This is a genomic window from Actinoplanes sp. GCM10030250, from assembly GCF_042666575.1.
Classification (GTDB): Bacteria; Actinomycetota; Actinomycetes; order Mycobacteriales; family Micromonosporaceae; genus Actinoplanes.
In genome coordinates, this window is the sequence record NZ_JBHTDO010000047.1 from 1 (window position 1) to 81,508 (window position 81,508).

Consider the following 81,508-nt stretch of genomic DNA (forward strand, 5'->3'; position numbering starts at 1 on the left):
CGGGGCGGGGGTGGGGTGGGGCGGGGTGGGTGGGGGCGGCCGTAGGGTTGGGCGGCTATGAGTGAGATGGGAACTGCTGAGGAACGGCCCATTCGTACGTTTCATCCGAGGCGTGGGCGGATGAGTGCTCGCCACTTCGATGCGCATGAGGCTTTGTGGCCGCGGTACGGGTTGACCGTCACCGACGGGGACCGGAGCGCGCTTGATGTGAGGCGGCTGTTCGGGAGAGCGGCTCCGGTCGTACTCGAGATCGGTTTCGGTATGGGTGATGCGACCGCGGAAATGGCTGCGGCGGACCCCGAGCGGGATTTTCTTGCGGTTGAGGTGCACACGCCGGGTATCGGGAATCTGCTGGCTCTGGTCGGTGAGCTGGGGTTGACCAATGTGCGGGTGGCGCGGGGTGACGCCATGCAATTGGTGCATCGGATCGCGGCGGGGGCGCTGGACGCGGTGCATGTGTTCTTTCCGGATCCGTGGCCGAAGGCTCGGCATCACAAGCGCCGGTTGATTCAGCCGGGGAATGTGGCGGTGCTGCGGGATCGGTTGCGTGTGGGCGGGGTTCTGCACTGCGCGACGGATTGGCCGGATTACGCGGTGGCGATGGCGGAGACGCTGGATGGGGATCCGGGGTTGCGGCGGCTTCCGGACGGGGCGCACGGGCGGCCGGAGACCAAGTTCGAGCGGCGGGGCACGGCGGCGGGGCGGCCGATCAGCGATCTGCGATACGAACGAACCTGAGGGAGAGCAGAGCAGCGACGAGGGAAGCAAGTCGCGCTGGGCGGAACGGGACCGCGCCGGGCAGGGGCTGAGCTGTCTGGCAATTTGCCGCTTTTAGGGTATTCGCGCCTCTACGCTGGGGTGTGGAGGTCAAGGCCATGCGGCGAGATGACCCCGGCGTCGGCGCCGGGCCGTCCGAGAGGGCGCCTGCGGCGGAAGCCGCGGCATTCGCGCGCCCGGCCGAGCCCTCTTTCGGGGGGACGGCCGTCGACGAGCACTTCGTCTCGCCGGCGGCCGCCGCGAAACCGCATCTGAACGGGACTACGACCCCGCACCGGGCCGGCGTCTTCCGGGACGCCGGGTCGCCCCTGCACCGCGGCGTCCTCACCAGCGGCTCCGCCGATCAGCTGGCCGCCCTTGTCGCCCGCGCGGCTCAGGTACCCAGCGCCTGCATCCAGTTCGTCGAGGGGTCGCGGCTGCGGCTCTACGGCAGCTGGGGAGTCTCCACCGACTGGGACGTCGTGGCCGAGACCAGCCTGCAGGACTCGGTCGGCGGCCTGGTCGTGCGCACCGGCAGTGCCGTGATCATCGATGACGCCCGGCACGACGAGCGGGCGCCGGGTGAGGGCGCCTACCTGGGTCATCCGGTGCACGACCGGCTGGGGCAGGTACTGGGGGTGTGCTGCGCCTACGACCGCCGGCCGCGGAAGTGGACACCGGAGCAGATCACCGCGGTGGCCGAGGCGGCCGAGGTGGCGACGCTGCTGATCGGTGAGCAGCTGGCCCGGTACGAGCTGGAGCAGCAGCATCGCTTCCTCGACGCCGTGCTGGACAGCCTGCACGACGGGGTTGCCGCGTGTGACGCCACCGGCCGGGTGGTCTTCGTGAACGACCGGATGCGCCGGCTCTGGGGCGACACCCCGATCGCCGAGGTGACCGGGCTCGAGGACGGTTCCGGCGCACCGATGCGCCACGACGACCTGGGACTGTTCCGGGCGCTGCGCGGGGAACGCGTACGGGACGAGCCGATCGCCGCGCAGGGCCTGAGCCGCCGCACCCGCTATTTCCTGATGGACGCCCAGCCGATCCACGGCCCGGACGGCGGGGTGGTCGGTGCCGTTCAGGCGATCCAGGATGTCACCCGGCAGCGGCGGGCCGAGCGGTTCCGCAGTTGTGAGCTGGCGGTGACGACCGCGCTGGCCGAGGCGCCCTGCATCGAGGGTGCCGGGCCGCGGGTGCTGGAGGCCGTGGTCGCGACGCTGGACTGGGTGCACGCCGAGCTGTGGATGGTGGACGGGCAGACGATCCGGGCGGCGGCGCGGTGGAGCGCACCGGGCTGGCCGACGAGCATCCCGGTGCCGGAGGAACTGGCGTACGGGCAGGGGCTCGCCGGACGTGCCTGGCAGGTGGACAAGCCGCTGTGGATCCGCGACGTGGGCCGCCCGCAGAGCCTGATCTCGCCGGACACCGCCGCCGAGCGGCTGCACACCGCGCTGGCCATCCCGGTCCACGACGGTTCGGGGCCGATAGGGGTGCTCACCGTCTTCGCGGACTCGGTGGAGGATCCGGAGGACGAGCTGGTGGCCCTGATGTCGGGGATCGCCGCCCATCTGGGGCAGTTCGTCGAGGGGCGCCGGGTGGAGGACCTTCAGCGGCAGCTGACCCGGAGCAAGAACGAGTACCTGGCGCTGATCGGGCACGAGCTGCGCACGCCGCTCACGTCGATCAGCGCGTACACCGAGCTGCTGCGGGAGGCGGACGAGCCGACGCTGGTCCGGGACGGCCCGCGGCTGATCAAGGTGATCGAGCGGAACACCAACCAGCTGCGGGAGATCATCAACGAGCTGCTGGAGCTCTCCGCGCTCGACGCGGGGCACGCGGACGTCCGGCGTACCCCAATGGATCTTGCCGCTGTTGTCCGTGACGTGGTCGATCGCACGCGGGTGGCGATCGACGGCGCGCCCGTGGTGATCGACGCGGATCTGCCGGGTGAGCTGATCGTGCCCGGCGACCGGGACCGGCTGCGGCACATCGTGGAGAACCTGCTGGGCACCGCCGTTCGCTACAGCCCGGACGGCGGGCACGTCGAGGTTTCGCTGCGCAGTACCGGGAGGGCCGCTGAGCTGGCCGTCTCCGATGCCGCGGGCGACGTGCCGCACATCGAGCGGGAACAGATGTTCACCGGGCTCTACCGGACGTCGCGCGGTCACGATCGGGTGCTGCCGGGGAGCGGGCTGGGCCTGACACTGAGCCGCGCGGTGGTGGAGAGGCATCACGGCAGCATCGAGCTGACCGGCGGGGACGCCGGGACGACCGTGCTGATCCGGCTACCGCTCGACGCTCGTTGACAACTCGTTGACATTTGTGGCCCTGGTCACCTCAGGTCCGCGGGGTGAGGATGAGGTCATGACGCGATGGACACCGGATCCGAGCTTCTACCCCTCACCAAGTGACGCCGCGAACGCACCCGCCGAGCAGCTGGCGTATGTCGCGGCCTTCGACCGCTCCGCTGAGAAGCCGGACGCGATCGCTGTCATCGACACCGACCCCGCCTCCGCCGCGTACGGCACGGTGGTGGGCTGGACCGATCTTCCGCACACCGGCGACGAGCTGCACCACTTCGGCTGGAACGCGTGCAGCAGCGCGCTCTGCCCGACCGCGCCGCACCCGCACGTGGAACGCCGCTACCTGATCGTTCCCGGTCTGCGATCGTCGCGGATCTACGTACTGGACACCAAGGAGGACCCGCGCAACCCGCGGCTGGTCAAGGAGATCGCTCCGGAGGAGCTGGCCTCCAAGGCGAACTACTCGCGGCCGCACACCATCCACTGCGGGCCGGACGGGATCTACGTCTCCGCGCTGGGCGCGGGTCAGGGTGGCGACGGGCCCGGCGGCATCGCGGTGCTCGATCACACCACCTTTGAGGTACGCGGGCAGTGGGAAGCCGACCGCGGAGATCAACAGCTGGCGTACGACTTCTGGTGGCACCTGACCCAGGACGTGCTCGTCACCTCGGAGTGGGGCACGCCCAACATGATCGAGAACGGTCTCGATCCCGAGCTGCTGCTGGGTCGCAAGTACGGCCACCGCATCCACTTCTGGGACCTGCCCAAGCGCACCCTGGTGCAGACCGTCGACCTCGGCGACCAGTACCAGATGGCGCTCGAGCTGCGCCCCGCCCACGACCCGTCGAAACAGTACGGCTTCCTCGGCGTGGTGGTCAGCGTCGAGGACCTGTCCGCCTCGGTCTGGCTGTGGCACCGTGACGGCGGCGAGTTCAAGGTCGAAAAGGTGATCGACATCCCGGCCGAGCCCGCCGACCCGGCCGTCCTGCCGCCGGCGCTCCAGCCGTTCTCGGCGGTGCCGCCGCTGGTCACCGACATCGACCTGAGCGTCGACGACAGATATCTCTACGTGAGCTGCTGGGGCACCGGTGAGCTGAAGCGCTACGACGTCAGCGACCCGTTCCACCCGGTCGAGGCGGGCTCGGTGCACCTCGGTGGCATCGTCCGGCGTACGCCGCACCCGTCCTCCCCGGGCGAACGCCTGGCCGGCGGCCCGCAGATGGTCGAGGTGTCCCGGGACGGCAAGCGGGTCTACGTGACCAACTCGCTGTACGGCTCCTGGGACGACCAGTTCTACCCGGACGGTGTCGGCGCCTGGCTGGCCAAGATGGACGTCACCGACGAGTCGTTCACGCTGGACCCCCGCTTCTTCCCGCACGGTGACCAGTTCCGCGGCCGCCGGGTGCACCAGACAAGGCTCCAGGGCGGGGACGCGTCGTCCGACTCGTACTGCTTCCCCTCGCAGTGACCTGGACCCAGTACGGCGCGCTCCTCGCGCTCGGCGCCTTCCACGGCCTCAACCCCGCGATGGGGTGGCTGTTCGCGGTGGCCCGCGGCATGCAGGAGCGCAGCCGCGCTGTGTTCCTCGGATCGCTGCCGCCGATCGCGGCCGGCCACCTCGGGTCGGTCGCGATCGTCGCGGCGGTGGTCTCGGCAACCCGGTCGGTGGTGGCAGCCAACGTGATCGGGGTTGTCGGCGGGCTCGTCCTGGTCGGGTTCGGGCTGTGGCGGCTGCTCTCCGAACGGCACTTCCGGTGGGCCGGGATGCGGTTGAACGCCGCGCAGCTGGCCGGCTGGTCGTTCCTGATGTCGTCGGCGCACGGTGCCGGCCTGATGCTGCTGCCGGTGCTGGCCACCACATCTCTGTCGGGGCACACCGGGCACGCGATGCCGGCCGCGGAGGGTATGGGCGGCTCGCCGTCGGCGGCGCTCGAAGGGCTGGCCGCGGCCGGTGTCCACACGATCGGGATGTTCGTCGTGATGGCGGCCTGCGGACTGGCCGTCTACGAGTTCGTCGGGCTCAACATCCTGCGCCGCGCCTGGTTCAACGTCGACCGGTTGTGGGCCGGCGTGCTGGTCGGCGCCGGCCTGATCACCATCGCCCTCACCCGCTGACACGCCGCCGTCCGGGGAGCTCCGGCTGGACGTGGGTGCTGCCTCCGAGCTCGCGAGACAGCACCCACAACCAGCCACGGAACAGTCTGTCAGCGTGCCGGGCGCACCACCGCTGCCGCTCCCCCACCACGGCGGACCGGTTCGGCGGAGGCGATGAAGCCACCTCCACGGGTGAACTCGATGGCTGTCGCCGCGCCCAGTTCGGCCACGTCAGGGCCGAACGTATGACCGAGAGCGGTCAGCGCCGGCCCGTACTGCGCATGGAACGCGGGCTCCGCCTGGATCCCGGCCGTGTTGCGCTGTGAGCCACGGGGCGCCGCCATCGCCTGCGGCAGGGTCATGCCCAGGTCGATCCGGTTGACGAGCGTCTGCAGCACGGTCGTGATGATCGTCGCGCCGCCGGGCGAGCCGAGCGCCAGGAACGGCTTGCCGTCCTTGAGCACGATCGTCGGCGACATCGAGCTGCGCGGCCGCTTGCCGGGGCCGGGCAGGTTGGGGTCGGGCGCGGTGCCCTGGGTGGGCGCGAAGTTGAAGTCGGTCAGCTCGTTGTTGAGGACGAAGCCACGACCGGGAACGACCATGGTGTTGCCGCCGGTCGCCTCGATGGTGAACGTGTACTCGACGATGTTGCCCCACCTGTCGGCGACGGTGAGGTTGGTCGTGCTCTGGCCCTGCTCGACCGGCCCGCCGACGGCGGCCGGGGTGCAGCCGGTCGCGGTGATGTCGCCCGGCTGCACCGGCTTGGTGAGCGCCCGCGTGCGGTCGACGGTGCAGGCCCGCTGCGCGGCCCAGCGGTCGGAGAGCAGCCTCTTCACGACCGGCTGGGGGGTGTTCGCGCCGACGTAGCGGTTGCGGTCGGCGAAGGCGAGGGCCGACGCCTCCAGGTAGTAGTGCAGCTTTTCGGTCGCGCTGGCGGAGGTGGGCAGGCCCTTCTCGATGATGTTGAGGGCCTCACCGACCGCGACGCCACCGCTGGAAGGCGTGTTCATGCCGTAGACGGTCAGGCCGCGATAGTCGGACCGGGTGGGCGCGGGGTGACGCAGCCGGTAACCGGCCAGGTCGGACTTGGTCAGGGCGCCGGGACGGATCGGGTACGCCCACGCGCTCGCCGGATCGGAAGCGACCGGAGGGTGCTGGACCGTCCGGATCAGGTCGTCACCGATCGCGCCGCGGTAGAACACACCGGTCCCGCGCTTGGCGATCAGCCGGTAGGTGGCCGCGAGGTCCGGGTTCCGCTGGGTGCTGCCGACCGCGGGCGGCGCGCCACCGGGCAGGTAGAGCGCCCGGGTCGACGTGAACTGGCTGAAGGCGGCGGCGTTGTCGGTGACCTGCTGCCGGAACGTCGCGTCGACGGGGAAGCCCCGCTCGGCGACACCGGCGGCCGGCTGGAGCAGGCTCGACAGGGACCTGGTGCCCCACTTGCGGGCCGCCGACTCCCAGGTGGCGAGCGTGCCGGGGGCGCCGACCGAGAGGCCGCTGACGCGGGCCTCGTTGAAGTCGTACGGCAACCCGTCCACCGGGTCGATGAAGAGCTTGTCGGTCGCCGTGGCCGGGGCGGTCTCGCGCCCGTCGATCGTTGACACGGTCCGGCTGCGGGCGTCGTAGTGGACGAAGAAGCCGCCGCCCCCGATCCCGGCCGAGAACGGTTCGGTGACGCCGAGCGTGGCCGCCGCAGCGATCGCGGCGTCGACCGCGTTGCCGCCCCGGCGGAGCACGTCGAGTCCGACCGCGGTGGCGGTGGCGTCGACAGTCGCGACCGCACCGCCGTAACCGGTGGCGGTCGGCCCCAGGGCCGTGCTCCCGCCGGCGGTGGCCGGTGAGGACGCGACCGCGATCCCCAAAGTTGTCAGTGACAGCGCTGTCAGCGCGGACAGGAACCGCATCGGCCCTCCAGGACAGTGTCGGTTGTCAATTCCTGCCTACCGGTGTTCGGGCTCCGGCACAACCGGAAACGATCGGGGTCGCATCGGTTTTCCGCCGCGGGGCAGGCCCAGCGTCATCCGACTCCGTACGGTTCCGGCTCGACGGCGGGGCACGACGCACCGGTGGCGGGCAGGGTCAGGTCACTCAGATAACGATCCACAGCCCGGCTGACGCACGTGCTGTGGCTGTACGCGACATGTCCCCATCCGTCGTAGGTGAGCAGGCGCGCGTCCGGCCCGAGCTGCATGGCGACCTGCCGTGCCCAGGTGTAGGCGGTGGCCGGGTCGTGGCGGGAGTTGACCAGCAGCACCGGTCCGGTGGCCCGCTGGATCGCACGCTGCGGGTTGACCGGCAGCCGCGGCCAGCCCAGGCACCCGGCGACAGCGGTCAGCGCCAGCGGGGAGGTCAGCATCTGCGGTGCGCGTACGGCCAGCGCCCGCAACTGATCCTGATAGCCGGCGAACCCGGCGACCGGCAGCCACCAGTCCTGGCAGACCACGGCCGGGAAGCTGTACGGGGTCTGGTCGACGGGCATCACGGCCCGCCGGGCGGTTGCCGGCGCCGGGGCGTACGCCTCCTGGAGGTAGTGCGCGAACGAGTACCACTGCGGGTCGTAGAAGGCGCTGAACGCCGCCGAGATCAGGTCCCAGACGGTCAGCCGGCTCGGCGGGTCGTACGGGTTGACGAGCGTACCGGCGGCGGCCCGCGCCATCAGCTTCGCCCAGATCGCCTTGACGTCGTGGCCACGCAGGACACACCTGGTGTCCCGGGCGCACCAGGCGACGAACTCGTCGAACGAGTCCTGGGACGCCTCGGCCGCCTGGGTCAGGAACTCGCCGGCGTCGACGCTGTGGTCCATGACGCTGTCCAGGACCAGCCCGCGCAGCCGCTGCGGGTAGTACTCGCCGTAGAGCTGGCCGAGCAGCGTGCCGTACGAGGCGCCGTAGAAGTTGATCTGCGGTTCGCCGAGGGCGACGCGGACCGCCTCCATGTCGCGGACCACGCTCGCCGAGTCGGCGTGGTGGAACGCGGGTCCGCTGCGCGACGAGCAGTCCGCGGCGAGCCGCTGGTTGAACGTGGCGATCCGGGCGAACTCGGACTCGCTCGCGGGCAGCGGTGACGGCTTGCTGTCGACGAGCGCCTGGTCGCAGAGGATCGGGGCGCTGCGCCCCACGCCGCGCGGGTCGATGCCGACGATGTCGAAGCGCTCGCCGACCTCGGCGCTGAGCGGCTGCGCCTCGAGCGCCATGGTCACCGCCGAGGCGCCCGGCCCGCCGGGGTTGACCATCAGGACGCCGATGCGCCGTTTCGGGTCGCCGGCCGGCCTGCGCGCCAGGGACACGTCGATCTGCGGCCCGTACGGCGCCCCCCAGTCGGCCGGCACGCGCATCGTCCCGCACTGGACCTGCTCGTCCTCGGGGCAGGTCTCCCACGTGATGGCGGGGGCCGCGTCGTAACGGACACGCGGCGGAACGCCCACTCCCGGGTCGGATCGGGCCGGCTGTGGACCGTACGCGAAAAAGGTCGTGAGGGTGAGGATCGCGGCCGTGACCGGCCGTCCCAAAGCTCGCAAAACCATCTCCGCCCTGCTTGGCCGCCGCGCCACGCGGCACCAATCTTGGGCCGGAACACCATGGCGAATCAGGCAAACAGCCACTTTTAACGCAGACGAAGCGCTAGCGCATGGCACCTTAGAGAGATGACCATCGTGACCAGGACCGCCCGCCTGGCCCTCGCCGCGACCGGCGTCGCCGTGCTCGCCGCCTGCTCGGACAACGGCGCCGCGGCGCCGCCGACCGTCCAGCCGGTGCCCTCGGCCTCGGTGCGCCCGTCGACGGCTGAGGCCTCCCCCGCCGCAACCGGTACGCCCGATCTGTCAGCGCCGGAGACGATCGCCTCCGGCCTCGACGTGCCGTGGGGCCTCGCCTTCCTGCCCGATGGCAGTGCGCTGGTCGCCGAGCGCGACAGCGGCCGGATCCTGCAGGTGACGCCCGGTTCGCAGCCGCGTGAGGTCTATCAGGTGACCGGGGTCGACGCCGGCGGCGAGGGCGGCCTGCTCGGTCTCGCGGTCGCCGCCGACTACGACAAGACCGAGCTGGTGTACGCCTACTACACCGGCGCCGACGACAACCGGATCGTCCGGTTCCGGCTCCGGGGCGGCGGGCAGCCGGAAATGATCTTCGACGGCCTGGAGAAGGGCGGGCGGCACAACGGCGGCCGGATCGCGTTCGGCCCGGACAGGATGCTCTACGTCGGCACCGGTGACGCCGGTGAGGAACCGCGCTCGCAGGACCGGGACGATCCGAGCGGGAAGATCCTGCGACTCACACCCGACGGGAAACCGGCGCCGGGCAACCCGTGGAACGGCTCGCCGGTCTGGAGCCTGGGCCACCGCAACGTGCAGGGCCTGGCCTGGGACGACCAGGGGCGGATGTACGGCATCGAGTTCGGGCAGAACACCTGGGACGAGGTGAACGTCATCGAGGCCGGCAAGAACTACGGCTGGCCGGAGGTGGAGGGACGCGGGGGGAACACGAAGTACGTCGACCCGATCGTCCAGTGGCGCACCGACGACTCGTCCCCCAGCGGTGCCGCCGTCGCCGGGGACACCCTCTACGTCGCCGCTCTGCGTGGGGAGCGGCTGTGGACGGTGCCGCTCGGCGGCGGAACGACCGAGGCGAAGTTCACCGGCGAGTACGGCCGGCTCCGCACGGTCGCCGTGGCCCCGGACGGCTCTCTGTGGCTGACCACATCGAACCGGGACGGCCGCGGCGACCCGCGCGACGACGACGATCGGATCCTGCGCTTTCCCGCACGCTGACGATGATCTTCTAGTTGGGCGGTAACTGAGGCAGCTGCGAGATCGCGGTGGCGTACTGACTGACCTGACGGTTGTTCGGTACGACGCCGTAGACCCGGAGCTGGTCCTGGATGGCCTGTTTGACGGCGTCCTCGGTCTGACCCCGGTGGGTCTGCATGACCTTGTTGACGACGTAGTCGACACGCAGTTGCACCTGCCATCCAGGTGCTCTGCGGCCGCCTGCCGAGAGGCTGCTTATTGATGCGAGGGGTTCCATGCCCCGGTTATCGGTAACCGGGGCAGCCGTCTTGAAGGTTCGCGGGCCGGCAACGGGACGGCACCCCGACAGCACCGTCCCGGCCATCATTCCGCCCGCTCGTCGGGCGGCAGCTCGTCGTCCTCGCGCTTACCGACCGGCGGCGGGGGCGGCGGGTTGAGCTTGAGCCAGAGCAGCATGAGCAGCCCCAGCGCCAGCATCCCGAGGCCCATCCACAGGTTGATCCGGACGCCCTGCGCCTTGTCGATCTCGGCCTGGCTGTCCATCAGGCCGATCACCGTGACGATCAGGCCGTAGACGATGAACAGGCCGCCGATCACGCTGCGCACGTCGAAGAGCCGGGCTTTCGCCGCCACTTTCTCCTGGTCGTTCTCAGTCATCGAGGCCTCCTCACCAGACGGGGATGTACAGGGCGACGGCCAGCACGAGGGCGATGGCACCGAGCAGGACCGGGTTGCGCCACCAGACCTTGTCGCCGGCGACGATCACTTCGCCGGAGGTGGTCGGACCGCCCAGCCCGTAGACCAGACCGCGCAGTTCGTCGTCCCGCTTGCCCGGCGTGAACGGTGTGACCAGCATGGCGACCACGACCGCCGTGACGAAGGCGAGGCCCGCGCCCCAGAAGCTCTGCTCGAGGTCGGAGTTGAACTTCACCACCTCGGTCAGGTGCATGATGTAGAGCGTCAGCGAGGCGAGGAAGCCCAGCAGCAGCGACCAGAAACCGGCCCACGGCGACATCCGCTTCCAGAACATGCCGACGATGAAGGTGCCGAACAGCGGCGCGTTGAAGAGCGAGAACAGCGCCTGGATGTAGTTCATGATGTTGTCGAAGCCGGCCGCGATGAACGCCGTGCCGATGCCGACCACGATGCCGCCGAACGTGGCGATCCGGCCCACCCGCAGGTAATAGCCGTCGCTGCGGTCCTTGCGGATGTAGGTCTGCCAGATGTCGTAGGTGAAGACGGTGTTGAACCCGCTGACGTTCGCCGCCATGCCGGCCATGAAGGCCGCGATCAGGCCGGTCACCGCGACGCCGAGCACGCCGTTCGGCAGCAGATCGCGCATCAGCAGCGGGATCACGTTGTTGTAGATCAGATCGCCCTCCTCGGCACCGAGGCCCTGGATGGTCACCAGGGCGATCAGGCCGGGGAGCACGGTGATCGCCGGAACCAGCAGCTTCGGGAAGGCGCCGATGATCGAGGTACGCCGGGCCGCGTTCATGTCCTTGGCGCTCAGCGCCCGCTGCACCTCGGCGAAGTTCGTCGTCCAGTAGCCGAACGAGAGCACGAAGCCCAGGCCGAACACGATGCCGATCCAGCTGGCGCCGAGCGGGTTGTCGGTACCACCGGTGTTCGACCAGGCGTGCAGGCCCGCGTCACCGAGCGGGGACTGCCGGACCTTCTCGAAGAGCCCGTCGACACCGCCGACCTTGACCAGGCCGATGATGGTGAGCGGGATGAGGCCGGCCAGGATCACGAAGAACTGGAGCACCTCGTTGTAGATCGCCGAGGAGAGACCGCCGAGCCCGATGTAAACCAGCACGATCGCGGCACCGATCACGATCGACAGCCAGAGCGGCCAGCCGAGCAGCGCCTGCAGGATGAGAGCGAGGGCGTAGAGGTTGACGCCGGCGATCAGCACCTGGGCCACCGCGAAACTGACAGCGTTGAACAGGTGGGTCGGCCGGTTGAACCGCAGCCGCAGGAACTCCGGCACGCTGCGAACCTTGGAACCGTAGTAGAACGGCATCATCACGATGCCGAGGAACACCATGGCCGGTACGGCGCCGATCCAGAAATAGTGGACCGTCATCACGCCGTACTGGGCACCGTTGGCGGACATCCCGATGATCTCCAGGGCACCGAGGTTGGCCGAGATGAAGGCCAGACCCGTGACCCAGGCGGGCATCGAGCGCCCGGAGAGGAAGAAGTCCGCGCTGCTCTTGATCGCGCGGCGGGCGGCGAACCCGACGCCCAGCACGGTGACGAAATAGATCGCCAGAATCAGGTAATCGACAAGGCCGACATCGAGCCGGAGTCCCTCCACTGGCCCACCTCCCAGAAGTCGGCCAGCGCATACCCGTATTGAAGATTGTTCACACCAGGCTGGCGACCGCCTCCGCGGTGACCTCCCGGATGCTGTCCACCACGAGCCTGGCCTGGGCGAGCGCGCCGGGCGCCGCGGGGTAGACGCCGTGCGGCACGGCGATCACCGCGAGCCCGGCCGCGGCGGCCGAGCGCAGACCGTTGCTGGAGTCCTCGATCGCCGCGCACTCGGCCGGGGTGAGACCGAGTTTGCCGACCGCGGTGAGGTACACGTCCGGCGCCGGCTTGCCGCGCGGAACCTCCTCGGTGGAGAGGGCCACCTCGAACGCGCCGGTGAGGCCGGCGGTCTCCAGAACCTGGTCGATCAGCACCCGTGCGGACGAGCTGGCGAGGGCGAGCCGGTACTCGGCGCCGAGCGCGCGGACCGTCTCGACCGAACCCGGGATCAGCGGGAGCGATTCCCGGTACCGCGCGGCCATCCGGCCCAGCACGTCGGCGGCCACCTGCTCGGCGGTCCGCGGGACACCGACCTCCTCGGCGAGGTGCGCCGACCACTCGCCGGTGCTCATGCCCATCATCCGGTCCTGGCTGTCCGGCAGGAACTCGCGCCCGAACTCGGCGACGTAGCCGCGCCGGACCTCCTCCCAGACCTCCTCGGTGTCGATGATGACGCCGTCCAGGTCGAAGACGACAGCCTTGATGGTCCCCGCCGTGATCGTCACAGTGCCTCCAGCGCGGGAACGAGCTCGTCCCGGAAGATCTCGAAGCGCCGGGACTCCCACGGCTCGCGCACACCGCCGTGCAGGACCGAGATCCCCATGGCGGCGAACCTCCGGGCCTCCTCGACCATCTCGCTCACGTCGTCGGTGAATCGGTAGAGCACCGTCTTCTCGATCTCGGCGTAGTCCCGGCCGACCGTGTCGCAGTGCCGTTTCAGCACGTCCAGCTTGTGCTGCAGCTCCGGGGTGGGGAACAGGTTGCAGGCGTCCGCATACTTCGCGACCAGCAGCAGGGTCTTCTTCTCCCCTCCGCCGCCGATCAGGATCGGCGGGCCCGGGCGGCTCAGCGGCAGCGGCGAGTTGAGCAGCCGGTCGAGCCGGTAGTGCTTGCCGGCGAAGGCCGTCTCGTCCCCGTCGAACATCTGCCGGCAGATCCGCAGCGTCTCCTCGAGACGCTCGAAACGCTCGGCGGTCGGCGGGAACCGTAGCCCCAGACCGGCCGACTCCTCGGCGTTCCACGCGGCGCCGATACCCAGGATGGCCCGGCCACCGGAGAGCACGTCGAGCGTGGTGACGGCCTTGGCGAGCAGCCCGGGATCGCGGTAGGTGACGCCGGTGACGAGCGTGAGCAGTTTCGCCCGGTGGGTGTGCGCGGCCAGAAAACCGAGAGTCGTGTACGCCTCGAGCATCTCGAGCTCGGGCGGCCCGTGAACGCCGATCTGCCACACGTGATCCATCACGCTGATCCGCTCGAAGCCCGCGTCGTCCGCGGCGGCGGCTATCCCGGCGAGCGTGGACCCGATGCGCGGGGCGCCATCGGGCCAGGTGAAGTTCGAGATGTGCAGACCGATTTTCACACCGGTCACCCTACTCTCACCAGACTGCTCTTGTACGCACAGTCACCACGCACACGTCCCGTGGCCGGTTCGGTCCGCTGAGATGATCACCATCAGCCGTCCGGCCGGTTGCCGCACGGTTGCAGGCCGGTAGCTTCTGCTGTGCACCCAAGCCGAGCCCGGGAGCCGCTCCAGATGCCAGTCCCGCCGAACCGACGAACAGCACCTGGAAGCCGCCCCGCCTCACCCTCCGTGAGTGTCGTGATCCCCGCGGAGACGACCGGGGCGCTGCCGCTGCTGCTCGGCACCCTGCCGCCGGTGCACGAGGTGATCGTTGTCGTCGGGCCCGCCGAGGACACCGGTGCCGCCCTGCCCCGCGCCGCCCGGGTGATCCGGCAGACCCGTACCGGTAGCGGCAATGCCGTCGCCTGCGGTGCGGCGGCCGCCACCGGCGATGTGGTGGTGACCCTGGCGAGCGACGGATCATGTGACCCGGCCGACGTGACGCGGTTCGTGGCGGCGCTGCGCGAGGGCGCCGACGTGGTGCACGGCTCCCGGTACCTGACCGGCCGGGCGCGCTGGGCCGACGTGATCCTGCTCTGGCTGATCAGCGTGCTGTTCGGGTGCCGGCCGACCGACCCCGGGTTCGGGTACCGGGCGTTCTGGCGGGACACCACGGGACGGCTGGGCCTGCCGCGGGTTACGGGCACCGAGCCGATGCGCGGGGACGGTTCCGAGGGTGAGGTGCTGTTGACCGTACGCACCACGCTGGCCGGGCTGCACGTCGCCGAGCTGCCCGCCGCCTGCCCCCGGGCGGGCCGGGCCGGTGCACCGCTGGTCCCGGCTGTGCGCGCCCTCTTCGCCGAGCGTGCCGAGCGGCGGCGCACCGGCGACGAGGCGCGCGACGAGGAGAGCATCGTCATCCTCACCGGCGCCACGCCCGAGCCGTCCCACTCGATGATCAACGCACCGGCCGGCCCGGACCGGTACCCGGGGACGAGCACCCGGATCTGGCCGGCGCCGAACCCGCGGTCCGACCGGGCCGCCTACCCGCTCGACACCCAGGATCCGGGTGCGATCGACCGGCGGAACAGCGAGCGGCGGACCGGCGAACGGCGGCTGGGCACGTCCCGGTTCGCCGGCGCGGTCCAGCCCGCCGGCCACCGGATCGACGGCGACGCGCTCCTGCGGCGGCGGTGGCGGGACAACCTCGCTGAGACGGACGGCAACCGCCGCGAGATCGGCACCGGGCGGCGCCGGGTTCAGGGTCGCCCCGACCTGCGGGTGATCAACGGCGAGGGCAGCGGCACGAACGGCACCCGGGGGCATCTGAGATCCGTACCGCGGCCTCGCCAGCCGTGAGCTGAGCGGTCACCGCCGGCTCCGAAAGAATGAAAAGCGGTCAGCGCCCGCGCAGGCGCGGCAGGATCTCGGTCGAGTAGAGGCGCAGGAACCGCTCCTGGTCCGGGCCGGGCGCGTGGAACACCAGGTGCTTGAAGCCCATGTCCAGGTACTCGGTGACCTTGGCGGCGTGCTCCTCCGGGTCGGACGAGACGATCCACCGGGTGGCGGTCCGCTCGACAGTGAGGGCGTCGGCGAGGCGCTGCATCTCGATCGGGTCCTCGACGCCGGTCTTCTCCTCCGGCGAGAGCGCCAGCGCACCCCAGTAGTGGGTGTCGTTGCGCGCCCGGTCCAGGTCGTCGTCGAAGGAGACCTTCACCTCGATCATCAGGTCCAGGTCGTCGATCTTGCGATCGGCCTTCTCGGCGCCCTCCTTGACCGCCGGCAGCAGCGTGTCGGTGTAGAGCGAGTGACCCTTGCCGCTGGTGGTGATGAAGCCGTCGGCGATCCGTCCGGCCAGGCGGGTGGCGGCCGGGCCCGAGGCGCCGATGTAGATCGGAACCGGCGTCTCCGGCTTGTCGTAGATGGTGGCGTTCTCGGTCCGGTAGAACTGCCCCTCGTGGCTGACCCGGTCCTCGGCCCACAGCTTCTGGATCAGCAGCACGGCCTCCTTGAGCCGGGCGAACCGCTCCTTGCCGTCCGGCCACTGCTGGCCGAGCAGCACCTCGTTGAGGGACTCGCCGGAGCCGACACCGAGGACGGCGCGGCCCGGCGCGAGGCAGCCGAGCGTCGCGAACGCCTGCGCGACCACGGCGGGGTGGTAGCGGAACGTCGGCGTGAGCACGCTGGTGCCGATCAACACCTTTTGGGTACGCGCGGCGAGCGCACCCAGCCACGGCAGTGCCGCCGGAGCGTGGCCGCCGTCGTGCCGCCACGGTTGCAGGTGATCGCTGATGAAGACCGAGTCGAAGCCCAGTTCCTCAGCCAGAATGCCGTACTTGAGCAGCTCCGCCGGCGCGAACTGCTCCGCCGACGCCTTGTACCCGAACCGAATCATGAATCGACCTTAGCCCGCGGTCTCAGCCGGCAGCGCGATACGCCTTGCCCGCCTCGGTTGGCGTCTTCGCATCGCGATAGAGGCCGAAGTCCACGCTGTCGCCGACGGCCGGGAGACCGAACCAGGCGTACCGCTGGACGAACGAGCGCTTCTCCAGGCCGGTGGTGGCGCCCTTGATGAAGCGGACCTTCGCGGCGTCGTCCGGGTACTTCGGGGAGCCGCCGAAGTTGATCAGGCCGAACTCGGTCACCCAGATCGGTTTGCCGTACCGATCGTGGACGGCGTCGACGTAGCCGAGGAACTGGTTCACGGCGGCGGCGCTGAAGTCCGAGCCGTACCAGTGGATCGCGATCGCGTCGACCTTGAGACCCCGATCCTTCGCGCCGGCCATGAAACGGTCCAGCCAGCCGCCGGGGGTGTCACCGCCGAAGGCGACCGCGGGGCTGACAAGCCTCATCCCGGTCGATTCGAGCTTCGGCCACGCGTCCAGCGCCGCCTCGACGGTCATGTTCGACTGCTCGGCCAGGTCCGGCTCGTTGAAGCCGAGCAGCACGTCACCCTCGGCCTTGACCTGCTTCAGGGTGGCGTCGGTGACGTTGGCGGCGCCCCAGATCATCGGCACGAACTCGACACCGGCCGGGCCGGGGACCTCGTTGTCGTTCGGCGCCCAGCTGTAGTACCAGGAGGCGCCGACGTCCTTGAGGGCTCCCTTCGCGCCGCTGAACTTCCAGACCGCGCCGCCCTTCTTCGCCGAGATCTCGGCGGCCGGGGCGGCGGTCTTCGGCTTGGCGGAGGTCTTCGACGGTACGGCCGCGGCGGACGGGGACACCGACGGCGGGGCGGGCGTGGGCGTGGCCGAGACGGCGGGGGCCGCCGGGGAGGGTGCGAGCGTCGCGACGGCCACCGGGGAGAGGGGCTCCGGCTCGCTCTGGTTCGCCAGGACGGCCGCGGTCCCGCCACCGATCGCGCCGACGGCGAGCACACCGGCGAGGACCTTGTTGGCCACGCCGGCGCCGGCTTTGACCGCGAGCTTTCCGGCGGCCGCTTTACCCGCGGCGGTGGCTTTTCCGGCGGCGGTCGCTGAGGAGGCCGACGCGTGGGTGGACGCTTCGGCCGTACCGGAAAGGATGTTGATGTTGATGTGCCCGAAGGCGGAGCCGAGGCCGGAAGGGAGCGGCACCAGGGCCATGCCCGCCAGAAGGCGTTCCGCGGCGACGAGGTTGTCCCAGGCCGGTGCGCAGAGCCGGCACTCGCGGGTGTGCCGGGCGATGCGCTTGCGCCAGAGCCCGCCCGGACGGCCGTCCCAGGCCTCGGTGAGCACCATCAGGCCGGGGCAGCGCGGCGCCCGGTTCAGCGCCCGGACCACCACCCGGGCCGTCTCCAGCTGCGCCTTCATCCGCTGGACCCGCACCGCCGCGTGCTGACGGCTGACATCGGTGGCCTCGGCGATCTCGTCGCGGGTCAGCTCGCCGGAGGCCTCCAGCCACCAGAGCGAGAGCAGCTCGCGATATTCCTCGTCGAGCCAGCGGGTCGCCTCGGCGGTCTCCCGGCGCTGGCCGGAGAGCTCCAGCCGGGTGATCGCCAGATCGGTGAAATCGGCGCCCGGATCGCGCAGGTCCTCGTCGAGAAGGGCCTCCGGCGCGCTGTGCCGGCTGCGGAACCGCTCCCGCACCTGCCGCACGGTGATCGCCACCAGCCAGGAGCGGAACGCCTGGGGGTCGCGCAGCTCACCGAGGCTGCGCAGGACCCGGATCATGACCTCCTGGACCACGTCGTCGACGTCCGCGTGGCCCTCCAGGGCCCGGCCGACGATCGTGTAGACGAGCGGCAGATACCCGGCGATCAGGCGATCCACCGCTGCCGGATCTCCGGCGCGGGCCGCCAGCACCGTCGCGGTGTCCGGTTGCTTCGTCATGATCCACCTCTCGTACCTGCACGTCTGCCGCTAAGGGAGACGGGCGGGGGGATCATGGATAACACGAATCGTGGAGGTCGTCAGCAGGGCACGGTTAGGCAGAGCGCGGATCGGGCACAGAAATGGTCATGCGCATGTCGGTCCGGTTGAACCTTCCCCGCGAGGTGGACAGTGTCCCCGCGGTGCGCCGACTGCTGCGTTGCGCCCTGGCGACCCTGCGAGTGGATCGTCAGGCCGGCGCCGATCTGGAAATCGCACTCACCGAGGCCTGCGCCAACGTGGTCAAACACGCCGGAGGCACGGAAAGCTTCGAGGTCCACCTCGACGTGGGTCAGGATCGCTGCTCGATCGACGTGGTCGACGAGGGCGAGGGCTTCGACCTGAGTGTGGAGGAGGGCACGTCACCGGTCGCCGATAGCGAGCGGGGCCGTGGGCTCTTCCTGATCAAGGCGCTCGGAGAAAACGTACGCATGCAGTCGGCACCCCGCATGGGAAGCCTGATCCACTTCGAGAAGTCCTTCGCCTGAAGGGAGTCCCGCGCCGGGCAGACCCATGGGGCTGCCCGGCGCGAATTTGCTTGCCGTATAACAAATAGCTTCCTCGGTCCTGCCCCGGTCCTCGGAGAGGAGTGGTGACGTGTCCGATCTCCCGGTGCCCCTCGGCGTCCTGCTGCGAGCCGCTCCACCCGACCGGCTCCCGGAGGTGGCAGCCGGCCACCTGCGCCGCCACTACGGCGCCGACCGGGTAGAGGTCTTCGTTCCCGACCTGACGCTGTCCGCGGTCAGTCCGCTGCTCGGCGACGCCGGGGTGGCCACCGAACCGGCCGTCCTGCGCTGCCTCGGCAGCCAGCGGCCGGACACCCAGGCCACCGCCGGTGGAGCGACCCGGCTGCACCTGCCGCTGAACGCCTGGGGTGAGCGGGTCGGTGTGCTCCGGCTGGAGCTGCCCCACCGCCCCGAGCCCGAGCTGACCGAACAGCTCCTGGTGCACGCCGACGAGCTGGCCACCGCCCTGCGCGCGGCCGGCAGCAACACCGACCGGTACCGCAGGGCACAGCGCCTGGGCCGCCTCACCATGGCCGCCGAGCTGCAGTGGGACCTGCTGCCCGGCCGGTCCCTCGGCGACGAGCGCTTCCTGGTGGCCGGGCAGCTCGAGCCGGCGTACGACGTGCACGGTGACCACTTCGACTGGTCCCTCGACGGCGACCGGCTGACCCTCACCGTGCTCAACGGCTCCGGCGAGGGTGTGGAAGCCGCCCTGCTCACGTCGCTGGCCGTCAACGCCATGCGCAACGCCCGCCGCTGCGGTGCGGACATCATCGAACAGGCCGAACTCGCCTCCGACGCGATACACACCAGGTACGGCAGCGCCCAGCACGTCGCCACCCTGCTCCTGGAGGTCGACCTGGTCAGTGGCGGTGTGGCGGCGGTCGACGCCGGCTCACCGCGCTGCCTGATCGCCCGCGGCGGGGAGATCACCCCGGTCGACTTCGAGCAGCAGTTGCCGCTCGGCATGTTCGGCGAGGCCCGCTACGAGATCCAGCGGTTCAAGCTCGATCCGGGCGACCGGATGCTCGTGGTCAGCGACGGAGTGCACGCCGCGGTCCCCGGAAAACGTTCACCCTTCGGGGAAACTGCCCTGGTCACGGCGCTCCGGCGGACACGGTTGCAGCCGGCCACCGAGGCGGTCGGTACCGTGATGCGTAGTCTGCGCGAGTATCACGCCGGCGCCGACCCGGAGGATGACGCCGTCACCGTCTGCCTGGACTGGCGACGCTGAGTCCGGCTGGGTATGAGTGAACCGGCGTCGCGGGGGGTATGCGTACAGGCTCACGGGTCCGCGACTCTCACATCGGGGTAACGGCATGGAGCGCGCCAGCGAGGTCGCCGCGACAATCGAGTCGTCGGTGGAGGCGCTGGTCGCCGTCCTCGACCGGGCGCGACTGGCGGCCAGTCCCGCGATCCCCCCTGCCCAGCTGCGGGTGCTCACCATCGTGGCGGGCAGCCGGCACACCAACATGAGCCGCCTCGCCGAGGCCCTCGACGTGGTGCCCTCCTCGGCCAGCCGGCTCTGTGACCGCCTGGAGGCGACCGGCCTGCTGCGCCGGGTCGCCGATCCGCGGGACCGCCGCGAGGTCCGCCTGCTGCTCACCTCGGCGTCCCGGCGCCTCCTGGCCGACCTGCGGGAGCGCCGCTCCGCCGCACTCGGCGAGGTGCTCGAGCGGATGCCGGCGGACGCGCAGCAGGATCTGGTCCGGGCGCTGCAGGCGTTCGAGGCGGCGGCGAGCCCGGAATCCGGCCTCGGGGACCTCCGGACCGCCTGATCCGCCGCTCTTCAAGCCTGGCTCACGCCGGCCGGCCATTCTGCGACAGGCGTTAGGCTTCGGCGATGCGTACTGGCATCGTGATCCTGCCCGATCAGCGCTGGTCCTCCGCGAGCCGCCGGTGGCGGCTCGCCGAGGAGTACGGCTTCGACCACGCCTGGACATATGACCATCTCGGCTGGCGTGACCTCGTCGACGGGCCCTGGTTCGACGCCGTGCCCACGCTGACCGCCGCCGCGGCGGTGACCGAGCGGATCCGCCTCGGGACCTACGTGGCCTCGCCCAACTTCCGGCACCCGGTGCGCTTCGCCCGGGAGACGACAGCGCTCGACGACATCTCCGGCGGCCGGTTGCTGCTCGGGCTGGGCGCCGGCGGTACCGGGTTCGACTCGGCCGTGCTCGGTGAGCCCGAGCTGACGCCGCGGCAGCGGGTGGACCGCTTCGCCGAGTTCCTGGAGCTGTTCGACACGATCCTGCGCTCGCCGGCCACCACGTGGTCCGGTACCTGGTACCGAGCGGTCGACGCCCGCAGCATCCCCGGACCGGTCCAGCAGCCACGGCCGCCGTTCGTGGTCGCCGCGAACGGTCCCCGGGCGATGCGGCTCGCCGCGAAGTACGGCGACGGATGGGTCACCACCGGCGACCAGGGCATGGAAACCGCGGATCAGTGGTGGAATTCGGTGGCCGCCGCACGGGAACGATTCGACGCCGCACTGACCGCCGCCGGGCGCCCGCTCGACTCGGCGGACCGCTACCTCAATCTGGACAGTTCACCGGTGTACTCGATGAGCAGCGTGGAGGCTTTCACCGACGCGGTCGGCCGGGCGGCGGAACTCGGCTTCACCGACGTCATCACGCACTGGCCCCGGGAGTCCAGTTGGTACGCCGGTGATGAGAAGGTGCTGGAAGACGTCGCCGCCCGGCTTCCCATTATCGGTTCCCATTAGTCCAATTCGGACTTCGTGATCTATGGGATTTCACCCACAGTTATCACTTGGTTGCGCTACCGTCCGCGCTGTGCCGGCGACACCGCACCGGCACAGCCGCAACGGATGCGGAATCAGCGACCGTGCGCCGACCGGTAGGCGTTGCTGACCTCCTGCGGAATGCGGCCCCGCTCGGAGATTTTGTGCCCGTTCTGGATCGCCCACTCCCGGATCAACCGGTTCTCGTCGCGAGAACCCGCGGTCCGGGCCGGTGCGCCGCCGCGCGACGGGATACGCCCCAGAGCGGAACGGCCCAGACGCGTACCCGCGTTGATGTACGGGTCCAGCGCCTTACGCAGCTTTCCGGCATTCGACTCGGAAAGGTCGATCGTGTAGCTGACGCCGTCGAGGCTGAACTCAACGGTCCGATCCGCCTTCTTGCCGTCCAGATCGTCGATCAGGGTGGTGATTACCTGCCGCGCCATAACGACTCCCGAGAGAAATTAATCAACCGCGCCCAGTCTCGCTCCCCAACGGCGTATCGCGCAACTCCCCGACGCGATCCGGCAATTTCTTTCTGCGGGGAACCCGCTCCGTTATCGCAAATAGGACCGCCGGGTATTAGCACCGGAATCCGGGAAAGCCCGGTTGGCCGCCGAGCCGATCCCCACGCCGGGCCGATCCGCATGCCGGGCGGCCCCTCGCCGGTTGGTCACCAAGCCGGCTGGCCGCCGAGTCGGTCTTCTCGCCGGACCGGTCCCCCACCGGGGCGGTCCTTACGCCGGTTGGCCGCCGGGGTGGTCCTCACGTTAGGGTCGGCGCCATGCAGGACGAGCGGGTCGCCTGGCGGGAGCAGCAGAAGCGGGCGGCGGCCGGCCGCGGCGCGGCGCTGGAAGCCGATCGGGCCGCGGAGGCGCGCCGGGCCGGCGCGCTTCTCGACGACTTCGTCCGCCGCGCTGCCGAGCGCGGGCTCGAGCCGCACACCCTGACCGCCAAGACGCTCGACGGCCGATCCACCTACAAGACGACCGTCCGCGGCTGGTACCTGAAATCGGACCGTTCCGTCGCCGTCGGCGAGGACGGCGAGTACTACATCCTGACCGTCCCGTCATCACTGCGCGCCCGGTTCGCCGGGGCGGACCTCTCCCCCAGCATGCCCCGGATGATCGTGGGCGCGGGCGGTGGTGACGGTGAACCGATGCCGCTCGGGCAGCTGCTCGATCGCCGACTGGAGGCGGGGGCCCGCTGGCCGTGACGTCCTACCGCCGACCCCTCGCGGCACAGCTCCTCGCCCCGCTGCTCCTGGCTCCGCTGATCCTTCTCCCCGCGCCCGCCACCCCGGCACACGCCGCGGAGATCCCCTGCCCCCGGCCGAAGGTCGCCGCACCCAGCCGACCACCCCGGCCGGTGCCACCCGCCGACAACCCGGAGCAGATGGCGGTCGGCGGCGAGGCCCTCGCCACCCACGGCCTGGTCGTCCCCGACGGCAGCCCCCGGCCACCGGCGCTCACCGCGACCACCTGGCTGGTCGCCGACCTGGACACCGGCGAGGTGCTCGGCGCCTGCGGCCCGCACGTGTACCAGACACCGGCGAGCGTGCAGAAGATGCTGCTGGCGGCGACCGCCATCGAACAGCTCGACCCGAGGCAGCAGGTGACCGTCACCCGCGGCGACCTGGACATCGAACCCGGCAGCTCCGCGGTCGGCCTGGTCCTCGGCGGCAAGTACCCGGTCTCCACCCTCTGGCTCGGCCTGCTTCTCAACTCCGGCAACGACGCGGCGAACGCGCTGGCCCGGATGGCCGGTGGCGGCGGCACCGACGGCCTGCCCAAGACCGTCGCCGCGATGAACGCCAAGGCCGCCTCGCTGGGCGCCAACCAGACACACGCCGTCACCCCCTCCGGGCTCGACGGGAGGGGACAATTCACCAGCGCGTACGACCTGGCCCTGATCGCACAGGTCTGCTTCGCCAGCGCCGACTTCCGCAAGTACGCGCTGACCCGCAGCGCGCAGATGCCGGCCCAGAAGCTGAAGGCGAAGAAGGTCGGCGGCTTCCAGTTCCAGAACGAGAACAAGCTGATCTACAACTACCCGGGTGCGCTGGGCGGCAAGACCGGGTTCACCACCATCGCCCGGCACAGCTATGTCGGCGGGGCCGAACGCGGCGGCCGCCGGCTGGTGGCCACGCTTCTCGGCGCCGAGGCCCGCCCGCTGCGCGGCTGGGAGCAGGGGGCGAAGCTGCTCGACTGGGGCTTCTCCCTGCCCAAGGGCACGTCGGTCGGCAACCTGGTGACACCCGAGGAGGTGGCGCGGGCGAAGGCAGCACCGGACGCCGCTGCCACCGACGCGGCTCCGCAGGCGGCGGGGAACAACAACACCCGGCCGGGCGCGCCGCGCGGCCTGTCGGTGGCTGCCGCGCTCTCGGTGGCGGTCGTGCTGGCCGCGGCACCCCTCCTGCTGCTGCTCACCCAGCGCCGCCGGCGCCGCCTGTCCCGCACGGCGAGCCGCTCCTGAACGCCTCGCGCTCGCGCCCCGGGCCGGGCCTCGCCGGGCCTCGCTGCGCCGCGCGCTTACGCCACGATCAGGCCGAACACCCACACCACAGCGATCGCCAGGGCGGCCGCGAACTCCACCAGCAGTGACAGGCCGACAGCGGCGAACGCCGCCCTGGTCGACGGCCACGCGCGCTGCTGGCCCACCCGGTTCAGCTCGACCAGCCAGACGCCGAGCAGGAACCCCAGGACCAGCCCGATCACCGGCACCACGAAGAAGCCGATCAGACCGAGCACACCACCGGCCATCAGCGCCGACGTCGGAACCCCGGTGTTCTTGAGCCGCTTGCCCGGCCAGAGGAACTTGATCACCAGACCGGCACCGGCGATCACCGTCGCGGCCGCCAGGACACCCCACCGCACGCCTGCCGAACCGTCGCCGAGAAGCGTCCAGAGCAGCACGCCCGACCAGGCGAGCAGCAGGCCGGGAAGCACCGGCAGCATCACGCCGATCACCCCGGTCGCGATGAGCAGCCCGGCAAGCAGGGCGACGAGTCCACCGGTGTCACTGAGATCCATGCGGGTCACCCTGCACCACCGGAGGAGAACCCTCAACCGGGCCCGCCGCCCGCCGATGGATCACCAACGCCGAGACCGGGGTTCGCATGCAACCCGGACGCAACTGTCAGTGACCGGAACGTGCACCCAGCGCACCGGAAAGTTCTCCCTGTCAAGCCGACGCCCACCAGCCACCGGGCGCCGACACAAACGGGGGAAACCAAATGACAAGCACCGTGACGACCGCTGCCGACCTCACCGCCGACACCGCTACCGCCACTCCGGTGCTCTCCGCCGCTGAGCAGGAAGAGATGGTCCGCACCCACATGCCGCTCGTCGGCCACCTGGTGCGGGACATGCTCAGCCGCATCCCCAACCACATCCACCGCGACGACCTGACCAGCGCCGGCCTGCACGCCCTGGTCACCGCGGTCCGCGGCTGGGACCCGGCCCGCGGCGTCCCGTTCCACCGCTTCGCCGGCACCCGCATCCGCGGCGCGCTGCTCGACGAGCTGCGCGCGCTGGACTGGGCCACCCGCTCGGTGCGGTCGAAGGCACGCAACACCGACGTCACCCGCCAGCAGCTCACCACCACGCTCGGCCGCACCCCCACGCCGGAGGAGCTGGCCCAGGCGCTCGGCACCACCACGACCGACCTGCACCAGACCGACACCGACGTGCAGCGCGCCACCGTACTGTCGCTGCAGGGCTTCACCACCAGCAGCGCCGACGACCTGGTCACCGAGCGCGACCCCGGTCCCGAGGAGATGCTGCTCCGCCGTGAGCAGATCGGCTACCTGCACCACGCGATCGGCTCGCTGCCGGAGCGCCTGCAGACCGTCGTCAACGAGTACTTCCTCCAGGAGCGCCCGATGGCGGACATCGCCGCCGATCTCGGCGTCACCGAGAGCCGCGTCAGCCAGCTGCGTGCCGAGGCGCTGTCGCTGCTCAAGGACGGCCTGAACACCCACCTCAACCCGGACATGGCCCCGGTGCCGGAGAACCCGGAGAGCATCACCGCGCGCCGTCGCGCCACCTACTACGCCAACATCGCGAACAACACCAGCATGCGCAGCCGCCTGGCCATGACGAACGCGCACGGCCACACCCCGCTCGGCCGCGGTCCGCGTCAGCCGGCCCCGGCCGCGTAACAAGACCTGCGAGAGAGGGCTCGGCGTCCGTTGACGCCGAGCCCTTTTTCAAGCTTTGGGTACGACCGACGCGGTATCAGCCGAGCTCGAGGCTGGTGATCCCGTAGATGCCGGACACATCGACCTCCGGTGTCCCACCGGTGTACATCCGGGCCGTCTCGAACGACGGCTCCAGACCGAGCCGCTCGACGAGCTTCGCCGCCTCCGGGTTGCTCCCCGGCACGTCGATCAGCACCGGCATCTCGTAGTCGGTGCTGAGCGCCGCGAGCAGCGACTCCGCCACGCCGACGTCATCGGCGAAGAGCGGGCCGACCCGGTCGGTGTCACCGGCCGGCCGCCGCACCGCGAAGCCGGCCACCCGATCGTCACGGATCGCCGCCACACCGTGCCGTCCCGGACCGGCGCTCCAGAGTGCGAGGAAGGCGTCGCGCTCGGCCGGGAAGAACCGCCTGTCGTACGCCGCGAGCTCGCCGAACGGGACCTCCCCCGCCTCCACGATCTCCAGGCCCGCAGCGGTCTTCGCGCCGGCCAGCACCCCGCTGTAGCGGGTTGTCGTCCAGGCGTCCCGGAAGCCCGACCGGCGATAGTTGTCCTGCTGCGCGACCACGCCGTCAAGGCCGATGTTGCGGCCGGCCAGCCGTTGCATGCCAGCCTGCCAGGTCTGGAATCCGTAACCCTGTCCCCGGTACTCCGGCGCCGTCAGGTAGAGGCCGATGAAGCCGTGCCCGGTTCCGTACCGGATCGCCGCGATCGAGCTGATCGGATGCTCGTCGAGCCTCCCGATCAGGAAGCCGGCCGGGTCGGTGGCGAAGAAGACGTTCTCGTCACCGTCACCGGGGTGCCAGCCCTCGTCCGCCGCCCAGTCCGCGATCAGCCGCATGTCGTCAGCGCTCGCCGACGAGACCGTAAATTTCCCCACGGCCCAACCTTATAGACCGCTACACCCGATTAGCCTCAAACGCCCCACCCTGCCCCGGTTCCCCTCCCCGGGCCGGCTCCCAGTGCTGCCTCAACCACCGGGAGGGAGCACTGGGAGTCAGCCACGGCGATCCAGCTGGGCGTGAGTGCCGTCTCGGGCGCCGTGAGGGAGCACTGGGAGCCGGCTGGTTGCCGGGCGGGGGCGAGGGGGCGGGGGTCAGGCCAGGGAGGAGAGGACCTTGGGGAGGTCGGCGGTGTGGAGGATCCCGAGGCGGCGGGTGGCCCGGGTGATGGCGACGTAGAGGTCGGAGAGGCCGCGGGGGCTCTCGGTGAGGATCTCGTCGGGGGCCACCACCAGGACGGAGTCGAACTCGAGGCCCTTGGCCTGGCGCACGGTCATCAGGACCACGTGGTTGAGCAGGTCGGGCTGTTCACCCACGGCAGCGCCGGGCACGGCCGCGACCAGGTCGGCGCCGAGCGACTCCTCCAGGCACTCCGGGACGATCACACCGAGCCGGCCCTCGTTGATCAGGGCTGCTTCCCTGCGTACGTCTGCGATCAGCTCTTCGGAAAGAGCGCCCGGCCGCACCCGGCGCGCCCACGGCGTCACGCCGGACGAGCGGACCGACCGCGGCGGGCGCAGCGCGGGGTCGACGGCGGCCAGGACGTCGGCCGCGACCGCCATCACCTCGGCGGGTGTGCGGTAGTTGACGCTCAGCTCGACCAGCCGCCAGCGCTGGGCCACATAGGGCTCGAAGACCTGGTCCCAGGTGGTGGTACCGGCCAGTTCGGACGTCTGGGCCACGTCGCCGACGGCTGTCATCGACCGGCTCGGGCAGCGGCGCATGAGGAGCCGCCAGGCCATCGGGGACAGTTCCTGCGCCTCGTCGACGATCACGTGACCGAAGACCCAGCTGCGGTCGGCGGCGGCGCGCTCGGCTGCGGTACGCGTGTCGATCACCTCGTGACGTTCCACAAAGGCACCCGCGTCGACGACGTCGGTCGCCGACAGGATCTCGCCCTCACCCTCGTCCTCGAAGTCCAGCGACCGGGAGCCCTCGACGATCTCCAGGACGCCTTCCGCGTACTCGATGGCGGCCTTGCGCTGCCGCGCCTGCTCACGCACCTTGAGGGTGTCGTCGACACCCAGCAGTTCGGCGAGTTCGTCGAGCAGTGGCACGTCGGCGGGCGCCCAGCCGGCCGAGCGGTCGCGCAGCAGCAGGGCCCGCTCGGGGGCGGTCAGGCCCGCCGACTCCAGACGGTCCTCGTCGCTGAGCAGGTCGCGCAAAACCTGGCGCGGGGTGAGCACCGGCCAGAACTCGAAGAGCACCTGCTGCACGTCGATGTCCTCGCGCAGCTCCCGCCGGGTCTCGGCGAGGTCCGCGGCGGAGAGCAGGTTGTCGCCGCCGAGCGGGTCGGCGCCGATCCGCTCGGCGATCTGCAGCGACAGCGCGTGGATCGCCTCGGTCACGAAGATCTGCCGGGCCACGTTGTGCGGACGGCCGGAGCGGCGGGCGGCCGACCGGGCCTCCTCCAGCACGGAGCGTTCGATGCGCAGCGGGTAGCCGTCGTGGTCGACCTCGACGAAGTCGGCGGGCACGGTCTGCCGGTCGGCGACGGCGTTCTCCAGCACGTCGAGCATGTGCAGGCGGCCCTTGAGAGCGGCCGCCGCCTGCGACTCCACGGCCCGGGCGCGGACGCCGGGGAACATGTCGCCCAGGGTGGCGAGCAGCACGCCGGTCTCGGCGAGCGACGGCAGGACCTGGGAGATGTAGCGCAGGAAGGTGGTGTTCGGCCCGAGGATCAGCACGCCCGACCGGGTCAGCTGCTCCCGGTAGGTGTAGAGCAGGTACGCGGCGCGGTGCAGTGCCACGGCGGTCTTGCCGGTGCCGGGACCGCCCTGCACGACGAGCACGCCGGGGAGCCCGGAACGGATCACCTCGTCCTGCTCGGTCTGGATGGTCTCGACGATGTCGCGCATCCGGCCGGTCCGGTTGGCGGTCAGCGCGGAGAGCAGCGCCGCCTCGCCGGTGACGTCCTCACGCCCGGTGCCGTCGCCGGCCTCCAGGTCGAGGACCTCGTCGTCGACGCCGGTGAGCACCCGGCCCCGGGTGCGCAGGTGCCGCCGCCGGGTCACCCCGTGCGGGTTGACCGCGGTGGCCAGGTAGAACGGACGGGCGGCCGGGGCGCGCCAGTCCACCAGGAGCGGGTCGAGGTCACGGTCCTCGGCGAAGAGGCCGAGCCGGCCGACGTAACGGGGAACCTCATCGGCCGCGCTGAAGTCCAGGCGGCCGAAGCAGAGTCCGTTCTCGACCGAGTTGAACTGCGCCAGTTGTTCCGCGTAGTGGCCGCGGGTGGCCTCCCGCTGGGCCCGCCCCTGCGGTGTTCCGCCGGCCTCCAGGAGGATCGCGCGCAGGCGGCTGTCAGCCTGCTCACGCAATTGATCCAGTCGCTGGTAGAGCGCGGTCAAGTACGCCTGCTCGGAATCGACATCGGCGTTCGAGCTTGACAAAGTCGCCCCTTTTCGTGCTATCATTCCGGCGCTGGCAACCATTTCATGGTTGCCTTTTTGTGTTTGCGGTGAAGGATTCGCAAACGACCAGAATAGCCGAGGCGCGGCGAGTTACGGCCGCCGGAGCGACTGTCTGGAATCCGTCTCGACACGCCGGGCCCGTTACGCGGGACCGCCACACCCGATTAACCGAGACATGGACACCAACCACCTCTACCGACGTCTGTTCTCTCTGGCCCTCGCCGGAGCCGCCACGATCACCTTCGCCGCTGCCTGCTCGGACGACGCCGAGGAGCCGGCCGGCAACGCCGCCGCCGCTGCCGCGGGCGGACCGGAGCAGAAGACCCTCGAGGGTGCCAAGGCCGCCGCGCAGACGGTGTTCGACCGGTTCAGCGGTGGGGACTTCGCCGGGGCGTGGGAGATGTACACCACAGCCGGCAAGCAGGCGATCAGCAAGGACGACTACGTCAAGCTCAACCAGGCCTGCTCCCGGAAGGGCCTGGCGATCCAGCTCACCAGTGCCCGGATGGAGGGCACCGACAAGGCCATCGTGATCGCGAAGCAGCTCGTCGCGGCACAGTCGTACACGATGATCTATGAGGCCGACGCCTGGAAGCTGGAGCCCGCCAAGGAGGGCCTGGCCCTCTACAAGCTGGGCGCGGACAAGGCGATCGCTGCCCAGAAGAAGGCCGGGACCTGCGCGAACGCCTGACGGAGCCGGGTTTTGGGGCCCGCCGCGAACCGCGGCGGGCCCCATCTCACCCCGGTGGTCTCCTCAGGCGGCGACCGGCAGGCCGTCCGGGCCGGTCATGGCGAGCCGGGTACGCAAGGTCCCGCGGCTGGCGATCTTGTCGTAGTACGCGGTCCGGCGCCGTGCCACGCAGCCCTCCTTCGGCGGGGTCTGTGCCGCCATGGCCGGATCGAGGTGCGTGTTCAGACCGTCCCGGAGCAGGACCAGCGCCTCGGCACGCAGCTGCGACACCCGGGACTCGCTGACACCCAGCTCGGCGGCGATCTGGGCCATCGGCCGCTCGTCGAAGAAGTAGTTCTCCACCACCACCCGCAGGCGCTCCGGCAGCGAGTCGACGGCGTGCCGCAGGTAGCCCAGCCGCTCCCGGCGCAGCAGCATCTCCTCCGGGCCGGCACCCGGCTCGGTGACGATGTCATCGGCGGTCGCCGTCGCGAACCCCTGGAGGCTGAAGACTGTCGCGCGGTGCACGTCGTCCTCGGCGTGCTCCAAGTCCTCGACCGTGCAGCCGAGACGTGCCGCCACCTCCTGGATCGTGGGTGTCCGGCCCAGCTCGGCGGTCAGCTCCTCGCGGGCCGAGTCGGTACGGCGCGCCCGCTGGCGTACCGAGCGGCTGGCCCAGTCGAGGCCGCGCAGCTCGTCCAGCAGCGCGCCGCGCACCCGGGCGGCGGCGAAACGGGGGAACGGGACACCACGGTCGGGGTCGAAGCCGCGGGCCGCCGCCACCAGCGCGGCGTACCCGGCGGAGAGCAGGTCGTCGCGGTTCACGTGGGCGGGGACCCGGGCCAGCATCTCCCGTACCAGGTGGCCCACGAGCGGCATGTTCGCTCGTACGATGTCCTCGCGACGACGGTCCGTTCCAGGTACTTCACCGGTCATCGGGTCTCCTCAGCGCCCGGCCGGGTTGGGGGGTCCCCGGCACTGAGGAAAAAGATGAGGCCCGCTGAGTGCTGAACGGTTCGCCTTCGGGTGCGAAGCGGTTGCAGAGTGTGCCCGGTACAATGATCGAAGAGCGGCTTCCCGAGTCGCCCTCGGATCGACCACCACGCGCCGCGGCCGGAACCCTGGTCAGCGCCGGGCTGGACGACCTAGACCTTTGGGAGTTCCCACCTTTATGACGACCTTCACCGAGCTCGGCGTGCCCGCCGTCCTCACCACGGCACTCACCCGGCTCGGCATCACCGACCCGTTCCCGATCCAGGAGGCCACGCTGCCGGACACCCTGTCCGGCCGTGACGTCCTGGGCCGGGGCCGTACCGGGTCCGGCAAGACCTACGCATTCGTGATCCCGCTGGTGGCCCGCCTGGCCGCGTCCCGGACACCGGCCCGGTCCGGCAAGCCGCGCGCGCTGATCCTGGCGCCCACCCGCGAGCTCGCCACCCAGATCGAGGCGACGCTGCGCCCGCTCGCCGAGGCGGCCCGGCTGAGCACCCTCGTCGTCTTCGGCGGCGTCGGGGCCAACCCGCAGATCAAGGCGCTGAAGGCGGGCGTCGACGTGCTGGTGGCCTGCCCCGGCCGGCTCGACGACCACATCCGCAACGGGCACGCCGCCCTGGACGCGGTGGAGATCACCGTGCTGGACGAGGCCGACCACATGGCCGACCTCGGCTTCCTGCCGGTGGTGCGGCGGCTGATGGGCCAGACCCCGGCCAACGGGCAGCGCATGCTCTTCTCGGCCACCCTGGACAACGGGGTGGACGTGCTGGTCCAGCGGTTCATGCGCAAACCGATCACCCACCACGTCGACTCGGCCGCCCAGGCACCGGTCGAGATGGACCACCACGTCCTGCACGTGCAGCACGACGACCGCTTCGGCGTCCTCGTCGACCTGCTCGCGGCGCCGGGCCGGTCGGTGGTCTTCACGCGTACCAAGCGCCGCGCCAAGGTGCTGACCCGCCAGCTGATCGCGGCCGGTGTTCCGGCGGTCGAGCTGCACGGCAACCTCGCGCAGAACGCCCGTAACCGCAACCTGTCGGCGTTCTCCGACGGGTCGGCCCCGACACTCGTGGCGACGGACATCGCGGCCCGTGGCATTCACGTCGACGACGTGGCGCTCGTGGTGCACGCGGACCCGCCGGTCGAGCACAAGGCCTACCTGCACCGGTCCGGCCGCACCGCTCGGGCCGGCGCGCGCGGCACTGTGATCACCCTCATGACCGACGACCAGCAGGCAGATGTACGGGACCTCGCGCGCAAGGCGGGCATCCGGCCGGCCACCAAGCGGGTCCGTCCGGGCGACGCGCTGCTCGCACAGCTGGCGCCGGGCGAGCGGACGTTCGTGGCTCCGGCCCCGGTGAGCGCCTCCGCCGGCACCCGGCCGGCTGGTGGCCGGTCCGGCTCGCCCGGTTCGCGGACGGCCTCCGCGGGCTCGCGTGCCGGGTCTTCGGGCTCCCGTGCCGGCTCGGCGGGATCGCGTGGCGGGTCGTCCGGGATGGGCTCGGAGGGTGACGGTGGCGCCGGGCGTTCGCGTTCGGCGCGGCGCGGGCGTGGACGGGCTGCTTCCGGTGCGGGTGCGCCGGCGGCTGCCGGGCAGGCTTCGGGCTCGGGGCGGACCTCGGGTCAGGCGCGCGGCACCGGTGGCCGCGACTCGGCTGCGGCGGCGACGCGGGGTTCCGGTCCAGGACACCGCACGGGCACGCCGCAGCAGCGGCCCGCCGCCGCTGGTGCCGGTGGGGCGGCTGCCTTCTCCGCCCGCGGAGCCGGACGCCGCTCCGGCCGCTGACCTCGCTCAGCCGGGCGGAAGCGCCGGCTGGCACTGACGCATGTGACCAAGCACTCATAACGTGGGTGAGCGCCGGCCGGGCAAGTTCGGCCGGCGCTCACGCATGTGATCAAGCGTTCGTGAGGTGCGTGCCTGCCTGCCGGGTCACTGGGCGGCGGCCGGCCAGGCTTCGGTGGTGTGGTGGACAGGTGACGGTAGCGGCACGGCGTGGAGGTCCAGGTTGATGTGGACCAGGCGGCCGATGATGGCCCGGCCCGCGGTGACTCCGGCGGCGACCCGGCACGCAGACGCGCGGCGAGCTGGGTGCGGTTGGCCACACCGAGTTTCGCCAGGGCGTTGCGGACATGGGTCTCCACGGTCCGCTCGGAGATGTGCAGGCGGTCGGCAATCGCCCGGTTGGGCAGCCCGTCCGCGGCGAGCGTGACGATCTCCCGTTCGCGGGCGGTGAGCTCGTCGCGGGTGAGTTCGGCGGCTGCCGCGGCGATCGCGGTGAGACCGAGCCGGCGGGCGGTGGCGAGAGCCCGGCCGGCCAGATCACGGGACCGGCGCGGGTCGGATTCGCGCAGCGTCCGGGCGTACGCCAGAAGAGCGCAGGCGGCGTAGGGCGCGGCACCGATCCGCTCCTCCATCTCGATCGCGGTGGTGTGATGCCGCTCGGCGGCGTCCCGGTGGCGCCACGCTCGAGCGCTCCGGTGTGCTGGCCCCGGCTGCCGGCGGCGGCCAGATCGCAGCTGCGCCGCGCCAGATCGAGGACCTCCTCGGCCGAGAGCACCGGATCCAGCACCTCGTGCCGCGCGTGCACCGCGGCGGCGATCGCGTCCGGCTCGCCGCTGCCTTCGGCGAGCGCCATCGCCTGCCGGCTGATCGGTTCGGCGCGGGCGTGTTCCCCGATCTCCACGAGGAGGTACGCGAGATGTGCGAGCAGCTGTGCCCTTACCCCGTCAGGCAGTTTCCCGGTCCGGTCCACACCTGCCGAAAAAGGGCCCACACCTGCCGAAAGAGGGCCCACGCCTGTGGAAAGAGGGCCCACGCCTGTCGAGCCGGTCGGGTAGGTGTCCGAAAGTGACCGGTGTGCGGCGGCGTCGAGGGCCAGGGCGCGTTCGCAGAGGCGGACCAGGGTGTGCGCGACCTGACCGCCGAACCCGCGTACCACCAGGGCCGCCGCCGCGGCCAGATCGGGCCGCCTCCCGGCCTCGGCCACGTCCATGATCGCGGTGCAGTCGGCGACCGCGACGCCGAGCCGGCCGTCGCGGCAGACGGCCTCGGCGCGCGCCAGGCGCAGCCACGGGTCGGCCGGGAAGAGATCGAGGGCCTGGCCCAGCCAGCTCGCAGCCGCGCTGTGGTCCAGGCTGCGGGTGGCTGCCCGCGCCGCCGCCTCGCAGGCGTTCCGGGCGGTGTGCCGCGACTCGTCGTCCACAGCGGCACGGACGCGGTGCCGGGCGATCTCGTCGGCCCGGGCACCGATCCCGGTGAGTGCCGTGGCGATCCGGGAGTGCGCGGCGATCCGGTCCGCGCGTGCCAGTTCCGCATAGCGGGACTCGCGGACCAGCTCGTGGGCGAAGCGGAGCCGCGCCGGTGCCCACGGATCCTCGATCAGCACCCCCGCGCCGATCGCCTCGGCCAGCAATGGTTCCACCGGCTCGGCGGTGATGCGTCCGAGAACGGTCACGTCGACGTCCGCGCCCAGCGCGCTCGCCGTCCCGAGCAGGTCATGGGCGGACGGGCTCAGCGTGGCGAAACGGCGGCCGACCGGTCAGTAGTGTCACCGAGCCCGTACCGGCGGTGGCGTCGGCGCGCAGCCGGTCCAGGGCGACCACTTCGGCCACCCTGCCGACCAGCCGCGCGGCCATGTCGCGTCAGGCTTCCGGTACCGACACCGAGATCTCCTTGCCCAGCGCGAACCCGGCGCACAGCTCCAGCTCGTCGCCGCTCCAGAACCGGCCCGGGTCGTACCAGTTGGCCTTGCGGTTGCGGGGCAGCAGTCCCATGTCCTCATAGGTGATCGCGACCACCTCGGCGCAGTACGCCTTCTCCAGCGTGGCGTCGCTGACCTCGCCCTCCTTCCACGGCAGGCGGATCTGCGGCACGCGGCCGCGGACCCAGCGCCAGGCCAGGTGGGAGGTGGACGGGAACGGCGTACCGTCGAGGCGGGCCACCGTCTTGAGCGCCTTGTCCTCCATCGCCCGGGTCACGCCGGGGTCGAGCTGGCGCAGCCAGCCGCGCTGGCCGTAACGGCGGGCCCAGACGGTCACCGCGTCGCGCAGGTCGTGCAGCTGGACACCGCGCTGGAAGGTCCCGGACCACATGTCCGGCAACGACTTGCCCAGTTCGGCGTGCCACATCAGTGGTGGCATGTCCTCGATCACCAGGGACATCCCGACGTGGTTCACCGGGCTGTTGGTGAGCGTCTGGATGGCGCGATCCGGGCCGGACCGGCCCCGGAAGATCCAGATGTCCCCGGTTCTCGTCAGGTCAATCGCCTCGTCGAGGCTGAGTTCGGCAACCACGTGACTATCCTCAGCTGATGCGGTGGTGGAAGGTAGCGGGACTGGCGGGGCTGGCGGGAGTCGCGGCGACGGGCGCGGTGATCGCCCGATCGGAGCGGCGGCGCCGGGCGTACACACCGGACGAGATCCGGAGCAGGTTGCACGAGCGTGTCGCTGAGGTTACCGAGAAGAAGGAGTGACCGCTCACACCAGGTCGGTGTCGCGCAGCACGGTCCAGAGTCCGGCGCCGTCCGGTGCGGAGAACCACGTCTTGCCGCCGGACGGCACCACCTCGGCCGTCTCCGACGGGCCGGGGATGGCACCCGCGAGCACCGCCTGGGTGGGCGAGAGGCGGCGGATCGCCACGGCGGCCACGCTCTCCGGATGGGTCCGCGCGAACTCCGAGTAGATCTCCTGGTCGTGCTGGCCGTCGTCGCCGATCAGCAGCCACCGGACGTCGGGGAACTCCTCGGCGAGCCGGCGCAGTGACTTGCGCTTGTGCTCCTGGCCACTGCGGAACCAGCGGTCGGTGGTGGGTCCCCAGTCGGTGAGCAGGATCGGGCCGGCCGGGTACAGGTGGCGGCTGAGGAACCGGCTCAGCGCCGGTGCCACGTTCCACGCGCCGGTGGACAGGTAGATGACCGGGGCACCGGGGTTGGCGTTCACCAGGCGCTCGTAGAGGACCGCCATCCCGGGCACCGCTGTCCGGGCGTGCTCGTCGAGGACGAACGTGTTCCACGCGGCGAGCAGCGGGCGCGGCAGCGCGGTGACCATGACCGTGTCGTCGATGTCGGAGACGACGCCGAACTTGACGGCCGGGTCGAGCACCCGGATCGGCGCCTCCACAGCGGCGCCGCCGCCCTCGGTGGTCAGTTTCGCGCAGCCCCACCCGGGGTCCAGGTCACCCTTGACCCGGCAGTCGAGGTAGCCGCTGCGGTCGGTGCGCGCCTCGGTCACGCTGCCACCCACCTCGACGCGGATCACCGCGTTGCTGGCCGGGGTGGTGGTGAAACTGCGCCAGCCGCGGACCTTCTCGCGGCGTTTGCGGACCATGCCGGGGCGGGCCAGCAGCACCCGGCCCATCACCCGGGCCCAGCCGGGCGCGCCGTAGCCGGTGTAGGCCGTGATGTACGGCTTCCAGCCCCGCCCGCGCAACCGGCGCTCGATGAACTGGTGCACCGCGTCCTCGACAAGGGCGGCCCGGTGCATCTGAACCTCGACCGGGCTCGCACCTGCGGGAGTAACCGTCACCATCGCCTCCTTACCCGTCTGCATACCCGCCCTACCGTCCCGCCACGTTACCGGGCCGATATCACAGTCGAACGAGAACGGTCCTCGGGTCCAGGGAGGACATCAGGCAGCCGCCGTGAGTTCGGCGGGCGTCCACTGCTCGGCCCACCAGTGCTGGTCGACCGGCTCGGTGGCCGGGTCACGAAGCCGCGCCGCGGCCGCCTCGGCGCGAAGGTCCCGCACCGTCTCCGCGGCCGCCTCGGCACCGCGCCAGGCCGCCTGCTCGCGCTCGACCGCCTTGCGGTACGCCTCCAGCCGGAACTCGCGGACCGCGTTGCGCAGCACCGGTTCCTGCTGGACGGGGTGCAGCCGGGGGTTCCAGCCGCGGTGCGCGAACACGTCGTTGAGCTGGGCGATCGACAGGTCGTGGGTGCGGCACAGCTCGGAGGCGGCCCGGTGCAGGTAGCGCTGCCGGTCCACGTTGTCGCCCGGCTTGCGGCGGCGGCTCATCAGCGGGAAGGCGGTCGCCGCGGAGATCCGCCGGGCCAGTTCGTCGGCCTCCTCGTACGCCGTCCAGGCCGCCTCGACGTCCTCCTGCGCGGCCATCCACTCGGCGCGGCGGCGGCCGGCGGTGGCGGCGGCCGCACGGGCGGCGGTCTCCAGTTCGGTGGCGTAGCGGTTTTCGCCGTCGTCCGGCTCGGGCGGCGTGAGCGCCCGGGGCACCTTGGCTGTGGCGACTGCCACAGCGAGAACGAGCAGGATGATCAACCAGATCGCGGCAGCCTGCGGCACCGCGCTAACGAAGCTCTGCACAGCGGAATTCATGGAGCACCCCCAGAAAACGGAACAACGGCCGGCATCGACGGATCCGCACGGGCCGGACGGCCCGGCGGTGTCAGACGGCCGGGGGCGCGCGGGGGCCGGCGCTGCGCGGGGTCTCGCCGGCGATCGGGTGCCGCGGCGTGGTGATGATCTCGGCGGAAGCCGCTGCCGGAAGTGGCGGGTTCAGCGTCACCCGGGGTGCCTGGCGGCCCGGCCGCCCGGCATCCGCTTCGTCGGCCTCGGGGCTCACGGCGGCCGGCGTCTCGGCAGACACCGAGGCCGGCACTGAGACAGGCACCGAGGCCGGCACCGTCTCGACAGCGGCCGAGGGAGCGTCGGCGGTGATCGCCGGCGCGGGCAGCTGGAGGGTGACGGCGAGTGCGAGCATCGCCAGGCTGGTGAGGAAGCGCACAAGCCGGCGCCCGTCCCAGGGACGGGGCGTCGCGTGCGCCACCGTGTTCACGCCTATCAACCTACTAGTGGACACAAGAACGCACATGGCCCCTTGAAGTCACGGCCACTCTTTGGATGAGCGCCACGGTCACCCGTACGAGGGACCATGGGGGCATGGACCTTCAGGTGGTGGAGCAGGCGGCACGGCTGGACGGGTGGCTCGCCGAGGGCGGCGTGGTGATCCTCAGCGGTGCGGGGCTCTCGACCGACTCCGGGATCCCGGACTACCGGGGCCCGTCCGGCTCGGCCCGCCGCGGCACGCCGATGACGTATCAGACCTTCACCTCGGACCCGATCGCCCGCCGCCGGTACTGGGCGCGCAGCCACCTGGGGTGGCGGACCATCGGCGGCGCACGGCCCAACGACGGGCACCTCTCGGTGGCCCGCTGGCAGCGGCTGGGCCTGCTCTCCGGCGTGATCACACAGAACGTGGACGGGCTGCACCAGGCGGCGGGCGCCCGCGAGGTGGTCGAGCTGCACGGCAACCTGGCCCGGATCGTCTGCCTCGACTGCGGTGAGCTGACCGCCCGCGACGAGCTGGTGGCCCGGCTGACCGCGGCGAATCCGGAGTTCACCGCGGTCGCCTCGTCGATCAACCCGGACGGCGACGCCGAGCTGGACGACGCCGAGCTGGACGGGTTCACCGTGGTGCCCTGCCGGTCCTGCGACGGTGTGCTCAAGCCGGATGTCGTCTACTTCGGCGAGACCGTGCCCGCCGACCGGGTGACGACCGCTTTTGCCCAGGTGGAGGCGGCGCGCACCCTGCTCATCCTCGGCTCCTCGCTGACCGTGATGTCGGGGCGGCGGTTCGTGCTGCGGGCGGTCAAGGAGGGCATCCGGGTGGCGATCGTCAACCGGGGCGTCACACGCGGCGAGCCGTACGCCGATCTGGTCATCGACGCCCCTCTGGGTGTGGTGCTGCCGAACCTCGCCGCGGATACCGATAAGTACCGATTCATCGCTGGGTGAGGACGACGGTTACCGTCTCGAAATCTAAATAGATCTCTTGGCACATTGACGTGACCGCCCTCACTGCGGTTGACTGCCGAAACCGGTCCCGAAACCGGTTCCGAAACCCCGACGCAACCGCGAAGTCACATCCCGGAGGAGCTGTGCCGATCACCATCGCCGATGTGGCGGCCCGGGCCAAGGTCAGTAAAACGACGGTGTCCCGGGTGCTGAACGGCAAGGGCGAGCTCGACGAGTCCACCGCCGCCCGGGTGCGGGCGGTCATCGATGAGCTCGGCTACGTTCCGAGTGCCCGGGCGGTCAATCTGGCCCGCGGGCGCACCCGGGTGATCGGCATGCTGGTCCCCTCGCTCACCTGGCCCTGGATGGGCGAGGTCGTGCAGGGGGCGGTCGACGTGCTCGAGGCCGAGCACTACGGCCTGCTCCTGTTCACCTGCAACCGCGGCGACGACTCGATGCGCCAGTTCAACGCCCAGGTTGCCGCGAAGTCCTTCGACGGGCTCCTGGTCATCGAGCCGGAGGGCACCTTCGACTACATCGCCACGCTGCACTCGCGTGGCCTCCCGATGGTGCTCATCGACGACCGCGACCAGGTGTCCGGCCAGATCCCGAGCGTCGGCACGACCAACCACACCGGCGCCGCCTCGGCGGCCCGGCACCTGCTGGAGATCGGGCGCCACAAGCCGCTCGTGATCACCGGCCCGTCCCGGTTCGGTTGCACCCAGCAGCGCCTGGACGGTTTCTCCTCGGTCTACGCCGACGCCGGCCACCCCATCGACGACGAGCGCGTCCTGCTCGGCGACTTCACCTTCGCCGCCGGGGTCGACAACGTCCGGCACGCGATCGCGGCCGGCATCGAGTTCGACGCGGTCTTCTGCCACAACGACATCTCAGCGACCGGCGCCATGCAGGCGATCCAGGACTCTGGCCGCCGGATCCCCGACGACGTCGCGGTCGTCGGGTTCGACGACATACCGCAGGCGGCGCACAGTTCGCCGCCGCTGACCACGGTCCACCAACCCATGCGGGAGATGGGCGAGGCCGCAGCCCGTACGCTGCTCGCCCATTTCGAAGGCACCCCTCTGCCGAACCGCCCGACGGTCATCCCGGCCACCTTCACGGTCCGGGCCTCGACCGCCTCCTGACCCGACCTACCCAAAAAGCATCGACCGGCCGCGATCACGGCCGGAACCCCGCGAGACCTCGCGAACGGCCCTGGGTCGTCCGCTCGGTACCGCACGCCCTTCGGGCACCCCTCTCACCCCTCTCACCCCGCAATTGATCCGAGGAGTTTTGCGATGCAGAGAAGGAAGCTGTTCGCGGCGGCACTGGCGGGCGTCCTCGCCACGGGCGGCCTCGCCGCATGTGGTGAGTCGCCGAACGACAACGCCAACGCGGACAAGGGCAAGCAGGTCGACTTCCTGTCGATCGGCATGCCGAACGGCACCGTCGCCGAGATCAACAACCCCTTCATCCAGACCTCGGCCGCCGGCGCGCTCGGCTACCGCTGGATGATCTACGAGCCCCTCGGCCAGTGGAACAACACCAAGCCGGCCGACCCGCTGACGCCGTGGCTGGCCAGCGAGATCAAGTGGTCCGCCGACTACAAGACCGTGGACCTGGTCATCCGGGACGGCGCGACCTGGTCGGACGGCAAGCCGCTGACCGCCGAGGACGTGGTGTACACCCACAACCTGATCAAGAGCAACGAGGCGCTCAACCTCTTCGCGATCCCGTACGACACGATCACGGCTGACGGCAACAAGGTGAAGATGACGTTCAAGACGTCGCAGTTCACCACCCACCACAAGGTCATCGGCCAGACCCCGATCGTGCCGAAGCACCTCTGGGAGAAGATCTCGGACCCGGCCACCGACCCGATCAAGGAGCCGGTGGGCAGTGGCCCGTACACCCTGAAGTCGTTCAGCCAGCAGGCGGCGATCCTCACCGCTCGGGAGAGCGGTTACTGGGGCACCCAGCCGAAGGTGAAGGAGCTGCGCTACACCTCCTACGCCGACAACAACGCGCAGGCCACCGCCCTGGCGAGCGGTCAGGCGGAGTGGAGCTTCGTCTTCATCCCGAACTACCAGCAGACCTTCGTCGCCAAGGACCCGGAGAACTACAAGGTCTGGGCGCCGGGCGTGCTGGGCATCCACGGCCTCTACATCAACACCACCAAGAAGCCGTTCGACGACCCGAAGCTGCGCCAGGCCATGAACATGGTCATCAACCGCAACGACATCTTCGTGCAGGCCGAGGCCGGCTACTTCCACCCGGAGATCAAGAGCATCACCGGTCTGCCCGAGGGTGCGGGTGACGCGTACATCGCCGAGGAGTACAAGGGCAAGACCTTCTCGGTCGACGTCGACGGCGCCAAGAAGCTGCTGACCGATTCCGGTTACAAGCTCGAGGGCACCACGCTGAAGGACAAGACCGGCAAGGCCGTCACCATCAAGCTGAGCGACCCGGCGCCGTGGTCCGACTACCAGACCTCGCTCGAGATCATCAAGAGCAACCTGGCCGAGATCGGCATCGCGGCGACGGTGGAGAAGCCGAACCAGAACGTCTGGGACGCGAACGTCCAGAAGGGCGACTTCGAGGCCAGCATGCGCTGGACCAACGGTGGCTCGACCCCGTTCGACATCTACCAGACGGTCATGGACGGCGACCTCTACAAGCCGATCGGCACCGCCGCTCAGCAGGGTAACTTCGGCCGCTTCCAGAGCCCGGAGGCCACCGCGGCGCTGAAGGCGTACTCGAACGCCACCGACGACGCCGCTCGTACCGCCGCGCTCGCGACGATCCAGAAGATCTTCGTGGAGCAGGCTCCGATGCTGCCGGTCGGCTCGGACAACGTCGGTGCCGCGTACAGCACGAAGAACTGGGTCGGGTGGCCCTCGGACGCGGACTCGTACGCGCCCGCCCAGCCCACTCAGGCCGCCGCTCTGCTGGTCGTCCTGAAGCTGCAGCCCGCCAACTCCTGATCGCCTCGCGGGCGCCCCGGTCAGCCGGGGCGCCCGCCTCTTCCGCAAGAAGGACACCCGGCATGACGTCGATCCCGGACGCCAAGGCGCCGGCCGACGAGGTGGTGCTCGAGGCGATCGGCCTGACCAAGCACTTCCCCGTCCGCCGGAAGCTGCGCGACCTCTTCTCCAACCGGCACGACGCGGTTCACGCCGTCGATGATGTGAACCTCACCCTCCGCCGCGGCCAGGTGGTCGCCCTGGTCGGCGAGTCCGGCTCCGGCAAGTCCACAGTGGCCCGGCTCCTCGCCCAGCTCTATCCCCGCACCGGCGGCGACATCCGGCTGCACGGCGAGTCGACGAAGGTCAAGTCGGGCTCCGCGTTCCGGAACTACTGCTCCCGGGTCCAGATGATCTTCCAGGACCCGTTCGCGTCCCTGAACCCGGTGCACACCATCAGGTATCACCTGACCCGGGCTCTGAAGATCCACGACAATGCCGGCAAGAGCGACGCCGAGCTCGAGGTGGCCCTGTACGAGCTGCTCGAGCGGGTCTCCCTGACACCGCCGGAGCGGTACCTCGACAAGTTCCCGCACGAGCTCTCCGGTGGCCAGCGCCAGCGCGTGGCGATCGCCCGCGCCCTCGGCGCCGAGCCCGAGGCACTGCTCGCCGACGAGCCGGTGTCCATGCTGGACGTCTCCATCCGGCTCGGCGTGCTGAACCTGCTGCGCGACCTCAAGGAGCGCCTGAACCTGGCGATCCTCTACATCACCCACGACATCGCGTCGGCCCGGTACTTCGCCGACGAGACGATGGTCATGTACGCGGGACGCATGGTCGAGGGTGGTGACAGCGAGACGGTCACCCAATCGCCGGCTCACCCGTACACCAGGCTTTTGATCGACTCGGCCCCCGACCCGGACCGTCTCACCGGCGAGGCCGATGTCGCAGACGAGGACCGTGGCAACGGTGAACCGCCCAGCCTGATCCACCCGCCCACCGGGTGCCGCTTCCACCCGCGCTGCCCGATGGCGATGCCGCGCTGCTCGACCGACCTGCCGGTCCGCCTGGAGATCGGTGACGTGCCCGGCCACTGGGCCGCCTGCTGGCTCTACGACGAGGCGACGGTCGCCACACAGACGCCCGGCTCCGCCGTGGAGGTGTCCCGGTGAAGTACTTCCTGCAGCGCCTCGCCTTCTATCTCTTCACGGCGTGGGCAGCTATCACGCTCAACTTCTTCATCCCCCGGATGATCCCCGGTGACCCGGTGCAGGCGCTGGTGACCAAGTACCAGGGCCAGCTGAGCAGCAAGGCGATCGACTCCCTCTACGTCCTGTTCGGCCTGGACAAGGACGCGAACATCGCCGAGGAGTACGTCAGCTACTGGAAGCAGCTGCTCTCCGGCGACCTGGGCCTGTCGTTCACGTTCTTCCCGACACCGGTCTCCGAGATCATCAGCAACAGCCTCCCCTGGACGCTGCTGCTGGTCGGCATCACCACGGTGATCAGCTTCTTCCTCGGCACCGGGCTGGGCATCCTGGCCGGCTGGCGGCGCGGTTCCTGGACCGACGGCCTGCTGCCGGTGACCACGTTCCTCTCCTCGGTGCCGTACTTCTGGCTCGGCATCATCGCGATCTACCTGCTCACCGGGCCGGACAGCTTCTTCCCGTCCTCGGGCGGCTTCGACAACGGCCTGGTGCCGGCCTGGGACCAGTACTTCATCCCGAGCGCCATCCAGCACAGCCTGCTGCCGGCCCTGACGATCCTGATCTCCTCGGTCAGCGGCTGGATCCTGAGCATGCGCAACATGATGGTGACCGTCTCCTCCGAGGACTACATCACCGTCGCGCACGCCAAGGGCCTCACCGACCGGCGGGTGGCGATGAGCTACGCGGCGCGCAACGCGCTGCTGCCCAACGTCTCCGGCTTCGCGCTGTCGCTCGGCTTCATCGTCGGCGGCACGCTGCTGGTGGAGATCGTGTTCTCCTACCCGGGTGTCGGGTTCCAGCTCTTCCAGGCGCTCGGCGCCTCGGACTACCCGCTCATGCAGGGCATCTTCCTGATCATCACGATCTCGGTGCTGGTGGCGAACCTGCTGGCGGACATCGCCTATCTGCTCCTCGACCCGCGCACCCGTAAGGAGGGCTGACCGATGACGATCCCCACCTCGAGCATCGAGCAGGTCATCCCCGGTCAGGGGTCGATGGCCCAGCCGGAGTCCGGCAAGCCCGTCAAGGCCAAACGACAGCGGTTCCGCTTCGTGGCCAACCGCAAGGCCGCGACCGGCCTGGTCATTCTGGCGATCTACGTCCTGCTGGCGATCATCGGACCCTGGATCGCACCGTACGACCCTGGAGCGCGTGGCAGCGACCTGGTCCAGCCCCCGTCAGCCGACCACTGGATGGGCACCACCCACCTGGGGCAGGACGTCTTCAGCCAGCTGCTGGAAGGCACCCGCAGCGTCATGTTCGTCGGCTTCTTCGCCGGCATCGTGGCGACGGTTCTCTCGGTCATCATCGGGGTGTCCGCCGGCTACATCGGCGGCAAGGCCGACGAGGGCCTCTCCGCGCTCTCCAACGTCTTCCTGGTGATCCCCGCGCTGCCGCTGATCATCATCATCACGTCCACCCTGGAGAGCGCCGAGGACTGGCTGATCGCCATGGTCATCGGCCTCACCTCCTGGTCGTGGAACGCCCGGGTGCTGCGGGCGCAGACCCTGTCGCTGCGCCGGCGCGACTTCGTCGAGGCGGCCCGGGCCAGCGGCGAGCGCACCTGGCGGGTGATCGTCTTCGAGCTGCTGCCCAACCTGACCGCGGTGATCGCCTCCGGCTTCGTCGGCACGGTGATCTTCGCGGTGCTCTCCGGTATCACGCTGGCCTTCATCGGCGTCACCTCGGCCACCACCTGGAACTGGGGCACGATCCTGTTCTGGGCGCAGGGCCAGCAGGCGCTCGCCCAGGAGGCGTGGTGGTGGTTCGTACCGGCGGGTCTCGCCATCGCGATCCTCGGCACCGCGCTCTCGCTGATCAACTTCGGTATCGACGAGTTCGTCAGCCCGCGGCTGCGCAGTGCCGGCAAGACCAAGGTGAAGACCGTCGACGGGCGTACCGTCCGGATGCGCATCGGCTTCACGCCGGTGCTGAACAACTCGGCCGAACCGCACACGCACGCCAAGCCGACGCCGGTCCTGCGAGAGGAAGTGACGTCATGAGCCAGCCGGTCATCGAGATCCGCAATCTCAACGTCGGGTACGGGCTGGGCGACCAGGGTGTCCGCGCGGTCCGCGACGTCAACCTCACGCTGCATCGCGGTGAGGTGCTGGGTCTGGCCGGCGAGAGCGGATCCGGCAAATCCACCCTCGCGTACGGGATGACCCGTCTTCTCCCCCCGCCCGGCGTGATCACCGGCGGACAGGTCATCTACCACCCCGACAAGGGCGACCCGTACGACGTCCTCGCCCTCTCCGACGCCCAGCTGCGCGATTTCCGCTGGGCCGAGACGGCGCTGGTGTTCCAGGGCGCGATGAACTCGCTCAACCCGGTACACAAGATCTCCACCCAGCTCACCGACGTGCTCCGGGCGCACGACCCGAAGATGAGCGAGCACAGCCGCAACGCCCGGGCCCGGGAGATGCTGAAGCTGGTCGGCATCGCCTCGGACCGGATGGACGCGTACCCGCACCAGCTCTCCGGCGGCATGCGGCAGCGCGTGATGATCGGCATGGCGCTGATCCTGCAGCCGCAGGTGGTCATCATGGACGAGCCGACCACGGCCCTCGACGTGGTGATGCAGCGGCAGATCCTCGGCCAGCTCATCGAGCTGCGGGAACGGCTCGGCTTCTCGGTCATCTTCATCACCCACGACCTGTCGCTGCTCGTCGAGTTCTCCGACAAGATCGCCATCATGTACGGCGGGCGGATCGTCGAGGAGGCACCGGCCGCGTCGATCTACCGGGACGCGCTGCACCCGTACTCCGCCGGTCTGCTCGGCTCCTTCCCGGCGCTGCGCGGGCCCCGGCGGGAACTGACCGGCATCCCCGGGTCGCCGCCGGACCTCAAGGGCATGCCGAGCGGCTGCTCGTTCCACCCGCGATGCCCGAAGGCGTTCGAACCGTGCGCCGGCAACATCCCGGTGCTCGGCCACCCCGGCACGCCGGACGGCACCGCACGGTCGGTCGCCTGCTGGCTGCATCCCATCTCGCAGCCGGTCGGCTGACGTAGTGACAGAGGGCCGGTCCCCTGCCGTCGGGACCGGCCCTCAACTATGCCTCTTTTGGAGAGATCGTTGACATTCACGTGGGGCGTGGCCACTTCGGCCTATCAGATCGAGGGCGCGGCCGCGGAAGACGGGCGCACGACGTCCATCTGGGACACCTTCAGCCGTACGGTCGTCGGCGAGACCGGTGACGTGGCCTGCGACCACTACCACCGGATGCCCGACGACGTTCAGCTGATCAAGAGCCTGGGCGTGGACGCGTACCGTTTCTCGGTCTCCTGGCCCCGGGTGCAACCCGGCGGGCGCGGCCCGGCGAACCCGGCCGGACTGGCCTTCTACGACCGGCTCGTCGACGAACTGCTGGCCGCCGGGATCGACCCGTGGCTCACGCTCTACCACTGGGACCTGCCGCAGGAGCTCGAGGACGCCGGCGGCTGGCCGCACCGCGACACCGCGTACCGGTTCGCCGACTTCTCGATGCTCGTCCACGACCGGCTCAAGGACCGGGTCCGTAACTGGGGCACGGTCAACGAACCTTGGTGCGTCGCCTACCTCGGGTACGAGCACGGGGTGCACGCCCCCGGCCGGCGCGACTTCGGCGCCGCCCTCGCCGCCACCCACCACCTGCTGCTCGGCCACGGCCTGGTCGCGAGCCAGATCCGCAGCCCCGAGAACACCGTGAGCATCGCGCTCAACATCGGCACGGCCACCCCCGCCTCGGACGACCCGATCGACGTGGCGGCCGCCTGGCGGGCCGACGGCAACGTGGCGCGGATCTTCCTCGACCCGATCCGGCACGGCCGCTACCCGGCGGACGTGGTCGAGGACCTCGCGGCGCGCGGCCACTCGCTGCCGATCCGCGACGGCGATCTGGAGATCATCTCAGCGCCGATCGACCTGCTCGGGGTGAACTTCTACTTCGGACAGGACTTCGCCGGCACCGACCTCGAGGGGAACACCACCGACGCGCTCGGCCGCCCGGTGATCCGGGAGATCCTGCCCGACGTCCCGCGTACCGACCTGGGCTGGCCGATCACGCCGGACCGGTTCACCACGCTGCTGCTGCGGCTGCACAACGACTACGGCTTCCCGCTCGCGGTCACCGAGAACGGGGCGGTCTTCCACGACCATCCGGACGCGAACGGCTTCGTCGCGGACGAGAAGCGGACGTCGTACCTCAAGGCGCACATCGACGCGGTCTTCGCCGCCCGCGAGCAGGGCGCCGACGTGCGCGGGTACTTCGCCTGGTCGCTCATGGACAACTTCGAATGGGCCGAGGGTTTCGAGAAGCGGTTCGGCCTCGTGCACGTCGACTACGAGACCCAGGCGCGGACGCCGAAACAGAGCGCGCTGTGGTTCCGGGATCGCGTACGCTCCCGCCCATGAACGACTACCTCGACGTGAACCGGGCCAACTGGGACGAGCGGGCACCCGCCCACGCCGCCTCCCCCGACTATCACGTCGAGGACTTCGCCACCGACCCCGCGTACCTCAGTGAGGTCGTCCGTTTCGACCTGCCGCGGCTCGGCGACGTCGCCGGGCTGCGCGGGATCCACCTGCAGTGCCACATCGGCACCGACACGATCTCGCTGTCCCGGCTCGGCGCCCGGATGACCGGCCTCGACTTCTCCGGCGCCTCGCTGGAACAGGCCCGCGTCATCGCGGACCGGGCCGGCGCGAAGATCCCCTTTGTGCAGAGCGACGTGTACGCGGCACGCGACGTCCTGGAGGGTGACTTCGACCTGGTCTTCACCGGGATCGGCGCGCTCGGCTGGCTGCCCGACATCAAACGGTGGGCGCGGACGGTGGCGTCCCTGCTGGCGCCGGGCGGCCGGCTGTTCATCCGGGAGGGCCACCCGGTCCTGTGGTCGCTCGACTACGACCGCACCGACGGCGTGATCGCCCTGTCCGAGCCGTACTTCGAGCACGCCGAGCCGCAGGTGTACGACGAGGGCGGCACCTACGTCGCGACCGACAGCGAGTTCAAGCACACCGTCACCCACGAGTGGAACCACGGGATCGGCGAGATCGTCACCGCGGTACTCGAAGCGGGGCTCGTCGTGACAGGGCTGGAGGAGCACCAGTCGGTGCCGTGGGAGGCGCTGCCCGGCCGGATGCGGCTGATCGACGGCGGCGAGTGGCAGCTCATCGAGCGACCCGAACGGCTGCCACACACGTACACGCTTCAGGCCCGCAAACCCGGCGCCGTTTAAAGATCAGCCGAAGCGGGGTACCTGCCGCGCATCCCCGGCAGGAGGAGGTCCCCGATGCGTATCGGTGCTGTTCTTATTGTCATCTGGCTGGTACTCGGTGTTGTCGCCGCTTTCGAGCGCGGTTACTTCAAGGACGACGGCGACGCGAGCTGCGCGGAAGCCGGCACGGTCATCGTCACCACGATCGCCGGGCCGCTGAACTGGCTGGGCGTCAACCCGAAGATCACCTGTGACGTTCCGGAGCCCAGCAAGTAATTCTCTTCACCCCTTTCACCCCTTTCACCTCAGGAATGCCCGCTCGTCGACGTGACGGGTGGGCGTACCGAAGAAAAGCTCGGGATGCACCGGGCCGAGTGCGATGTTGAGCGTGTCCTGGCGGTAACTCCACCGTCCACCCTGGATCAGCGGCCAGGACACGCGATAGTTGACCTGCCACCGGAGCCACTCGCCCGGTGCCAGCCACACCCCGGGCGGCCGGTGGCTCGACGACGGGCCACCGCTCCGGGCGGGAAGCAGCTCCACCCGTACCCTCTGATCTGCTCTCACCAACCGCAAGCCGCACCGCGCGAGACTCGGCTCGCGCTCCGCCGGCTCCGCGCCCAGCGACTCCACGGGCTCGAAATCGTTACGCTCCGCCATCACGACCTCGTGCACGACACCGGTCCTCAAAGGCGGCAGGCGAAATCCCACCGGAGCGGCGTTGCGGCGCGCGGCAGCTTTCCCACCTCGGGAGAGCTTGGTCCACTCGGTGCTCACCCACTGCGCCACGACGTCCACGGCTCCCCCTCCCCGCAGGCGCAATCTTCCCTGGTACGCCCCGCGGAAGCACGGATTATTCACCTGCTGGACACCTCCGCGCCGCGCGGCACGCCGCATCGATTCCAGAGCTTGACCTGGAGCGCGCTCCAGGTCCTACGGTCGATTCCGAAGAGCCCGGCAAGTGGGAGGACCAAGATGGAAACCAGGAATTTCGGGCGCCTCGGCCGGATCAGCGCATTGACGCTCGGTGGTGGCGGCATCGCGGGGGTGTGGGGCGGCACCGATCGGTCGGAGGCGATCGGTACGGTCCACGCCGCGATCGACGCCGGTGTCACGATGCTGGATCTGGCACCCAGTTACGGCTCGGATTTCGAGTCGGAGCGGGCGGTGGGCGAGGCACTGCGGGCGCGGCCTGCGCCGGACGTCATGATCACCAGCAAGGTGCAGCTGACAAAGCTGCCAGGGGCGCCTGATTGGGGTCAGCGGATCCGGGACAGCCTGCGGGACAGTCTGTTGCGGCTCGGGCGTGATCACCTTGACCTGTTCCTGCTGCATACGCAGTTGCGGCCGCGATTTCCGTCGGACGCGGTGCCGGACGATCTGGACTGGCCCGACTACGAGGTGGTGGCAGCGGAGTTCGCGCGGCTCCGGGAGGAAGGGCTGATCCGGGCGTGGGGGATCACTGCTGTGGCGCATCCGGGGAGCGTGGTGGACGCGCTCGGTGCGGTGCCCCGGCCGGACGCGGCCCAGGTGGTGGTGAACCCGCTCGACATGAACGGTGACCTGTGGGTTTACGGGCCCTCCGTCCGGTCGGGCAACGACGAGATCATCCGGGCGGCGAATGCCAATGACGTCTCGGTGATCGGGATCCGGGCGGTGGCGGCGGGTTCGCTCACCGGGGCGCTCGACCGGGAGCTGGATCCGCGGCATCCGGCGGCCGTGGATTTCGCGCGGGCCGAGCCGTTCCGGAAGCTGGCGGCGGAGTTCGGTGAGACACCTGCGGCACTCGCGCATCGGTATGCGCTCTCCGTGCCCGGGGTCGCGACAGTCGTTCTCGGCGTGAAGAACCGCGCCGAGCTGGCCGAGTGCCTGGCAGCCGAGTCGCGGGGTCCCCTCACCTCCGAGGAGCTCCAGGCCATAACCGCCCTCCGCCAGCGGTGACCGCATACCCGACCGTGCGCTTCTACCCACGCCAGAGCAACAACCAGCTCCCACACAACCTCACCGTGCGCGTCTGCTGACCCAGGCATCCGTCAGGGTGGATGGGCTGTGGCGGTTCACATGCGGGCCGGCCCAGGTCCGGCTGGTGGTGAGTGCTGTGCCGGGCGCCGCAAGGCAGCACCCGGAGCCAGTCGGTTTCAGCCGGGGTCAGCCGGGGTCAGCCGATTTCAGCAGAGGTCAGCCGGGGTCAGCCGGGGTCAGCTCACCCAGGGCGGGGTGAGCGTGGTGCCGTCGGGGAGCGTCGCCTCGAAGCCCGCACTCGTGGTGACCCAGGCTTCGGCGGGCGTCTCTCCCCTGTTGTCCGCCCGGAACTCCGCCCCGGCCGGAACCACCAGCACATCCCCCGGCCCGATCTGCCCGGCGACACCGTCCAGGCTGATCGACAACTGGCCCGCGACCAGAACGAACACTTCGTCACGGCCGACCCGGTGCGGCATCCCGGTCGTACCGCCGGCGATCTCGACCCGCCAGGTGCAGAGTTCGCGGCTGCCGGTGGACGGCGAGGCGTACGCGTGAAAGGTCGTCCCGTGCAACTGGTGCTGCACCGCGTCGGCACTGCGATAGATCGACATGAAACCTCCATTGGTCAAGCTGCTTGACTAAATAGTCAAGCAGCTTGACCGCCATGTCAAACTGTTTCCGTGCGAGACGATCTTCAAGACCTTCCGGTGCTCTTGCTGAGTGCGGCGCGTGCGCTGGTGGACGGCATAGATGCGGGGGTACGCGCACGCGGCTTCACCGATCTCCGACCCTCACACGGGTTCGCCTTCGTGCGGCTCTCCGGTACCGGCGCCACCGTGAACGAGCTCGCCGAGCACCTGGAGATCACCAAACAGGCGGCCAGTCAGATGGCCGACGAGCTGGTACGGAAGGGCTACGTCGAGCGGCTCCCCCACCCGTCCGACGCCCGTGCCCGCTTGCTCGTCCTGACCAGCAAAGGGATCGCCTGCACCCGCGCCGCCGACGATGCCGCCGAGGAGACGCTACGTCCGTGGGCGGAAGGCGTCGGCCCTGAGCAGCTGGCCGGCCTCCGCTCGGCCCTCGCCCGCCTCGCCACTCCCGGCCGCATCCGCCCCATCTGGTGATCAGCCGCACCGGATAGGCCACCAGCCACGTCGCGGTGACCGCCCGCGCCGCCCCCACCCGGCGCGGTGACCGCCCGCGCCGCCCCCACCCGGCGCGGTGACCGCCCGCGCCGCCCCCACCCGGCGCGGTGATCGACCGGCGGTCGCGCTGACGCCCGGAGCGGGCACTACCTCGCGCCTGGACCGGCAAGAACCGTGCGAGAACGCGTACCCGTAAAGGAATCTCCCGGCCGGCGCCAAAAATCACCGGCCGGGAGGCCCTGTCAGCCGCGCTCTATCGATCGCGCTTCGTCAGTCGCGCTTCGTCAGTCGCGCCTTCGTCAGTCGCGCCTTCGTCAGTCGCGCCTTCGTCAGTCGCGCTCGATCAAATGGCCGATGAGCTGCGGGCCCATGATGACCGCGTTGCCGGAACCGTCGCGGCGAGCGTCCGGTTCCGGGAGTTCGACGGGCTCGCCGGTGCTGCTCGCGCCGACCGGACGAGGGCCGACCCAGGCGACCGTCAGCCGCGTCTCGCCCCTGAGGAAGCGCTGCACCCGCACGCCGCCGGTGGCCCGGCCCTTCGCCGGGTAGGACGAGAACGGCGACACCTTGACCTGCGTGTCGGTGGAGGTGACCACCATCGGCTCGCCGTGCGCGGGGTCGGAGGTCGAAACCGCGTTGAACGAGATCACTTCCGCGTCGGCGGAGACGTTGACGCCTGCCATGCCACCGCCCTTGAGGCCTTGCGGGCGGACCAGCTTGGCCGGGAACCGCAGCAGCGACGCATCGGACGTGACGAAGACCAGCGACTCGGCGCCGTCGGTGAGCCAGGTCGCCTGGAGGACCTCGTCGCCCTCCTTCAACGTGATCACCTCGAACTCGTCGGAGCGGACCGGCCACTCCGGCGCGCACACCTTCACGATGCCGAACTTGGTGCCCATGGCGATGCCCGGCGACTCGCCGCCGGTCAGCGGTGCGAGGCCGACGACCCTCTCGCCCTTCTCCAGCGGGACCAGCTCGGAGGCGGACATGCCGCCGCGCAGCGAGACCGTGCCGGACTGCTCGGGCAGCACCGGGAGCGGCAGGACGTCAGTCTTGAACGCCCGGCCCCGGTTGGTGATCAGCAGGATCCGGCCGCGGGCCGTGGAGTGGATCACCGCGCGGACGGCGTCGTGCTTGACTCGGCCGCTGCGTTTGCGCGCCTCGGCGGACTCCTCGCTCTCCGCCGCGGTCCGGGCGATCAGGCCGGTGGCCGAGAGGATCACCTGGCACGGGTCGTCGGCCACCTCGAGCGGGCCGGCCGGCACCGAGGCGGCGAGCACCTCTTTGAGGTCACCGTCGATGAGCGTGGTGTGGCGCGGGCGGCCGAACTCGGTGACGACCTCGGCCAGCTCGTCGGAGACCACCTGCTTGAGCACGTCCTCGTTGTCGAGGATCAGGTTCAGCTCGGCGATCTCGTTGCGCAGCCGCTCCTGCTCGGTCTCCAGCTCGATCCGGTCGAACCGGGTGAGCCGCCGCAGCGGGGTGTCCAGAATGTACGTCGCCTGGATCTCGGAGAGCCCGAACTCGCTCATCAGCCCGGCCTTGGCCGCGGCCGCGTCGTCGCTGGCCCGGATCAGCGCGACCACCCGGTCGATGTCGATCAGGGCGATGAGCAGGCCGTCGACCAGGTGCAGCCGGTCCTCGCGCTTGGTCCTGCGGAACGTGGTGCGCCGGGTGACCACCTCGTAGCGGTGCTGGACGAAGACCTCCAGCAGCGCCTTGAGCCCGAGGGTCCGCGGCTGCCCGTCGACGAGCACCAGGTTGTTGATGCCGAACGAGCTCTCCAGCGGGGTCAGCCGGTAGAGGTCGGCCAGCAGCGCCTGCGGGTTGACACCGACCTTGCACTCGATCACCAGGCGGGTGCCGTGCTCGCGGTCGGTCAGGTCCTTGACATCGGCGATGCCCTGGAGCCGGGCCGCCTGCCGCTGACCCCGCCGCGGACCGGAAGTGATCAGCTTGCCCTTCACCTCGTCGGTGATCGCCTCGATGATCTTCTCGGCGCCGACGCCGTACGGCAGCTCGGTGATGGTGATCGCCTGCCGGCCACGGCCGCCCTCCAGGAGGCCGGTCTGGGCGCGGGCCCGGATCCGGACCACACCGCGACCCGTCTCGTACGCCCGGCGCACCTCGTCGAGCCCGAGCAGCTGACCGCCGGTGGGCAGGTCGGGGCCGGGCACGAAGCGCATCAGCGTGTCGAGATCCGCCTCCGGGTTGGTGATCAGGTGCCGGGCGGCCGCGACCACCTCGCCGAGGTTGTGCGGGATCATGTTGGTGGCCATACCGACCGCGATTCCGGATGTGCCGTTGACCAGCAGGTTCGGGAAGGCCGCCGGCAGCACCTTGGGCTCGAGCTCGGAGCCGTCGTAGGTCGGCTTGAAGTCGACGGTGCCCTCGCCGAGCTCGCCGACCAGCAGCATCGCCTCGCGGGACATGCGCGCCTCGGTGTACCGCGCGGCGGCGGGGCCGTCGTCGGGTGATCCGAAGTTGCCGTGCCCGTCGATGAGCGGCGTGTTCAGCGAGAAGTCCTGTGCGAGCCGGACCAGCGCGTCGTAGATCGCCACGTCGCCGTGCGGGTGGTACTTACCCATCACGTCACCGACCACGCGCGCGGACTTCACATACGCCCGGTCGGGCCGGTGTCCCTGCTCCGACATGGACCAGAGGATCCGCCGGTGCACCGGCTTCAGGCCGTCACGGGCGTCCGGGAGGGCTCGTGAGTGGATGACCGAGTACGCGTACTCCAAGTAGGAGTCCTCGACCTCGGTGGTGAGGGGATTGTCGATGACCCGGGCGCCTGCCTGGTCGAACGCGGACAGGTCGACGCGGTTCTCGGATTTGCGGCGTGCCATTGGTAGCGGACCTCTCAGGCGTCGATCGTCTCTTGGTCGATCCGGCCGGCGGCCTCGATCAACCAGTTCTTCCGGGGTTCGACCCGCTCGCCCATCAGCAGTTCGAGGGTGGCCTCGGCACGCTCGGCGTCGTCGATGGTGATCCGCCGGACGGTGCGCGCGGCCGGGTTCATCGTGGTCTCCCACAGCTCGTCGGCGTCCATCTCACCGAGGCCCTTGAACCGCGGCACCGGTCGCTGGACCTGCCGGCCGCCCCGCTCGATCCGGGTGACCGTGTTCTCCATCTCCTGCTGGGTGTAGGTGAAGATGGTCTCCGAGTTGCGGCCCTTGGTGACCACCTTGTGCAGCGGCGGCATGGCGGCGAAGAGCCGGCCGTGCTCGATGACCGGCCGCATGTACTTGGCGAAGAGCGTGATCAGCAGCGTCCGGATGTGTGAGCCGTCGACGTCGGCGTCCGCCATGATCATGACTCGGCCGTACCGCATGTTGCCGATCTCGAAGGTCCGGCCGGAGCCGGCGCCGAGCACCTGCACGATCGCCGAGCACTCGGCGTTGTCGAGCACCTGCTGCAGGCTGGCCTTCTGCACATTGAGGATCTTGCCGCGGATCGGCAGCAGCGCCTGATATTCCGAGCTGCGGGCCATCCGGGCGGTGCCCAGCGCCGAGTCACCCTCCACGATGAACAGCTCGGAGCGGTCGATGCCGATCGCCCGGCAGTCGACCAGCTTGGCCGGCATCGACGCACCCTCCAGGGCGGTCTTGCGGCGGGCCGCGTCCTTCTGCTGCTTCTGGGTGAGGCGGACGCGTGCCGCGTCCACCACCTTCTGCAGGACGGTGCGGGCCTCGGCCTTCGTGCGCCGGCCTTCGATCCACTCCTTGAGGTACGCCTCGACGAGCGTCTGCATCACCCGGGTGACGCCCGCGGTGGACAGTTCGTCCTTGGTCTGCGAGGTGAACTGCGGCTCCGGCACCCGCACGTGGATGACCGCGGTCATGCCCTCGAGCAGGTCGTCGAGAACCGGCGGCTCCTCCTTGGGCTTGAGCAGGCCGCGGGCGTTGCGGATGGCCTCGGTCAGCGCCCGGACCAGGGCTCGCTCGAACCCCTTGCGGTGGGTGCCGCCGTGGGTGTTGCGGATCGTGTTGGTGAAAGACTCGACGGTGCGCTCATAGCCCGTACCCCAGCGGAAGGCGACCTCGACCTGCGCGTGACGGACGACGTTCGACTGCATGACGCCGTTGGCGTCCGCGGCGTTCTCCTTGTACGTCCCCTCGCCCGTCACCACGAGCACACCGGAGACCGGCTTGTCACCGGATGGGGTGAGGAACTCGACCATGTCGGTGAGCCCGTGCGGGTAGTGGAAGGCCTCGGTGGCCGGCTCCTCGGCGCCCGCGTCGAACAACGTGTACTGAACGCCGGGGACCAGGAACGCGGTGTTGCGCAGCTTGGCGCGGACCGTCTCGACGTCGAGACGGGCGGTGGCGTCGAAGTAACGGGCGTCGTACCAGTACCGAATGGAGGTGCCGGTGGGCTCGCCACGTTTCATCCGCCGGGCGATGCGCAGGCCCGCCTCGGGGCGGAACGGCGCGTCCGGGCCGGGACCGTCGAAGACGCCGGGCACGCCTCGCTGGAACGAGATCTCGTGGACCTTGCCGTCACGCTTGACCGTGACGTCGAAGCGGAGGGAGAGCGCGTTGACCGCGGAGGCGCCGACGCCGTGCAGGCCACCTGAGGTCTTGTAGCCCGAGCCGCCGAACTTGCCACCGGCGTGCAGGCGGGTCAGCACCAGCTCGACGCCGCTGAGGCCGGACTTGGCGTGCACGTCGGTCGGGATGCCGCGGCCGTCGTCGTCGACCTGGAGCGAGCCGTCGGCGTGCAGGGTGACCGCAACCCTTGTCGCGTGACCAGCGACACCCTCGTCGGTCGAGTTGTCGATGATCTCGTTGGCGAGGTGGTTGATGCCCCGGCTGTCGGTGGACCCGATGTACATCCCAGGGCGTTTCCGGACAGCGTCCAGCCCTTCCAGGTGCGTGAGGTCGTCAGCCCCGTACAAGGTCTCTGGCTGTGCGGTCACGAGGCGATACTCCCGATCGGCCATGGGTGGTCAAGTCGGCGCGAGCCTACCCGGAGCCTCCGACACTTCTGCCTCAGGCGAGCCAGGTCTAGACCACACCGTGGCCGAAATAGGGATGATGCGGGCGAAAAGTGGCCTAAAACACGCCAGCCAGTACCGTTCGCGGCATGCTCTGCTGCACCGAACGTGCCACCTGCACCGGCATCGTCCGCGGCATCATCTGGGGCTGCAGCGCCCGATAGAGGTCCAGCGGGTGCGCCTTGCCCGGCACCGAGACCGGCGGCAGTTCCTGATAGGCGATCAGCACGTCGGTGACCTCACGGGTGGCCGAGCAGACCACGACGGTGTCGTGCGGAGCGTACGCCTGAAGGCGTGCCGCCGTGTTCACCACACTGCCACTGATCATCGCCTGGCCGCCGTCGAAGGCGGCCGCCGCTTCGATGATCACCTCGCCGGTCGCCAGGCCCACCCGGGTCCGGACGGGGAACCTGCCGGCCAGGAGACGCCCCCTCAACGCCTCCTGGACCGACAGGCCCGCCTTGACCGCCGAAGCGGCCGCCTCCGGGCCGAAGCCGTCCTCGCCGGCGCCGAACACCGCCATCACCGCGTCTCCGACGTACTTCTCCACGATGCCGCCGCATCCGCGGACCACCTCGGAGACCACCGAGAAGTAATCCCTCTGCAGCGCACGGACCTCCGCGCAGTCCAGCCGGTCCACCATTGCGGTGAAGCCGACGATGTCGATGAACAGCACGGTGACGTCCTGGCGCCGCTCCTGATCGGCCATGGTGATGGTGGTCATGTCTCACGCTCCCCCCAGAGCCCTGCGTTGACCGGGAGAACGGTGCCAGCCCAGGACACGGCGCGGATCCGCAGAACGACGTATCTCTGACAGCATCGGCACCCGTCGTTTTTGTGACGCAGAACAGTCCGAAACGACGACAACGTGGTACGCCCTTTCCCATTAGGCTGCCGGTCATGGCCAGCCAGCAGGAGGACGACGGGCTGCTTGTCGGACGCACCGGCACGCTGACCGATGTCCAGTCCTACCTGCACGACGCCGGTCCCGGCGGGACAGCCGCGGTGTTCGTCACCGGGGAGAGCGGCGTCGGCAAGAGCCGTCTGCTGCGCGAAACCGCCGAGGCCATGCGCGGTTCCGGCTTCGCCGTACTCTCCGGCACCTGTTTGGACATCGGCGACGCCTCACCGCTTCACCCGGTGCTCCAGGCCCTGCGCCGGCACGGCGACACCGGCGGGCCCGCCTCGAGCCCGGGCGCCACGGGCCCCGCCGACGACGCGGGCGCGCTGCTCGACCGGGTCTCGCGCGAGCTGCGCGCCATCGCCGGTGACAAGCGCCTGCTGCTGGTGCTCGACGATCTCCAGTGGGCCGACCGCAGCACCCGCCAGCTCCTGCTCTACCTGCTCGCCGGCCTCGGTGACCTGCGCATCTCGGTGCTCGCCGCGATCCGCGCCGAGGCGTTGCACGGCACCCACCCGCTGCGCCGGGTCCTCGCCGAACTGCGGCGTCTCAGGTCGGTCCGCGTCGTCGACCTGCAACCGCTCAACCAGGAGCACACCCGGGAGCTGGTTGCCGGGATCGTCGGCGGCAGCGTGGCCCTCGAGGACGCCGACCGGGTCTACAAGCGCAGCGGCGGCAACCCGTTCGTGGCCGAGGAACTCGCCCGTGACCTGCGCGACGGCCGGGTCGAGCTCTCCGACACGCTGCGCGAGATCTTCCTGTCCCGGGTGGACGAGCTGCCGGCGAACGCGCACGCCGTGGTGCACGCGCTGGCCGCCGGTGTGGAGCCGGTGGACCACGCCGTGCTGTCCCGGGTGGTGCCGCTGCCGGAAGACCAGCTCATCGAGGCGATCCGGGCCGCCATCGCCCAGCGTTTCGTGTCCAGCGACTCCGACGGCTACCGCCTACGGCACCGGCTGGTCGCCGAGGTGCTGGAACAGGAGGTCCTGCCGGCCGAGGCCGCTTCTCTCCACCGGCGGTACGCGGAGGCGGTCGAGAGCACCGGAGTCGAGCCCGACCATGCCCGGCTCGCGTTCCACTGGCAACGGGCGGGCGTACCGTCGCGGGCGCTGCCGCCGGTGATCGCCGCGGCCCGGTCCGCGGAGCAGCTCTACGGCTTCGCCGAGGCCCACCGCTATTGGACGATCGCCCTGCAACTGACCGCCGAGGAGGGCCAGGAGCGCACCGAGCTGCTCGGCCACGCCGCCGAGTCGGCGCACCAGTGCGGTGAGCACCTGCTTGCCCTGTCCCGGCTCGGCGAGCTGGCCGGCCGGCCCGACGGCCCCGGCCAGTGTGACCTGCACCTGCGCCGGGCCCGCTACCTGGCCGCCGCCGGCCGCTCCGCCACCGCCGAGACCGAATATGAGCTGGCCCTCGAAGCCCCCGACTGCTCCCCGCAGCAGCGGGCCTCGGCCGCCGCCTACCTCGCCGAGCTCCTCCTTCACCTCGGGCGGTACGCGGACGCCAACCACCGCGCCCGCGAGGCCCTCGAGCTCGCCGCGGTGGACGGCTCGACCGCCGACCTGGTCCGGGCGAGTGCCGCTCTCGGCTTCAGCGCCGCGTTCCGGGAAGACCCGGACGCCGGTCTCGCCGTGATCCGGCACGCCGTCGAGATCGCCGAGCGCTCCGGCCACCCGGACGACCTCGGCGTCGCCTATCTGCACCTCGCCGAGCTGCTCACCGGCCCGCTGAACAGCATCGAGGAGGGTGTCCTGGTCGCCCGCCGCGGTGCTGACCGGCTGGCCCAGCTCGGCGTGGGCCGCACCTATCAGACCCGGCTGCTCGCCATCGCCGGCAACGGCCTGTTCCGCATCGGTCAATGGGCCGAGGCCGACGCGATGCTGGACATCGCGATGCGGCACCGCCCGTCGGGTGCCGACGCGGTGGAGCTCCTGCTCTCCCGGTGCCGGCTCTGGGTCGGTTTCGGCGAGGTCGACAACGCCCGCCGCGATCTTGACGCGGCCGCGACACTGCTGGCCGGCGGCGGTGCGCGGCACGTGCTGCCGATGCTCACGCTGCGGGCCGGCCTGGCCATGTGGCAGGGCGAGCACGCCGAGGCGCGGGCCGCTGTGCAGCGTGGACTCACCGAGACACGCTCCGACGACCTGGTGCTTCTCGGCGTACTGGCCTGGCACGGGCTGCGCGCCGAGGCGGAGGCCCATGTCGCCGGTACGCCTGTGGATCCGGGCGCTGTCCGCCGGCTGAAGACCGTGCTGGGCCGGCTGTCCGAGGGCGTGAACAACGCGGGCGCCGCCCGTGCGGTGGTGGAGGGCTATCTCGATCTCTGCGCGGCTGAGGTCAGCCGGATCGAGGACCGGCAGGACCCTGAGCCGTGGGCCAGAGCAGTCACGATCTGGGACCGGCGGCAGCAGCCGTACCCCGCGGCTTATGCGCGGCTGCGCCACGCCGAGGCCTCCCTGCAGCGCAGGGTCCGGCGGGCGGCTGCGATCGCCGGGTTGCGTCAGGCGTACGCGACAGCGACCGCGATGGGAGCCCGGCCGTTCGCGAACGAGATCCGTGGTGTCGCCCAGCGCTTCCGTGTGTCGCTCGCCGACGACACTCCGACGGTGGAGATGGCGGCGCCGGAGCGGATCGTCGACGAGCTGGCCGTGCTGACCGGGCGGGAGCGAGAGGTCCTGGAAGCTGTCGCGGAGGGGCTGACCAATCGCGAGATCGGTGAGAAGCTCTTCATCAGCGAGCGGACTGTCGGCGTCCATCTGGGACACATCTTCGACAAGCTCCAGGTGCGCACCCGGGTTCAGGCGAGCCGCGTCTATTTGACAGCCGCCTGACCAGGCACTCGTTATCTCGCCGAGACATACGTATGTGGAATACGTAGTTCTACCGATCCCCCGGCGCTCCCCCGGTGGAAGGGTGGGTGCCACGGGGGAGCACCGCCCGGTGGCCACAGCCGCCGGGCGGTGCTGGGGGCCCTCCGCATTTCTGCATCACTTGTGGAGGATCCGATGACCCTGCCCATCTGGGGCCCGGTGCAGCAGGAGATGTCCGACATCCTGCAACGGCACCCCGACGACGTACCCGGAGTGGTCGACCAGCTCGCACAGCTGCAAGAGGTGCTGTGCCGAGTTCCGCCGCTGTTGAACAGCAATCCGCTGGCCGATTTCAACAAGCTCTACCTCACCATCACCGAGAACGTGCTCGAGCGTCTCTACGCCGGCAGGTTCAAGGACCCGGCATTCCTGTCCCGGCTGGACGTGGAATTCGCGGGCCGCTATTTCGACGCACTGCGGTACTGGACCGAGGCGAGCCCGGCGTGTCCCGGTGTCTGGGCCGGCCTGTTCGGCCGCGTTCCGGGCCCCGACGCCCGGCCCCTGCCGTCCGCCGTCGCGGGCGTCAACGCACACATCAACTTCGATTTGCCGTTCGCGCTGGTGACCACATTTGATCACCTGGGCAGTGATCCGATCGACGGCAGCGACCAGCACCACGACTACCTCCAGGTCAACGACATCTTCGCGGAGGAGATCCCGGGCCTGCGCCGCGGCTATCTGGACCGGTGGCAGCTGCTCATCGACACGATGAACGGGGATCTGGACGACTGGTGGCAGGGCGAAATGGTGGAGTACACCCGCAATGTCGCGTGGCGTAACGCCCAGAAGGTCTGGGCGATCCGCCACGACCTGATCGCGCTGGACAAGGAACGCCGCCGGCTCGACAAGACCGCTACCGGCCTGGGGAAACTGTTGCTTTCGCCGTTTGCCGATTTCTTGCAGTAACTACCGCACGATGATCAGACGGGCTGCGGTGGCTGAGCCGTTGCGCAGGCCACCGACACCGATCTCCATGCCGGTGCGGAGCGCGGTCCGCTCGATCTCCTTACGCTCCTGCACGATCCGCAGTGGATCGCCATAGGTCCAGGTCAGCTTGAAGCCGTCGGTGGATTCGACGGTCAGGCCGGCGTCGGTGACCTCGGTGATCTTGCCGCGTTGCACGACCACGGTGCGGACCTCGTCGCGGCCCTGCACCGCCACCTCGCCGTGCAAGGTGTTCTTGCGCAAGAACTTGCGAACGACTCGCGGGCGGATTCGCTGCTTGTCGTCGGCGGAGGGTGACGACTTGGCGCCCTCTTGCAAGGCTCCGCCTTCCTCCAAGGCTCCGCCTTCCTCCAAGGCTTCGGCGAAGCCGACTGCTTCGAGCGCGACGGCTTCGAGGCCGACGTCGCCCCCCGCCTGGGCCGAGGCAGGCGCCGCAGCGCCATTTTCCGCGGCGCCGTTTCTCGCGACCCCACATCCGGCGAGGACCAGGGCGGTGGAGACCATCAGGGACAAACCGATTTGTGTACGCCTCATGCAAGCGATACTCGGCTCCCTTCACTCGGCAAGCGTCAGGACATTGTTCGGGTCACGTAAGGAAGCTCGACGCTGAACATGGCACCACCCTCCGGGGCATGCCCCGCGCTGATCCGCCCGCCGAGCCGCCCGACCAGACGAGCGGCCAGCGCGAGCCCGAGACCGCTGCCGACCTCGCGGCTGCCTCGATAACGCCGGTTCAGCTCACCACGATCGAAAGCCACTGCCAGGTCGTCGTCGGTGAACCCCGGACCGCCGTCGCGGACCTCGATGATGCCGCCGCCGGAACCGGCCCGGACCGCCAGCACCAGCGGGGCGCCGGACGGCACGATGCGAAGAGCGTTCTCGCAGAGCCCGTCGAGCACCTGCCTGATGCGGCCGGGATCGGTCTCCACCCGCACCGGTTCTCCCGGCAGTTCCACCGTCAGAGCCGGACCGCCGGAGCCGCACCGGGACATCCACGCCCGGCCGGCCTCGCGCACCAGCTCCACCAGATCAATCACTATGACGGAAATCGGCAGGTCAGCGGCCTCCAGCCGAGCGAGGACCAGCAGATCGGAGATCAACCGATCCAGCCGTTGAGCCTCGTTGAGCATCGTCGACCCGGCCTCGGCCGCGCCCTCCGCCCCGATCACCCCGTCCGACAGCGCCTCGGCGTAACCGCGGATCGTGGCCAGCGGCGTACGCAACTCGTGCGAGACCGAAAGAAGGAAGTCACGCTCACGCCCCTCACTGGTCTGCAACGCCGACGCGAGATGGTTGATCGCGTCGGCGAGCCGGACCGCCTCGGCCGGACCCTGCCGCGAGATCCGCACCGAGCGGTCACCGGCCGAAAGGCGTCCGGCGGCGGCCGCCGCGAGGGTGAGCGGGCGGGTGAGGAAGCGGGCCAGCAGCGCACCGGCGAGGACACCGCCGGCCAGGCCCGCGAGCAGCGCCAGCCAGACGCTGCCGAGGACCCGCGCCGCCAGACCGGAGGCGACCTCGCGAGTGAGGATGACCCCGCTGTTCCGGCCGGACAGCGGTCGCCCGGCGATGAACGAGTACCGCCCGTTCACCTGGTCGCGCGTGTCGACAAGGCTGCCGGCGGCGAGCTGCCGCACCACTCGGTCGGGCAGTCCCCCGTGATCGGCGACACCACGTCGTACCAGATAGATCTCGATGTTGTTCTGGCGGAGACGACGGGCGATGCGCTCTCGGGCGACCGGCCGCTCGTCGGCGAGCAGCTCGACGGCGAGCGCGGTCTTCTCCACCATCTCGGTGCGGATCTGCGTGTTCACCGAACGGACCGCGACCGGAACGGCGACGAGCGCGGTCACGATCACGGCGACCACCGCGGTGGCAGCGGTGACGAGCACGGTGCGGCCGGTCAGCGTACGGAAGAAGTCAAGCATCGACGCAGTACCCGACTCCCCGGACGGTACGGATGAGCGAGGCGGAGTCGCCCAGCTTGGCCCGGACCTGCGCCACGTGCACGTCGACCGTACGCGTACCGGCGTGCGACGCGTACCCCCAGACGGCGGCCAGCAACTCCTCCCGGGTGAACACCCGTCCAGGCCGCCCGAGCAGGTGCGCGAGCAGGTCGAACTCCGTCGCCGTCAACATCAGCGGGGCGCCGTCCACGCTGACCGCCCGCCGCTCCGGATCAAGCGCGAGCGGCCCGAGCACGCGCACCCGATCGGGCGCGGGCCCCGCCGCCCGGCGCAGCAGCGCCTTGACCCGGGTGACCAGCTCGCGCGGGCTGAACGGCTTGGTCACGTAGTCGTCCCCGCCCAGCTCCAGCCCCAGAATCCGGTCCACCTCATCGTCCCGCGCGGTCAGGAAGATCACCGGCGTCCAGTCACCGTCCGTCCGCATCCGCCTGCAGATCTCGGTGCCGTCCATCCCGGGCAGCGCGATGTCCAGAATGCAGGCAACCGGCCGCAGCCGCCGCGCAGCGGCCAGCCCGGCCGCGCCGTCATGCTCGACCTGCACACCGAAACCCTCCCGGCTGAGGTAGAGCCGGACCAGATCGGCGATCGGCCGTTCGTCCTCGACCACGAGGACCAGTCCCTTCGACGCGTCCGTCACGGCACTCATCATGCCGCCGGTCAGCACGCCGGAACGTTCGAGGAACGTAAGGCCACCGTGCGGCACTGTTCCCCAGCCCCGGCTTGAGTCGACGCGGACCATGCCCCATGTCCCGGCTCGAGCCGGCGCAGACCGTGCCCCGCGTCCCGGCTCGAGTGCGCGCTGTGCTTCGGCTCGACGCGTGGGGAGATTTCGCTCGGATCGGCCGGTCAGGAAGTGTCGCCCGATCGAGAACCTCGCCTCCGGTGCATGCCCCCGACCTGGAGGTTTCCGCCGGGAACGCTCCCAATCTCCCGGAAAGCGCTCTCCCTCCCGTGCTATAAAGACGGTCGTGCGTGGTACTGCGCCCGCTGCCGGACACCTGTCCTGCGAACGCGGCCGATCCCGGCTTCGATGGCAGCAACCGCGGCGCCCGCTTGTGAACGCTCGCAAGCCGGTCGGACCGCCACCCTGAGCCGGGCGAGGCGTCGCACACGGGGGGATGCCTCGCCCGCCCACCACATCCACCTCGGATCATTCGGGATTTTCGGGGGTAAGGATGGGGTCATGGCCTACGTGAATCCGGCGGGGGAGTTCTCCCGCGACCAGCGCTACATCGCCACCCGGATCACCACGGATGGGCGCGACGGTTATCCGGTGGAGCCCGGGCGGTATCGGCTGGTGGTGAGCCGGGCGTGCCCGTGGGCGAACCGGGCGATCATCGTGCGGCGGCTGCTCGGCCTCGAGGACGTGCTGTCGATGGGGATCGCCGGGCCTACTCACGACGAGCGGAGCTGGACCTTCGACCTGGACCCGGACGGGCGCGATCCGGTGCTGGGGATGGAGCGGTTGCAGGAGGCGTTCCTGAATCGGTTCCCCGACTACGACAAGGGCATCACCGTGCCGGCGATCGTGGACGTGCCGAGCAAAAAGGTGGTGACGAACGACTTCGCGCAGATCACGATCGATCTGTCGCTGGAATGGTCGAAGTACCACCGGACGGGCGCGCCACAGTTGTATCCACAAGAGCTGCGGGACGAGATCGACTCGGTGAACGATGTGGTCTTCAAGGATGTGAACAACGGCGTTTACCGGGCCGGGTTCGCGGGATCGCAGGAAGCCTACGAGACGGCTTACGCCCGGTTGTTCGAGCGGCTCGACTGGCTGTCGTCACGGCTCGAAGGGCAGCGTTACCTGGTCGGGGACACGATCACCGAGGCCGACGTGCGGCTGTTCACCACGCTCGTGCGCTTCGATCCGGTGTACCACGGGCATTTCAAATGCAACCGTTCGAAGCTCAGTGAGATGCCGGTGCTGTGGGCCTACGCCCGGGATCTGTTCCAGACGCCGGGGTTCGGGGACACGATTGATTTCGTGCACATCAAACAGCATTACTACGAGGTGCATCGCGACGTCAATCCGACCGGGATCGTGCCGGTGGGGCCGGACCTGAGTGGCTGGGAGACGCCGCACGGGCGCGAGGAACTCGGCGGCAGGCCGTTCGGCGACGGGACTCCCCCGCCGCCGCCCTCCCCCACCGAGACGGTGCCGGCCGGCCACGGAGCGAGCTAAGAGGACCGCGCGGCGCCACCTCGCAGCTCATCGGGCTGCCGCGGGCGACGCGGCCGCCGTGGATGGCGCCACCAGCCGACGTTGAGCGCCGGCGTCAGCCTGGTGAGGTTGGCGTCAGCCGGGTAGGCCGGCGTCAGCCTGGTGAGGTTGGCGTCAGCGGCCGTTGAGGAGATCGCGGAGCAGGGCGTTGAGCTGCTGTCGCTCAGGAGGGGGCAGATGGGCCAGGAGGCGCTGCTGTTCGGCTAGTCCCGCTGCGACTGCGGCGTCGGCGATGTCGTGACCCTTGTCGGTGAGGCGGACCAGGACGCCGCGGCGGTCGTCGGGGTCGGGAGAGCGGGCTACCAGCCCTGCCTTCTCCAGGCGGTCGAGGCGGGCAGTGGTGCCGCCGGTGCTGAGCATCATCGAGGCGGCGAGTGCGCCGGGGGACAACTGGTAGGGCTTGCCGGCCCGGCGGAGGGTGGCGAGGACGTCGAACTCGGGGCGGCCGATGCCGTAGGCGGCGTAGGCGCGCTCCGTGGCGTCGCCGGCCAGCCGGGCGAGCCGGTAGATGCGGCCGAACACCCCCATCGCCTCGGTGTCCATGTCGGGCCGTTCGCCGGCCCACTGTTCGAGGATGCGATCCACGCCGTCGTTCATCACACCATTGTCTTGATGACGAACTTCTCGACAAGAGTTATCTTTACATCGAGATACTTTTCGTCGAGGGATTCGGGTCGCCGTCGGCGCCCCGCGTGGAGCACCAGCCGTCGTCGAGGGATCGATCGGCGAGCGAGTGTCATCAAGGGAGTTGTCATGCGGATCCTGTGGGTCACGGCGATCACCCCGGCCGTCTGGGGAACGACGTATGCGGTGACGACCGAGCTCCTGCCGCCGGGGCGCCCCCTGCTCAGCGGGCTGCTGCGCGCCCTGCCGGCCGGACTTCTGCTGCTCGCGCTCACCCGGCGACTCCCGCGCGGCGCGTGGTGGTGGAAGTCCGCGGTGCTCGGGGCGCTGAACATCGGGATCTTCTTCGCGCTGCTCTTCGTCACGGCATACCGGCTGCCCGGTGGCATGGCGGCGGTCCTCGGGGCGGCTCAACCCCTGCTGGTAGCGGGACTCAGTGTGCTCCTGCTGTCGGAGCGCGTGGCTTTGCGTACCGTGATGGCCGGCTTTTTCGGCGCCGTAGGCGTTGCTCTCGCGGTGCTCACCGCGTCCGCCCGGCTCGACCCGATCGGTGTCCTCGCCGGCCTGGCCGGTACCGCCTCGATGGCACTCGGCCTGGTCCTCACCAAGCGATGGGGGCGACCCGGCGTATCGTCACTCACCGCGACCGGGTGGCAGCTCACCGCGGGTGGCCTGCTGCTCGTCCCGGTCACGCTCATCGCCGAGGGTCTGCCGACGTCACTGACGGTCAAGAACATCTCGGGGTACGCCTACCTGTCGCTGGTCGGGACAGCACTGGCGTACACGATCTGGTTCCGCGGTCTGGAGCGCATGCAGGCGTCTCAGGTCTCGCTGCTCAGCCTGTTGTCGCCGGTGACGGCGACCGTCGTCGGGTGGGCCCTGCTGAACCAGACGCTGACGCCGGTCCAGCTGGCCGGCATGGTGATCGCCTTCGGTGCTGTCGTGTGGGGACAGTCAGCGCATGTCCGCGCTGGTCACCACCCGGCGCGGGAAGCCGGTGCGGACGGCGCGCAGCATGGCGCGGCCGAGGGCGTCGGTGGTGGTCACGTAGTTGGGGGCGACGCGGCGGAAGAACGGCACGAGCGGGGCAGTGAGCGCGTAAGCAGTGTTGTACCAGCCGGTCTTCGAACGGGCGCCGTGCGTGGGCTGGATGAAGCCGGGGCGGAAAGCGTAGCCGTTCGGGAAGAGCTCCAGGACCTCGTTCTCGGTGCGACCCTTGACGCGGGACCACATGATCCGGCTGTTCGGGTCGGTGCCGGCGCCCGAGACATAGATGAAGGTGCAGTCCGGGCTCAGCCTCGCCAGCGTGTGGGCGGCGGCGATCGGAAAATCGTAGGAGATCCGGGTGTAGGCGGGTTCGTCCAGGCCGACCGACGACACGCCCAGGCAGTAGAAGCAGGCGTCGTAACCAGCCAGATCGCCCTCGATCGGTGACAGGTCGGTGAAGTCGGGCAGCGGCACCTCGCGAAGTTTGGGGTGGTTCACGCCGGTGGGCGTGCGGGTCACCGCCAGCACCTCGGTCACGTCCGGCGCGAGCAGGGACTCCCGCAGCACCCCTTGCCCCACCATCCCGGTCGCCCCGAAGACGATCACGCGCATGCCCGCTCCTCCGCCGAAAAACGTCGTACCCCGCGCCTAGGGTCTCATCGTGGGAATCGAACGATGGTCAACCGCTCAGGTCGAGGCTCTCGCACCCGACGCGAATTCGCTGCGGAACGCTCGGGGCGTCACCGGTCAGTTCTCCGCGACCGGCCGATTCGACGAGATCCTCTGGGGACTCTGCCGGGGTTATCAGGTGGCTGCCGACCTGGACGGCCCGGCTTTCAAGTGTTCCTGCCCGAGCCGCAAGATCCCCTGCAAGCATGTGCTGGGCCTGTTGCTGCGCTGGGCCGAGTCGGGGGTCACCGACGGTCCGGCGCCCGAGTTCGCCACCGCCTGGCAGGCCACCCGGGTCGCCCGGGCGAAACGTGACCCGGATGCCCCCCGAGATCCGGTGGCGGCCGCGAAACGGTCGCAGGAGCGGGCCGACCGGGTCGCCGGTGGAATGACCGAGCTGCGCCGCTGGCTCGACGACCAGGTCGAGCAGGGTCTGGCCGGGTTCGCCCGGGCCGGCCGGCAGGCGTTCGAGCCGATGGCCGCCCGTCTCATCGACGCCCAGGCGGGAGCCGCTGCGGGTGCGGTCCGGCGGCTCGGCGGTGCCGCGGGCCTGGGCCCGCACTGGGCCGACCGTGTTCTCGGCGAGCTGGCAATGCTGCGTCTGCTGGTCACCGCACACTCCCGGCTCGACTCGCTCGATCCCGCGCTGGCCGCCACCGTGCGCTCCCGGATCGGCTTCCCCACCTCGGCCGACGACGTCCTGGCCGGCCCGCGGGTCACCGACCGCTGGCAGATCCTGGGCCGCACCGAGACCGACGACGGCACGATCACCACCCGGCGCACCTGGCTGCGCGGCGCCGCGACCAGCCGGTTCGCCCTGGTCCTGTCGTTCGCCGCGCCTGGCCAGTCGCTTCCCGCCGACCTGGTGCCGGGCACCGAGTTCCGCGGGGACCTCTGCTTCTACCCGGGCTCCGCGCCGCTGCGCGCGCTCGTCGCTGAGCACATCTCCGCGGCCGAGCCGTTCGGCTCACCCGACGGCCCCGGCACCATCTCGGCGGGCCTCTCCAGCTGGGCGTCGCTGCTGGCCACAGAACCTTGGCGGTACGACGCTCCGATGCTGCTCGCCGACGTGCGCCCGGCGAGCGGCGGTTACCTGGTCGACGAGGAGGGGTCCGCCCTGCCCCTGGCGCCGGGGCACCGGGAGCCGTGGTGGCTGCTCGCGGCGGCGGGGGCGGCGCCGGCCACAGTGGCCGCGGAGTGGTCCCCGGCTGGATTGCGGCCGCTGGCCGCGTGGGCCGGCGGGGAGTTCGTGCCGGCCGGGGCGCCGGTTCCCGACCCGGGGGTGCGCCGGGAGCCGGAGTTGCCTGCCGAGTTGCTGGCGGCGGCCCTGGTGGGGACGGCTCGACGGCCGTGGGCGGCTGAATCGATCTCGGTCGCGGGCCTTGACGTCGAGGTCGGGGATTCGCCGTCGTCGCCTGGTGCGCTGCTGGAGGCTGCGGCTGTGGCCCTGACCTGCCGCCGCGCCGGGATAGTGCCGGCGACCGGCCGAGATCCCGTTCCCGCCGCACCGCCCGAGACGGAGGCGTTGTTGCCGGCCGCTGCCACCGCTCGGCTGGCCCGCATTCTCGGTGGTGGTGCACCCGGTGGCGGGCACCTCGAGCAGGAACTTCTCGCTCAGTGGCTGGCCGCGGCCAACGATCGGGGCGGACTGGTGCCACCGGCGATGTTGCCGGTGCTGCTCGAGGCCGGGCGGCGCAACACCACGATCCGCGCCGAACTGGCTCGCGTGGCAGGACGGCGCGGCGCCTGGCTGGCCGGTCAGCGGGGCGACTGGCGCTGGCTGCTCGACGAGGTCGTCGAGGTGGATGTCGCCGACTGGCACACCGCCGGCAGCAGCGAACGCCTCAGCCATGTGGCGGCGCTCCGGCAGACCGATCCGGAGCGGGCGCGGGCGCTCGTCGAGGAGGCGTGGAAGACGGAGTCCTCGGAGAATCGCGCCCGGTTCCTGAGTGTGTTCGCCACCGGGTTGTCGCCGGCGGACGAGCCGTTGCTGGAGGCCGCGCTCGACGATCGGCGCAAGGAGGTCCGGGAGGCGGCGCTCGAGTTGCTTCGTCATTTGCCGGGGGCGCGGCTCGGGCAGCGGATGGCTGAGCGGGCGCATGCGGCGGTTCGGCTGGTTCCGGACGAGTGGAGTGAGCCGGTGCGGCTGGATCCCGGCGCGCACGGTGAGCCGGTGCGGCTGGATCCCGGCGCGCACGGTGAGCCGGCGCCGCTCGATGTGGGTGCGCGGGGTGAGCCGGTGCGGCTGGTTGTTGAGCCGCCGGAGGAGCTTGATTCGTCGTTGCGCCGGGACGGTGTCGGTGCGGCTCCGGCGCGGGGGATCGGAGCGGGGGCCTGGTTGCTGGAAGAGGTGGTGGCCGGCACTCCCCTGGCCAGCTGGACCGGTCTCGATCCGGCCGGATGGCTCGCTCTGGCGCGCGGGCACGACTGGGCGACGCCGCTGCTGCACGGCTGGGCCAAGGCCGCGATCACGCAACATGACGCGCGGTGGGCGGCCGCGTTGCTCGAGAAGGACTCCGGTGCGCTGCGCGAGGCGGTCCGCTGGGACCTTCACCTGGTGCTGCCACCCGACCTGCTCGCCCGGCTCGCCGCCGACGCGCTGCGCGCCGAGGACGGCTCCGCTCACCGGCTGCTCGTTCTGCATCCGGGGCCGTGGCCCGATCACCTGGCGGCCGCTGTCCTGGAGACGATCGCGACCCGGGCGCGCAACGACCGGCACACCTGGCAGCTCGGCGAGCTGTGCCGGACCGCCGGGCTCGCCATGCCCCCGGCGTACGCGGATCTGGCCGGACGCCTCGCCGCCCAACTGGACCAGGTCGTCGACCCGACCCGGGTGCGACCGGTGACCGATCTCGCCCGCACACTCATCTTCCGGGAGGAAATGTTCCAGGAGTTGGCGAGCGTCCGATTCGCCCGGTAAGCCCGCCCAGTTTTGTCATACCCCCGCCGTAACCTGCTTCTCGAGGCCATCGCCCGTTCGACACCCTCGCGGTTCGACGCGACGGCGAGAGATCCGGGAACCAGTCAGGAGCTTCCGTGACCGCACTGCGACCGCATGCCGAGGATGAGTATGCCGAGGAGCTGACCCTGCTCGCCGCCGCCGATGACCGGCCGCGGCCCCCGGGCTGGCGGCTGTCGCCGCAGGCCGTGGTCACCTACCTGCTCGGCGACGGTGCGAAGATCACCCCGAAATACGTGGGGCCCCGCCGCCTCATGGAGGTCGCCGTCGCCACCCTCGCCACCGACCGGGCGTTGCTGCTGCTCGGCGTTCCCGGCACCGCGAAGACCTGGGTCTCCGAGCATCTCGCCGCCGCCATCTCCGGCGACTCGACGCTGCTGATCCAGGGCACCGCGGGCACCGCCGAGGAGGCCATTCGATATGGGTGGAACTATGCCCGTCTGCTCGCCGAGGGGCCGACCGACGCGGCGCTGGTGCCGAGCCCGGTCATGCGGGCCATGCGGACCGGTTCGATCGCCCGGCTCGAGGAGCTGACCCGGGTTCCGTCCGATGTGCAGGATGCTCTGATCACCATCCTCTCCGAGAAATCGCTGCCGGTTCCCGAGCTGAACACCGAGGTCCAGGCGCAGCGCGGCTTCAACCTGATCGCCACCGCCAACGATCGCGACCGCGGGGTCAACGAGCTCTCCAGCGCTCTGCGCCGGCGGTTCAACACCGTGGTGCTGCCGATGCCGGCCAGCGCCGACGAGGAGGTGGAGATCGTCGCGCGGCGGGTCGCCCAGCTCGGCCGTTCCCTCGAGCTGCCCGAGGTGCCGGCCGCGCTGGAGGAGATCCGCCGGGTCGTCACGGTCTTCCGCGAGCTGCGCTCCGGGATCACCGAGGACGGCCGGACCAAGCTCAAGTCACCCACCGGCACGCTGTCCACCGCCGAGGCCATCTCGGTGATCACCAACGGGATGGCACTCGCCGCCCACTTCGGCGACGGCACGCTGCACCCTGGCGACGTGGCCTCCGGCATCCTCGGCGCCGTCGTCAAGGACCCGGTCTCCGACAGCGCGGTCTGGCGCGAATACCTGGAGACCGTGGTCCGTGAGCGGGACGGCTGGCGCGACTTCTACCGGGCCGCCCGAGATGCCTGAGCGCTTCTACGGCGTGCGACATCACGGGCCCGGCTCGGCCAGGGCGGTGGTGCGTGAGCTGGAGCGCCATCCACCCGGCGTGCTGCTGATCGAGGGCCCGCCCGAGGCGGACGACCTGGTGCGCTGGGTCGCCGACGAGGGCCTGGAACCGCCGGTCGCCCTGCTCGGCTACGCGGTTGATGATCCGGCGCGGGCCGCTTTCTGGCCGTTCGCCGTTTTCTCCCCGGAGTGGCAGGCCATCAGGTGGGCGGTCGGGCGCGGCATCCCGGTGAGGTTCTTCGACCTTCCGTACGGGTTTCGCGTCGCCGCCGACCCGGCACCCGGCAGCACCACCTCCGCCGACCCGGCACCCGGCAGCACCACCTCCGCCGACCCGGCACCCGGCACCGTCGCCTCCGATCCGGCAGCCGTCTTTGCCCCGTCCGACGCCGTCAACTCGGCGGCTGCGGTGAGTGCCGAAACGGCGCCTGGAGCGCAGCGGCCGGTGGATCCGATCGGGGAGTTGGCGGCGGCGGCTGGTTACGACGATCCGGAGCGGTGGTGGGAGGACGTCGTCGAGCACCGAGGCGTGCCGGTCTTCGAGGCGATCGCGGAAGCGATGACGGCGATCCGGGAGAGTTCGGTGGAGGATCCGGACGATCTGCTGCGCGAGGCGTACATGAGAGGGGTGTTGCGGGAGGAGCGCCGCCGGCACGAGGAGATCGCGGTGGTCTGCGGCGCCTGGCACGTGCCGGCGCTCACCCGCAAGGTGCCCGTGAAGGACGACACCGCTCTGCTCAAGGGCCGGCGCAAGGGGAAGGTCGCGTTCACCTGGGTGCCGTGGACCTACGGGCGGCTGGCCTCGTGGTCCGGTTACGGCGCGGGGGTGCGGTCCCCCGGGTGGTACCACCATTTGTTCACCTCCGCCGACGAGGTGGTGCCGCGGTGGCTGGTGGATGCGGCAGGGGTGTTGAGGGCCGAGGGCGTGCCGACGTCGTCGGCGCATGTCATCGAGGCGACCCGGCTCGCCGAGGCGCTGGCTGTCTTGCGCGGGCGGCCGCTGGCCGGGCTCGCCGAGGTCACCGAGGCCGCCGAGGCGGTGATGTGCGACGGGGAGCCGCTCCGCGCCGAGTTGATCGCGCGCCGTCTGGTCGTCGGGGAGCGTCTCGGTGCCGTACCGGAGGCGATGCCGGCCGTTCCCCTGGCCCGCGATCTCACGGCACAGCAACGTTCCGTGCGGCTCAAGCCCGAACCGAGCGAGCGCACCCTCGATCTGGACCTTCGCCGCGACATCGACCTGCGACGCAGCCGCCTCCTGCACCGGCTGCGAACCCTGGATCTGCCGTGGGGCGAGCGCACGACCGGGCGGCGCGGCACCGGGACCTTCCGTGAGGAATGGCGGCTTCAATGGCAGCCGGAGTTCGCGGTGCGGCTGGTCGAGGGCAGCATGTGGGGCACCACTGTGGCCGCGGCGGCGACCGCCCGGATCACCCGCCGTGCACATGAGGCGACCACTCTCGCTGAGGTCACCGGGCTGGTGGAGGTCTGCCTGCTGGCGGATCTGACCGAGGCGTACCCGCCGGTGCTCGCGGCCCTGGACACCCGGGCGGCACTCGACGCCGACGTGCACCACTTGATGGCGGCGGTTCCGGCGCTGGCACGCACCCTGCGGTACGGGGACGTCCGCCGTACCGATGTGGCCGGGCTCGAAACCGTGACGACCGGCCTGCTGGCCCGGATCTGCGGTGGTCTGCCCGCGGCGGCCGGTTCGCTCTCGGACGAGGCGGCCAAACAGCTGCGCGACGGCATGGACGGTGTGCACCAGGCGGTGAGCCTGCTCGCCGACGAACGGCTCCGGGAGCTGTGGCTGGCGACGATCGAGTCCCTGGCCGGGCGGGCCGACCTGCACGGCTTGCCCGCCGGCCGGCTGACCCGGCTGCTGCTCGACGCCGGGCGCCTGGACGCGGCCGAGGTCCGGCGGCGGTTACGGCTGCCGTTGACGGTGGGCACTCCCCCCGCGCACGCGGCCGCCTGGGTGGAGGGGTTCCTGTCCGGCGGCGGCCTGCTCCTGATCCACGACGACACTCTGCTCGCACTTGTCGACGACTGGCTGGCGGACATCCCGGCCGGGGCGTTCGACGACGTACTGCCGCTGTTGCGGCGGACCTTCGGCGGCTTCGACCCGGGGGAACGCCGGGCCATCGGCGAGCGGGTTGCCCGCGGGCGTACCGAAGGCGGGCACGAGAGCGCGACCGTCGACAGGGAGCGGGCAGCAACGGTGCTGCCTGTTCTCAGCGCTCTGCTCGGCCGCGAATTGCGGCCGGTTCCACTGATACAAGCCACCCTTCCCTCATCGGAGGAAAGATGACCGACTCCATGATCGAACCGCAGCATCCGTCGCAGGTGCAGATTTCGCCGGAGGTGCCGGATGTGTGGTTCAGCAGCCCGCCTGACGAGGAGGCGCTGAAGGAGGCTCCCCACTCGGCCGGCATCCACATCGTCTTCACCAGCCCGCCCCGGGAAGCGCGGTGAACGTTTCGCTCGGCGCGGCTTCGCCCGGTGTGGCTGCACTCGGTGCGGCTTGGAGGGGTCGGTGAGTGAGGAGAGCACGGCCGGGCGGGAGCGGGCGCGGCGGTGGCGGATGGTGCTCGGCGGGGCGGCCGAGGAGTCGCTCGGTAAGGCGGCCGGGCGGGACGGGGCGATGGACGGGGCGCTGGCGGCGCTCTACGACGGAGGGGACGGCGGCGAGGGAACCGCTGACCGGCGGTCGGCCGGGCTGGGTAGTTCGGCGCCGAAGGTGGCTCGGTGGCTCGGTGACATCCGGGAGTACTTTCCGAGCACCGTGGTGCAGGTCATGCAGGCCGACGCCATCGACCGACTGGACCTGACCCGGCTCCTGCTCGAGCCCGAGATGCTCGCCGCCGTGGAACCGGACGTGCACCTGGTCGGGACGCTGCTCTCGCTGAACCGGGTGATGCCGGCAGCCGCCAAGGAAACCGCCCGGCAGGTGGTCCGCACCGTGGTCGAGCAGTTGGAACGCCGCATCGAGAAGAAGACCCGGGCGGCTGTGACCGGCGCGCTGAACCGGGCCGCCCGGATCAGCCGTCCGAAGCACGCCGACATCGACTGGGACCGGACGATCCTCGCGAACCTCAAGCACTACCAGGCCGAGCATCGCACTGTGATCCCGGAGCGGCTGGTCGGGTACGGGCGGCGTACCACCTCGGTGCAGCGGGACGTCGTGCTCTGCGTGGACCAGTCCGGGTCGATGGCCGCCTCGGTGGTGTTCTCCGGGGTCTTCGCGGCGGTGCTCGCGTCGATGCGGTCGCTGCGGACCTCGCTCGTCGTCTTCGACACCGCCGTGGTTGATCTGACGGAGCAGCTCAGCGATCCGGTGGAGGTGCTGTTCGGAACTCAGCTCGGCGGTGGGACGGACATCAACCGGGCCATCGCGTACAGCCAGCAGCTGATCACGAGGCCACGGGACAGCATCTTCGTGCTGATCAGTGATCTGTACGAGGGTGGGGTCCGCGACGAGATGCTGCGCCGGGTGGCCGAGATGACGGCTGCGGGTGTGCAGGTCGTGGTGCTGCTCGCGCTGTCGGACGAGGGGGCGCCGGCGTACGACCACGAGAACGCGGCGGCGCTGGCGGCGTTGGGTGTTCCGGCCTTCGCCTGTACGCCGGACGCGTTCCCGGACCTGATGGCCGCGGCGATCGAACGGCGGGATCTGTTGGCCTTCGCCGAACGCCTCGCCGACCAGCAGGCGCACTGACCCGAGCATCGCGCGAGCCTCCGGCGATGTGCGAGGCGTAGTGGGAAGTCCGTGGGACGGGGTGTTGTGGATCCGTTGAAGTAACTACCGTAAGGGGTATGACTGCTTACTTGAACGACCCTGAGATCTGGCAGGAGAGTTGGGACCGGCAGCAGGAAGCGTTCATGCCGGATCGCGAGCACCGGTTCGCCGCGATGCTCGACGCCGTTGCCGCGGTCACCGAGGGCAGGCCGCCGCGCCTGCTCGACCTCGCCGGGGGGACCGGGGCGATCTCGCTGCGTACGCTGGGCCGCTTCCCCGGCGCGCAGGTGACCGTCCTTGATCAGGATCCGGTGCTGCTGACCATCGCCGAGTCCTCGCTGCGGGGACGCGCCACCATCGTCGACGCGGACCTGGGTGATGAGGGGTGGCGGGCGAAGCTGCCGCAGGGCGGCGACCAGGTCGGCGACCAGGGCAGCGCCGAGGACGGCGGATTCGACGCGGTGCTGACGGCTACCGCGCTGCACTGGCTGCCGGCTGAGCGGGTCAGTGCGCTCTACGCGGAGATCCGGGAGGTGCTGCGGCCTGGCGGGATCTTCGCCAACGCTGATCACATGCCGGAGGAGGGGCTGCCGATTCTCTCCAGCAAGCTGCATGAGCATGGGCGGATCAAGCGGGAGGCGAGGTACGCGAGTGGTGCCTCCACCTCCTGGCCGGACTGGTGGGCGCGTGTTGCCGCTGACGAGCAGCTCGCGGCCAAGGCTGTGGAGCGGGCGCGGATCTACCCGGCTGCGGATCACAGTCAGGAGTGGCTTCCGCCGGCGGCCTGGCATGTTGAGGCTCTGCGCGCCGCCGGTTACAGCGAGGCAGGCGTGATCTGGCGCGGTGGCACGGACGCCGCGGTAGCCGCCCTCCGCTAGAGCGTGGGTAGCCGCACACATTGCGAGGGTCAGTCGGTCCAGCGGAGGAAGCGGGTGAAGAGGTCGCCGGCCGGAGTATGAGGCATGTCGCGGGCCGCCTCCTCGAAGTGGTCCCACATCAGGACGGCGAGGTCGATGCGGCCGAGTTCGGCGGCCAGCCGGGTTCGGGCGGGTTCGCAGGGCCAGGGACGGCCGCAGGCGGCGCAATTCCACGACGGGCGGGAAGGGACGTGCTCATCCGGCACCGCACGGCCCCTTCCCTGAAGGAACGGGCACGACGGAAGGGCTCCGGGTCCGCCGCCATCGCACCCGTATGTTTCACACACTGCGCGCGCCCGGATGCCGGGTCAACAGCAGAAGCCGCAGCTCCCTGGACCGGGTGATGCCGTACTTCGCCGCTCGCACCGGCCTATCCGGGCGGCAGGCTGCACAGGTAGCACCGGCGGGACGGCGTGACGACCATCCGACAGTGCCGTTCCGGTGCGCGCCCGTTTAGGACCGGAGAGTCCGCAATGGTGAGCAGCTCTCGCAACCTCGCCCGATATGTCCAGCTCTTTGGGAGCATGAGAAGGGGCTAGGCGAGGACGGTGAGATGGCCGACTACGACGAACAGCAGGAATTCGAACCGCCGAGCGGCCTGTACGCCTCGACGGCCGCAGCGCGGGAGCGCCGCCGCAAGCAGCTGATCGTGGGGCTGACCGGTGCGGCGGTGGTGCTGGCGGGTGCGGGCTTCCTGGTCACCCAACTGCTGCTGACCGGCGGCGAACAGCCGAGCCTTCCGGAACCGGCGGCCCTGGCACCGATGACCACCGGAACATCGAGCACGACGCCGGGAAAGGACACGACGCCGGGGAAGAACACGACACCTGAGGCAGCGAATGCGTCGCACTCGGTAGCCCGTACACCCGAGGGCTTCAAACCGGCGAAGCCGGTCCAGCAAAGCCCGGCACCCACGGCGACCCGCAGCGATGAGCCCGGCCCCCGGGTGTCGGTGTCCCCCGCAGCCGGAGGTGACGTGGCCGAGCAGGTCAGCGTCGCCGAGCGGACCGAGGTGCTGGAGAACGGCACGATCCGGATTCTGAGCGCGCAGCGGGATCTGACCGGGCATCGGGAGTTGCTGCTCGCGGGCGACGAGGGGCAGGCGGTCGGAAACGGCATCCGATGCACCAGCGACGTCCGGATGGAGACGGAGGTGCCGGCGAGCCGGCGGCCGGGGCTGTTGCTGTGCTGGCGTACGTCTCAGGCGCGCAGCGTGATCACGATGGCCGTGGTTCCCCGGGGTGAGCTGCCGACGGCCTCGAGCATCGCGGTGATCGGCCGCGAGTGGGCGAAATTGGGCTGAGGGACAAAACGACCGCGGCAGGGCCTCGAAAGGCCCTGCCGCGGCTGAAGAAGGCTGTCGGTAAAGGATCAGGCCTTGATCGTGTTGCTCGTCGCGCCGAGGATCGCGGTGGTGTCCGGAACCATGACCCGGTACTGCTGACCGCCGCGCAGGCCGCCGATCCGGATGCCGGACTGGGCCTTGAAGGTCAGGACGGACTTCCAGGTGCCGGAGACGTTCTGCTGCACCTGGGCGGTCTGACCGGCGGTGCCGCCGATGGTGACCGTCATCTGGCCGCCGCTGTTGCGGACGACGCTGACCGTGGCGCGCACCTGGTAGGCGACCGCCGGCGAGGTCACTGCCGTGTTCGTGGCCGACTCCGCCACCTTGACTTGGACCTTGTAGGCCGCCTTGGCCACCCGGGTGACCGCGACGGTGCCGGCGTCGGTGGTCTTGGTGTCGGTGCACTTCACCGGGCTGGTGCCCTCGGAGACACAGACCGAGACGCCCTGCGCGGCCCACGCCTTGCCGTCCGCCGTCACCGTGAACGTGGTGACAGTGCTGGTCCCGTACGCGACCTCCGGCGTGCCGGCGCTCACCGTGATCACCGGGGTGACCTTGCCCGCGGCGGGAGGAGGAGAAACCACAGGCGCGCTGGTGGTGGGCGCCGTGGTCGGAGCCTTTGTCGGCGCCGTGGTGGGCGCGGTGGTCGGAGCCGTGGTCGGCGCCTTCGTCGGCGGGGTGGTGGCCGGAGCGAGTGAGTTCAGCGCGGCGACCACGTTGACCCGGCCGTAGCCGTAGTCGTTGTCGAAACCGGCCTTGCCCAGGTCGATCGCGGTGTCCTTGAGGGTCTGCTCGATCTGGTCCGGGGTCAGCGCCCGGTTGGCGCCCTTCAGCAGCGCGACCACACCCGCGATGTGCGGTGAGGCCATCGAGGTGCCGCTCATCGTCTTGTAGCCGTTGCCGAGCGCGGTCGGTGAGGTGCTCATGATGCTGCTGCCGGGGGCGGCGACGTCGACGTAGCTGCCGGCGTTCGAGTAGTTGGCGATCTTGTCGCTGGAGTCGGTCGCGGCGACCGCGATGACACCCTGGTCGGCGCCCGGGTAGTTGGTCGGGCTGCCCTCGGCACGGCTGTTGCCGGCGGCGGCGACGATCGTGACGCCCTTGTTGCGGGCGTAGTTGATCGCGTTGGTGACCGCGGTGACCTTCGAGGTCGAGCCGAGCGACATGTTGATGACGTCGGCGCCGTGGTCCGCGGCCCAGATGATGCCCTCGGCGGTGTCCGACATGTTGCCGCTGCCGTTGGTGCCGAGCGCCTTGATCGGCAGGATCTTGGTGTCCGGCGCGATGCCGGAGACGCCGACCCCGTTGCCGGTGACCGCGGCGATCGTGCCGGCGACGTGGGTGCCGTGGCCGTTGCCGTCGGTGGTGGCTCCGGCCTTGTTCGTGATCGCGTCGTATCCGCTCAGCACGTTGGCCGCCAGGTCCGGGTGCTTCGAGTCAACGCCGGTGTCGACCACAGCGACGACGACGCCGGCGCCAGTCGACTTCTTCCAGGCCTCGGCGATGTTCAGCTTGGCGAAGTCCCACTGCTTGCTGCGTGACGGGTCCGAGCCGGTCGGGATGTCGAGCGCGTACGCCGTGGCGTCGAGCTCGACGCTCACCGCGTTCTTCGCGCCCTGCGCGTCCTTGACCAGCTCGGTCGCGGACTGCTTGTCGGTGGCCTCCTTGACCGTGACCACCGGACGGCCGTCCTTGCCGACCGTGGTGGTGACGACCCGGGCGGGCTTCTCGGCGGAGACGGTGGCCGGGAGCATCTGCTCGGGGCTGGTGGTCAAGCCGTAGGTGACGGGCTCCCAGCTCACCGAGCCGGTCGGAAGGGCGAAGACACCGACAGCGGCGAAAGCACTGGCGGCAACGGCACCCATGGCGAACCTACGGATCTGAACCTTCATCAACGTCTCTCTCCCCCGTGTTTGTGCTACGAGAAGAGAATCGGAGGGTGAGGTTGTGAGCCGTGGTGTCAGGGTGTTGCACATCGGTAGTCAGCTCAAATCATGACTCCCGCGCTCGTGACGCCGAGGATCGCCGCGGTGTCCGGCACGACCACCCGGTATCGCTGCCCGATCGTCATCCCGCTCACCGTCGTTGTCGCCGCTGCCGGGAAGTCGCCGATCTCCACCCAGCGGCCGGCCATGTACTGCTGAACCTGCACGGTCTGACCGGCGGCACCGGTGAGGCGTACGGTCATCACTCCGCGCGAGGTGCGGGTGACGGTGACCTTGGCCCGCACTCGGTAGGTCGCGGTCGGGGAGGTCGCGGCGTTTGTCGTCTCGGTCTCGGCGACCTTCAGGTTGGCCTTGTAGGACGAGGTGGCGGGACGAGACAGGACGACCGTTCCGCTCACCGTGGTCGTCGTGTCGGTGCAGAAGAACTCGCCTTCGGCCTCGCTGACGCAGAGGGAAACGGGCTTGCGGGCCCAGACCTTGCCGGCGACGCGGACCGTGAAGGTGGTTGCGGTGCTTGTTCCGTACGCGACCTCGCGGCTGATCACTGTCGTAGTAAGCAGGGGGTTGGCCCTGGCGGCGCTACTGGTCGGTGCAGTCGTCGGCGGGGTGGTTCTCGGCGCGACCGAAGCCAGCGCCGCGACCGGGTCGATGCGCCCGTATCCGTAGTCCTTGTCGAACCCGGAAGCCCCCAGGTCGACCGAGGTCTTCTCCAGCGCCGACTCGATCTGGTCCGGCGTCAGGGCCGGCGAGTAGGACTTGAGCAGCGCCGCCACCGCCGCGACGTGCGGGGTCGCCATCGAGGTGCCGTTGAACGACATGTACGAGCTGTTCGGGTACGTGCTCATGATCGCGCTGCCGGGGGCGGCGACGTCGACGTAGCTACCGGCGTTGGAGTAGGTGGCGAACCTGTCGGCGGCGTCGGTCGCGGCCACGGCGATGACACCCTCGTCGGCGCCGGGATAGTTGATCGGGCTGCCCTCGCCGCGACTGTTGCCGGCCGCGGCGACCACTGTCACGCCCTTGCTCCGGGCGTACCGGATCGCATTGCTCACCGCGGCGGCCTTACCGCTCCCACCCAGCGACATGTTGATCACCTTGGCGCCGTTGTCGGCGGCCCAGATGATGCCCTCGGCGGTGTCCGACGTGTTGCCGCTGCCGTTGGCGCTCAGCACCTTGACCGGCAGGATCTTGACGTCCGGCGCGACCGCCGAGACACCGATGTTGTTGCCGGTCACCGCGGCGATCGTGCCCGCCACGTGCGTGCCGTGGCCGTTGCCGTCGGTGCTGACACCCGCCTTATTCGTGAGCGCGTCGTAACCACTGAGGACGTTCTTGGCGAGGTCGGGGTGCCTCGCGTCGACACCGGTGTCGATGACGGCGACCGTGACACCCGCGCCCGTCGACCTCTTCCACGCCTCGGCGATCTTCAGCTTGGCGAAGTCCCACTGCTGGCTACGGTACGTGTCCGAGCCGGTCGGGACACCCAGAGCGTGCACCGGGAAGTCGAGCTCGACGCTCACCGCGTCCTCGGTCTTCTGCGCCTCCTTGACCAGCCTGGTCGCGGCCTTCCGGTTGGTGGCCTCCTTGACGGTGACCACGGGGCGGCCTTTCCGGTCGACAGTGGTGGTGACGATCCGGGCGGGCTTCGTCTCGGTGACCGTCTCGGGCAGCAACTGCTCCGGGCTCTGCGTGAGACCGTAGGTGACCGGCTCCCAGCCCGCCGTGCCGCTGGGCATCACGAAGACGCCGGCGGCAGCGAGCGCGCCGGCGGCTACGGCACCAGCGGCATAGCGGCGCAGTCGAACCTTCATCCTCGGAGTCCCTCCCGTTTTCGCGGTCGGGATCGAGCATCGGCGGCGCCGCAGGGCGCTGTAACTTTTCCGGAGTTGCGGCTCGGTAGCAGCACCGGGTGCCGAACACAGCATGCGGCCCGGCGCCTGCTGGGCACCGGGCCGCTCTTCTCAAGAACAACTGCTTCTGTACGTACGGCCCGACGGCGAACGTGGCTCCGCTGCTGACGATCGTCGGGTGCGCGACGAGTTGCCGGTTCCAGCACGATTCGTTCGGCTGGTCGAAAAAACAACTCGGGGCGCACCTCACCGAGCCGGCGCGTGACCATCGTGGCCGTCGATCGGATCGGCACTCCGCCGGCTTCGAGACCGTCGCGGTCATCGGAACGCGAGTGGAAGAAGCTTTGCTGAACGGGCCGGAATGCCGGCGCACAGCTGGATGGCCCACAGAAAGGCTGGTGCAACGGTCGTACGTTTCGGGCTATCCACGAGGCCTTAAAGCTCCTAACACGATCTCGGCTGGGTCCACTTGATCAATCTGCGCCAGCAGATCATGGCGCACGCGAGGCTGACG

Annotated in this window: 69 protein-coding genes and 2 pseudogenes; 39 read left to right on the forward strand and 32 right to left on the reverse strand. The window is 70.4% G+C overall.

Annotated elements, in window-relative coordinates:
- Positions 1–120: 120 nt before the first annotated feature.
- From trmB to ACFQV6_RS38840, 4 genes are all read left to right on the forward strand, one after another.
- The gene (trmB, locus tag ACFQV6_RS38825) at positions 121–738 is read left to right on the forward strand and encodes a tRNA (guanosine(46)-N7)-methyltransferase TrmB (RefSeq protein WP_378032708.1); all 618 of its coding nucleotides are present in this window, start codon (positions 121–123) and stop codon (positions 736–738) included.
- Between the two features lie 137 nt (positions 739–875).
- Positions 876–3,065 carry an ATP-binding protein gene (locus ACFQV6_RS38830; protein ID WP_378032709.1) on the forward strand — a complete coding sequence of 730 codons (2,190 nt, stop codon included), beginning with the start codon at positions 876–878 and terminating at the stop codon, positions 3,063–3,065.
- Positions 3,066–3,123: 58 nt separating this feature from the next.
- Complete coding sequence (locus tag ACFQV6_RS38835) at positions 3,124–4,530, forward strand: selenium-binding protein SBP56-related protein (RefSeq protein WP_378032710.1); 1,407 nt, start codon at positions 3,124–3,126, stop codon at positions 4,528–4,530.
- Positions 4,527–5,177, forward strand: a complete 651-nt coding sequence (locus tag ACFQV6_RS38840) for a hypothetical protein (RefSeq protein WP_378032711.1) — start codon at positions 4,527–4,529, stop codon at positions 5,175–5,177. Before ACFQV6_RS38835 ends, ACFQV6_RS38840 begins: the two co-directional genes overlap by 4 nt.
- A gap of 89 nt (positions 5,178–5,266) precedes the next feature.
- Here ACFQV6_RS38840 and ggt read toward each other — a convergent pair whose 3' ends face one another.
- Positions 5,267–7,060: a gamma-glutamyltransferase gene (ggt, locus tag ACFQV6_RS38845; protein ID WP_378032712.1), complete on the reverse strand. Its 1,794-nt coding sequence runs from the start codon at positions 7,058–7,060 to the stop codon at positions 5,267–5,269.
- Between the two features lie 113 nt (positions 7,061–7,173).
- On the reverse strand, positions 7,174–8,679 hold the full coding sequence (locus ACFQV6_RS38850; RefSeq protein WP_378032713.1) for an alpha/beta hydrolase: 1,506 nt from the start codon (positions 8,677–8,679) through the stop codon (positions 7,174–7,176).
- 120 nt (positions 8,680–8,799) lie between these two features.
- Here ACFQV6_RS38850 and ACFQV6_RS38855 point away from each other — a divergent pair, with 120 nt between their 5' ends.
- Positions 8,800–9,921 carry a PQQ-dependent sugar dehydrogenase gene (locus ACFQV6_RS38855; protein ID WP_378032714.1) on the forward strand — a complete coding sequence of 374 codons (1,122 nt, stop codon included), beginning with the start codon at positions 8,800–8,802 and terminating at the stop codon, positions 9,919–9,921.
- A 10-nt stretch (positions 9,922–9,931) separates the two neighbouring features.
- Here the strand turns inward: ACFQV6_RS38855 and ACFQV6_RS38860 are convergent, their stop codons facing one another.
- The 5 genes from ACFQV6_RS38860 to ACFQV6_RS38880 all read right to left on the reverse strand — a co-directional run bounded on the left by ACFQV6_RS38860 (position 9,932) and on the right by ACFQV6_RS38880 (position 13,798).
- Positions 9,932–10,114, reverse strand: a complete 183-nt coding sequence (locus tag ACFQV6_RS38860) for a hypothetical protein (protein ID WP_378032715.1) — start codon at positions 10,112–10,114, stop codon at positions 9,932–9,934.
- 149 nt (positions 10,115–10,263) lie between these two features.
- Entirely contained in the window at positions 10,264–10,557 is a 294-nt protein-coding gene (locus tag ACFQV6_RS38865; RefSeq protein ID WP_378032716.1) for a hypothetical protein, read from the reverse strand.
- Positions 10,558–10,567: 10 nt separating this feature from the next.
- The gene (locus tag ACFQV6_RS38870) at positions 10,568–12,223 is read right to left on the reverse strand and encodes a sodium:solute symporter family protein (protein ID WP_378032717.1); all 1,656 of its coding nucleotides are present in this window, start codon (positions 12,221–12,223) and stop codon (positions 10,568–10,570) included.
- 49 nt (positions 12,224–12,272) lie between these two features.
- Positions 12,273–12,944: an HAD family hydrolase gene (locus ACFQV6_RS38875; RefSeq protein WP_378032718.1), complete on the reverse strand. Its 672-nt coding sequence runs from the start codon at positions 12,942–12,944 to the stop codon at positions 12,273–12,275.
- On the reverse strand, positions 12,941–13,798 hold the full coding sequence (locus ACFQV6_RS38880; protein WP_378032719.1) for a TIGR03560 family F420-dependent LLM class oxidoreductase: 858 nt from the start codon (positions 13,796–13,798) through the stop codon (positions 12,941–12,943). Before ACFQV6_RS38880 ends, ACFQV6_RS38875 begins: the two co-directional genes overlap by 4 nt.
- 231 nt (positions 13,799–14,029) lie before the next feature.
- Here ACFQV6_RS38880 and ACFQV6_RS38885 point away from each other — a divergent pair, with 231 nt between their 5' ends.
- Complete coding sequence (locus tag ACFQV6_RS38885) at positions 14,030–15,139, forward strand: glycosyltransferase (RefSeq protein WP_378032720.1); 1,110 nt, start codon at positions 14,030–14,032, stop codon at positions 15,137–15,139.
- Positions 15,140–15,179: 40 nt separating this feature from the next.
- On the opposite strand, the gene fgd is transcribed toward ACFQV6_RS38885, so the two are convergent.
- Both fgd and ACFQV6_RS38895 read right to left on the reverse strand, forming a co-directional pair.
- On the reverse strand, positions 15,180–16,175 hold the full coding sequence (gene fgd, locus ACFQV6_RS38890; RefSeq protein WP_378032721.1) for a glucose-6-phosphate dehydrogenase (coenzyme-F420): 996 nt from the start codon (positions 16,173–16,175) through the stop codon (positions 15,180–15,182).
- A gap of 22 nt (positions 16,176–16,197) precedes the next feature.
- Positions 16,198–18,090 (reverse strand): sigma-70 family RNA polymerase sigma factor, encoded by a 1,893-nt coding sequence (locus tag ACFQV6_RS38895; protein ID WP_378032722.1) that lies wholly within the window; start codon positions 18,088–18,090, stop codon positions 16,198–16,200.
- Between the two features lie 134 nt (positions 18,091–18,224).
- Between ACFQV6_RS38895 and ACFQV6_RS38900 the strand changes: the two genes are divergently transcribed.
- The 4 genes from ACFQV6_RS38900 (at position 18,225) to ACFQV6_RS38915 (ending at position 21,360) form a co-directional block, all read left to right on the forward strand.
- Complete coding sequence (locus tag ACFQV6_RS38900) at positions 18,225–18,617, forward strand: ATP-binding protein (RefSeq protein WP_378032723.1); 393 nt, start codon at positions 18,225–18,227, stop codon at positions 18,615–18,617.
- A gap of 109 nt (positions 18,618–18,726) precedes the next feature.
- A complete protein-coding gene (locus tag ACFQV6_RS38905; RefSeq protein WP_378032724.1) occupies positions 18,727–19,869 on the forward strand; it encodes a PP2C family protein-serine/threonine phosphatase in 1,143 nt (380 codons plus the stop codon).
- An 85-nt stretch (positions 19,870–19,954) separates the two neighbouring features.
- Entirely contained in the window at positions 19,955–20,413 is a 459-nt protein-coding gene (locus tag ACFQV6_RS38910) for a MarR family winged helix-turn-helix transcriptional regulator (RefSeq protein ID WP_378032725.1), read from the forward strand.
- A 65-nt stretch (positions 20,414–20,478) separates the two neighbouring features.
- Positions 20,479–21,360, forward strand: a complete 882-nt coding sequence (locus tag ACFQV6_RS38915) for an LLM class flavin-dependent oxidoreductase (RefSeq protein WP_378032726.1) — start codon at positions 20,479–20,481, stop codon at positions 21,358–21,360.
- A 113-nt stretch (positions 21,361–21,473) separates the two neighbouring features.
- Here the strand turns inward: ACFQV6_RS38915 and ACFQV6_RS38920 are convergent, their stop codons facing one another.
- Complete coding sequence (locus tag ACFQV6_RS38920) at positions 21,474–21,824, reverse strand: Lsr2 family protein (protein WP_378032727.1); 351 nt, start codon at positions 21,822–21,824, stop codon at positions 21,474–21,476.
- Positions 21,825–22,162: 338 nt separating this feature from the next.
- On the opposite strand from ACFQV6_RS38920, the gene ACFQV6_RS38925 reads away from it, so the two are divergent.
- The gene (locus ACFQV6_RS38925) at positions 22,163–22,594 is read left to right on the forward strand and encodes a hypothetical protein (RefSeq protein WP_378032728.1); all 432 of its coding nucleotides are present in this window, start codon (positions 22,163–22,165) and stop codon (positions 22,592–22,594) included.
- A complete protein-coding gene (locus ACFQV6_RS38930; protein ID WP_378032729.1) occupies positions 22,591–23,853 on the forward strand; it encodes a D-alanyl-D-alanine carboxypeptidase family protein in 1,263 nt (420 codons plus the stop codon). Before ACFQV6_RS38925 ends, ACFQV6_RS38930 begins: the two co-directional genes overlap by 4 nt.
- Positions 23,854–23,909: 56 nt before the next feature.
- Here the strand turns inward: ACFQV6_RS38930 and ACFQV6_RS38935 are convergent, their stop codons facing one another.
- The gene (locus ACFQV6_RS38935; RefSeq protein ID WP_378032730.1) at positions 23,910–24,410 is read right to left on the reverse strand and encodes a DUF456 domain-containing protein; all 501 of its coding nucleotides are present in this window, start codon (positions 24,408–24,410) and stop codon (positions 23,910–23,912) included.
- Between the two features lie 203 nt (positions 24,411–24,613).
- Between ACFQV6_RS38935 and ACFQV6_RS38940 the strand changes: the two genes are divergently transcribed.
- On the forward strand, positions 24,614–25,540 hold the full coding sequence (locus ACFQV6_RS38940) for a sigma-70 family RNA polymerase sigma factor (RefSeq protein WP_378032731.1): 927 nt from the start codon (positions 24,614–24,616) through the stop codon (positions 25,538–25,540).
- 76 nt (positions 25,541–25,616) lie between these two features.
- Here ACFQV6_RS38940 and ACFQV6_RS38945 read toward each other — a convergent pair whose 3' ends face one another.
- Both ACFQV6_RS38945 and ACFQV6_RS38950 read right to left on the reverse strand, forming a co-directional pair.
- Entirely contained in the window at positions 25,617–26,459 is an 843-nt protein-coding gene (locus tag ACFQV6_RS38945; RefSeq protein ID WP_378032732.1) for a GNAT family N-acetyltransferase, read from the reverse strand.
- A 216-nt stretch (positions 26,460–26,675) separates the two neighbouring features.
- Positions 26,676–28,994, reverse strand: a complete 2,319-nt coding sequence (locus tag ACFQV6_RS38950) for a HelD family protein (RefSeq protein ID WP_378032733.1) — start codon at positions 28,992–28,994, stop codon at positions 26,676–26,678.
- Between the two features lie 172 nt (positions 28,995–29,166).
- Between ACFQV6_RS38950 and ACFQV6_RS38955 the strand changes: the two genes are divergently transcribed.
- Positions 29,167–29,682, forward strand: coding sequence for a hypothetical protein (locus tag ACFQV6_RS38955; RefSeq protein WP_378032734.1), 516 nt, complete (start codon positions 29,167–29,169; stop codon positions 29,680–29,682).
- A gap of 63 nt (positions 29,683–29,745) precedes the next feature.
- Here the strand turns inward: ACFQV6_RS38955 and ACFQV6_RS38960 are convergent, their stop codons facing one another.
- Positions 29,746–30,597, reverse strand: coding sequence for a sigma-70 family RNA polymerase sigma factor (locus ACFQV6_RS38960; protein WP_378032735.1), 852 nt, complete (start codon positions 30,595–30,597; stop codon positions 29,746–29,748).
- Positions 30,598–30,832: 235 nt separating this feature from the next.
- On the opposite strand from ACFQV6_RS38960, the gene ACFQV6_RS38965 reads away from it, so the two are divergent.
- Positions 30,833–32,440: a DEAD/DEAH box helicase gene (locus tag ACFQV6_RS38965; RefSeq protein WP_378032736.1), complete on the forward strand. Its 1,608-nt coding sequence runs from the start codon at positions 30,833–30,835 to the stop codon at positions 32,438–32,440.
- Between the two features lie 353 nt (positions 32,441–32,793).
- Here the strand turns inward: ACFQV6_RS38965 and ACFQV6_RS38970 are convergent.
- Together ACFQV6_RS38970 and ACFQV6_RS38975 are read right to left on the reverse strand one after the other, a co-directional pair.
- A pseudogene (locus tag ACFQV6_RS38970) lies at positions 32,794–33,069 on the reverse strand (LuxR C-terminal-related transcriptional regulator); the annotation flags it as partial.
- Between the two features lie 1,227 nt (positions 33,070–34,296).
- Complete coding sequence (locus ACFQV6_RS38975) at positions 34,297–34,947, reverse strand: hypothetical protein (protein ID WP_378032737.1); 651 nt, start codon at positions 34,945–34,947, stop codon at positions 34,297–34,299.
- A 17-nt stretch (positions 34,948–34,964) separates the two neighbouring features.
- On the opposite strand from ACFQV6_RS38975, the gene ACFQV6_RS38980 reads away from it, so the two are divergent.
- Positions 34,965–35,126 carry a hypothetical protein gene (locus ACFQV6_RS38980; protein ID WP_378032738.1) on the forward strand — a complete coding sequence of 54 codons (162 nt, stop codon included), beginning with the start codon at positions 34,965–34,967 and terminating at the stop codon, positions 35,124–35,126.
- Between the two features lie 4 nt (positions 35,127–35,130).
- Here the strand turns inward: ACFQV6_RS38980 and ACFQV6_RS38985 are convergent, their stop codons facing one another.
- The 3 genes from ACFQV6_RS38985 to ACFQV6_RS38995 all read right to left on the reverse strand — a co-directional run bounded on the left by ACFQV6_RS38985 (position 35,131) and on the right by ACFQV6_RS38995 (position 37,441).
- On the reverse strand, positions 35,131–36,180 hold the full coding sequence (locus ACFQV6_RS38985; protein ID WP_378032739.1) for an App1 family protein: 1,050 nt from the start codon (positions 36,178–36,180) through the stop codon (positions 35,131–35,133).
- Between the two features lie 99 nt (positions 36,181–36,279).
- The gene (locus tag ACFQV6_RS38990; RefSeq protein ID WP_378032740.1) at positions 36,280–36,969 is read right to left on the reverse strand and encodes a hypothetical protein; all 690 of its coding nucleotides are present in this window, start codon (positions 36,967–36,969) and stop codon (positions 36,280–36,282) included.
- 82 nt (positions 36,970–37,051) lie between these two features.
- A complete protein-coding gene (locus ACFQV6_RS38995; protein ID WP_378032741.1) occupies positions 37,052–37,441 on the reverse strand; it encodes a hypothetical protein in 390 nt (129 codons plus the stop codon).
- Positions 37,442–37,545: 104 nt separating this feature from the next.
- On the opposite strand from ACFQV6_RS38995, the gene ACFQV6_RS39000 reads away from it, so the two are divergent.
- From ACFQV6_RS39000 to ACFQV6_RS39045, 10 genes are all read left to right on the forward strand, one after another.
- Positions 37,546–38,400, forward strand: coding sequence for an NAD-dependent protein deacetylase (locus ACFQV6_RS39000; RefSeq protein WP_378032742.1), 855 nt, complete (start codon positions 37,546–37,548; stop codon positions 38,398–38,400).
- A 143-nt stretch (positions 38,401–38,543) separates the two neighbouring features.
- Positions 38,544–39,545, forward strand: coding sequence for a LacI family DNA-binding transcriptional regulator (locus ACFQV6_RS39005; protein ID WP_378032743.1), 1,002 nt, complete (start codon positions 38,544–38,546; stop codon positions 39,543–39,545).
- 153 nt (positions 39,546–39,698) lie between these two features.
- Complete coding sequence (locus ACFQV6_RS39010) at positions 39,699–41,384, forward strand: ABC transporter substrate-binding protein (protein ID WP_378032744.1); 1,686 nt, start codon at positions 39,699–39,701, stop codon at positions 41,382–41,384.
- A gap of 62 nt (positions 41,385–41,446) precedes the next feature.
- The gene (locus ACFQV6_RS39015) at positions 41,447–42,535 is read left to right on the forward strand and encodes an ABC transporter ATP-binding protein (RefSeq protein ID WP_378032745.1); all 1,089 of its coding nucleotides are present in this window, start codon (positions 41,447–41,449) and stop codon (positions 42,533–42,535) included.
- Positions 42,532–43,512 carry an ABC transporter permease gene (locus ACFQV6_RS39020; RefSeq protein WP_378032746.1) on the forward strand — a complete coding sequence of 327 codons (981 nt, stop codon included), beginning with the start codon at positions 42,532–42,534 and terminating at the stop codon, positions 43,510–43,512. The genes ACFQV6_RS39015 and ACFQV6_RS39020 overlap by 4 nt, the downstream gene beginning before the upstream one ends.
- Before the next feature lie 3 nt (positions 43,513–43,515).
- Entirely contained in the window at positions 43,516–44,574 is a 1,059-nt protein-coding gene (locus ACFQV6_RS39025) for an ABC transporter permease (RefSeq protein WP_378032747.1), read from the forward strand.
- Positions 44,571–45,578, forward strand: a complete 1,008-nt coding sequence (locus ACFQV6_RS39030; RefSeq protein ID WP_378032748.1) for an ABC transporter ATP-binding protein — start codon at positions 44,571–44,573, stop codon at positions 45,576–45,578. The genes ACFQV6_RS39025 and ACFQV6_RS39030 overlap by 4 nt, the downstream gene beginning before the upstream one ends.
- A 69-nt stretch (positions 45,579–45,647) precedes the next feature.
- On the forward strand, positions 45,648–46,964 hold the full coding sequence (locus ACFQV6_RS39035) for a GH1 family beta-glucosidase (protein WP_378032749.1): 1,317 nt from the start codon (positions 45,648–45,650) through the stop codon (positions 46,962–46,964).
- Positions 46,961–47,791: a class I SAM-dependent methyltransferase gene (locus ACFQV6_RS39040; RefSeq protein WP_378032750.1), complete on the forward strand. Its 831-nt coding sequence runs from the start codon at positions 46,961–46,963 to the stop codon at positions 47,789–47,791. The genes ACFQV6_RS39035 and ACFQV6_RS39040 overlap by 4 nt, the downstream gene beginning before the upstream one ends.
- Positions 47,792–47,845: 54 nt before the next feature.
- The gene (locus ACFQV6_RS39045) at positions 47,846–48,046 is read left to right on the forward strand and encodes a hypothetical protein (RefSeq protein WP_378032751.1); all 201 of its coding nucleotides are present in this window, start codon (positions 47,846–47,848) and stop codon (positions 48,044–48,046) included.
- A gap of 24 nt (positions 48,047–48,070) precedes the next feature.
- Here ACFQV6_RS39045 and ACFQV6_RS39050 read toward each other — a convergent pair whose 3' ends face one another.
- On the reverse strand, positions 48,071–48,568 hold the full coding sequence (locus tag ACFQV6_RS39050; protein WP_378032752.1) for a hypothetical protein: 498 nt from the start codon (positions 48,566–48,568) through the stop codon (positions 48,071–48,073).
- 177 nt (positions 48,569–48,745) lie between these two features.
- Between ACFQV6_RS39050 and ACFQV6_RS39055 the strand changes: the two genes are divergently transcribed.
- The gene (locus ACFQV6_RS39055) at positions 48,746–49,711 is read left to right on the forward strand and encodes an aldo/keto reductase (RefSeq protein WP_378032753.1); all 966 of its coding nucleotides are present in this window, start codon (positions 48,746–48,748) and stop codon (positions 49,709–49,711) included.
- A 257-nt stretch (positions 49,712–49,968) separates the two neighbouring features.
- On the opposite strand, the gene ACFQV6_RS39060 is transcribed toward ACFQV6_RS39055, so the two are convergent.
- Positions 49,969–50,343 carry a cupin domain-containing protein gene (locus ACFQV6_RS39060; RefSeq protein WP_378032754.1) on the reverse strand — a complete coding sequence of 125 codons (375 nt, stop codon included), beginning with the start codon at positions 50,341–50,343 and terminating at the stop codon, positions 49,969–49,971.
- A gap of 69 nt (positions 50,344–50,412) precedes the next feature.
- Here ACFQV6_RS39060 and ACFQV6_RS39065 point away from each other — a divergent pair, with 69 nt between their 5' ends.
- Positions 50,413–50,856, forward strand: a complete 444-nt coding sequence (locus tag ACFQV6_RS39065) for a MarR family winged helix-turn-helix transcriptional regulator (protein WP_378032755.1) — start codon at positions 50,413–50,415, stop codon at positions 50,854–50,856.
- Between the two features lie 350 nt (positions 50,857–51,206).
- On the opposite strand, the gene ACFQV6_RS39070 is transcribed toward ACFQV6_RS39065, so the two are convergent.
- The 3 genes from ACFQV6_RS39070 to ACFQV6_RS39080 all read right to left on the reverse strand — a co-directional run bounded on the left by ACFQV6_RS39070 (position 51,207) and on the right by ACFQV6_RS39080 (position 56,600).
- Positions 51,207–53,726 carry a DNA topoisomerase (ATP-hydrolyzing) subunit A gene (locus tag ACFQV6_RS39070; RefSeq protein WP_378032756.1) on the reverse strand — a complete coding sequence of 840 codons (2,520 nt, stop codon included), beginning with the start codon at positions 53,724–53,726 and terminating at the stop codon, positions 51,207–51,209.
- A gap of 14 nt (positions 53,727–53,740) precedes the next feature.
- Positions 53,741–55,822 (reverse strand): type IIA DNA topoisomerase subunit B, encoded by a 2,082-nt coding sequence (locus ACFQV6_RS39075; RefSeq protein ID WP_378032757.1) that lies wholly within the window; start codon positions 55,820–55,822, stop codon positions 53,741–53,743.
- A 112-nt stretch (positions 55,823–55,934) separates the two neighbouring features.
- The gene (locus ACFQV6_RS39080) at positions 55,935–56,600 is read right to left on the reverse strand and encodes an adenylate/guanylate cyclase domain-containing protein (RefSeq protein ID WP_378032758.1); all 666 of its coding nucleotides are present in this window, start codon (positions 56,598–56,600) and stop codon (positions 55,935–55,937) included.
- 176 nt (positions 56,601–56,776) lie between these two features.
- Between ACFQV6_RS39080 and ACFQV6_RS39085 the strand changes: the two genes are divergently transcribed.
- Positions 56,777–59,608 (forward strand): AAA family ATPase, encoded by a 2,832-nt coding sequence (locus ACFQV6_RS39085; RefSeq protein WP_378032759.1) that lies wholly within the window; start codon positions 56,777–56,779, stop codon positions 59,606–59,608.
- 174 nt (positions 59,609–59,782) lie between these two features.
- On the forward strand, positions 59,783–60,553 hold the full coding sequence (locus tag ACFQV6_RS39090) for a DUF5995 family protein (RefSeq protein WP_378032760.1): 771 nt from the start codon (positions 59,783–59,785) through the stop codon (positions 60,551–60,553).
- On the opposite strand, the gene ACFQV6_RS39095 is transcribed toward ACFQV6_RS39090, so the two are convergent.
- Genes ACFQV6_RS39095 through ACFQV6_RS39105 form a run of 3 tightly spaced genes read right to left on the reverse strand, consistent with a single transcriptional unit; the run spans position 60,554 to position 63,205 of the window.
- Complete coding sequence (locus tag ACFQV6_RS39095; protein ID WP_378032761.1) at positions 60,554–61,105, reverse strand: hypothetical protein; 552 nt, start codon at positions 61,103–61,105, stop codon at positions 60,554–60,556.
- A gap of 56 nt (positions 61,106–61,161) precedes the next feature.
- Positions 61,162–62,517, reverse strand: coding sequence for a histidine kinase dimerization/phospho-acceptor domain-containing protein (locus ACFQV6_RS39100; protein ID WP_378032762.1), 1,356 nt, complete (start codon positions 62,515–62,517; stop codon positions 61,162–61,164).
- On the reverse strand, positions 62,510–63,205 hold the full coding sequence (locus ACFQV6_RS39105) for a response regulator transcription factor (RefSeq protein WP_378032775.1): 696 nt from the start codon (positions 63,203–63,205) through the stop codon (positions 62,510–62,512). The genes ACFQV6_RS39100 and ACFQV6_RS39105 overlap by 8 nt, the downstream gene beginning before the upstream one ends.
- A 534-nt stretch (positions 63,206–63,739) precedes the next feature.
- Here ACFQV6_RS39105 and ACFQV6_RS39110 point away from each other — a divergent pair.
- Positions 63,740–64,744, forward strand: coding sequence for a glutathione S-transferase family protein (locus tag ACFQV6_RS39110; RefSeq protein ID WP_378032776.1), 1,005 nt, complete (start codon positions 63,740–63,742; stop codon positions 64,742–64,744).
- 153 nt (positions 64,745–64,897) lie between these two features.
- Here the strand turns inward: ACFQV6_RS39110 and ACFQV6_RS39115 are convergent, their stop codons facing one another.
- On the reverse strand, positions 64,898–65,380 hold the full coding sequence (locus tag ACFQV6_RS39115; RefSeq protein ID WP_378032763.1) for a MarR family winged helix-turn-helix transcriptional regulator: 483 nt from the start codon (positions 65,378–65,380) through the stop codon (positions 64,898–64,900).
- Between the two features lie 156 nt (positions 65,381–65,536).
- On the opposite strand from ACFQV6_RS39115, the pseudogene ACFQV6_RS39120 reads away from it, so the two are divergent.
- Positions 65,537–66,292, forward strand: a pseudogene (locus ACFQV6_RS39120) (EamA family transporter); the annotation flags it as partial.
- Positions 66,293–66,361: 69 nt separating this feature from the next.
- Here the strand turns inward: ACFQV6_RS39120 and ACFQV6_RS39125 are convergent.
- Positions 66,362–67,006 carry an epimerase gene (locus tag ACFQV6_RS39125; RefSeq protein ID WP_378032764.1) on the reverse strand — a complete coding sequence of 215 codons (645 nt, stop codon included), beginning with the start codon at positions 67,004–67,006 and terminating at the stop codon, positions 66,362–66,364.
- Positions 67,007–67,055: 49 nt separating this feature from the next.
- Between ACFQV6_RS39125 and ACFQV6_RS39130 the strand changes: the two genes are divergently transcribed.
- The 6 genes from ACFQV6_RS39130 (at position 67,056) to ACFQV6_RS39155 (ending at position 75,814) form a co-directional block, all read left to right on the forward strand.
- Positions 67,056–69,983, forward strand: a complete 2,928-nt coding sequence (locus ACFQV6_RS39130) for a DUF5691 domain-containing protein (protein WP_378032765.1) — start codon at positions 67,056–67,058, stop codon at positions 69,981–69,983.
- A 116-nt stretch (positions 69,984–70,099) separates the two neighbouring features.
- Positions 70,100–71,161 (forward strand): AAA family ATPase, encoded by a 1,062-nt coding sequence (locus tag ACFQV6_RS39135; RefSeq protein WP_378032766.1) that lies wholly within the window; start codon positions 70,100–70,102, stop codon positions 71,159–71,161.
- Entirely contained in the window at positions 71,154–73,508 is a 2,355-nt protein-coding gene (locus ACFQV6_RS39140; protein WP_378032767.1) for a DUF5682 family protein, read from the forward strand. Before ACFQV6_RS39135 ends, ACFQV6_RS39140 begins: the two co-directional genes overlap by 8 nt.
- Positions 73,505–73,672: a hypothetical protein gene (locus ACFQV6_RS39145; RefSeq protein ID WP_378032768.1), complete on the forward strand. Its 168-nt coding sequence runs from the start codon at positions 73,505–73,507 to the stop codon at positions 73,670–73,672. The genes ACFQV6_RS39140 and ACFQV6_RS39145 overlap by 4 nt, the downstream gene beginning before the upstream one ends.
- Positions 73,673–73,733: 61 nt before the next feature.
- Positions 73,734–74,915, forward strand: coding sequence for a VWA domain-containing protein (locus tag ACFQV6_RS39150; RefSeq protein WP_378032769.1), 1,182 nt, complete (start codon positions 73,734–73,736; stop codon positions 74,913–74,915).
- 98 nt (positions 74,916–75,013) lie between these two features.
- The gene (locus ACFQV6_RS39155; RefSeq protein WP_378032770.1) at positions 75,014–75,814 is read left to right on the forward strand and encodes a class I SAM-dependent methyltransferase; all 801 of its coding nucleotides are present in this window, start codon (positions 75,014–75,016) and stop codon (positions 75,812–75,814) included.
- A 29-nt stretch (positions 75,815–75,843) separates the two neighbouring features.
- Here ACFQV6_RS39155 and ACFQV6_RS39160 read toward each other — a convergent pair whose 3' ends face one another.
- Complete coding sequence (locus ACFQV6_RS39160; protein ID WP_378032771.1) at positions 75,844–76,059, reverse strand: hypothetical protein; 216 nt, start codon at positions 76,057–76,059, stop codon at positions 75,844–75,846.
- 347 nt (positions 76,060–76,406) lie between these two features.
- Here ACFQV6_RS39160 and ACFQV6_RS39165 point away from each other — a divergent pair, with 347 nt between their 5' ends.
- Positions 76,407–77,156 carry a hypothetical protein gene (locus tag ACFQV6_RS39165; RefSeq protein WP_378032772.1) on the forward strand — a complete coding sequence of 250 codons (750 nt, stop codon included), beginning with the start codon at positions 76,407–76,409 and terminating at the stop codon, positions 77,154–77,156.
- Between the two features lie 68 nt (positions 77,157–77,224).
- On the opposite strand, the gene ACFQV6_RS39170 is transcribed toward ACFQV6_RS39165, so the two are convergent.
- Together ACFQV6_RS39170 and ACFQV6_RS39175 are read right to left on the reverse strand one after the other, a co-directional pair.
- The gene (locus tag ACFQV6_RS39170) at positions 77,225–79,090 is read right to left on the reverse strand and encodes a S8 family serine peptidase (protein ID WP_378032773.1); all 1,866 of its coding nucleotides are present in this window, start codon (positions 79,088–79,090) and stop codon (positions 77,225–77,227) included.
- Positions 79,091–79,185: 95 nt separating this feature from the next.
- Positions 79,186–80,955 (reverse strand): S8 family peptidase, encoded by a 1,770-nt coding sequence (locus ACFQV6_RS39175; RefSeq protein WP_378032774.1) that lies wholly within the window; start codon positions 80,953–80,955, stop codon positions 79,186–79,188.
- Between the last annotated feature and the right edge of the window lie 553 nt (positions 80,956–81,508).

Coding starts and splice junctions, on each gene's coding strand:
- trmB (WP_378032708.1), top strand. CDS start 121: ATGAGTGCTCGCCACTTCGATGCGCATGAGGCTTTGTGGCCGCGGTAC.
- ACFQV6_RS38830 (WP_378032709.1), top strand. CDS start 876: ATGCGGCGAGATGACCCCGGCGTCGGCGCCGGGCCGTCCGAGAGGGCG.
- ACFQV6_RS38835 (WP_378032710.1), top strand. CDS start 3,124: ATGACGCGATGGACACCGGATCCGAGCTTCTACCCCTCACCAAGTGAC.
- ggt (WP_378032712.1), bottom strand. CDS start 7,060: ATGCGGTTCCTGTCCGCGCTGACAGCGCTGTCACTGACAACTTTGGGG.
- ACFQV6_RS38850 (WP_378032713.1), bottom strand. CDS start 8,679: ATGGTTTTGCGAGCTTTGGGACGGCCGGTCACGGCCGCGATCCTCACC.
- ACFQV6_RS38855 (WP_378032714.1), top strand. CDS start 8,800: ATGACCATCGTGACCAGGACCGCCCGCCTGGCCCTCGCCGCGACCGGC.
- ACFQV6_RS38865 (WP_378032716.1), bottom strand. CDS start 10,557: ATGACTGAGAACGACCAGGAGAAAGTGGCGGCGAAAGCCCGGCTCTTC.
- fgd (WP_378032721.1), bottom strand. CDS start 16,175: ATGATTCGGTTCGGGTACAAGGCGTCGGCGGAGCAGTTCGCGCCGGCG.
- ACFQV6_RS38895 (WP_378032722.1), bottom strand. CDS start 18,090: ATGACGAAGCAACCGGACACCGCGACGGTGCTGGCGGCCCGCGCCGGA.
- ACFQV6_RS38900 (WP_378032723.1), top strand. CDS start 18,225: ATGTCGGTCCGGTTGAACCTTCCCCGCGAGGTGGACAGTGTCCCCGCG.
- ACFQV6_RS38910 (WP_378032725.1), top strand. CDS start 19,955: ATGGAGCGCGCCAGCGAGGTCGCCGCGACAATCGAGTCGTCGGTGGAG.
- ACFQV6_RS38915 (WP_378032726.1), top strand. CDS start 20,479: ATGCGTACTGGCATCGTGATCCTGCCCGATCAGCGCTGGTCCTCCGCG.
- ACFQV6_RS38920 (WP_378032727.1), bottom strand. CDS start 21,824: ATGGCGCGGCAGGTAATCACCACCCTGATCGACGATCTGGACGGCAAG.
- ACFQV6_RS38925 (WP_378032728.1), top strand. CDS start 22,163: ATGCAGGACGAGCGGGTCGCCTGGCGGGAGCAGCAGAAGCGGGCGGCG.
- ACFQV6_RS38935 (WP_378032730.1), bottom strand. CDS start 24,410: ATGGATCTCAGTGACACCGGTGGACTCGTCGCCCTGCTTGCCGGGCTG.
- ACFQV6_RS38940 (WP_378032731.1), top strand. CDS start 24,614: ATGACAAGCACCGTGACGACCGCTGCCGACCTCACCGCCGACACCGCT.
- ACFQV6_RS38950 (WP_378032733.1), bottom strand. CDS start 28,994: ATGATAGCACGAAAAGGGGCGACTTTGTCAAGCTCGAACGCCGATGTC.
- ACFQV6_RS38955 (WP_378032734.1), top strand. CDS start 29,167: ATGGACACCAACCACCTCTACCGACGTCTGTTCTCTCTGGCCCTCGCC.
- ACFQV6_RS38960 (WP_378032735.1), bottom strand. CDS start 30,597: ATGACCGGTGAAGTACCTGGAACGGACCGTCGTCGCGAGGACATCGTA.
- ACFQV6_RS38965 (WP_378032736.1), top strand. CDS start 30,833: ATGACGACCTTCACCGAGCTCGGCGTGCCCGCCGTCCTCACCACGGCA.
- ACFQV6_RS38980 (WP_378032738.1), top strand. CDS start 34,965: ATGCGGTGGTGGAAGGTAGCGGGACTGGCGGGGCTGGCGGGAGTCGCG.
- ACFQV6_RS38985 (WP_378032739.1), bottom strand. CDS start 36,180: ATGGTGACGGTTACTCCCGCAGGTGCGAGCCCGGTCGAGGTTCAGATG.
- ACFQV6_RS39000 (WP_378032742.1), top strand. CDS start 37,546: ATGGACCTTCAGGTGGTGGAGCAGGCGGCACGGCTGGACGGGTGGCTC.
- ACFQV6_RS39010 (WP_378032744.1), top strand. CDS start 39,699: ATGCAGAGAAGGAAGCTGTTCGCGGCGGCACTGGCGGGCGTCCTCGCC.
- ACFQV6_RS39015 (WP_378032745.1), top strand. CDS start 41,447: ATGACGTCGATCCCGGACGCCAAGGCGCCGGCCGACGAGGTGGTGCTC.
- ACFQV6_RS39025 (WP_378032747.1), top strand. CDS start 43,516: ATGACGATCCCCACCTCGAGCATCGAGCAGGTCATCCCCGGTCAGGGG.
- ACFQV6_RS39030 (WP_378032748.1), top strand. CDS start 44,571: ATGAGCCAGCCGGTCATCGAGATCCGCAATCTCAACGTCGGGTACGGG.
- ACFQV6_RS39040 (WP_378032750.1), top strand. CDS start 46,961: ATGAACGACTACCTCGACGTGAACCGGGCCAACTGGGACGAGCGGGCA.
- ACFQV6_RS39045 (WP_378032751.1), top strand. CDS start 47,846: ATGCGTATCGGTGCTGTTCTTATTGTCATCTGGCTGGTACTCGGTGTT.
- ACFQV6_RS39055 (WP_378032753.1), top strand. CDS start 48,746: ATGGAAACCAGGAATTTCGGGCGCCTCGGCCGGATCAGCGCATTGACG.
- ACFQV6_RS39060 (WP_378032754.1), bottom strand. CDS start 50,343: ATGTCGATCTATCGCAGTGCCGACGCGGTGCAGCACCAGTTGCACGGG.
- ACFQV6_RS39070 (WP_378032756.1), bottom strand. CDS start 53,726: ATGGCACGCCGCAAATCCGAGAACCGCGTCGACCTGTCCGCGTTCGAC.
- ACFQV6_RS39075 (WP_378032757.1), bottom strand. CDS start 55,822: ATGGCCGATCGGGAGTATCGCCTCGTGACCGCACAGCCAGAGACCTTG.
- ACFQV6_RS39080 (WP_378032758.1), bottom strand. CDS start 56,600: ATGACCACCATCACCATGGCCGATCAGGAGCGGCGCCAGGACGTCACC.
- ACFQV6_RS39085 (WP_378032759.1), top strand. CDS start 56,777: ATGGCCAGCCAGCAGGAGGACGACGGGCTGCTTGTCGGACGCACCGGC.
- ACFQV6_RS39090 (WP_378032760.1), top strand. CDS start 59,783: ATGACCCTGCCCATCTGGGGCCCGGTGCAGCAGGAGATGTCCGACATC.
- ACFQV6_RS39100 (WP_378032762.1), bottom strand. CDS start 62,517: ATGCTTGACTTCTTCCGTACGCTGACCGGCCGCACCGTGCTCGTCACC.
- ACFQV6_RS39105 (WP_378032775.1), bottom strand. CDS start 63,205: ATGATGAGTGCCGTGACGGACGCGTCGAAGGGACTGGTCCTCGTGGTC.
- ACFQV6_RS39110 (WP_378032776.1), top strand. CDS start 63,740: ATGGCCTACGTGAATCCGGCGGGGGAGTTCTCCCGCGACCAGCGCTAC.
- ACFQV6_RS39115 (WP_378032763.1), bottom strand. CDS start 65,380: ATGAACGACGGCGTGGATCGCATCCTCGAACAGTGGGCCGGCGAACGG.
- ACFQV6_RS39125 (WP_378032764.1), bottom strand. CDS start 67,006: ATGCGCGTGATCGTCTTCGGGGCGACCGGGATGGTGGGGCAAGGGGTG.
- ACFQV6_RS39140 (WP_378032767.1), top strand. CDS start 71,154: ATGCCTGAGCGCTTCTACGGCGTGCGACATCACGGGCCCGGCTCGGCC.
- ACFQV6_RS39145 (WP_378032768.1), top strand. CDS start 73,505: ATGACCGACTCCATGATCGAACCGCAGCATCCGTCGCAGGTGCAGATT.
- ACFQV6_RS39155 (WP_378032770.1), top strand. CDS start 75,014: ATGACTGCTTACTTGAACGACCCTGAGATCTGGCAGGAGAGTTGGGAC.
- ACFQV6_RS39165 (WP_378032772.1), top strand. CDS start 76,407: ATGGCCGACTACGACGAACAGCAGGAATTCGAACCGCCGAGCGGCCTG.
- ACFQV6_RS39170 (WP_378032773.1), bottom strand. CDS start 79,090: ATGAAGGTTCAGATCCGTAGGTTCGCCATGGGTGCCGTTGCCGCCAGT.
- ACFQV6_RS39175 (WP_378032774.1), bottom strand. CDS start 80,955: ATGAAGGTTCGACTGCGCCGCTATGCCGCTGGTGCCGTAGCCGCCGGC.